The 114457-nt window shown below is 72.9% G+C and carries 98 protein-coding genes, 1 tRNA gene and 5 pseudogenes (1 of these 104 cut by a window edge); 55 read left to right on the forward strand and 49 right to left on the reverse strand.

Annotated elements, in window-relative coordinates; translation table 11 throughout:
* The 4 genes from LZG04_RS21540 to LZG04_RS21555 all read left to right on the forward strand — a co-directional run.
* Positions 1-716: discoidin domain-containing protein (locus tag LZG04_RS21540; RefSeq protein ID WP_233819596.1), on the forward strand; the 716-nt coding region annotated here is incomplete at its 5' end.
* Positions 717-1028: 312 nt separating this feature from the next.
* Positions 1029-1961 carry an esterase-like activity of phytase family protein gene (locus tag LZG04_RS21545; RefSeq protein ID WP_233819597.1) on the forward strand — a complete coding sequence of 311 codons (933 nt, stop codon included), beginning with the start codon at positions 1029-1031 and terminating at the stop codon, positions 1959-1961.
* A 15-nt stretch (positions 1962-1976) separates the two neighbouring features.
* Positions 1977-2222 carry a hypothetical protein gene (locus LZG04_RS21550; RefSeq protein ID WP_233819598.1) on the forward strand — a complete coding sequence of 82 codons (246 nt, stop codon included), beginning with the start codon at positions 1977-1979 and terminating at the stop codon, positions 2220-2222.
* Between the two features lie 116 nt (positions 2223-2338).
* Positions 2339-2485: a DUF1059 domain-containing protein gene (locus tag LZG04_RS21555; protein ID WP_073892909.1), complete on the forward strand. Its 147-nt coding sequence runs from the start codon at positions 2339-2341 to the stop codon at positions 2483-2485.
* Here the strand turns inward: LZG04_RS21555 and LZG04_RS21560 are convergent.
* Positions 2479-2940: a helix-turn-helix domain-containing protein gene (locus LZG04_RS21560; RefSeq protein ID WP_233819599.1), complete on the reverse strand. Its 462-nt coding sequence runs from the start codon at positions 2938-2940 to the stop codon at positions 2479-2481. The two genes, LZG04_RS21555 and LZG04_RS21560, sit on opposite strands and share 7 nt — an antisense overlap.
* A gap of 61 nt (positions 2941-3001) precedes the next feature.
* On the opposite strand from LZG04_RS21560, the gene LZG04_RS21565 reads away from it, so the two are divergent.
* From LZG04_RS21565 to LZG04_RS21585, 5 genes are all read left to right on the forward strand, one after another.
* Positions 3002-4189 (forward strand): MFS transporter, encoded by a 1188-nt coding sequence (locus tag LZG04_RS21565; RefSeq protein WP_233819600.1) that lies wholly within the window; start codon positions 3002-3004, stop codon positions 4187-4189.
* 76 nt (positions 4190-4265) lie between these two features.
* Positions 4266-5342: a hypothetical protein gene (locus tag LZG04_RS21570; protein ID WP_233819601.1), complete on the forward strand. Its 1077-nt coding sequence runs from the start codon at positions 4266-4268 to the stop codon at positions 5340-5342.
* Positions 5342-6493: a toxic anion resistance protein gene (locus LZG04_RS21575; RefSeq protein ID WP_233819602.1), complete on the forward strand. Its 1152-nt coding sequence runs from the start codon at positions 5342-5344 to the stop codon at positions 6491-6493. Before LZG04_RS21570 ends, LZG04_RS21575 begins: the two co-directional genes overlap by 1 nt.
* The gene (locus tag LZG04_RS21580) at positions 6490-8109 is read left to right on the forward strand and encodes a VWA domain-containing protein (protein ID WP_233819603.1); all 1620 of its coding nucleotides are present in this window, start codon (positions 6490-6492) and stop codon (positions 8107-8109) included. Before LZG04_RS21575 ends, LZG04_RS21580 begins: the two co-directional genes overlap by 4 nt.
* Positions 8106-8708, forward strand: coding sequence for a hypothetical protein (locus LZG04_RS21585; protein ID WP_233819604.1), 603 nt, complete (start codon positions 8106-8108; stop codon positions 8706-8708). The genes LZG04_RS21580 and LZG04_RS21585 overlap by 4 nt, the downstream gene beginning before the upstream one ends.
* Positions 8709-9018: 310 nt before the next feature.
* On the opposite strand, the gene LZG04_RS21590 is transcribed toward LZG04_RS21585, so the two are convergent.
* On the reverse strand, positions 9019-10185 hold the full coding sequence (locus LZG04_RS21590) for an endo-1,4-beta-xylanase (RefSeq protein WP_233819605.1): 1167 nt from the start codon (positions 10183-10185) through the stop codon (positions 9019-9021).
* Positions 10186-10400: 215 nt separating this feature from the next.
* Between LZG04_RS21590 and LZG04_RS21595 the strand changes: the two genes are divergently transcribed.
* Together LZG04_RS21595 and LZG04_RS21600 are read left to right on the forward strand one after the other, a co-directional pair.
* The gene (locus LZG04_RS21595; protein ID WP_233819607.1) at positions 10401-11639 is read left to right on the forward strand and encodes an SGNH/GDSL hydrolase family protein; all 1239 of its coding nucleotides are present in this window, start codon (positions 10401-10403) and stop codon (positions 11637-11639) included.
* Between the two features lie 210 nt (positions 11640-11849).
* Positions 11850-12521, forward strand: a complete 672-nt coding sequence (locus tag LZG04_RS21600; RefSeq protein WP_374202848.1) for a lytic polysaccharide monooxygenase — start codon at positions 11850-11852, stop codon at positions 12519-12521.
* On the opposite strand, the gene LZG04_RS21605 is transcribed toward LZG04_RS21600, so the two are convergent.
* The 6 genes from LZG04_RS21605 to LZG04_RS21630 form a co-directional block, all read right to left on the reverse strand.
* Complete coding sequence (locus LZG04_RS21605) at positions 12491-13027, reverse strand: toll/interleukin-1 receptor domain-containing protein (protein ID WP_233819609.1); 537 nt, start codon at positions 13025-13027, stop codon at positions 12491-12493. The two genes, LZG04_RS21600 and LZG04_RS21605, sit on opposite strands and share 31 nt — an antisense overlap.
* 110 nt (positions 13028-13137) lie before the next feature.
* A complete protein-coding gene (locus tag LZG04_RS21610; RefSeq protein WP_233819610.1) occupies positions 13138-14127 on the reverse strand; it encodes a polysaccharide lyase family 1 protein in 990 nt (329 codons plus the stop codon).
* Positions 14124-15119, reverse strand: coding sequence for a polysaccharide lyase family 1 protein (locus LZG04_RS21615; protein ID WP_233819611.1), 996 nt, complete (start codon positions 15117-15119; stop codon positions 14124-14126). Before LZG04_RS21615 ends, LZG04_RS21610 begins: the two co-directional genes overlap by 4 nt.
* 15 nt (positions 15120-15134) lie before the next feature.
* A complete protein-coding gene (locus tag LZG04_RS21620; RefSeq protein ID WP_233819612.1) occupies positions 15135-16139 on the reverse strand; it encodes a polysaccharide lyase family 1 protein in 1005 nt (334 codons plus the stop codon).
* Between the two features lie 11 nt (positions 16140-16150).
* Entirely contained in the window at positions 16151-17179 is a 1029-nt protein-coding gene (locus tag LZG04_RS21625) for a polysaccharide lyase family 1 protein (RefSeq protein ID WP_233819613.1), read from the reverse strand.
* Positions 17180-17490: 311 nt separating this feature from the next.
* A tRNA-Arg gene (locus tag LZG04_RS21630) sits at positions 17491-17564 on the reverse strand.
* Between the two features lie 430 nt (positions 17565-17994).
* Between LZG04_RS21630 and LZG04_RS21635 the strand changes: the two genes are divergently transcribed.
* The 3 genes from LZG04_RS21635 to LZG04_RS21645 all read left to right on the forward strand — a co-directional run bounded on the left by LZG04_RS21635 (position 17995) and on the right by LZG04_RS21645 (position 20401).
* Positions 17995-18609: a cysteine hydrolase family protein gene (locus tag LZG04_RS21635; protein ID WP_233819614.1), complete on the forward strand. Its 615-nt coding sequence runs from the start codon at positions 17995-17997 to the stop codon at positions 18607-18609.
* A gap of 34 nt (positions 18610-18643) precedes the next feature.
* Positions 18644-19378, forward strand: a complete 735-nt coding sequence (locus LZG04_RS21640) for a hypothetical protein (RefSeq protein ID WP_233819615.1) — start codon at positions 18644-18646, stop codon at positions 19376-19378.
* Between the two features lie 153 nt (positions 19379-19531).
* Positions 19532-20401, forward strand: a complete 870-nt coding sequence (locus LZG04_RS21645; protein WP_233819616.1) for an oxaloacetate decarboxylase — start codon at positions 19532-19534, stop codon at positions 20399-20401.
* Between the two features lie 9 nt (positions 20402-20410).
* On the opposite strand, the gene LZG04_RS21650 is transcribed toward LZG04_RS21645, so the two are convergent.
* Both LZG04_RS21650 and LZG04_RS21655 read right to left on the reverse strand, forming a co-directional pair.
* Entirely contained in the window at positions 20411-20647 is a 237-nt protein-coding gene (locus LZG04_RS21650) for a DUF6343 family protein (RefSeq protein ID WP_233819618.1), read from the reverse strand.
* The gene (locus tag LZG04_RS21655; RefSeq protein WP_233819619.1) at positions 20644-20985 is read right to left on the reverse strand and encodes a hypothetical protein; all 342 of its coding nucleotides are present in this window, start codon (positions 20983-20985) and stop codon (positions 20644-20646) included. Before LZG04_RS21655 ends, LZG04_RS21650 begins: the two co-directional genes overlap by 4 nt.
* 77 nt (positions 20986-21062) lie before the next feature.
* Between LZG04_RS21655 and LZG04_RS21660 the strand changes: the two genes are divergently transcribed.
* Genes LZG04_RS21660 through LZG04_RS21675 form a run of 4 tightly spaced genes read left to right on the forward strand, consistent with a single transcriptional unit; the run spans position 21063 to position 24582 of the window.
* Positions 21063-22520, forward strand: a complete 1458-nt coding sequence (locus tag LZG04_RS21660; RefSeq protein ID WP_233819620.1) for an MFS transporter — start codon at positions 21063-21065, stop codon at positions 22518-22520.
* A gap of 37 nt (positions 22521-22557) precedes the next feature.
* Positions 22558-23643: a M20 family metallopeptidase gene (locus LZG04_RS21665; RefSeq protein WP_233819621.1), complete on the forward strand. Its 1086-nt coding sequence runs from the start codon at positions 22558-22560 to the stop codon at positions 23641-23643.
* A gap of 28 nt (positions 23644-23671) precedes the next feature.
* A complete protein-coding gene (locus tag LZG04_RS21670) occupies positions 23672-24073 on the forward strand; it encodes a metalloregulator ArsR/SmtB family transcription factor (RefSeq protein ID WP_233819622.1) in 402 nt (133 codons plus the stop codon).
* On the forward strand, positions 24070-24582 hold the full coding sequence (locus LZG04_RS21675; protein ID WP_233819623.1) for an SRPBCC family protein: 513 nt from the start codon (positions 24070-24072) through the stop codon (positions 24580-24582). Before LZG04_RS21670 ends, LZG04_RS21675 begins: the two co-directional genes overlap by 4 nt.
* On the opposite strand, the gene LZG04_RS21680 is transcribed toward LZG04_RS21675, so the two are convergent.
* A complete protein-coding gene (locus LZG04_RS21680) occupies positions 24583-24900 on the reverse strand; it encodes a hypothetical protein (RefSeq protein WP_233819624.1) in 318 nt (105 codons plus the stop codon).
* Positions 24901-24955: 55 nt separating this feature from the next.
* On the opposite strand from LZG04_RS21680, the gene LZG04_RS21685 reads away from it, so the two are divergent.
* A complete protein-coding gene (locus LZG04_RS21685) occupies positions 24956-25438 on the forward strand; it encodes a class I SAM-dependent methyltransferase (protein ID WP_233819625.1) in 483 nt (160 codons plus the stop codon).
* A 131-nt stretch (positions 25439-25569) separates the two neighbouring features.
* The gene (locus LZG04_RS21690) at positions 25570-25974 is read left to right on the forward strand and encodes an STAS domain-containing protein (protein ID WP_267937307.1); all 405 of its coding nucleotides are present in this window, start codon (positions 25570-25572) and stop codon (positions 25972-25974) included.
* Positions 25975-26593: 619 nt separating this feature from the next.
* On the opposite strand, the gene LZG04_RS21695 is transcribed toward LZG04_RS21690, so the two are convergent.
* Complete coding sequence (locus tag LZG04_RS21695) at positions 26594-27295, reverse strand: hypothetical protein (protein WP_233819627.1); 702 nt, start codon at positions 27293-27295, stop codon at positions 26594-26596.
* Between the two features lie 60 nt (positions 27296-27355).
* Complete coding sequence (locus LZG04_RS21700; RefSeq protein WP_233819628.1) at positions 27356-28117, reverse strand: ATP-grasp domain-containing protein; 762 nt, start codon at positions 28115-28117, stop codon at positions 27356-27358.
* 79 nt (positions 28118-28196) lie between these two features.
* Here LZG04_RS21700 and LZG04_RS21705 point away from each other — a divergent pair, with 79 nt between their 5' ends.
* Together LZG04_RS21705 and LZG04_RS21710 are read left to right on the forward strand one after the other, a co-directional pair.
* Entirely contained in the window at positions 28197-28589 is a 393-nt protein-coding gene (locus LZG04_RS21705) for a GNAT family N-acetyltransferase (RefSeq protein WP_233819629.1), read from the forward strand.
* 81 nt (positions 28590-28670) lie between these two features.
* Positions 28671-30941 carry a catalase gene (locus tag LZG04_RS21710; RefSeq protein WP_308199227.1) on the forward strand — a complete coding sequence of 757 codons (2271 nt, stop codon included), beginning with the start codon at positions 28671-28673 and terminating at the stop codon, positions 30939-30941.
* Between the two features lie 48 nt (positions 30942-30989).
* Here the strand turns inward: LZG04_RS21710 and LZG04_RS21715 are convergent, their stop codons facing one another.
* From LZG04_RS21715 to LZG04_RS21770, 11 genes are all read right to left on the reverse strand, one after another.
* Positions 30990-33275, reverse strand: a complete 2286-nt coding sequence (locus LZG04_RS21715) for a PQQ-dependent sugar dehydrogenase (RefSeq protein WP_267937310.1) — start codon at positions 33273-33275, stop codon at positions 30990-30992.
* A 184-nt stretch (positions 33276-33459) separates the two neighbouring features.
* A complete protein-coding gene (locus LZG04_RS21720) occupies positions 33460-34338 on the reverse strand; it encodes a bile acid:sodium symporter family protein (protein ID WP_233819631.1) in 879 nt (292 codons plus the stop codon).
* Between the two features lie 251 nt (positions 34339-34589).
* A complete protein-coding gene (locus tag LZG04_RS21725; RefSeq protein WP_233819632.1) occupies positions 34590-35588 on the reverse strand; it encodes a class I SAM-dependent methyltransferase in 999 nt (332 codons plus the stop codon).
* Between the two features lie 2 nt (positions 35589-35590).
* Positions 35591-39997, reverse strand: coding sequence for a non-ribosomal peptide synthetase (locus LZG04_RS21730; RefSeq protein ID WP_233819633.1), 4407 nt, complete (start codon positions 39995-39997; stop codon positions 35591-35593).
* Positions 39994-41316, reverse strand: a complete 1323-nt coding sequence (locus tag LZG04_RS21735) for an MFS transporter (RefSeq protein WP_233819635.1) — start codon at positions 41314-41316, stop codon at positions 39994-39996. Before LZG04_RS21735 ends, LZG04_RS21730 begins: the two co-directional genes overlap by 4 nt.
* Positions 41313-44537: a non-ribosomal peptide synthetase gene (locus LZG04_RS21740; protein ID WP_233819637.1), complete on the reverse strand. Its 3225-nt coding sequence runs from the start codon at positions 44535-44537 to the stop codon at positions 41313-41315. Before LZG04_RS21740 ends, LZG04_RS21735 begins: the two co-directional genes overlap by 4 nt.
* On the reverse strand, positions 44534-45211 hold the full coding sequence (locus LZG04_RS21745) for a DUF6875 domain-containing protein (protein ID WP_233819639.1): 678 nt from the start codon (positions 45209-45211) through the stop codon (positions 44534-44536). Before LZG04_RS21745 ends, LZG04_RS21740 begins: the two co-directional genes overlap by 4 nt.
* Positions 45211-46548 carry an NAD(P)/FAD-dependent oxidoreductase gene (locus LZG04_RS21750; RefSeq protein ID WP_233819640.1) on the reverse strand — a complete coding sequence of 446 codons (1338 nt, stop codon included), beginning with the start codon at positions 46546-46548 and terminating at the stop codon, positions 45211-45213. The genes LZG04_RS21745 and LZG04_RS21750 overlap by 1 nt, the downstream gene beginning before the upstream one ends.
* The gene (locus LZG04_RS21755) at positions 46545-49703 is read right to left on the reverse strand and encodes a non-ribosomal peptide synthetase (protein WP_233819641.1); all 3159 of its coding nucleotides are present in this window, start codon (positions 49701-49703) and stop codon (positions 46545-46547) included. Before LZG04_RS21755 ends, LZG04_RS21750 begins: the two co-directional genes overlap by 4 nt.
* A complete protein-coding gene (locus LZG04_RS41895) occupies positions 49700-55576 on the reverse strand; it encodes a non-ribosomal peptide synthetase (RefSeq protein ID WP_308199228.1) in 5877 nt (1958 codons plus the stop codon). Before LZG04_RS41895 ends, LZG04_RS21755 begins: the two co-directional genes overlap by 4 nt.
* Before the next feature lie 143 nt (positions 55577-55719).
* Positions 55720-55935, reverse strand: coding sequence for an MbtH family NRPS accessory protein (locus LZG04_RS21770; protein WP_233819642.1), 216 nt, complete (start codon positions 55933-55935; stop codon positions 55720-55722).
* Positions 55936-56438: 503 nt separating this feature from the next.
* Here LZG04_RS21770 and LZG04_RS21775 point away from each other — a divergent pair.
* Both LZG04_RS21775 and LZG04_RS21780 read left to right on the forward strand, forming a co-directional pair.
* The gene (locus LZG04_RS21775; RefSeq protein ID WP_233819643.1) at positions 56439-57920 is read left to right on the forward strand and encodes a family 43 glycosylhydrolase; all 1482 of its coding nucleotides are present in this window, start codon (positions 56439-56441) and stop codon (positions 57918-57920) included.
* Between the two features lie 76 nt (positions 57921-57996).
* Positions 57997-59364, forward strand: a complete 1368-nt coding sequence (locus LZG04_RS21780) for a glycoside hydrolase family 43 protein (protein WP_233819644.1) — start codon at positions 57997-57999, stop codon at positions 59362-59364.
* A gap of 100 nt (positions 59365-59464) precedes the next feature.
* Here the strand turns inward: LZG04_RS21780 and LZG04_RS21785 are convergent, their stop codons facing one another.
* Positions 59465-60409, reverse strand: coding sequence for a phosphotransferase family protein (locus LZG04_RS21785; protein ID WP_233819645.1), 945 nt, complete (start codon positions 60407-60409; stop codon positions 59465-59467).
* Between the two features lie 95 nt (positions 60410-60504).
* Between LZG04_RS21785 and LZG04_RS21790 the strand changes: the two genes are divergently transcribed.
* Positions 60505-61062 carry a hypothetical protein gene (locus LZG04_RS21790; RefSeq protein ID WP_233819646.1) on the forward strand — a complete coding sequence of 186 codons (558 nt, stop codon included), beginning with the start codon at positions 60505-60507 and terminating at the stop codon, positions 61060-61062.
* 6 nt (positions 61063-61068) lie between these two features.
* Here the strand turns inward: LZG04_RS21790 and LZG04_RS21795 are convergent, their stop codons facing one another.
* The 8 genes and pseudogenes from LZG04_RS21795 to LZG04_RS21830 all read right to left on the reverse strand — a co-directional run bounded on the left by LZG04_RS21795 (position 61069) and on the right by LZG04_RS21830 (position 70677).
* Positions 61069-61863: an SDR family NAD(P)-dependent oxidoreductase gene (locus LZG04_RS21795; RefSeq protein WP_233819647.1), complete on the reverse strand. Its 795-nt coding sequence runs from the start codon at positions 61861-61863 to the stop codon at positions 61069-61071.
* Positions 61864-61900: 37 nt separating this feature from the next.
* A complete protein-coding gene (locus LZG04_RS21800; protein WP_233819648.1) occupies positions 61901-63301 on the reverse strand; it encodes an aminotransferase class V-fold PLP-dependent enzyme in 1401 nt (466 codons plus the stop codon).
* Positions 63298-64559: pseudogene (locus tag LZG04_RS21805) on the reverse strand (MFS transporter). Before LZG04_RS21805 ends, LZG04_RS21800 begins: the two are co-directional and overlap by 4 nt.
* 198 nt (positions 64560-64757) lie before the next feature.
* Positions 64758-66140: a cellulose binding domain-containing protein gene (locus LZG04_RS21810; protein ID WP_233819649.1), complete on the reverse strand. Its 1383-nt coding sequence runs from the start codon at positions 66138-66140 to the stop codon at positions 64758-64760.
* Positions 66141-66158: 18 nt separating this feature from the next.
* Positions 66159-67643: a beta-N-acetylhexosaminidase gene (locus LZG04_RS21815; RefSeq protein ID WP_233819650.1), complete on the reverse strand. Its 1485-nt coding sequence runs from the start codon at positions 67641-67643 to the stop codon at positions 66159-66161.
* 16 nt (positions 67644-67659) lie between these two features.
* Positions 67660-68481: a carbohydrate ABC transporter permease gene (locus LZG04_RS21820; RefSeq protein ID WP_233819651.1), complete on the reverse strand. Its 822-nt coding sequence runs from the start codon at positions 68479-68481 to the stop codon at positions 67660-67662.
* Positions 68478-69431 carry a carbohydrate ABC transporter permease gene (locus tag LZG04_RS21825; RefSeq protein WP_233819652.1) on the reverse strand — a complete coding sequence of 318 codons (954 nt, stop codon included), beginning with the start codon at positions 69429-69431 and terminating at the stop codon, positions 68478-68480. The genes LZG04_RS21820 and LZG04_RS21825 overlap by 4 nt, the downstream gene beginning before the upstream one ends.
* Before the next feature lies 1 nt (position 69432).
* Positions 69433-70677 carry an extracellular solute-binding protein gene (locus LZG04_RS21830; RefSeq protein ID WP_233819653.1) on the reverse strand — a complete coding sequence of 415 codons (1245 nt, stop codon included), beginning with the start codon at positions 70675-70677 and terminating at the stop codon, positions 69433-69435.
* A 180-nt stretch (positions 70678-70857) separates the two neighbouring features.
* Between LZG04_RS21830 and LZG04_RS21835 the strand changes: the two genes are divergently transcribed.
* The 6 genes from LZG04_RS21835 (at position 70858) to ccsB (ending at position 74774) form a co-directional block, all read left to right on the forward strand.
* Entirely contained in the window at positions 70858-71679 is an 822-nt protein-coding gene (locus LZG04_RS21835) for a GntR family transcriptional regulator (RefSeq protein ID WP_233819654.1), read from the forward strand.
* A gap of 76 nt (positions 71680-71755) precedes the next feature.
* A complete protein-coding gene (locus LZG04_RS21840) occupies positions 71756-72163 on the forward strand; it encodes a VOC family protein (RefSeq protein WP_233819655.1) in 408 nt (135 codons plus the stop codon).
* 87 nt (positions 72164-72250) lie between these two features.
* A complete protein-coding gene (locus LZG04_RS21845) occupies positions 72251-72568 on the forward strand; it encodes a BlaI/MecI/CopY family transcriptional regulator (protein ID WP_231648311.1) in 318 nt (105 codons plus the stop codon).
* Positions 72565-73446: a M56 family metallopeptidase gene (locus LZG04_RS21850; RefSeq protein ID WP_233819656.1), complete on the forward strand. Its 882-nt coding sequence runs from the start codon at positions 72565-72567 to the stop codon at positions 73444-73446. Before LZG04_RS21845 ends, LZG04_RS21850 begins: the two co-directional genes overlap by 4 nt.
* 70 nt (positions 73447-73516) lie before the next feature.
* Positions 73517-73897, forward strand: coding sequence for a hypothetical protein (locus LZG04_RS21855; protein WP_233819658.1), 381 nt, complete (start codon positions 73517-73519; stop codon positions 73895-73897).
* Complete coding sequence (ccsB, locus tag LZG04_RS21860) at positions 73890-74774, forward strand: c-type cytochrome biogenesis protein CcsB (RefSeq protein ID WP_233819659.1); 885 nt, start codon at positions 73890-73892, stop codon at positions 74772-74774. The genes LZG04_RS21855 and ccsB overlap by 8 nt, the downstream gene beginning before the upstream one ends.
* Here the strand turns inward: ccsB and LZG04_RS21865 are convergent.
* Together LZG04_RS21865 and LZG04_RS21870 are read right to left on the reverse strand one after the other, a co-directional pair.
* Positions 74756-75718 (reverse strand): GlxA family transcriptional regulator, encoded by a 963-nt coding sequence (locus tag LZG04_RS21865; RefSeq protein WP_233819660.1) that lies wholly within the window; start codon positions 75716-75718, stop codon positions 74756-74758. The two genes, ccsB and LZG04_RS21865, sit on opposite strands and share 19 nt — an antisense overlap.
* A gap of 10 nt (positions 75719-75728) precedes the next feature.
* Positions 75729-76649: a hypothetical protein gene (locus LZG04_RS21870; RefSeq protein ID WP_233819661.1), complete on the reverse strand. Its 921-nt coding sequence runs from the start codon at positions 76647-76649 to the stop codon at positions 75729-75731.
* A 100-nt stretch (positions 76650-76749) separates the two neighbouring features.
* Here LZG04_RS21870 and LZG04_RS21875 point away from each other — a divergent pair, with 100 nt between their 5' ends.
* Positions 76750-78756, forward strand: a complete 2007-nt coding sequence (locus LZG04_RS21875) for a neutral/alkaline ceramidase (RefSeq protein ID WP_233819662.1) — start codon at positions 76750-76752, stop codon at positions 78754-78756.
* Here LZG04_RS21875 and LZG04_RS21880 read toward each other — a convergent pair.
* Positions 78753-79193 carry a DUF6098 family protein gene (locus LZG04_RS21880; protein WP_233819663.1) on the reverse strand — a complete coding sequence of 147 codons (441 nt, stop codon included), beginning with the start codon at positions 79191-79193 and terminating at the stop codon, positions 78753-78755. The two genes, LZG04_RS21875 and LZG04_RS21880, sit on opposite strands and share 4 nt — an antisense overlap.
* Positions 79194-79253: 60 nt before the next feature.
* On the opposite strand from LZG04_RS21880, the gene LZG04_RS21885 reads away from it, so the two are divergent.
* Genes LZG04_RS21885 through LZG04_RS21895 form a run of 3 tightly spaced genes read left to right on the forward strand, consistent with a single transcriptional unit; the run spans position 79254 to position 82830 of the window.
* The gene (locus tag LZG04_RS21885; RefSeq protein ID WP_233819664.1) at positions 79254-80765 is read left to right on the forward strand and encodes an FAD-dependent oxidoreductase; all 1512 of its coding nucleotides are present in this window, start codon (positions 79254-79256) and stop codon (positions 80763-80765) included.
* Positions 80762-81835 carry a glutamate--cysteine ligase gene (locus LZG04_RS21890; protein ID WP_233819666.1) on the forward strand — a complete coding sequence of 358 codons (1074 nt, stop codon included), beginning with the start codon at positions 80762-80764 and terminating at the stop codon, positions 81833-81835. The genes LZG04_RS21885 and LZG04_RS21890 overlap by 4 nt, the downstream gene beginning before the upstream one ends.
* Positions 81832-82830, forward strand: coding sequence for an iron-containing redox enzyme family protein (locus LZG04_RS21895; RefSeq protein ID WP_233819668.1), 999 nt, complete (start codon positions 81832-81834; stop codon positions 82828-82830). Before LZG04_RS21890 ends, LZG04_RS21895 begins: the two co-directional genes overlap by 4 nt.
* Positions 82831-82840: 10 nt before the next feature.
* Here LZG04_RS21895 and LZG04_RS21900 read toward each other — a convergent pair whose 3' ends face one another.
* Positions 82841-83032 (reverse strand): CDGSH iron-sulfur domain-containing protein, encoded by a 192-nt coding sequence (locus LZG04_RS21900; RefSeq protein ID WP_233819670.1) that lies wholly within the window; start codon positions 83030-83032, stop codon positions 82841-82843.
* Positions 83016-83663: a HemK2/MTQ2 family protein methyltransferase gene (locus LZG04_RS21905; protein ID WP_233819672.1), complete on the reverse strand. Its 648-nt coding sequence runs from the start codon at positions 83661-83663 to the stop codon at positions 83016-83018. Before LZG04_RS21905 ends, LZG04_RS21900 begins: the two co-directional genes overlap by 17 nt.
* A gap of 92 nt (positions 83664-83755) precedes the next feature.
* On the opposite strand from LZG04_RS21905, the gene LZG04_RS21910 reads away from it, so the two are divergent.
* Complete coding sequence (locus tag LZG04_RS21910) at positions 83756-84562, forward strand: alpha/beta fold hydrolase (protein WP_233819674.1); 807 nt, start codon at positions 83756-83758, stop codon at positions 84560-84562.
* Between the two features lie 178 nt (positions 84563-84740).
* On the opposite strand, the gene LZG04_RS21915 is transcribed toward LZG04_RS21910, so the two are convergent.
* The 4 genes from LZG04_RS21915 to LZG04_RS21930 form a co-directional block, all read right to left on the reverse strand.
* Complete coding sequence (locus tag LZG04_RS21915) at positions 84741-86090, reverse strand: aminotransferase class V-fold PLP-dependent enzyme (protein ID WP_233819675.1); 1350 nt, start codon at positions 86088-86090, stop codon at positions 84741-84743.
* Complete coding sequence (locus LZG04_RS21920) at positions 86087-87058, reverse strand: PLP-dependent cysteine synthase family protein (protein ID WP_233819676.1); 972 nt, start codon at positions 87056-87058, stop codon at positions 86087-86089. The genes LZG04_RS21915 and LZG04_RS21920 overlap by 4 nt, the downstream gene beginning before the upstream one ends.
* 2 nt (positions 87059-87060) lie before the next feature.
* A complete protein-coding gene (locus LZG04_RS21925; RefSeq protein ID WP_233819677.1) occupies positions 87061-88512 on the reverse strand; it encodes an EamA family transporter in 1452 nt (483 codons plus the stop codon).
* A 99-nt stretch (positions 88513-88611) separates the two neighbouring features.
* Positions 88612-89583: a serine O-acetyltransferase gene (locus tag LZG04_RS21930; RefSeq protein ID WP_233819678.1), complete on the reverse strand. Its 972-nt coding sequence runs from the start codon at positions 89581-89583 to the stop codon at positions 88612-88614.
* 454 nt (positions 89584-90037) lie between these two features.
* On the opposite strand from LZG04_RS21930, the gene LZG04_RS21935 reads away from it, so the two are divergent.
* From LZG04_RS21935 to LZG04_RS21950, 4 genes and pseudogenes are all read left to right on the forward strand, one after another.
* On the forward strand, positions 90038-90838 hold the full coding sequence (locus LZG04_RS21935) for a class I SAM-dependent methyltransferase (protein WP_233819679.1): 801 nt from the start codon (positions 90038-90040) through the stop codon (positions 90836-90838).
* Between the two features lie 213 nt (positions 90839-91051).
* Positions 91052-91384 (forward strand): annotated as a pseudogene (locus LZG04_RS41905) (DUF6359 domain-containing protein); the annotation flags it as partial.
* A gap of 96 nt (positions 91385-91480) precedes the next feature.
* Positions 91481-92164, forward strand: a pseudogene (locus LZG04_RS21945) (endonuclease I family protein); the annotation flags it as partial.
* Between the two features lie 151 nt (positions 92165-92315).
* Entirely contained in the window at positions 92316-93209 is an 894-nt protein-coding gene (locus LZG04_RS21950) for an LLM class flavin-dependent oxidoreductase (protein WP_233819680.1), read from the forward strand.
* 354 nt (positions 93210-93563) lie between these two features.
* On the opposite strand, the gene LZG04_RS21955 is transcribed toward LZG04_RS21950, so the two are convergent.
* The 3 genes from LZG04_RS21955 to LZG04_RS21965 are packed head-to-tail and all read right to left on the reverse strand — an operon-like array spanning position 93564 to position 96666.
* A complete protein-coding gene (locus tag LZG04_RS21955) occupies positions 93564-94799 on the reverse strand; it encodes a M20/M25/M40 family metallo-hydrolase (RefSeq protein ID WP_233819681.1) in 1236 nt (411 codons plus the stop codon).
* A 30-nt stretch (positions 94800-94829) separates the two neighbouring features.
* Complete coding sequence (locus LZG04_RS21960; protein ID WP_233819682.1) at positions 94830-95654, reverse strand: sugar phosphate isomerase/epimerase; 825 nt, start codon at positions 95652-95654, stop codon at positions 94830-94832.
* Positions 95644-96666 carry a Gfo/Idh/MocA family protein gene (locus tag LZG04_RS21965; RefSeq protein WP_233819684.1) on the reverse strand — a complete coding sequence of 341 codons (1023 nt, stop codon included), beginning with the start codon at positions 96664-96666 and terminating at the stop codon, positions 95644-95646. The genes LZG04_RS21960 and LZG04_RS21965 overlap by 11 nt, the downstream gene beginning before the upstream one ends.
* 309 nt (positions 96667-96975) lie before the next feature.
* Between LZG04_RS21965 and LZG04_RS43050 the strand changes: the two are divergent.
* The 3 genes and pseudogenes from LZG04_RS43050 to LZG04_RS42635 form a co-directional block, all read left to right on the forward strand.
* A pseudogene (locus tag LZG04_RS43050) lies at positions 96976-97155 on the forward strand (aminotransferase class I/II-fold pyridoxal phosphate-dependent enzyme); the annotation flags it as partial.
* A gap of 106 nt (positions 97156-97261) precedes the next feature.
* Positions 97262-97864, forward strand: a complete 603-nt coding sequence (locus LZG04_RS21975) for a UbiA family prenyltransferase (protein WP_233819685.1) — start codon at positions 97262-97264, stop codon at positions 97862-97864.
* Positions 97864-98046, forward strand: a pseudogene (locus LZG04_RS42635) (FAD-dependent oxidoreductase); the annotation flags it as partial. The gene LZG04_RS21975 and the pseudogene LZG04_RS42635, both read left to right, overlap by 1 nt.
* 204 nt (positions 98047-98250) lie before the next feature.
* On the opposite strand, the gene LZG04_RS42640 reads toward LZG04_RS42635, so the two are convergent.
* Positions 98251-98373, reverse strand: coding sequence for a hypothetical protein (locus LZG04_RS42640; RefSeq protein WP_308199234.1), 123 nt, complete (start codon positions 98371-98373; stop codon positions 98251-98253).
* A gap of 167 nt (positions 98374-98540) precedes the next feature.
* On the opposite strand from LZG04_RS42640, the gene LZG04_RS42645 reads away from it, so the two are divergent.
* The 7 genes from LZG04_RS42645 to LZG04_RS22010 are packed head-to-tail and all read left to right on the forward strand — an operon-like array spanning position 98541 to position 104139.
* Positions 98541-99119: an FAD-dependent oxidoreductase gene (locus tag LZG04_RS42645; protein WP_308199235.1), complete on the forward strand. Its 579-nt coding sequence runs from the start codon at positions 98541-98543 to the stop codon at positions 99117-99119.
* Positions 99116-100669, forward strand: a complete 1554-nt coding sequence (locus tag LZG04_RS21985) for a class I adenylate-forming enzyme family protein (RefSeq protein WP_233819686.1) — start codon at positions 99116-99118, stop codon at positions 100667-100669. The genes LZG04_RS42645 and LZG04_RS21985 overlap by 4 nt, the downstream gene beginning before the upstream one ends.
* Complete coding sequence (locus LZG04_RS21990; protein ID WP_308199236.1) at positions 100666-101433, forward strand: methyltransferase domain-containing protein; 768 nt, start codon at positions 100666-100668, stop codon at positions 101431-101433. Before LZG04_RS21985 ends, LZG04_RS21990 begins: the two co-directional genes overlap by 4 nt.
* A complete protein-coding gene (locus LZG04_RS21995; protein ID WP_233819689.1) occupies positions 101430-102821 on the forward strand; it encodes a CoA transferase in 1392 nt (463 codons plus the stop codon). Before LZG04_RS21990 ends, LZG04_RS21995 begins: the two co-directional genes overlap by 4 nt.
* Positions 102818-103477 (forward strand): AMP-binding protein, encoded by a 660-nt coding sequence (locus tag LZG04_RS22000; protein ID WP_233819691.1) that lies wholly within the window; start codon positions 102818-102820, stop codon positions 103475-103477. The genes LZG04_RS21995 and LZG04_RS22000 overlap by 4 nt, the downstream gene beginning before the upstream one ends.
* Positions 103468-103692, forward strand: coding sequence for a hypothetical protein (locus tag LZG04_RS22005; protein ID WP_233819693.1), 225 nt, complete (start codon positions 103468-103470; stop codon positions 103690-103692). Before LZG04_RS22000 ends, LZG04_RS22005 begins: the two co-directional genes overlap by 10 nt.
* A gap of 33 nt (positions 103693-103725) precedes the next feature.
* Positions 103726-104139 carry a carboxymuconolactone decarboxylase family protein gene (locus LZG04_RS22010; RefSeq protein ID WP_233819695.1) on the forward strand — a complete coding sequence of 138 codons (414 nt, stop codon included), beginning with the start codon at positions 103726-103728 and terminating at the stop codon, positions 104137-104139.
* Here the strand turns inward: LZG04_RS22010 and LZG04_RS22015 are convergent.
* Positions 104132-105799 (reverse strand): PQQ-binding-like beta-propeller repeat protein, encoded by a 1668-nt coding sequence (locus LZG04_RS22015; protein WP_233819696.1) that lies wholly within the window; start codon positions 105797-105799, stop codon positions 104132-104134. The genes LZG04_RS22010 and LZG04_RS22015 overlap by 8 nt on opposite strands.
* A gap of 112 nt (positions 105800-105911) precedes the next feature.
* Here LZG04_RS22015 and LZG04_RS22020 point away from each other — a divergent pair, with 112 nt between their 5' ends.
* Positions 105912-107135 carry an FAD-binding protein gene (locus tag LZG04_RS22020; protein ID WP_233819697.1) on the forward strand — a complete coding sequence of 408 codons (1224 nt, stop codon included), beginning with the start codon at positions 105912-105914 and terminating at the stop codon, positions 107133-107135.
* Positions 107136-107141: 6 nt separating this feature from the next.
* Here LZG04_RS22020 and LZG04_RS22025 read toward each other — a convergent pair whose 3' ends face one another.
* Entirely contained in the window at positions 107142-108941 is a 1800-nt protein-coding gene (locus tag LZG04_RS22025) for a helix-turn-helix domain-containing protein (protein ID WP_233819698.1), read from the reverse strand.
* Between the two features lie 363 nt (positions 108942-109304).
* Here LZG04_RS22025 and LZG04_RS41910 point away from each other — a divergent pair, with 363 nt between their 5' ends.
* From LZG04_RS41910 to LZG04_RS22045, 4 genes are all read left to right on the forward strand, one after another.
* On the forward strand, positions 109305-112385 hold the full coding sequence (locus LZG04_RS41910; protein WP_267937316.1) for a BTAD domain-containing putative transcriptional regulator: 3081 nt from the start codon (positions 109305-109307) through the stop codon (positions 112383-112385).
* A gap of 269 nt (positions 112386-112654) precedes the next feature.
* The gene (locus LZG04_RS22035; RefSeq protein ID WP_233819699.1) at positions 112655-113086 is read left to right on the forward strand and encodes an SRPBCC domain-containing protein; all 432 of its coding nucleotides are present in this window, start codon (positions 112655-112657) and stop codon (positions 113084-113086) included.
* The gene (locus LZG04_RS22040) at positions 113076-113450 is read left to right on the forward strand and encodes a metalloregulator ArsR/SmtB family transcription factor (protein WP_233819922.1); all 375 of its coding nucleotides are present in this window, start codon (positions 113076-113078) and stop codon (positions 113448-113450) included. The genes LZG04_RS22035 and LZG04_RS22040 overlap by 11 nt, the downstream gene beginning before the upstream one ends.
* Positions 113443-113919 carry an SRPBCC domain-containing protein gene (locus tag LZG04_RS22045; protein ID WP_233819700.1) on the forward strand — a complete coding sequence of 159 codons (477 nt, stop codon included), beginning with the start codon at positions 113443-113445 and terminating at the stop codon, positions 113917-113919. The genes LZG04_RS22040 and LZG04_RS22045 overlap by 8 nt, the downstream gene beginning before the upstream one ends.
* Positions 113920-113983: 64 nt before the next feature.
* Here LZG04_RS22045 and LZG04_RS22050 read toward each other — a convergent pair whose 3' ends face one another.
* On the reverse strand, positions 113984-114457 hold the 3' portion of the coding sequence (locus tag LZG04_RS22050) for an ABC transporter permease (protein WP_233819701.1). The gene runs 339 nt beyond the window's last position; only the last 474 of its 813 coding nucleotides appear in the window; the start codon falls outside the window, past its right edge; it ends in the stop codon at positions 113984-113986.

Consider the following 114457-nt stretch of genomic DNA (forward strand, 5'->3'; position numbering starts at 1 on the left):
GGTCGGAGAACGTCGGCCGCCTGGTGCTGAAGCTCCCGCCGGCCGCCGCGTGGGCTGCCCGCACGCAGACGTTGGGCGTGTCCGGCAGCGCGGACGGCGTGAACTACAGCCAGGTGGTGGCGTCGACGGGGTTCCGGTTCGACCCCGCGTCCGGCAACCAGGTGACGATCCCGGTCTCCGGCGTCCACCGGCACCTGCGGCTGACGTTCACCGGCAACACCGCCTGGCCGGCCGCGCAGGTGGCCGAGCTGGAGGCGTACGCGTCCACCACGACCACGACCACGACCACGACACCGCCGCCGCAGGGCAACGTGGCGCGCGGCAAGCCGGTGCAAGCCGCGGCCAACGGTGGCTTCCCGGGCGGCAACGCGGTGGACGGTGACGTGAACACCTACTGGGAGAGCCCGAACAACGCCTTCCCGCAGACCTTCACCGTCGACCTGGGCAGTCGCGTCGCGGTGAACCGGATCGTGCTGAAGCTCCCGCCCGCCGCCGCGTGGGCTGCCCGCACGCAGACGTTGGGCGTGTCCGGCAGCGCGGACGGCGTGAACTACAGCCAGGTGGTGGCGTCGACCGGGTTCCGGTTCGACCCCGCGTCCGGCAACCAGGTCACCATCCCGGTCACGGCGGAACACCGCTACCTGCGGCTGACCGTCACCGGCAACACGGGCTGGCCCGCCGCCCAGCTCGCCGAGTTCGAGGCGTACGCGGCTTGACGCCTCGGCCGGGGGTGGTCGCACGGCAACGACGCCGACCGACCACCCCCGGCACTCGGGAACGGCAGTACCCCAGGCAGTACCCGGCACGTCGGGCGTCACCGGCGGCACTCCCGAACCGGTGGCACCCTCGGCACCACCGACCGCCCCGGCTCCCGCGGCACTCCCGAACTGGCGCGACCCCAGGCAGCACCGACCGCCCCCGGTTCTCGCGGCGTCACCGGCGGCACCCCGGCCGTTCACCCGGCCCACCTACCGTTCCGCGCACAGCGCGCCGGGGTGCGGCGCGCCACGGCAGAACGGAAAACCTCCATGAGGAGACCGCTGGTCATCGGCCTGTCCGCGCTCGTGCTGGCGTCGGTGGCGGCACCGGGCTCGGCCGCGCCGACCGACCGCCGCGACTTCGGCCGCGCCACGCTGACCGGGTTCGCGTCGCTGCCCGCGGCCACGTTCGTGCCGGCCAGTGAACCGTCCGGCTCGGCCCTGGGCACGGCACCGGTCAACGGGATCGTGCCGCCGTTCGCCGACCAGCCGGTGCAGGGCTTCAGCGGGGTGCTGCGCAACGCCGACGGCACGTTCGACGTGCTGTCCGACAACGGGTACGGCACCAAGGCCAACAGCGCCGACTTCACCCTGCGCGTGCACCGGATCGGCCCGGACTTCGGCACGGGCGCGGTGGACGTGCTCGGCGGCGTCACGCTGACCGACCCGAACGGCCACGTGCCGTTCCCGCTGACCCGGCCGGACCGGGTGCTCACCGGCGCCGACTTCGACGTCGAGTCGATCACCCGCGCGGGCGACGGCACGTACTGGATCGGCGACGAGTTCGGCCCCTACCTGCTGCACTTCGACCGCGCGGGCAGGCTGCTCGCGCCGCCTGCCCCGCTGCCGGGCGTGTTCGCGCCGGAGAACCCCGCGGGCACGCCGAACCTGGGCGGCAGCAAGGGCTACGAGGGACTGGCGCTGTCCGTGGACGGCCGCAAGCTCGACGCGCTGCTGGAGGGCACGGTCGCGGGCGACGAGCCGGGCACGTTGCGGCTCAACGAGTTCGACCTGGACAGCGGCCGGTACACCGGCGTCCGCTGGACCTACCGGCTGGACCGGCCGGAGCACGCGATCGGTGACGCCATCACGGTGGACCGCAACCGGCTGCTGGTGGTCGAGCGGGACGGCGCGCAGGGCGTGGACGCCCGCGTCAAGCGCGTCTACCTCGCCGACAAGCGCGACCGCGACCGGGACGGCTAGCTCGACAAGACGCTGGTGGCCGACCTGCTCGACCTCGCGAACCCGCGCCGGCTCGGCGGCTTCGGCGAGACGTTCACCTTCCCGTTCACCACGATCGAGGACCTGGTGATCCTGGACGACCGCACGATCGGCGTGCTCAACGACAACAACTTCCCGTCCTCGTCGGGCCGCACGCCGGGCCGGCCCGACGACAACGAGTTCATCACCGTGCGGCTGGGTGACGACCTCGACGCCGACCCGCGCGTGCTGCGCCGCCGCTAGCCACCGGGCGGGTCTCTCCCGGCCGACCGCGAGCGCGGAGCCGAACTCGAACGGTCGACAACGTCGTCACCTTCAGTAGAGTCGGTCGGGAGAGATCACCAGCGCGGAGGATTGCGATGAAGCGGAACATCACCTGCCCCTGTGGCGAGCACATCACGGGGCAGGACGAGGACGACCTGGTGGCGAAGACCCAGCAGCACCTCAAGGAGAACCACCCCGGCCACGACTACTCGCGCGACGAGATCCTGTTCATGGCCTACTGACATCCCTCCTCGCCCGGGTCGGGGTGCACGGCGACGAGCAGCAGCGCGTCGAGCAGCCGCAGCCAGTCCCGCTCGGTGAGGTCGCGGCCGGTGAGGGCGGACAGGCGGGCCAGCGCGTCCAGCAGCCGCCCCGCCAGCTCGGCGGCGTCCTGGCCGGTCGCCTCGGCCAGGACGCGGACGTCGCGGCGGAACCTGGTGGTGCGGCCCAGGCGGACCAGCGCGGCGGGCAGGTCGGCGGGTGGCGCGGTCTCGTCGTCGTCGGTGAACCCGATGGTCAGGCGGGTGCCCAGCGCCCGCGCCAGCCGGGTGAGCGCGTCGGTGGTCGGGTTGCCCCGGCCGTTCTCCAGGTTCGCCACGTACGGCACGGAGAGGCCCGCGTCGGCGGCGACCGCGGCCACCGTGCGCCCGCTCGCGGCACGCAGCGCGCGCAGCCGTCGGCCCAAGTCGTGTCCCACAGCGTCAATTCTGACAGAACACTATCCCTGATGGCTATCTTCTGGAGATAGTCGTCGGGTGATGGCTGCGCTGAGGGTGCGGGATTTCCGGTTGTTGTGGGCGGCACGGACGGTCAGCGTGTTCGGCACCTGGCTGCTCGTGGTCGCGGTGCCCGCGCACGTCTTCCACCTGACCGGGTCGGTGATGGCCGCGGGCGCGGCGCTGGCGGCGGAGTTCCTGCCGCCCGTGCTGCTGGGGCCCGTGGCGGGGGTGCTGGTCGACCGCTGGGACCGGCGGCGGCTGATGGTCGCGGCCGACGTGCTGCGCGCCGCCGCAGTCCTCCTGCTGCTGTCGGCCCGCGATCCCGGCGACCTCTGGCTCGTCTACGTCGCCTTGGTGGTGGAGAGCACGGGCACGGTGGTGTTCCGGCCGGCCGCGCAGGCGCACACGCCCGTCGCGGTCGGCACCGGCACGGCGTTGAGCGGCGCGAACGCCCTGAACTCGCTCACCGACGGCGTGGCCCGGCTCGTGGGCGCGCCGCTGGGTGGCGCCCTGATGGCGCTGGTGGGCTTCCCGGCGCTGGTGGTGGCGGACGCGGCGAGCTACCTCCTCTCGGCCGCGTTGATCGCGGCGATGTCGCGACGCGAAGGCGGTGACAAGGGCGGCGGTGTCCGCGAGGACCTGGCCGCCGGGCTCGCGTTCCTGCGATCGGAACGGACGGCCAGGTCGCTGCTCGTGGTCAGCACCGTCTTCCTGGCGGCCAACGCCTCGCTGAGCGCGCTGCTGGTCCCGTTCGGCCTGACCACGCTCGGCGGTGCCGGACCGGTCGGGCTGGTGATGTCCGGGCTGGGCGTCGGCTTCCTGCTGGGCGCGCCGGTGAGCCGCGTGCTGGTCGACCGCCTGCGGTCCGGCCCGCTGCTGGCGACCGCGCTCGCCGTCACGGCGGTGGGCTTCGTGCTGCTGTTCGCCTCGACCTCGCTGACCTCCGCGCTGCCGTCGGCCGTCGTGATCGGGTTGGCGGGATCGACGGCCCTGGTCGTCACGCAGACCACCCTGCAACGGGTCACTCCCACCGACGTGCTGGGCCGCGTCGGCGCGGTGCTGTTCACCGGTGAGGCGGCGGCGACGTTCGTCGGCGCGTTGGCCGGTCCCGCGCTGGCCGAGCTCACTTCCACGCGCACGACCGCTTACGTGGCGTGCGCGGTCACCGTGGTCGCGGCGGCGTACGCGACATCCACACCCTCCGTTCACCAACCGTTCGCCCGGTGATCGCCGCTTCGCGCGTCAAACGAGTCGAGCGGGGGACATGATCCCCAAAGGGGAACACGGGGGGTGAACGGGTCCAGTGAAGCGCCGGTTGTCCATCGGCTTGGCCGTGGTGTTGTTGGCCGCCGTCGTCGCGGTCGTCGTGTGGGGCCGTTCCGACGACGCGGAGGGCGGGTCGCGAGGTGAGCTGACGACCGTGCGCGGGGTCATCGGGTCGGAGAAGCTCGCCTTCTTCAGCGACCGCCGCGTGGTCGACGCGTTCGCCACGCACGGCCTGGCCGTCGAGGTGGACACCGCCGGGTCGCGGCAGATCGCCACCTCCGTCGACCTCGGCAAGTACGAGTTCGCCTTCCCGTCGTCCTCGCCCGCCGCGCAACGCATCCAGCGCGACCGCAAGACCACCGCGGCGCACACGCCGTTCCAGTCGCCGATGGCGGTGGCGACGTTCGAGCCGATCGTGCGGCTGCTGGAGGCCGCGGGCGTGGTGAAGAAGGGCGCGGGCGACTACCAGGTGCTCGACGTGGCCGCGTACCTGGAGCTGACCAGGGCGGGCACCCGCTGGGACCAGCTGCCCGGCAACACCGCCTACCCGGCCCGCAAGAACGTCCTGGTCACCACGACCAACCCGGCCGAGTCGAACTCCGCCGCGATGTACCTGTCGATCGTGTCGTTCGTGGCCAACGGCAACACCGTGGTCGGCACCCCGGAACAGGAAGCGGCCGTGCTGCCCGACGTCACCCGGCTCTTCCGCGACCAGGGCTACACGCAGAACAGCTCCGAGGGCCCCTTCGAGGACTACCTCGCGGCCGGCATGGGCAAGACGCCGCTGGCGCTGATCTACGAGTCCCAGTACCTCGACCGGGCGCTGCGCGCCGACGGGTCGATCCGCGCGGACATGCGCCTGCTCTACCTCGCACCGACCGTCTACTCCAAGCACACGCTGGTCCCGCTGTCGGACCGCGGCGACCAGGTCGGCCGGCTGCTGAGCACCGACCCCGAGCTGACCAGGCTCGCCGCCACGTTCGGCTTCCGCACGTCCGACCCGCGCGTGTTCGCCGACGTGGTGGGGGACAGGGCACCCGCGGACCTGGTGGACGCGGTCGAGCCGCCGTCGTTCGAGACGCTGGAACGCCTGCTCGACGCGGCAGCCCGGTGATGGACGAGTTCACCCTCACCCCGCCGGAACCCGTCACGCCGATCCCGGTCGAGCGCGCGGCCGGCCTGATCGCACTCGGCGACGACGTGCGCGAGGACGTCGCCCGCCGCGGCGAGCGGTTCGCCGAACGCCTGCGCGAGCTGGACGTCCGCTCGCCGGAGTTCACCGCCGTGCTGGACGACGTGCTCGCCGTGGGCGAGGCGGACATGCGTGCCGCGGCGGGCGTGGCTGGCGCGATGCTGGACCGCTCGGCCCGCGCGTTGCGCGACGACTCGCCGCAGGTGCACGTCACCACCTCGTTGTCCGGCCTGCGCCGCACGGTCGCCGAGCTGGACCCGGCGAAGCTGCCGATCACCGGCCGCAAGCTGCTCAAGGTCTTCCCCGCGGCCAACGCCGCCAAGAAGGCCCTCGACCGCTACCGGGCGGCGGGCGAGCCGGTGAACGCGCTGGTGGTGGAGCTGCGCCACCGGCAGGACGCGCTGCGCCGCGACAACGCCGCCATCAAGGGCGAGCGGGAACGGCTGTGGCGGGCCATGGGCAAGCTGGCCGAGGCCGCCGCGTTCGCGGAGGCGGTGGACGCGGCGATCGAGCGCCAGGCCGGCGTGTTCGACCTGACCGATCCTGGTCGGGCGCGGGCGTTGCGCGCCGACGTGCTGCACCCGATCCGGCAACGCCACCAGGACCTGCTGACGCAGCTCGCCGTGAGCGCGCAGGGCTACCTGGCGCTGGACCTGGTGCGGCGCAACAACGACGAGCTGATCCGGGGCGTGGAACGCGCCGTGACCACCACCGTGTCCGCGTTGCGGATCGCCTTGCTCGTCAGCGGCGCCCTGGCGAGCCAACGTGACGTGCTGGACGAGGTGGCCGCGTTGCAAGCCACCACCGACGGCCTGATCCGCGCCAACACCGAGCTGCTGGACCTGCAAGGGGCGGAGATTCGCCGGGCGGGCAGCGACCCGGCCGTCGCGGTCGAGACGATCCGCGCGTCGTTCGACCGGATCTACGCCGCGATCGACGCGGTGGACGGCTACCGGGCGGACGCCGTGCGCACGATGGCCGTCACGGTGGAGTCGCTGTCGGGGGAGATCCGCCGCGCGGAAGAGCACTTGCGCCGTTCGCACGACGCGGCGGCGGTCGAGGGGGACCGATGAGAACAGCGTTCGTGCTCGCCGCGGTGCTGGTGCTCGCGGGCTGCACCGGTGACGCCGAGCCGGACCCGGCACAGCCCGCGGGCCCGGCGGAGCCCGGCGTGCTGCGGGTGCTGGCCGGCAGCGAGCTGACCGACCTGCAACCCGTGCTGGACGAGGCGGCCGAGGCCACCGGCGTGGAGGTGAAGTTCACCTTCACCGGCACGCTGGAAGGTGCGGAAGCCCTGGCCAAGGGCGAGGTCGACGGCAAGTACGACGCCGTCTGGTTCTCCTCCAACCGCTACCCGGCGGGCATCCCCGAGGCCGCGCGCCGGCTCGGCAACCAGGTCAAGGTCATGAGCTCGCCCGTGGTGCTCGGCCTGTCGACCTCGGCGGCGAAGCGGCTGGGGTGGGCGGACCGCCGGGTCGGCTGGGGCGAGATCGCCGAGCGGGCCGGGCGCAAGGCGTTCAGCTACGGCATGACCGACCCGTCGGCGTCGAACTCGGGCTTCTCCGCCCTGGTCGGCGTGGCGTCGGCCCTGGCGGGCGCCGGCAACGCGGTCGACGCGGGCCAGATCGCGGCCGTGACGCCGCAGCTGAAGGGCTTCTTCGCCGCCCAGTCGCTGTCCGCCGGGTCGTCGGGCTGGCTGTCGGAGGCCTACCGGCGCCGCGCCACCGGCCAGGACGCCGGCACCCGGGTCGACGGGCTGATCAACTACGAGTCCGTGCTGCTGTCCATGAACGCCGCCGGGAACCTGCCCGAACCGCTCACCCTGGTCTACCCCTCCGACGGCGTGGTCACCGCGGACTACCCGCTGACCCTGCTCGCCGACTCCGGCGACGACGCGCGTGACGCGCACCGACGCCTCACCGACCACCTGCGCACGCCGGACGTGCAGCGCGAGATCATGGAGACCACCCATCGGCGGCCGGTCGTGCCGGGCGTCGACCCGGACTCCCGGTTCGCCGTCCGCGACCTGGTCGAGCTGCCGTTCCCGGCCGCCCGCGACTCGGTCGACGCCCTGCTCTCGGCCTACTTCAACCAGATCCGGCGTCCGTCGCGCACGCTGTACGTGCTCGACACGTCCGGCTCGATGGCCGGTGACCGCATCGAGTCGCTGCGCGCCGCGCTCGTCGGGCTGACCGGCGCGGACGACTCCCTCACCGGTCGGTTCCGCCGGTTCCGCAGCCGTGAGGAGGTGACCATGCTGCCGTTCAACACCTCGCCCGGCACACCGCGGACGTTCACCCTGCCCGAGGGCGACCCCGGCGCGGAGCTGGCCGAGATCAAGGCCTATGCGGAAGGGTTGCGCGAAGGCGGCGGCACGGCCATCTACGACAGCCTGTCCCGCGCCTACCAGGTGATGGAGCCGCTGGTCGCCGCCGACCCGGACCGGTTCACGTCGATCGTGCTGATGACGGACGGCGAGAACGCCAACGGCTCGGGCCTCCCGCAGTTCCAGTCGTCGTTCGGCTCGGTGCCCGCGTCCGTGCGGCAGGTGCCGGTGTTCACGGTCCTGTTCGGCGAGGGGAGCAGCGCGGAGCTGGGCCAGGTCGCCGCGATGACCGGCGGCAAGGTGTTCGACGCGCGCTCCACCGCACTCGGTGAGGTGTTCCAGGAGATCCGCGGCTACCAATGATCCGCTACCTGGGCTCGACCAAGAACCTCGTCGGCTGCGTCGGCGGGCTGGTCGGCGTGCTGCTGCACCTGACCGGCGTGGTCGGCGGGCTGTGGCCGGTCGTGGTGGCCGGGCTGTACGCGGTGGGCGCGCTGCTCGCGCCGCCGGAGAAGATCCGGCTCGTGCCGGTGGACGTGGTCACCGAGACCGGTCTGCTGCGCGGGGAACTGGAGTCGCTGGTGCGCGAGGTGAACGCCCAGTCGTCCCGGGTGCCCGAGCCCGCCGTCGCCGCCGTGGGCCGGATCGGCGCGGTGCTCGGTGACCTGCTCGGGCGGCACGACGCGCTGGCCGCCGACCCGGACCTGCGGCACACCGTGGTCCGGCTGGCGCGCACCGACCTGCCGCTGTCGGTGCAGACCTACCTGAACCTGCCGTGGTGGTTCGCGGTGAAGCAGCGGGCGGGTGGTGAGCCGAGCCCGGGCGACGAGCTGGTGACCCAGCTGGGGCTGCTGGAAGCCGAGGCACACCGCCTGGCCGGACGCGTGTACGCCGCGGACGTGAACCACCAGGCCGACCACACCCGCTACCTGCGCGAACGTGACGCGGGCGAATCACCCTGACCGCGTGTCGAACGTTCGGGCGTAGCGCGCGCATGACGACCCTGGCGAGGGCCTGCCGGGGACGTTAAGGGGTCGGCGCGGCGGTCGCCTCTCGGCGAGTGGCTCGACGCGGCTCCAGCCGAACGGTATTCCGCGAAGGCGCTTGGTGAGGCCCGGGGACACGGACCGCACCGACCGAGTGTTCCAACGGTCCACGCTGGCCCGGGTGTTCCCGTTCCCGTGTGGCGTGCGTCACGAGCCGGACGTGGAATCGGCCCCCGCCCGGACTCCGAGGTCCGAACGGGGGCCGACGGCTCGCGGTGACCGGGTGCTACTTGGCGCACGCGGGCAGGTGCGGGTGGCGCTCGCCGCGCTCCACGGACTCCTTGGCCAGCGTGCACTGCAAGGCGTCGTACGCCGGCTTGCGGGTGAAGTCGTCCCACATCACCGTCGCCGCACCCTCGCCCTGGAAGAACACCGGCACCCAGGAGTACTTGTCGGTGAAGCCCCAGATCGTGAAGGAGTCACAGCCTTCGACGTTGAGGCACGCGACCAGCGTCCGGTTGTAGTAGTCGGCCTGCTTGGCCAGCATCTCCGGGGTCGGCACGCCGTTGGCGGGCAGGTCCATCCGCACGTCCAGTTCGGTGATGGCGGTGCCCAGGCCCAGGTCGGCGAACCGCTTCAGGTTCGTCTCCAGGTCACCGGGGAAGCCGTACCGGGTGCTGAGGTGCGACTGCGCCGAGAAGCTGTGCACCGGCACGCCCTGCGCCTTCAAGTCCTTGATCAACGCGTAGTAGGCGTTGCTCTTGGCGTTGACGCTCTCCACGCCGTAGTCGTTGAAGAACAGGTCGGCCTTGGGGTCGGCCTCGTGCGCCCAGCGGAACGCGTCGGCGATGATGCCGGGGCCCAGTTCGCGGATCCAGATGTTGTCGGTGGTGCGCAGGGCGCCCGACTCGGTGAAGATCTCGTTGGCCACGTCCCACTGCTGGATCTTGCCCTTGTACCGGCCGACCACCGTGGTGATGTGCTCGCGCAGGATCTCCCGCAGCTCGTCCGCGGTGAAGTCGCCCTGCTCCAGCCACGCCGGGTTCTGGCTGTGCCACAGCAGGGTGTGGCCGCGGACGACCTGGCGGTTCTGCTGGGCGAACTTCACGATGGCGTCCGCCATGCCGAAGTTGTAGCGGTCGCGCTCCGGGTGGATGTACTCCCACTTCATCTGGTTCTCGGCGGACACCGAGCTGAACTCCTTGGCCAGCACGGAGCGGTACTCGAGGTCCTTGGTGAACGGGTCGGGGTAGGGCTGCGACTCGTGGTGGCCGCCACCGGCGGCGGCGGTGCCGATGTAGAACCCCTTGGGCGCCACCCAGCGGAGGCTGTCCTTCTTCGCGTGGCCGGGCGGCTGGTCACCCGGACCGGGCGAGGCCGCGGCCACGAGTGCCAGGGGCGAGGTCAACGCCATCGCGGCGAGCGTGGCGGTGACGAGGCGGATCGACTTCATGGCGGTCTTCGCTTTCTCGGACGACTACGGCGGCGGCGTTCGAAAGTTTCGTCATTGATCCGGCAATTTTCGAGATGCCGGACCCTAAGACGCCGTCCGGGCGATCGTCAAGACCCGGTCAAGGCGCCTGGCGGAGCCGGCGAACTCCCTGCCGCGCCGGGGCTGTCCGACTACCGTGGCCCAGTGGATCCACTACGTGACTGGGGGTCACGCACATGAGAAAACTGGTGACAACGCTCGTCGCCGCGCTGGGGATCGCACTGGTCCCCGGTGTCGCCGCGGGTTCGGCCCCGGCGGGGGCCTCGGGCCTCGGCTGGAACGCGACCTGGGCCGCCTCACCGCACGCGCCCACGGATTCCCTCGGCCCGGGTTGGGGCACGGCCGGGTTCGACAACCACACCGTCCGCCAGGTCGTACGGATCAGCGACGGCGGCGCGGCGGTGCGGATCAGGCTGTCCAACGCCTACGGCACGTCCCCGCTGGTGGTGACCGGCGCGACGGTGGCGCAGGCGGCACAGGGTGCGGCGGTGCGGCCGAACACGGTGCGGCACGTGGCGTTCCGCGGCCACCGCTCGGTGACCGTGCCGGTCGGCGGCGACGTGGTCGGTGACCTCGCGCCGCTGCCCGTGGCGGCGCTGGGCAAGGTGACCGTGACGCTGTACCTGGCCGGCAAGACCGGACCGGCCACCGGGCACACGTTCGCCAGCGCCACGAGCTGGCGGGCCTCCGGCGACCACCGGGCCGACGTGGCGGCGGACGCGTTCACCGAGACGTCGCAGTCGTGGTACTACCTCAACGCCGTGGAGGTGGTCGACCTCGACCCCCGGCGCGAGGTCGTGGTGGCGTTCGGCGACTCCATCACCGACGGCGCCGCGTCCACTGTGGACGCCGACAACCGCTACCCGGACGAGCTGGCCGAGCGGTTGGGCGGACGCCGTGGCGTGGTGAACGCGGGCATCGGCGGCAACCGGGTGCTCAACGACTCCTCGTGCTTCGGGGAGAAGGCCACCACGCGGTTCGAGCGGGACGCGCTGGCGCAGCCCGACGTGCGCACGGTGATCCTGCTGGAGGGCATCAACGACATCGGGTTCAGCCAGTTCCCGATCGACTGCACCACGCCCAACCCCGAGGTGACCGCGGCCGAGCTGATCGCCGGTTACCGGGAGCTGATCGGCAAGGCGCACGCCAAGGGCGTGCGGATCGTCGGCGGCACGTTGCTGCCGTTCAAGGGCGCGGGGTACTACACCGAGGCCGGTGAGGCGGTGCGCGACGAGGTGAACGCGTGGATCCGCACGTCCGGCGAGTTCGACGCGGTGGTCGACTTCGACCGCGCGATGGCCGACCCGGCGGATCCGGACGCGTTGCGGCCCGCCTACGACAGCGGTGACCGCCTGCACCCGAACGACGCGGGCTACCGGGCCATGGCCGAGGCCGTGGACCTCTCGGAGCTGTAGTTCCACCGGGTTCAGCCACGTGAACGCCCTCCCGGTACGGCACCGAGAGGGCGTTTCGTCGAATGGCGGTCGAATCCGCGTCGAATGCGAACGCGTTGTCCGCCAACACTTCCCCTTTCCGTGCACGGCTCGTTACAGTGCGATTTGGGAGCGCTCCCAGCCCACCCATGGTCATTGCCCAACATGGTTGTCCTCAACGAGGAGGAAAGAGTGGCGCTCATATCCGTCCCGGCGAACAAGAGACTGCTCGGCAAAGCACTGGCGACGATCGCGGCCGTCGCCGGGCTCATGGCGAGCATGATGACCGGCATCGCCCAGGCCCACGGGTCGACCGTCGACCCGCCGTCGCGCAACTACGGCTGCTGGCAGCGGTGGGGCAGCGATTTCCAGAACCCGACGATGGCCCAGCAGGACCCGATGTGCTGGCAGGCGTGGCAGGCCGACACCACCGCGATGTGGAACTGGAACGGCCTGTACCGCGAAGGTGTCGCGGGCAACCACCAGGGCGCGATCCCGAACGGCCAGCTGTGCAGCGGCGGCCGCACCGGGGGCACGCGGTACGCGGCCCTGGACAACCCGGGACCGTGGAAGGCCGCGACCAAGCCGCGGCAGTTCACCCTCGACATCTGGGACCAGGCCCGGCACGGCGCGGACTACCTGCGGGTGTACGTGACGAAGCAGGGCTACGACGCCCTGTCGACACCGCTGGGGTGGAACCACCTGGACCTGGTCGCGACGACCGGCCGCTACGCGCCGTCGGACCACTACCGGGTCGCGGTGAACGCGGGCAGCCGCACCGGCCGCCACGTCGTCTTCGCGATCTGGCAGGCCAGCCACTCCGACCAGTCGTACTACTTCTGCAGCGACGTCATCTTCCAGTGACCCGCTGACCGTTCCGCGCCCACCCGGGCAGGGGTGGGCGCGGAACGCTGTCCGGCACCTTGCGGGGTCCGTCGCTCAAGACCGACGTGGTGGTAGTCGCGCAACGAGAAGCCGAGCCTTTCCAGAACGAGCGGCACACCACCCGCCTCCACGGGCATGCATTGCGCCGCGAACTGCGGAAGGCAGAGCGTGACCCCCTCGTCCACGGCCACCTGGGCCGCGGTGATCGGCAGCGCGGTCGGGATGGTCGCGGCCGCCCAGTCGAACTCGCGCATCACCCACTGGGATCGCGCCGACGTCTCGATCAGCAGCAGCGGGAAGACCTCGCACTCGCCGATCCGGGCGGGCAGGACTTCGTCGAGCCTGTGCTCGAGCAGGCTCCGCTCGTCCTCCATCACCACCTGCATACCGCGGGATCGCAGGTCATCGGCGATCACGTCGGCCGGCGGGCGGTCGCGAAAGCTGTAGCTGGTGAAGACCCGCGGCCCAGTCCGCGCAACGGCCACACGTCATGGTCCGGCACACCGCGATGTCAGGTCGTCAGACGCGAGTGAAGATCGCCGCAGGGTGGCCGGACCGCGGTCCGGCCACCCTGCTCGGTGCATGAGGGCCCAGGTCAGATCTTGCCGGTGCCCGCGCCCTGGGTGACGAGTGACTTCACCGAAGCCGGCGGGTCGAGCGTGTACTGGTAGTACGTGCGCGGATCGGTGACGGTGCCGCCCACGACCGGCTTGCCGCTGTTCACGTAGACGTTGTTGCGCTCCACGATGTTGCCCTTGGGGCCGGAGTAGCTGTTGGTCATGGGCTCTTCGACGTCGTCGAAGTAGTTGCCCTCGATCCAGCAGCCGGACTGCGCCTGGCACGCCGGGCCGGTGTCGCTGTTGTTCAGGAAGTAGTTGTTGAAGATGTGCACCGGGTTGCCGAACCGGGTGCGCGGGTTGCGTTGCGAGGTCTTGTCGAAGAAGTTGTGGTGGTAGGTGACCTTCAGGTGGCCGGTGTCCTGCGCGCCGTTGCTGTCGGAGTGCCCGAGTAGCATGTTCTTGGCGTGGTCGTGCACGTGGTTCCACGACACCGTGACGTAGCTGGAGCCGCGCTTGATGTCGATCAGCCCGTCGTAGCCCCGCGAGAGGTCGTTGTGGTCGATCCAGACGTGGTGGCTGAACATCTGCACGTTGATCGAGTCGTCGGTGGCGTTGCGGAACACCAGGTTGCGGATGATCACGTTGTGCACGGCGTCGGCCGGGGGAGTGGTCGTCTCGCTCACCGGCAGACCGACGTTGAACCCGCCGCCGGTGACGCCCGACGCCGCGCCGACACCGACGATGGTCTTGTCCGAGCTGACGTCGTGCATGCCCGCCGGCAGCGTGATCATGCCCTGCACCCGCACCACGCGCGGCCCGGGCGCCTTGATCGCGGCGATGAGGTCGGCGGCGGTGGACACCGTGACCTCCGGGCCGCCCGCACCGCCGGTGGTGCCGTTCTGGCCCAGGGCGTTGACGGCGGCGAAGCCGATGGGTGCGCCGTCGGCGGCGGTGGCCGTGACGGGTGTCGCCACGGCCAGGCCACCGAGCAGCGTCACCGCGAGCGCGACCGCGGTCGTCCTCACCACGCCACCCCCTGCACGCGGCCGACACCGGCGCCGGCCGTGACGAGCCGCGGTACGGATGCCGGGTCGTCCACCACGTAGCTGTAGTAGGTGCGCGGCTCCACGACGCTGCCGAGCGTCTCCGGCGCGCCCGAGCCCGCGTAGACGTTGTTGCGCTCGATCACGCGCCCGGGTCCGCTCTTGTCGTAGCCGGACAGGATCGGGTGGGCGACGTTCTCGAAGTAGTTGCCCTCGACCACGACCCCCGCGTCCATGGTGGACGCCACGCCGTAGAGGGCGTTGCCCCGGTAGTAGTTGTTGTAGACGTGCACGGGCTCGCCGAAGCGGACGCGCGGGTGGCGCTGGTCCGTGCCGTCGAAGAAGTTGTGGTGGTAGGTGACGCGCAGCTTGCCCCGGTCGCTGGTGTAGGTGTCGGAGTGGCCGAGCAGAGCGGCCTTGCTGTGGTGGTGGAAGTGGTTCCACGACACGGTCACGTAGTCGGAGTTGCGCTTGATGTCGAGCAGCCCGTCGTAGCCGTTGGACAGGTCGCAGTGGTCGATCCACACGTGGTGCGCGGAGTTGGTGACGCTGATCGAGTCGTCGGCGGCGTCGGTGAACCGCAGGTTGCGGATGATGACGTTGTTGCCGGGCCGGGTGGTCGAGCCGAGCTGCAACCCGCCGCCGGTGATCTCGGCGGTCGAGCCGACGCCGACGATGGTCTTGTTCGCGACCACGGTCAGCATCTCGTCACCGACCTGGATCCGGCCGGACACCGAGATGACGTACGGCTCCTTGCGGCCCACGTAGTCGGCCAGCGCGTCGGCAGTGGTGACGGTGACGGCCTGGCCGCCCGCGCCGCCGGTGGTGCCGTTCAGGCCCAGCGCGGAGACCCCGGCGAACCCGTCGGCGACGGCGAGCGCGCCGGGAGCGGCCCAGGCCGAGCGGGGCACGGCGGCGGCCACGGCGGCGAGTGCGGTGCCGGCGAGCAACCGCCGACGGTTGATGGCGCTCATGCGTGTCCTCCTGGGTCAGATCCGGCCCACGCCGACACCGGCGGGGACGGTGGTGGGCAGGGTCGACGGGTTGTCGGGGGTGTAGGCGTAGTAGGTGCGCGGCTCGACGACCGTGCCGAGCGTCTGCGGCGCGCCGGAGTTGACGTAGACGTTGTTGCGCTCCACCACCCGCCCGGGTCCGCTCTCGTCGTAGCCGGAGTAGATCGGGTGCGGCACGTTCTCGAAGTAGTTGGCCTCGACCAGCACGCCCGCGTTCTCCGTGGACGCGACGCCGTAAAGGCGGTTGTTGCGGAAGTAGTTGTTGTAGACGTGGATCGGCTCGCCGAAGCGGACGCGGGGGTGCCGCTGGTCGGTGCCGTCGAAGTAGTTGTGGTGGAAGGTGACGCGGAGCTTGCCGGTGTCCTGGCCCGCGTTGGAGTCGGAGTGGCCGAGCAGCGCGGTCTTGCTGTGGTCGTGGAAGTGGTTCCACGACACCGTGATGTAGTCCGCGCCGCGCACGATGTCGATCAGGCCGTCCGCGCCGCCGCTGAGGTCGCAGTGGTCGATCCAGATGTGGTGCGAGGACTGCTGGATGCTGATCGCGTCGTCGTCCGCGCCGGTGAACCGCAGGTTGCGGATGATCACGTTCTGCCTGCGGTACATGTCCAGCCCGCCGCCGCGGATCTCCGCGCCGGGCAGGCCGATCACGGTCTTGTTGGAGCGCAGGCCCTGCTTGCTGCTGAACGTCATGATCCCGTCGACCTGGATCACGTACGGCTCGTTGCGGTCGCAGTAGTCGAGGAACGTGGCGGTGTCACGCACCGTGACCACGGGTCCGCCCACGCCACCGGTGGTGCCGTTCTGGCCCAGCGTGTTCGTGCCGGCGAACCCGTCGGCGGTCTGGAACGGCGCGGCCCAGACCGGGTTGGTGGTGGCGGGGCCGGTGCGGGAGGGCTTGGCCGTCGAGGTGCCCGCGGTGGCCGCGGTCAGGGCCGTCGCGGCGACGCCCGCGAGGAGGCTGCGCCTGCTGATGTCACTCATCGGTGCTCCTGTCAGATGCGGCCGGTGCCCGCGCCGGCGGGCACGACGGTGGGGACTTCGGCGGCGCGGTGCAGCGAGTAGGTGTAGTAGGTGCGCGGTTCGACCACGGTCCCGCGGAGCTCGATCTCGTGGTTGCACTCGACGAGGATGTTGTCGCGGGCGACGATGCGGCCCAGGTCGCCGCTGAAGTCGACCCGGCCGGGGTTGTTCACGCTGAAGAAGTAGTTGCCCTCCAGCACCACGCCCGCGTTCATCGCCGAGGCGACGCCGTAGCTGTTGTCGCGGTAGTAGTTGTTGTAGACGTGCACCGACTCGCCGAAGCGGACGCGCGGGTTGCGCTGGTCGGAGCCGTCGAAGTAGTTGTGGTGGTAGGTGACCCGCAGGCGGCCGATGTCCTGCGCGCCGTTGTCGTCGTCGTGGCCGAGCAGCAGGGTCTTGTCGTGGTCGTGGAACCTGTTCCACGAGACGGTGATGAAATCGCTGCCGCGCTTGATGTCGACCGCGCCGTCGTCGCCGTTGGAGAAGTCGTTGTGGTCGATCCAGATGTGGTGGCTGAACATCTGCACGTTGATCAGGTCGTCCGTGGCCCCGGTGATCGCGAGGTTGCGGATGATGATGTTGTGCACGGCGTTCGCGGGGGGAGTGGTGACGTCGTCGTCGACCGGCAGGCCGATGTTCAGCCCGCCGCCGACGAGCTTGGCGTCGGTGCCCAACCCGATGATGGTCTTGTCCGAGGCGACGTCGTGCATGCCGTCGCTGGTGCCGGTCGGTAACGTGATCGTGCCCTTGACCTGCACGACCAGGGGCTGCGGCCGGGCGATGTAGTCGAGGAACTGCGCGGTGGTGGAGGCGGTGACCACCGCGCCGCCGGCGCCGCCGGTCGTGCCGTTCTGGGCGAGCGCGTTCACCGAGGCGAACCCGTCCGCGGTCGTGGCGGCCGACGCCGGCGTGCCGCCCGGCAGGACGACCGCGGCCGCGGTCAGCGCGGTGGCGGCGACGACCCGCAGCAGGGCGCGCCGGTTCCCGGAAGATGTGGGCATGGCAATTTCCTCTCCCGTATGAGGGGTGAGTGCGGGACTAATCGGGAAAGCGCTCTCTGATCGCACCGTAGCGCATGTTTCCGGCCTGTCAACGGCCCGTGTCGACCGGGCTCCGGGGTTCACATATGTGGTCGAGCTATTCGACGTCCTGGTTCACATATGTGTCGACGAACGCCCATTCCGGGTAACCGGGAATGTTCCGCGCGGCTATTCTCGCCCGCCGCGCGCGAAGGCGGAGCTGGTCTGGAACCACCGACCGCGCCCCGCCGGGCTCGTCCCGACGAGTCGCGGTGGCACCGAGGTTCCAGCGGTGCCCCCACCAGGACTCGAACCTGGGACCTCGCCGTTCGTAGCGGCGCGCTCTGTCCTGCTGAGCTATGGGGGCCGATCGTGCCGAATGTCCACCGAGGCCGACCGGAAAGCACTTCCCGGTCGCCGGAATCCCTGTTCCCCGGCACGGGAAAAGAGAAAGCCGCCCTGGTCGGTCACCCGACGGACGGCTCCCCGAACCGGACCTTCCAACAGGTCACGGCGGGGAGCACGGGCGACCCGATCGGCGTCGACGTGTGTTCGCCATGTCCGCTCCTCGGCTCGGTGTGCGCACATCGTGCCGCCCGGACCGCGGCACCGTCAAACCATTTCCGCGGGGCATTCCGCGAATGCGTCGGCGGGCCGACCGGAATCCCGTGGCGGGCCTGCCCGCGTCCCCGGACGTGGTCGCCGCACGTGGAGTGAACCCGGACGCCGCATTGCGGGAGCGGGCGCGGGGTCGTTGAATCGGGGCCGCGACCCGCCACCGAACCGTGGAGCCTGCCATGACCGAGCTGGTGCTGGACCCGAAGACGACCGCGTTGGTGCTGATCGAGTACCAGAACGACTTCACCAGCGAGGGTGGCGTGCTGCACGGCGCGGTCAAGGAGGTGATGGGCAGCACCGGCATGCTGCCCAAGACCGTGGCGCTGGTGGAGGCGGCGCGGGCGGCCGGGGTGACGGTGATGCACGCGCCCATCACGTTCGTCGAGGGCTACAAGGAGATCTCCGCCCACCCGTACGGCATCCTCAAGGGCGTCGTGGACGGCAAGGCGTTCGTCAAGGGCAGCTGGGGCGCGGCGATCGTGGACGACCTCGCACCCCGCGACACCGACATCGTGATCGAGGGCAAGCGCGGCCTCGACACGTTCGCCAGCACGAACCTCGACTTCATCCTGCGCAGCAAGGGCATCACCACCATCGTGCTGGGAGGCTTCCTGACCAACTGCTGCGTCGAGTCGACCATGCGCTCCGGTTACGAGAACGGCTACAAGGTCATCACGCTGACCGACTGCGTCGCCGCCACCTCGAAGGAGGAGCACGACAACGCGCTGCGCTTCGACTTCCCGATGTTCTCCGTCCCGCTCACGGCCGACGACGTGATCGCCGCCCTGTCCTGACCTGTCCCGCCCCCGGCCGCACCACCACGTGCGGGTGCCCGAACTGCCCGGCCGCGAGGCGTTCCACGGGACGGTGCTGCACTCCAACGAGGTGCGCGACGGGACGTTCGCCGGGCGGCGCGTGGTCGTGGTGGGTGGCGGCAAGTCGGCGTTGGACCTGGCCACGCGCGCCGCGCACGAGGCCGCCTCGGCAACGCTCGTGCAGCGCAAGGTGAACTGGATGATCCCCGAGCGGTTCGTGCTCGGCACGGTCGGGTACAAGTGGATCCTGTTCACCCGGCGGCCGGCATCCGGCCGGGAGGTGACCGCGGACGTCGTCGTGTTCGCCACCGGCCACCACCGCGTCTTCCCGTTCCTGGACCTGCCGGTGCACGACCGGGACGGACGGCTGCGGCTGTACCGGGGCATCGTGCCGCCCGGCGTGGACCGGCTGGGCTTCGTCGGCTTCCGCCAGGTCTTCAACAACCCCATGGGCATGGAGCTGACCGCGCACTGGCTGGTCCGCCACTTCCTGGGCACCCTGCGCGTCGCACCGGACGAGCGGGAGATGCGACGGGCCGTCGAGGCTCGGCTGGACTGGCAGGAACGCGTGCTGCCCGGGTCGGGCGGCTATGACTTCGGCGCCTACGACATCCACTGCGCGGACGAGCTCATGCACGACATGGGCCTGCCCTCCGAACGCGCGCGCAACGCGCTGGCCGAGTACCTGCTCCCCGGCGGCGTCGCCGGCCGCTACCGGAACCTGGCGTCCCCCGACCGCCTCGAGTAGCCGGAGCCGACAGCCGGCCCGGATGACGGCCGGGCACCGGGGGATCGCCTGCCTGGTCGCGGGCGGGGCCCTGCCCGAGGTGACCGCGGGGTGAGTGGATCTCATCCTTCCGATATCTCGACCATGGCCGGCCGGTCCGCCTACGTTCGTCGCATGGCTTACGGCAAGGCACTGCGCGAGGCCGTCGCGGCTCCCGGGACCACCCCGTTGATCGGTGTGTTCGACATGCTGTCGGCGTCGATCGCGGCCCGGCACTACGACGGGTTGTTCGTCTCCGGCTTCGGGTTCTCCGCCTCGCACTACGGCCTGCCGGACGTCGGTTTCATCGCCTGGCCGGACGTCGTCGCCTTCGTGCAGCGGCTGCGGTTGGCGCTGCCCCGGCACCACCTGCTGGTCGACATCGACGACGGGTACACCGACCCGGAGGTCGCCTGCCAGGTCGTCCGCGCGCTGGAGCAGGTCGGCGCGTCCGGCGTGATGCTGGAGGACCAGCAGCGGCCACGTCGGTGCGGGCACGTCGAGGGCAAGCGGGTGCTGCCGCTGGAGCAGTACCTGGAGAAGCTGGACCTCGTGCTGCGGACCAGGACGGACCTGCTCGTCGTGGCGCGCACCGATGCCACCGACGAGGACGAGATGCTGCGCCGGGCCGCCGCGTTCGCCGAGACCGACGCCGACGTGGTCCTGGTCGAGGGCATGCCGTCGGTCGAGGTGATCCGCCGGGTGCGGCGCGCGGTGGGCGGCAAGGCGCTGCTGTTCAACCAGATCGCGGGCGGCAAGTCGCCGAAGCTGTCGCTCGGCGAGCTGACCCGGCTGGGCGTCGACGTGGCGATCTACAGCACGCCGTGCCTGTTCGCCGCCCACGCGGCCATCGAGGACGCGATGGTGCGGCTCAAGGAGCGCGACGGGGTGCTGCCGGACGACTCGATCGACGTCGCCGAGTCGCAGGCGCTGCTGCGGGACAACGTCAGCCGCCACCACGAGCTGCCCGCGCCGCGCGCCTCCCACCCCGCCATGACCCGCTGAAAGGCGAGGTCAGCCCGGGTCGCCGCGGCGCTTGCGGTGCACCACCCAGCCGAAGTCGACCAGCAGGACGACCACGATCACCACCAGCAGCACCGCGAGCCAGGTCAGGCCCGCCCGGACGCACAGCACGGCGGCCACGCCGTTGAAGACGACACCGAACCCGGCCAGCCACAACCGCAGGGTCAACGCGCTGCGCGGCGGCGCCGGTGGCGGCAGGTCGTCGTCCGGGTGGCCGGCGCCGGTCACGTCCGCCACTCCTCCTGCCAGCCGTGGTGGGTGTCGTAGGCGGCGGCGAGCAGCAAGAGCACGGACCGGTCCGAGGAGCCCTCGACCTCCTTGCGCAGCCACTGCGCCTTCTCCGCGAACGGCACGGGCGCGCGTTCGAGCTGGGCGTGCGCCTCGCCGGGCACGAGCAGCAGCTCGCGGCCGTCGTCGGAGCGCAGCACCGCCAGCCGTCCCCGGCGCTCGGCCTCGTCCAGCAGCGGCAGCTCCTCGCGGGCGAGCCGCTCCTCGTCCTCGGTGAGCCGGTCCAGCACGAACCGGCGCAGGTCCTCATCGGAAAGTCGGTCGGGCTCCACGTCCATGGCCCTGGGGTATCCACTCGCACCCCGGCCACACGTCGTGGCGTGCGGGTGATCGCGTCGCCCGGTAGGAATAGGTGATGACCAGCGCTTACGAACCCGACCCACGGCGGTGGCACGCGCTCGCGGTCACGCTCGTCGCCGGGTTCATGAGCCTGCTCGACGTGAGCATCGTGTCCGTGGCCCTGCCGTCCATCCAGCACGGCCTGGGCACCACCCCGGCGGGTGTGCAGTGGGTCGTCTCGGGCTACGCGCTGGCGTTCGGCTTGGCCCTGGTGCCCGCCGGACGCCTGGGCGACGCGATCGGGCGAAGGACCATGTTCCTGTGCGCGTTGAGCGGGTTCGTGCTGTTCAGCGCGTTGGCCGGACTGGCGCCGACCACGGAGGTGCTGATCGTGGCACGGCTGGCCCAGGGCGTCTCGGCGGGCGCTCTCGCGCCGCAGAACTCCGCGTTGATCCAGCAGCTGTTCCGGGGCGCGGAACGCGGGCGGGCGTTCGGGTTCTTCGGCTCCACGGTCGGCGTCTCCACGGCCGTCGGGCCGGTGGTCGGCGGCGTCATCCTGGCCGTGGCCGGCGAGGACGAGGGCTGGCGGTGGATCTTCTACGTCAACGTGCCGATCGGCGTGGTCGCGCTGGTGCTGGCCGCCCGGCTGCTGCCCCGCGCCCGCGGCGGACCGCGCGGTCACCTCGACCTGGTCGGCGCGGCCCTGCTGGGCACCGGTGTGCTGGCCGTGATGCTGCCGCTGGTGCTCGCCGAGGCGGGCGGGCTGGCGCGGCTGTGGTGGTTGTTCGCGGTCGGCGTGGCGCTGCTGGCGCTGTTCGTGCGCTGGGAACGGCGCGTCGCCGCGCGCGGCCGGAGCCCGATGCTGAACATCGCGCTGTTCACCGGCACGCCCGGTTACGGCACGGGCGCGTTGCTCGGGACGGTGTACTTCGTCGGGTTCGCCGGCATCTGGCTGGTGTTCGCGCTGTACTTCCAGACCGGGCTGGGCTACACGCCGTTGCAGTCGGGGCTGGCCGTGACGCCGTTCGCGGTCGGGTCGGCGGCGTCCGCGGTGATCGGCGGGCGGCTGGTGGAGCGGTGGGGCCGCAAGCTGACCGTGACCGGGTTGACCCTTGTGGTGGCCGGTCTCGCGGTAACGGCGGTGGTGCTGCGGTTGGCCCCGGCGCACGTGGCCGGGTGGGCGGTCGCACCCGCGCTGCTCGTGGCGGGCGTCGGCGGCGGGTGGGTGATCTCGCCGAACACCACGTTGACGTTGCGGCACGTGCCGGTCGCGATGGCGGGTGCGGCGGGTGGCGCGTTGCAGACCGGTCAGCGCATCGGCTCGGCGATCGGCACGGCGGCGTTGACCGGCGTGTTCTACCTGGTGCTGACCTCGACCGGGCGGGACTTCCCGGTGGCGGTGTCGGTCGCGGTGGGCGGCGCGACGGTGGCCGTATCGCTGGCGCTGGTGGTCGCGATCGCGGAGCTGCGCGCCCGGCCGCGCTGTCCGTCCGCTGTGGAGGGTGCGGAGGAGGCGATCCCGGACGCGCCGTGAGCTGCGCCGGCCGGCGTGGCGCGGGCACGATGGTGGCATGGACCTGCTGCCGCTGACCGAACAGCTGCTCGGCATCCGCTCGACCGCCGACCGACCGGACGACCTGCGCCGGGCGCTGGACCTCGTGCTCGACGTGGTCGGGCCCGGGTTCACCGTGGAGCGGTTCGAGTCGGGCGGCAAGCCCAGCGCGCTGGTCTACGTGGGCGAACGCCGTCCCCACTTCCGGGTGATCTTCAACGCCCACCTGGACGTGGTGCCGGGCGCGGACGAGCAGTTCCGGCCACGCCGTGACGGCGACCGGCTCATCGCGCGGGGCGCGCAGGACATGAAGCTGTCCGCGCTGGTGCTGGCGACGGTGTTCCGGGACGTCGCGTCCCGGCTGCCTTACCCGATCGGGCTGCAACTGGTCACCGACGAGGAGGTCGGTGGGCGCGACGGCACGCTGCACCAGTTGGAGCAGGGCGTGACGGCGTCGTTCGTGGTGATCGGCGAGCACAGCGCGCTGCGGGTGGTGGCGGAGTCGAAAGGTCTGATCACCGTTCGGCTGCACGCGGAGGGACGCGCGGCGCACAGCGCTTACCAGTGGCTCGGCGACAACGCGGTGCTGAAGGTGATGCGGGCGGTGGACGGTGTGCTCGCCGCGTACCCGGTGGCGGCGGGGGAGGAGTGGCGGACCACGGTGAACGTCGCCCGGATCTCGACCGGCAACGAGGCGCTCAACCAGGTGCCCGCGGACGCGACGGCGTGGCTGGACGTCCGGTTCCCGCCCGAGGACGCCGACTTCACCGGCCGGACGCGGGAGGAGGTCGCCGCCCGCTTCGCCGCGTTGTGCCCGCCCGGCGTCACGGTCGCGGTCGACCACGTCGAGCCCCCGCACCGGGCGGACCCGGACGGGCCCGACCTGCTGGCGTTGCAGCGCGCCGCCCGTGCCCAGGGGTATTCGGGTGAGCTGCTGCGCAAGCACGGCGCGGCCGACTCGCGGTTCTACTTCCAGCGCGGCATCGACGCGGTGATCTTCGGCGTGGGCGGAGACGGGCAGCACGGGCCGGACGAGTACGCGGACCTCACCACGGTCGAGCCGTACCGGCGGGCGTTGATCGCGTTCCTGGAGGGCATTGCCTGACGCGTAACCTCTTGGTTACGCTTCCGGGGTGGACGAGGTGGCGGGTGCGATCGCCGACCCCGTGCGGCGGGAGATCCTGGAGATGCTGCGGGGCGCCGCGCGGCTGTCGGCGGGTCAGATCGCCGAGCGGTTCGCGATCAGCCGTCCCGCGGTGAGCCGGCACCTGCGGGTGCTGCGGGAGAGCGGGCTGGTGCGCGACGAACTCGTGGGCCGGCAGCGGTTCTACGTGCTCGACGCGTCCCGGTTGACGCCGCTGGCGCGGTGGCTGGCGTCGTTCGACGTGCCCGTCGCGCCCGACCGGCCATCGGGGTGGGCGCACCGCCTCGACGCGCTGGAGACCGAGGTCCACCGCACCCGCCGGGAACGCCGCACCGGCGGTCACCCTGCCGACGGTGTGCCTGCCGACGACGTTAAGGAGAACACCGCATGACCCCGACCCCCGCCGGTCGCCTGTTCCGCACGGATCAGGGCAGCGACCTGGTGCTCACCCGGACGTTCCGCGCGCTGGCCGAGGACGTGTGGGCGAGCCTCACCGAGCCGGAGCGCACCGCCCGGTGGTTCGGCCCGTGGGAGGGTGAGGCCGCGCCGGGGCGCACGGTGAAGGTGCAGATGGCGTTCGAGGAGCAGGAGCCGTGGGTGGAGGTCCGCATCGACGCCTGCGACCCGCCCCGGCGGCTGGCGCTGTCGATGGTGGACGAGGCGAGCACGTGGCGGATGGAGCTGCTGCTGTCCGAAGTGGACGGTGTGACCGAGCTGCGCCTGGTGCACCACCTGTCCACGGAGGAGGGCATCGGCGAGGTCGGGCCGGGTTGGGAGTACTACCTCGACATGCTGGTCGCCTCCCGCACCGGTGCGCCGCTGCCCGGCTTCGACGACTACTACCCGTCCCAGAAGGCGTACTTCGAGGCGCTGACGACCGTGAGCCTTCGGGACGCGTGATCAGTCGGGAACGCGGGCGGCGACCTTCGCCTGGAAGTCCGGGCAGGCGGTGATGTTTTCGGCCGCGCAGCCCATCGCGTGCTCCGGCACCGCCGGCGAGGCATGGAGCGAGGTGATCCGCTCGGCCAGCCGGTGGTGGTGCTCGCGGTAGAGGGCATGTCGGGTCGAGCGGTCGGCGGTGGCGGCGGACCGCAGCCTGATCCGGTCGAGGCCCGGCCCGGCGTCCTTGGCGAGCAGGATCATCGCGATCCGCGCCTGGTCCGCCTGCCCGTACCGCTCGGCCACCGCGCCGATCGACATGTGCGCGTTTAACTTCATGTCGACGTGAAGTTGCGCAGTCGGCGGTGTTGTCACCCACCGCCGAGGAACGACCGTGTCCGACCACCCGTCCACCACCTCCTTCGATCGCGCGCGCAGCGCTTCGTATGACGGCCGGGCCGCCTGGCTGCCGGGCGGGTTGTACCGGCGGGTCGCCGAGGACGTGGCGGCGCTCGCCGGTCCGGGCGCGGGCGGTTGCTGCAACGAGCTGGCGAGCCGTCGGGCGGACCTGGTGCTGCAAGGTGTGGACCTGTCGGCCCACATGACCGCCATCGCCGGGCTACGGGCGTCAAGCATCGCGTTCCACGTCGCCGACGTGGTGGCGCTGCCGCGGTCGGACGCCGGCGTGGACGTGGTGGTGTTGACCTTGAGCATGCACGAGTGGCCGGACCGGCGACGTGCGGTGGCCGAGTTACGGCGGTGTGCTGCTGGGGCACGACTGCGCGCTTCGAACGCGAGGTGTTTTCCGGGTTCGCCGGGGTTCGTCGCGTGCCCGTGCGCCCGGAGTGGTGGCCGGTGGCGTTGTTCGCCGGCGTGACGGCTCGGGCGAGGTGATCACACGGTCGGTGAGCTGCGCGTTTCGGTGGTTGGGAGTACGGTCGGGGGACACGCAGCGGGTTGAGCCAGCAGCCACTGCCTTCTTCGACCCCGAGGAGGCTGCGGGCCGTGATGACGGAACGTTTCGGTCACCCGTTCAGGGTGGATCGGCAAGTGCACGGCTATGCCGTCGTGGTGCGCGTCTCCGGCGAGGTGGACGCGATGACCGTCCACGAGCTGAACCACGAGATCGCCGTCAGCCTCGCCCTGGCCACCCCACCGGCCCCGGTCGTGGTGGACCTGACCGACGTCGACTTCTTCGCCGCCGCCGGCCTCAACGAACTCCACCGCGGCCACCTGGCCGCGAAAGCGGCCGGCGTGCAACTGCGCGTAGTCGCCAGCCACCGCCACGTCCTCCGACCGTTCGAGATCAGCGGCCTGGACCAGGAAATCAGGCCGTGCCCCACCCTGGCCGAGGCCCTGGTGGTGCACCTGCCCCGAGGCGCCCGCCGTTTCGTCCCCCTCCCCGCCACCTGACCACAGTCCTCGCGCTCGGGAGAGGCATTGACCCCGAGGTGCCGCGGCCACCACGCACCGACGACCACCGATAAGGCCCACAGGTGCGCTGGTGCTGCCGCGCAGGCGGCCTGGCATCTGACGGTGAGCCCGGGGCAGCGATGACTGCGGCGGTGGGCGCGACTCGCGGGCACACCGCAACCGCCAGAGCAGGGTGGTGATGGAGGTGGTCTCGGTGCGACGGGGTTCTGGGTCGGTGTGGTTCGGCCGATGGTGGTGGGTGGCGGGCGCTCTTGGGTGTTGAGTGCTGATTCGGCGATGTTCGCGGCCAGTGCGGTTAGCTGGGGGCGCTGGGTGCAGGGGAGTTCGTGGGGGTTGGGGCGTGAGTGGAGATCGCGGTGCATAGGTCGACTCCTGCGGTAATGGCGGGGTTCTTTGGGGTCAGTGGGGTTGGCTGGGAGCACTGGGGTGGCGTGGTGCGTGGGTTCACAGTGGTGGTGATGGAGGTGCTGTCGGCGCGACGGGGTTCTGGGTCAGTGCGGTTGGTTGATGGTGGATGGCGAGAGCTCCAGGGGGCCTGGGGCCGGTTCGGTGACGTTCGTGGCAAGTGAGGTTGGCTGGAAGCGCTGGGCCGGGGCGGTCAGCCGAAGGTGCTGGTGTAGGCCAGGGCTCCCAGGAGGGGAGCGGTGGCCAGGGTTAGCAGGACGGATTTGCGGGTTGGTCTTGGGCCGTTCAGGGCTTGGCGGATGCCGGTCGGGATGAACGCCGCGCACAGGCCCACGATGGCGATCACCGAGGTGATCTCGGTGCCCTTCAGGACGCCCAACGGGAGCAGGCACGTGGTGGCCAGGGCGAACGCGCGGGCCGGGCCCAGGGCGCCGCTCCGGTAGGCGGCGAAGGCCAGGACCGGCCAGCCGAGCATGATGGTGAACGACAGGAAGCTGAACAGGTGCAGGTCCTGGTAGGACGCACCGACCAGCGCGGTCGCCAGCGGCGCGCCCTGGTGGTGGACCAGGCCGTGGGCCGCCTGGTCGATGCCCGCGTGGAACGTGCGTTCGAACAAGCCCACCAGAACCAGTGAAGCACCCCAAGCGGCCAACACCGGTCGTGTCCGCCCGATCGCGTTGGCCAAGCCGATCACGGCGGGTGCCAGCAGCACGGTGCCGGCGAGCACCGCGGTGTGCGCGGCGGTCATCAGGGCAGGGTGCTCGGCCACCGCGACCAACTGCTGCGGGAAGAAGAAGTGGAACGGCCAGCGCAGCAGCGTGCCCGCGAGCAGCAGGAGCGGTCCGAGGATCATGGTGCCGGCGCCGATCCACCGGCCGGGGAAGGTGTAGGTCATGGGGAAGACGATCCCAGCGGGGGTGGGGGGTGCGGATCGGCCCGCGGTCCGGAGTTGAGGTCAGACCGGGGTCCGATACGGCCGCACGAAAGATCGGTCCGCCGCACACACCGACCCGATCGGCCCGGCCGCACGCAACACGACTTCCAGCGCCCGCGCCGGATCCGACATGTAGACCTGGCTGAACCACGCCATGTTCGCCTCCACCACCACGAGCGACGCCCGCGGGTCGTCGGGCGGACCGGTCAGCCCCACGTCGACCACCACCGCACTGGGCAACCCGGGCAACGCCGCCGCGAACGCGCGCAACGGCGCCGCCGACGAACACGAATCGAGCGGCGCGGGGTCCAGCCGACCCCACGTCGCGTAGCGCGACCCCGCCCGCACCTCGCCCTCCAGCACGAACAGCCGGAACTCGGCCGCGAACTCGACCACCTCGCTCACCAGCACGGCCGTGTCGTCCGGCAGGTCGACGGGCAGCTCAGCCCCGTGCGCGTACACCCGAGCCGGGAAGCTCTTCGCGGACGGCGGCTTCACGAACACCCGCCCGGACAGCGCGCGAGCCTCGTCCAGCGTCATCGCCCGGATCCGCCGCCCGACCAGCTCCGGCGGCAGCCCGGGCAGCCAGTCGTCGGCCGGTTCGAGCAACCCCAACCCCAGCCGTCCGGCGACGCGATCGGCGAACAACGGCCCGCCGTAGTAGTGCGCGGACCCAGCCGGAACCAGGTCGGACACCACGGCCAGACCGCGCTCGACCGCCGCACGGGCCAGCGGCCCGACCGTCGGCAGCACCAGGGGCGGAACGAACAGGTAACGGGTCATAACGGGCCCATAGTGCGCACCACGGCACCCCACCGTCGAACGATTACCCAGGCCGCACCCACATCCGTACCCTGCCGGCATGATCACCTACGAGTGGCGCGGCCGGTTCGAGAACCCCGAAGTCAACGCCCTGCACGCGGAAGGTTTCGACCACGAACCCCTGGACGACGACTGGTGGGGCCAGGTCACCCGCCACAGCCTCGGCTGGGTCACCGCCCGCCGCGACGACGCCCTCGTCGGGTTCGTCAACGTCGCCTGGGACGGCGCGGTCCACGCCTTCGTCCTCGACACCCTCGTCACCGCGACCGAACGCCGTCAAGGCGTCGGCAAGCACCTCGTGGCCAAGGCCGTGGACGGCGCACGCGCCGCCGGGTGCGAGTGGCTGCACGTCGACTTCGACGACCACCTCGAGCCGTTCTACTTCGACACCTGCGGCTTCCAACCGACCGCCGCGGGCCTCATCGCCCTCTGAACCTGAGCAACCCGCGTCACACGGTGTGTAACTCGCTCCGTCACGGGTAGTCGGCGGGAGACTGCCGACGAGGAGGAGCACGTGGACGCGTTCAAACCGGCCAAGGTCGTGAAGGATGCCCTCGACAAGGCCGCGGAGAAGGTCGCCGACCTGGTCACGCCGCCGGTCCCGGGCACGCCCGGCAGCGCATCGCCACCGCTGGACCCGCCGAGCGAGCCGCAGGGCCCGCTGCCCCGCAAGCCCGACCAGGCCTCCCCGCAGACGCGGACCGCGACCGGCGCGGAGACCGGCGCCGCGGCCGACGTGCGGGAACAGCAGGGCGAGTACCTGACCACGTCGACCGGCCTGCGCCTGTACGACACCGACCACTCGCTCAAGGCAGGCGCGCGCGGACCGACGCTGCTGCAGGACCACCACCTGCGCGAGAAGATCACCCACTTCGACCACGAACGCATCCCCGAACGAGTGGTGCACGCGCGGGGCGCGGCCGTGCACGGTGTCTTCGTGGGCTACGGCAATGCCACGAACGTGTGCAAAGCAGGCTTCCTGGCCGAAGGCGTGACCACCCCGGTGTTCACCCGGTTCTCCACGGTCGTGGGTTCCCGCGGCTCGGCGGACACGGTGCGTGACACCCGCGGCTTCGCCACGAAGTTCTACACCGACGAGGGCACCTTCGACCTGGTGGCCAACAACATCCCGGTGTTCTTCATCCAGGACGGCATCAAGTTCCCGGACATCGTCCACGCGGCCAAGCCGCACCCGGACCGGGAGATCCCGCAGGCGCAGAGCGCGCACGACACGTTCTGGGACTTCGTCTCCACGCACACCGAAGCCACCCACCACGTGATGTGGCAGATGTCCGACCGCGCCGTGCCGCGCTCCTACCGGATGATGGAGGGCTTCGGCGTCCACACGTTCCGCCTGGTCAACGCGGAGGGCCAGACGTCGTTGGCGAAGTTCCACTGGAAGCCGAAGCTGGGCGTGCACTCCCTGCTGTGGGAGGAGGCCCAGCTGATCGCGGGCGTCGACCCGGACTTCCACCGGCGCGACCTGTTCGACGCGATCGAGTCGGGCGCGTACCCGCAGTGGGAGCTGGGCATCCAGGTCTTCCCGGACACCCCCGAGCAGACGTTCGAGGGCATCGACCTGCTCGACCCGACCAAGATCGTGCCGGAGGAGCTGGCCCCGGTGCAGGCGATCGGGATGCTCACGCTCAACCGCAACACCACCAACTTCTTCGCCGAGACCGAGCAGGTGGCGTTCCACGTGGGCCACCTGCCGCCGGGCATCGACGTGACCGACGACCCGCTGCTGCACGCGCGCCTGTTCTCCTACATCGACACGCAGCTGAGCAGGCTCGGCGGCCCCAACTTCAACCAGATCCCGATCAACCGGCCGCACGCCCCGGTCAACGACATGCTGCGCGACGGCTTCCACCAGCACGCCGTGCACAGCGGCGTGGCGCCGTACAAGCCGAACACCCTCGACGGCGGCTGCCCGTTCATGGCGGGGCTGGAGACCGGCGCGTACGTGGAGTTCCCCGCGCCGGTCGCCGAGTCGGTCAAGGAGCGTCGCTCACCCGCCTCGTTCGCCGACCACTACAGCCAGCCGCGGCTGTTCTACCGGAGCCTGACCCCGGTCGAGAAGGAGCACCTGATCCGGGCCTTCACGTTCGAGCTGGGCAAGTGCTACGAGCAGGCGATCAAGGAACGCGAGCTGCGCGTGCTCGCCAACGTCGACGCCGACCTGTGCGCGCAGGTGGCGGCCGGTCTCGGGCTGCCCGTGCCGGAGGCGACCGAGCCCGCCCCCGAGGTCACGCCCAGCCCCGCGCTCTCGCAGATCGGGCAGGTGTGGCCGCCGGACGGCCGGTTGATCGGCATCGTGGTGGACGCGGACGACCCGGCGAGCCTGGACGGGCTGCACGGCCTGCGCCAGACGATCAGCGCGGCCGGCATGGTGCCGTTGCTCATCGCCGCGCGCGGCGGTCAGCTGGACGAGGGCCTGGTGGCGCAGCGGACGTTCCTCACCGCCCGCTCGATCGAGTTCGACGCGTTGCTGCTGGCCGCCGCGCCGCCGCCCGCCCCGGACGCGATCCCGGCCCGCGACGACAAGGCCGGTGCGTCCGGCGCCACCGTCGACCCGCGCGTGGTGCTGATGGTCCAGGAGTGCTACCGGCACGCCAAGGTGATCGGCGTGTGGGGCAACGGCGAGGCCGCCCTGGTCGAGGCCGGGTGCTCGGCGGGCGACCTGGGCATCGCGGTCGGCGACACCCCGGCGGACGTGTTCGCCGAGGTCCAGACGCTGCTCGGCACCCACCGGGTGTGGGACAGGTTCCCCGCGACCGTCGCCTGACCCGACGACGACCGGCCGCGGACGGGTGTCCGCGGCCGGTCGCTCATGTCAGCACAAGCACATCGTGTAGTTCGCCTGGTACGTCGTCGCGGTCGCGGGCGCGGTCACGTTGTGCGTCTGCGCCCCGCCGTCGGACCAACTGCTGTACTTGTAGCGGAATATCAGCGCGCCGCCTTGCGGGCTCGGCGCGCTGATCGAGTTGTTCGAACCGACGATCACCGTGCGGGTGAACGGCGTGGTCTGCGCCGTGCCGCCGACGCTGAGCTGCAAACCGCTCGGGTTCGTCGTGAACGTCAGCGCCACCGTCCGCGGGTCGAGCTTCGTCGTGGTGCTCTTGACCCGGCCCGACGAGTCGGTCGCGGTCAGCGTCAGCTCCAGGTGCGACGGGTACTCGTGGTCCGGCGCGATGAACGAGCCCGACGCCACCCCCGACCAGGTCTGCACCACGTGCTCGTGGCACGAGCCGCTGGTCGCGCAGTGCTGGATGCTCAGCTTCCAGCTCAACGCGGACGCGGCCAGCGCGCCGTCCTGCGGGTCGGTGGCGTGACCGGAGAACGGCACGTCCTGGCCCACCACCCAGTTCAACGGCGCGGTCGGCGTGTCGATCACCGGCACGGGGTCCTCCGACACCGGGGTGCCGACCGTGACGGTGACCGAGGTGGTGCCCGACGCGCCCGCCTGGTCGGTCACCCTGAGCCCGACCGCCACCGCCGCCTGGGCGGTGTAGGTGCGGGTCGGCGTGGCGGAGGTGGAGTCGTCGTACTGGCCGTCGCCGTCGAGATCCCACGCGTAGCTCAACGTGTCGCCCGGGTCGGGATCGGTCGACCCCGTGCCGTTGAACTGCACGGTCAGCGGGGCGGGCCCGGACTGCGGGGTGGCGGTGGCGACCGCGGTCGGCGCCTGGTTGCCGGTCGGGTAGCTGACGCGGCGCAGCTGGCCCGCGCCCAGCGCGATGTAGAACAAATCGCCGCCGGGACCGGTGGTGATCTGCACCGGCACGTTCACCCCGGTCACGAACGGCACCAGCTTGGCCGGGTCGGGCTGGCCCGCGGTGGTCTGCATGGCCCAGATGCAGCCGCGTGAGCTGTCGGCGAAGAACAGCGCGCCGTCGTAGGCGGGCGGGTAGTTGCTGGTCGACTCGAACGCGATGCCCGACACCGACGAGCCGCCGGTCGGGCACGGGTCGGTCGCGACGACCTTCGCCGAGTGGTTGTAGGCGTAGTACGGCGTGGTCTGGCCCGCGCCCGTGTAGAGCGACTCGCACAGGGTCAGGTTCGCGCCGTCGTAGCCGCCCTGGCGCGCGGAACCCTCGTAGCAGGGCCAGCCGAAGTTCTCCGCCGTCGCGTCGTTCACGTCGGCGATCCGGTTGACCTCCTCCCACGTGTTCCAGCCGACGTCGCCCACCCACAGCTCCTCCGTGCCGGGGCGGAAGGCGAAGCGGAACTGGTTGCGCAGGCCGTGGGCGATGACGCGCTGCGCGTTGGCGTCGGCGTGGCCCGCGAACGGGTTGCCGGGCAGGCCCGCGCCCGTGTCGGGGTCGATGCGCACGATCGAGCCGTCGAGGCTGACCGGTTCGCCCGCCGGGCGGCGGATCGACTGGGAGCGCAGCGCGCCGCCGCGTGCGGTCGGGGCGGTGAGGTTGGTGCCCGCGGGCGAGGGCGGGTCGGCGCACGGGTTGCCGACCTGGCCGTAGTCGGCGAAGTTGAAGCTCGCGCCGTCACCGCCGCCGACGTAGAGGCCGCCGTCGGGGCCGAAGACGACCGAGCCGATGGAGTGGCTCGGGTACTGCTGGCACCAGTCGGTGACCAGCGGCTGTTCGGCGGTCATGGTGCCGCCCGCGCCCATGGTCAGCTTGGACACCCGGCCGGTGACCACGCAGCCCTGGTCGGTCGCGCCGGGCGGGGTCGGGCACTGGTCGCCCCAGCGCGGGTGCGTGCCGCCGGGCACGGCGTCGTAGGTGTAGGCGACGTAGACGTACGGGCGGGTCGGGAACTGCGGGTCCACGGCCAGGCCGAGCAGGCCGCGGTCCCAGAAGTCCTGCGTCTGCGGGCGCAGGTCGGCGAACACGGTGGCCGTGGTGTCGGCGAGCGAGTCGAAGACCTTGACCAGGCCGCTCTTCTCGGCGATGAACACCCGGCCGTCCGGCGCGAACGAGACGGCGGTGGGCGTGGTGAGGCCGCCGATGGCGAGGGTGTCGGTGAAGCCCGCGGGCACGGCCGCGGAGGCCGTCGGGGGAAGTGCCACCGCGGTGGCGGCGACCACGAGGGTCGCGGCGGCTACGGCGGTCACACGTCTCGACCGGGGCGACAGTCGTGGGCGGCGGAGTAATCGCATGGTCCGGTTCGTTCCCTTCGTGACACTTTTGGGTGAGCACGGAAGGGTTACATGCGTGTTGCCGATTACGCACTGCTTTGTCGGGCGGGATTTCGGCTACCGCGCGGTCTCATCCGGGCGGCCTATCGGTCACCCCGATAAATCGGCACAGTCGTGGTCCGACCGGCCGACCGTGACGCGGCGTTCAGTCCAGCACGGCGTCGCGCCCGATCCTGACCCGGGTCAGCAGGAACCCGGCCGCGGCGGCGAGCGGGAACATCACCACCCCGTAGACGGCGGCCGGGACGGCGAGCTGCTCGCTGCCCAGCACGGTCACCGCGACCGTGATCGCCAGCGTGCTGTTGTGCACGCCGACCTCGAACGCCGACGCGACCGCCTGCCGCTCGCCGACCCCGGCCAGCCGGGGGAGCAGGTAGCCCGCGGCCAGGCTGCACGCGCAGAACAGCACGGCCACCAGCCCGACGTCGGCCAGGTAGCCGCCGACGTTCTCCCGCTCGGCGACGATCGTGCCCACGATCACGGCGACCAGCACCACCGCCGAGAAGATCCGCACCGGCTTGTCCGCGCGGTCGGCGAACGCCGCCGACCAGCGGCGCACCAGCATGCCCAGCACCACCGGCGCCAGCACGATCGCGAACACCTGGGCGACCTTGCCGAACTCCAGCCCGACCGCGCCGTCGGCCACCGGCTCGAAGTGGTCGAGGGCCAGGTTCACCACCAGCGGCAGGGTGATCACCGCGAGCACCGAGTTCACCGCCGTCAGCGTGATGTTGAGCGCGACGTCGCCGCGGAACAGGTGGCTGAACAGGTTCGCCGTGGTGCCGCCGGGTGAGGCGGCGAGCAGCACCATGCCCACCGCCAGGACCGGGTTCAGGCCGAACGCGACCACCAGCCCGAAGCACACCGCCGGCAGCACGAGCAGTTGGGTGGCCAACGCGACCGCCACGGCACGCGGTTCGCGCGCGATGCGGGCGAAGTCGGCGACCGTCAGCGACAGGCCGAGCCCGAACATGACCACGGCCAGCGCGACCGGGAGGCCGACGCTCGTCAAGGCGGAATCCACGGCGATCACCTGCGTCTCTGCGTCGAACCCGGACCGGGAGGAGCGCATCGTCCCCCAGAACGGGACGAATCGGGAGGTTTCACGCCGGTTCGATGGCAATCGGTGATCACGGCGCGAGCCGGCCGAGTCCGCGCGCGTGGACCCGCTCGGCGGGCCGAGCGGGTCCTGAGCGTTCAACTCGGGGGTTCTGAACGTAGGACACGCGTGACGCGAACGTAGGACTCTCGCGTTCTGGACGTAGGACTCGCGGGTCAGGGTTTGTGGGAGACCAGGAGGGATTGGCCGGGGGAGGTGGTCAAGGGGTGGGTGGTCGGGGTGGTCAGGCCGGCGGAGGTCAGCCAGGTGGTGATCTCGGACGTGCCGTAGACCTGGCCGCCCTGGCCGTGGAACAGGTTCAGGCTGAACACGCGGGCGAAGGCGTCGGAGGCGCGGTCGGGCGGGTGCTCGTCGTGCTCCAGCAGCACGACCGCGCCGCCGGGGCGCAGGGCCGAGGCCACGCGCGCCAGCAACGCCTCGTTGGCCTCGGCCGTGCGGCCGTGCACGACGTTGAACAGCAGCACGGTGTCGTAGCCCTCGCCCAAGTCGAGCGTGTCGTAGTCACCGGCGCGCAGGGTGATCCGCCGGGACAGGCCCGCGTCGGTGACCGCCGCCGCACCCACCGCCAGCGCGTCGGGCAGGTCGATGACGGTCGCCTCCAGCGACGGGTGCGCCGTGCACAACCGGATCGCGTGCTTGGCGTGCCCGCCGCCCACGTCCAGCAACGTCGACCCGACCGGCACGATCGAGGCCACCTCGGGCGCGATCGCGTCCGCGTGCCCGGCCAGCATGCCCTGGAACCGGCGCAGCACCTCCGGCCGCTCGGCGAGCCACGCGTAGAAGTCGATCGCGGGCTTGCCGGTGCGCACCGACTCCTCCAAGCCCTGCCACGACTCGAACAGCACGACCGACCAGAACTTGTCCACCTCGGCGTAACCGCCGCCGGTCAACCACTTCGCGGTCTCGGGGGTGGCGGCGTAGCCGTCGGGCCCGCGGGTCAGGTACCCGAACGACACCAGCGCCTCGGCCAGCAGCCCCGTGCCGCGCGGGTCGGCGTCGAGCGCGGCGGCCAGCGACGGCAGCGGGCGCGGGCCGTCGGCCAGCGCGTCGAACAGGCCCAGCCGCAACCCGGCCGCCACGGCGCGGTAGCCCGCCGTGGCGAGCAGGTCGGGGAACGACGGCGGGCCGTCGTCCGGCTCCAGGTGCAGTGGCATGGTCAGCCCCTTTCCGGCAGCACGCCCGCGGCGGCGAGGAAGTCGACGTGGCGGGCGATCATCTCCGCGTCGGCGGGCGGGAACTCCACCCCGACCGACGCCGCTGCGGCCCACGTGGCCGAGCAGTCGAACACCGGGTGCGCCCGGTGCGTGGTGGTCAGGCCGAACGCCAGGGGGCCGAACGCGCTGTCCGGGCTCTCCAGCATCAACGACCGCCAGTCCGCGTACTCCAGCAGCCGGGTCGGGTAGCCCTTCGCGGTGAGCACCTCGCCGAGGTCGGCGTAGCTGAACCCGTCGGCCCGGTAGTAGTGGAAGTCCCGGCCCAGCGTGGACGGGTCGGCCGAGATGCCCGCGATCGCGCCCGCCAGCCGGTCCACCGGCAGCATGTCGATCACGTCGGGTGTCTTCGGGACCGCACCGGCGTGCGCGCAGGTGGCGATCTGGCGGCTCAGGTACGACTCGGTCTTCGCGGTGCCGGTGCGCACGTCGCCCACGATCGCCGCGATCCGGTGGATCGACACGGGCACGCCCCGGTCCCGCGCGAGCACGCCCATCATGTCGGCGACCCACTTGGTGGTGTGGTAGCCGGTGTCCAGCCCGGTCGGGTCCTCGGGCCGGTCGGCCTCGGTGACCAGCCGCTTGTCGTAGTTCACGCCGAGGAACACGCCCAGCGTCGACATCAGGTGCAGCGGCTTGGTCGAGTACCGGGTCGCCAGCCGCAGCACGTCCACCGTGCTGCCCACGTGCGGCGGCATCATCCACTGGTAGGTGAGGACGAAGTTCATCACCGCGCCGTTGTGGTAGATCGCGTCCATGCTCTCGGCCAGCGCGTCGAAGTCCTCCTCCGCCAGGCCGAGCAGCGGCCGGGACATGTCGCCGATCACCGGCACCACCCGGGACAGCCGCTCCTCGGGCACGTCGAGGTGCGCGCGCCGCAGGTTGGCGCGGACGCGGGCGAGCGCCACGGCCGGTGTCTCCGCGCGGACCAGGCAGTGCACCTCGGCGTCCGTGCGGGACAGCAGCTCGCTCAGCAGGTGCGCGCCGAGGAACCCGGTCGCCCCGGTCAGCAGCACGCGTTCCGCCGGCCCCGTCCGCACGGGGTGGCGCGGCTGGATGTCGTCCGGCGGTATCGCGTCCACCCGCATCTCCGGCACGGTCGGCAGGCCCGACTTGTACTTCTTGGCGAACGTGTGGTCCGACGCGGCGGCCTGCTCCACCACCTCGGCCAGCTCGGCGAGGTCGGCGGTGGCGAACAGGGCGCGCAGCGGCACCGTGACGCCCAGCAGGGACCGCACCTTGGCCAGCACCGCGGCGGCGATCAGGGAGTGCCCGCCCAGGCCGAAGAAGCTGTCCCGGCGGCCGACCAGCGGCACGTCCAGCACCTCCGACCATACCTCGGCCAACGTCCGCTCGACCGGGGTGCGCGGCGGCTCGTACGGCGTGAGCCGGGCCGCCGGGTCGGGGTCCGGCAGCGCCGCCACGTCGACCTTGCCGTGCCGGGTGAGCGGCAGCTCGTCCAGCACCACGACCGCGCCGGGCAGCATCGCGTCCGGCAGCCGACCGGCGCAGAACGCCCGCACGTCGTCCAGCTCCGGCGCGGCGGCCCGCGAGCGCGGCACCACGTAGGCCACCAGCGTGTCACCGCGCACCGCCACGGCCGCCTCGGCGACGGCCGGGTGCGCGAGCAGCGCCGACCGCACCTCGCCCGGCTCGATCCGGTGACCGCGCAGCTTGACCTGGTCGTCCACCCGGCCCAGGAACTCCAGCACGCCGTCGGGCAGCAGCCGCACGAGGTCGCCGGTGGCGTACATCCGACCGCCGGGGACGGTCGGGTCCGCCAGGTACACCGCCGCCGTGCGCGCGGGGTCGTTGCGGTAGCCGCGCGCGGGGGCCAGGCCGCCGACGTGCAACTGACCGGGCACGCCGACCGGCGTCGGGCGCAGGTCGGCGTCCAGCACGTACGCGCGCACGCCGGGCAGCGGCCGTCCGATCGGCAACGTCGCCGCACGCGCGTCGACCTCGGAGGCGTCGACCGTGCGGTAGGCCGTGGCGCAGACGGTGGTCTCGGTCGGGCCGTAGTGGTTGACCAGCGCGACCTTCCCACCGGTCAGCGCGGCCCACTCGGCGACCGCCCGCGTCGGCACCGCCTCGCCGCCGATCATCATCACGGTCAGCGGTCCGGGGTCGACGTCGAGACCGGCCAGGTCCGCCACCCAGCGCTTGAACAGCGCCGCGGGGGAGTCGACGGCGGTCACGGCGTGGTCGGCGCACAGCCTGAGCAGGTCCGCGCCGCCGATCGCGGCCGGTTCCGGGTGCACGACGACCGCCGCGCCCGCGCACCACGCCGGGAACACGTCGCCGACCGAGGCGTCGAAGCTCAACGGCGGGATCATCAGGATCCGCTGACCCGGCCCGAACCCGTGCAGGTCGATGAACGCGCCGGTCAGGTTGGCCAGCGTGTCGTGCTGCACCTGCACGCCCTTGGGCACGCCGGTCGACCCGGACGTGTAGACGATGTACGCCAACCCGTCGGCGGGCACGTGGACGTCCGGTGGTGCGTCGGCCTCGCCGGTGAACGCCTCGTCGGCGGTGTCCAGCAGCGCGCCGTGGAACTCGCCGAAGCGGTCCCGGTCGGCGGGCGCGGTGATCACCACGGGCGCGCCGCAGTCGGCCAGCAGCCCGGCGAGCCTGGCGGGCGGGTGCGCCGGGTCCAGCGGCACGTACGCGCCACCGGCCTTGAGCACGGCCAGCAGCGCCACCAGCGCGTCCGGCCCGGCCTTGAGCGCCAGCCCGACCGGTGTCTCCGGACCGACGCCCCACCCGGCCAGCACGTGCGCGACCCGGTTGGCCCGCTGGTCGAGCCGCGCGAACGTCACCTCCGTGCCGTCGGCCAGGTCGAGCACGGCCGTGACGTCGGGGTGCGCGGCGACCTGCTCGGCGATCCGGGTCAGCACGCCCGCGTGGCGCGGCGACGGGGTGTCCGGCGGCTCGCCGTTGAGCCGTCGCGCGGCCAGGCGGTCGGCCTCGGTCGTGGTGTCCAGCGCGGACAGCCGGGCGGCCGGGTCGGCCACGAGCGCGGCGAGCACCGCGAGCAGGTGGTCGGCCAGCCGCGCCACGGTGTCGGCGTCGAACACGTCGGCGCTGTAGTCGAGGTTCGCGGGCCAGTCGCCGTCGGTCTCGCGCACGTGCAGGGTGAGGTCGAACCGGCTGGTCTCGCGGTCGATCGGCAGCTCGACCGCGTCCATCCCGGCCCACGAGCCGGTGGTGCCGCCCCGGTTGAGCACCAGCATCACCTGGAACACGGGGTGGTGGGCGAGGTCGCGGCGCGGCGCGACCCGGGCGGCGACCTCGTCGAAGCTCACCTCGGCGTGGTCGAGCGCGTCGACCGCGGTGGCGCGGGCGCGGCCGAGCAGGTCGGCCACGGTCGGGTCACCGGACAGGTCCAGCCGCAGCGCGGTCGTGGTGACGAACATGCCGACCGACCGCTCCAGCTCGGGGAACGGCCGGTGCGTCGTCGGCGCGCCGATCACCAGGTCGTCCGCGCCCGACCGGCGCGACAGCAGCACGCCGAACGCGGCCAGCAGGCCGGCGAACGTGGTGCAGCCGTGCGCGCGGGTCACCTCGGCGAGCTTCCCGGCCAGCGCGGCGGGCACGGTGAACCGGTGGCTGCCGCCCGCCGTGGTGCGCTGGGGCGTGCGCGGCCGGTCCAGCGCCAGGTCCAGCACGTCCGGTGCGCCGGCCAGCCGGTCGTGCCAGTGGTCGAGCTGGCGCTGTCGCTCGCCGTCGGCGAGCCGGTCGGCCTGCCAGTGCACGTAGTCGGGGAACTGCGCCCCGACCGGCTCCGGCGTCACGCCCGCGTAGACGTCGCCGACCTCGCCCGCCACCACGCCCAGCGAGAGGTCGTCGCACACGATGTGGTGCGCGCTGAACACGATCGCGGTGTCACCCGGTCCGACCCGCACCACCCGCACCCGCAGCAGCGGCGCGAGCGCCAGGTCGAACGGCGTATCCACTTCGGACACCAGGTGCGCGGTCAGCTCGTCCTCGCCGGACACCGACGAGAACGCCACGTCCGCGGGCACGTCGTCCAGCACCTGCTGTTCGGGCACGCCGTCGTTCTCCACGATCCGGGTGCGCAGCGCCTCGTGCCGCCCCATCACGGTCCGCACGGCCGCGCGCAACCGGTCCTCGTCGACCTCGCCCGCGACCCGCAGCGCGGCGAACATGACGTACGCGCCCGCGTCCAGGCCGAGCCGCCCGGTCAGCCACAGGCCGCGCTGGTTGCCCGACAGCGGCACGACCGCGCCCTCGGGCCGGCGCGGCACGGCCGCCCGTGGCGCGGCGGCCAGGCCGCGTTCGGCGAGCAGCTTCGCCAGCAGGCGTTCGCGGTGGTCGGAGAGCTCGGTCATCCCAGGGTCCTTTCAGGTGACGGCGTCTCGTCGGGCACCGCGTCGGGCAGGTCGTCCACGGTCCGCAGCCGGGGCCGCGACCAGGCGCAGGCCGCCAGCACGAGCATGAGCACGCCGACGACCAGGAAGATCAGGGCGATGCCGCGGCCCTCGCCGACGCCGATCAGCGCGCCGACGCTGCCGGCCAGCGGACCGCCCGCGGCCATCAGGGGTTCGGCCACGCCGTCGGTCAGCGGGCCGATCAGGAGGAACGCGACCGGCATCGCGGCGGTGCTCAGCATCCGCACCACCGCCAGCACCCGGCCCAGCACCGCCGGGTCCACCTTGGTCTGCAACAACGTCACGCAACACGTGTTGATCAACGGCAGGGTGCACAGGAACGCGGGCGCGGCGATGCCGATCAGCCACGGCGAGGGCGCGAGCGAGTGCAGCACCAGGAACACCCCGCCCAGGGCCAAGCCCAGGTAGATGCCGTGCACCCGGCGCTTCGGCCCGCCCCACACGCCCATGACCAGCCCGCCCGCGAACAGCCCGCTGCCACCCGCGGCCATCAGCACGCCCAGCGTCGCGGGGCTGGAGAACGACAGGATCAGCGGCTGCACGAGCCCGCCCGCGATGGCGAACAGGAAGTTCCACACGCCGAACACCGCGCACAGCGCGAACAGGCCGGGAGCGCCGCGCAGCCACCTCAGCCCCGCGCCGATGCCCTCGCGCTCGTCCTTCGAGGCACCCGCGGGCCGCACGGCGTCGTCGGGCAGCCGCGCCAGCAGCAGCGCCCCGACCGCGACCACCATCGACACGAAGTCGATCAGCAGCACGCCCCGCAACCCCACCAGGCCCAGCAACGCGCCGGCGACCAGCGGCGCGGCGATCTGCACGCCCTGCGTGATCTGCATGAGGCCGTTGATCCGACCCAGGTGCTCCTTGGGCACCAGCGCCGGCACCAGGGCCGTGTAGGCGATGATGTGGAACGAGTTCAGCGTGGCGGTCAGCGCGGTGGCGACGTAGACCTGCCACACCGCCAACGAGCCCGTCGACACCGCCACCAGCAGCAGCGCCGTCACCACGCCCGCGCCGGAGTCCGCGAGCAGCATGATCCGCTTGCGGTCGTACCGGTCGGCCACCACACCCGCGTACGGCGCGAGCAGGATGCCCGGCACGACCGCGCAGAACTGGATCAGCACGAACGTCGTCACCGACCCCGTGCCCAGGTACACCCACACGCCCAGCACGAACGCGGTCAGCGCCGAACCGATCACCGACACCAGCTGACCGGCCCACACCACGGCGAACCGGCGCAACCCCGCCGGGGCGCTCATCGCTGGTCACCGAGCATGGACTCGACCTCCTCGGCCGACATCCCGGCCAGTCGCACGCGCAGTTCGGCCACCGCGGTCACCCGCTCGGGGTCGTCCAGTGAGAGGAGCGCGGCGGCGACACCGGCGACGGTCGGCGTGGCGAACATGCGGCCGATCGGCACCGACACGCCGAACGCCGCCTGCACCCGCGCCAACGCCTTCGCCGCGAGCAGCGAGTGGCCGCCCAGGGTGAAGAAGTCGTCGTGCGCGCCGACTCCCGGCACGCCCAGCACCTCGGCCCAGATGCCCGACAGCACCTCCTCCACCGCGTCACGCGGCGGCACCCGTTCGCCGTCGACGTCCCACACCGGCGCGGGCAGCGCCTTGCGGTCGGTCTTGCCGTTGGGCGTCAACGGGAACGCGTCCAGCACGACCGCCGTGGCGGGCAGCATGTAGTCCGGCAGCCGTTCGGCCAACCGGGCCCGAAGTCGGGGCCACAGCCCGTCGCGCGGCACGTCCGCCGGCACGACGTAGGCCACGAGCCGCTCGTCGGCGGCCAGCACGACCGCCTCGCGCACCTCGCCGGAGGCCAGCAACGCGGCCTCGACCTCGCCGAGCTCGATCCGGAACCCGCGCACCTTCACCTGGTGGTCGGTGCGGCCCAGGAACTCCAGCGTGCCGTCCGACCGGTGCCGCACCAGGTCACCGGTCGCGTACAACCGCTGACCGGGCTCCTTCGCGAACGGGTCCGGCACGAACCGGCTCGCGGTCAGCCCCGGCCGGTCGTGGTAGCCGCGGGCCACGCCCGCCCCGCCGATGTGCAGCTCGCCGACCACGCCCGGCGGCACCGGCTCGAGCCCCGGTCCCAGCACGTACAGCCGGGTGTTGCCGATCGGCGGCCCGAGCACCACGGGCGCGGGGGAGCGCTCGACCAGGCCCGCGGACGACCAGACGGTGGTCTCGGTGGGCCCGTAGGCGTTCCACAGCAGCGCGTCGTCGGTGAGCAGGTCGTCGGCCAGGTCGCGCGGCAACGCCTCGCCGCCGCAGATCCGGGTCGTCACCCCGGCGGGCACGCCGCCGGCCGCGTGCAGCAACCGCCACGTCGCCGGGGTGGCCTGCATCGCGGTGACCCCCCGGTCGACCAGCAGCTCCCGCAACGCGACCCCGTCCGCGCTCACCTCCGGCGGCACCACCAGCACCTCCGCGCCGGCGGTCAGCGGCAGCAGCAGTTCCAGCACCGAGATGTCGAACGACAGCGTCGTCACGGCGGCCAGCCGGTCGGCGTCGGTGAGGGCCAGGAGCCGCTGGAACGACACCAGCAGGTTCACCACCGCCCGGTGCGGCACCTCGACGCCCTTGGGCGTGCCGGTCGAGCCGGACGTGTAGATGATGTACGCCAGATCCTCGCCGGAGGCCGGGCACGGCTCGGGCGCGGGCTCGAAGCGGTCGGCGTCGGCGAGGCGCAGCACCGTGCCGCCGAACGGCAGCTCGCGGTCCGCGACCAGGACGGCCGCACCCGAGTCGGCCAGCATCGCGGCCACCCGGTCGCTCGGCCACCCCGGGTCCAGCGGCACGTACGCCGCGCCCGCCTGCCACACGCCCAGCACCGCCGCCACCAGGTCCGGGTCGCGCGGCAGGCACAACGCCACCGCCGACCCCGGCCCCACGCCGTGCGCCCGCAGGAGCGCGGCCACCTGTCCGGCTCGCGCGCGCAGCTCGGCGTACGACAGCCGCGAGCCCACGCCGGACACCGCCGTGCCGGTCCCGGTGACCAGGTCCAGCGCGGTCCGCGCGGGCGGCAGCTCCAGATCGGTGGCGTTGAAGCCCTCCAGGACCTCCCACCGCCGCACGCCGGTCAGCCCGTCGAGCTCGCTGATCCGCCGGTCCGGGTGCTCGGCGGCGGCGAGGAGCAGCGCGATCAACCGGTCGGTGAACTCGGCGATGGTCGACTCGTCGAACAGGTCGGTGTTGTACTCCACGCCGAGGGCGAGAGTGTCGCCCTGCGGGTCGGCGGCCACCGTCAGGTCGAACTTCGCCACCTTCGGATCGGGCACCAGCGGTGCGACCTCCAGCCCCGCCAGCTCGATGTCCATCGGCGGGGTGTTGGTGAAGATCAGCTGGGCCTGGTAGATGGGCGCGTGCCCGGTGCTGCGCTGTGGGCTCAGGTGCTCCACCAGCCGCTCGAACGGCAGGTCGGCGTGCGCGAGACCGGCCGCGGCGACCTGCCGGACCCGGGCCAGCAGCTCGCTGAACGTCGGGTCGCCGCCCACGTGCGCGCGCAACGCGAGCGTGTTGACGAAGAACCCGATCAGCCCTTCCAGATCCGGGTGCGAGCGACCCGCGACCGGCGTGCCGACCACCACCTCGTCCTGCCCGGCCAACCGGCCGAGCCGGGCCGCGAACCCGGCCAGCAGCACCATGAACACGGTGGCACCGTGCGCGCGGGCCAGCTCCTCCAACGGCCGGATCGGGACGTAGCCGTACCGCAGCGCGCCCCGGTGGGTGACCACGGGCGGTCGCGGTCGGTCCGTCGGCAGGGTCAGCAGCTCCGGCGCGCCCGCGAGGTGCCGCGTCCAGAAGTCCAGGTGCCCGGCGGCCAGGTCGGCCATCCGGTCCCGCTGCCACACCGCGAAGTCCGGGTACTGCAACGTCAACGCGGGCAGGTCCGGGTCGCGACCCTCCAGGGCCGCGCCGTACGCCTGCCCCAGCTCGCCCAGCAGCACCGACAGCGACCACGCGTCGGCGATGATGTGGTGCATGTTCAGCACCAGCACTTGGTCGTCGTCGGCGAACCGGCCCAGGCTCGCCGCGAACAGCGGCCCCCGGTGCAGGTCGAACCCGATGCCGCCGCGTTCGTCGGCGAACCGCTGCGCCCGCGCGTCACGGTCGCCGTCACCCAGCTCGTGCGTGGTGAGGGTCGCCGTGCCGGTCGGCGCGACGAGCTGCACGGGTTCACCGCCCGAATCGGGGAACGTGGTGCGCAACGACGCGTGCCGGTTCACCAGGACGTCCAGCGCGCGCTGCAACGCGGCCCGGTCGACCGGTCCGCGCAGCCGCAACGCGACCGGCACGTTGTAGACGGCGCTGCCGGGCGAGAACTTGTCCAGGAACCACAGGCGTTGCTGCCCGAACGACAACGGGTAGGCGGTGGGCGTGGCGGCACGGGCGCGCAGCCGTTGTGCCACCAGCTCGCGCTTGCGCGCCGAGGCCGCCGACGCGCCGGTGTCCCGCAGATCGGTCATGACGTGCTCCCGGACCTGGTCAGCCGGTCCGCGGCGGCCCGCACGTGCTCACGCAGGTGCGTGGGCACGCGGTCGCCGAACCGTTGCAGGTAGGCGGCCACGGTGGTGTCGTCGTCCCGCAGGAACGGGAAGTCCGTGGGCACCATGTGCCGGATCGCCAGCAGCGGCACGGGACTGTGCAGCGGGCGGAACAGCGGGTTCCACAGGCCCGCCTTCTGCGGCGGGCCGGGGTGGAACTCGCCCAGCATCAGCCCGTCGCGGGTGTACTGCGGCTTGAGCAGTTGCTGCGCCCGGTCCACCACGCCGAACTCGGTCAGGTCCGGGAACAGGATCACGATGGTCTTGAACTGCGCGCCCGGCCCCTTCCTCGGCTCCAGCTCGGCGAACCAGTCGCGGTAGTGCAGCAGCAGCGCGGCCAGCTCGTCGGGGTCCTGCGGTGCGCCGGCGTGCACGGACAGGTAGAACAGACCGCGTTGCAAGGACGTGTCGGTGAACGGGCACACCGCGCCCCTCCGCCCCAGGTCCGGGTGCGGTCCGCACAGGTACTCACCGGCCCACTCGAACACGGTCCTCAGCGCGGGTTCGTGCGCCGCGACCGCGTCGGGCAGCCGAGGCGCGGCGAAGTCCGCCGGCTCGACCAGGGGGTGGGCCTGGTGGGTCGGATGGATCAACATCAACTCCACCTGCCTTTGTTCCGGGACCGGCGGGCCAGGCCCGCCAGCGCCGCACCGGCCACCGCGGCCGTGACGCCGCCGAGCACGCGGTCCTGCCGCCGTGCCCGGGTCAACGCCTCGCCGTAGGGGACCGTGGTGTGCGTGATCAGGGTGTAGAGCGGCACCCACGCGTTCGGGAAGAGCCGGTGCAGCGCCAGGTCCACCTTCTTGCGGGCGGTGAACAGCGGCGAGCGCACCTTGTCGCGCAGCTCCACGAAGTTGCGCTTGGACAGCTCGGCCAGCACGTCGGTGTGCGGTCGGCGCGACCTCTCGAACAGCGCCAACGCGCCGGGCAGGTCGTGCGGGTGCGCGGCCAGCGAGCGGTCGAGCACCGAGCAGTCCTCGAACGCGGCGTTCATGCCCTGCCCGAAGAACGGGTACACGGCGTGCGCGGCGTCGCCGATGAGCACGATCCCGCGGCCTTCCCCGGCCGTGACGTGCCACGGGGCCGTGCGCACGGTGACCAGGCTCGCGGGCGGGTGCGCCAGGAACTGCTCGACGAGGTCAGGGATGAGCGTGAGCGTGTCGGGGAACCGGTGGGCGAAGAACGACCGCACCCGCTCGGGCTCGGTCAGCCCGGCGAACCCCCGGTCGCCGTCGAACGGCAGGAACACGGTCGCGGTGAGCGAGCCGTCCACGTTCGGGTGCGCCACGATCAGCCCGTCGTCACCCGGCCACACGTGCAGCGCCCGCGGCTCGGTGCGCGGCTCGCCGTCGTCGCCGGTCGGGATCAGCAGCTCCTTGTAGCCCCACTCCAGGAACTCCTGGTGCAGGTCCATCCGCAGGCCGCGGCCCAACTGCGCGCGCACCGCGGAGAACGCGCCGTCCGCGCCGACGACCAGGTCGGCCGTGCGCACGGTCCCGTCGTCGGTGGTGACGGCCGGTTCGACCCGGTCGACGGCGGTCACCCGGCAACCCCAGGAGAAGCCGACGCCGAGCCGTTCGGCCTCGTCCACCAGCGCGACGTTGAGGTCGTGCCGCAGCACGGAGTGCAGGATCTGGTCCTCGGCCACCCCGTAGGGCTGGAAGCGCAGCGTGCCGTCCGGCAGGTGCACGGCTCGGCCGCGCATCGGCACGGTCAGCGGCGCCAACCGCTCCAGCAGGCCGATCTCGCGCAGCGCCACGATCCCGCGCTGCGACAGGCCGAGGTTGATCGACCGGCCCTCCTCGCGCACGCCCGGCGCCCGCGGGTCGCCCCGCCGTTCGAGCACCTCCACGTCGAACCCGCGCCGCGCCAGGTAGACCGCGGTCAACGAGCCGGCCAGCCCCGCGCCGACGACGAGCGCCTCGCGGGTCATGCCTCGTCCTCGTCGGCCAGCGTGCCGAGCAGCCGGTCGATCTCCTCGTCGGACAGCTCGTCCAGCTGGTCGAGCAACGGCACCGGTCCCCGGCCGACAGCGGTCGTGCCGCGGTCGAGGTTCGCGCACAGCTCCGCGATGGTCGGCGCGGCGAACAACGTCGCCAACGGCAGGTCGACGTCCAGCGCGACGCGGACGCGGGCCAGCATCTGGGTCGCGGTCAGCGAGTGGCCGCCCAGGGCGAAGAAGTTGTCGTGCACGCCCAGCGGCGCGTCCGCCGCCATGCTCAGCACTTCACGCCAGATCTGCGCCAACCGCCGTTCGGTGTCGTCGCGCGGCTCGACGCGCTCGACGTCGTCGGTCGTCCACACCGGGTCGGGCAGCGCGTCCCGGTCGATCTTGCCGGTGCCGGTGCGCGGCAACTCCGGCAGCACGACGATCGCCGCCGGCAGCATGTAGTCGGGCAGGCTCGCGGCCAGGTGCGGCCGCACCCGCCGGCGCAGCTCCTCCTCGCCGACACCGGTGTCGGCGGGCACCGCGTACGCCACCAGCCGCACGTCGGCGGCGTGCGCCGACCAGGCGACGACGACGGCGTGCGCCACGTCCGGGTGGGCGCGCAGCACGGCCTCGATCTCGCCCGGCTCGATCCGGTAGCCGCGCACCTTGAGCTGCCGGTCGGCGCGGCCCAGGAACTCCAGCTTGCCGTCGGCGTGGCGCCGGACCAGGTCGCCGGAGGCGTAGAGCCGCCCGCCGGGCGGCCCGAACGGGTCGGGCCGGAACCGCTCCGCGGTCAGGTCGGGCTGCCCGTGGTAGCCGCGGGCCACGCCCGCGCCGCCGATGTGCAGCTCGCCGATCACGCCCGGCGGCACGGGCCGCATCAACGGGTCCAGCACGTGCAGCGAGGTGCCCTTGACCGCCGGGCCGAGCCGCACGGGTTCCGGCGCGGGCGAGACCACGCCGGCCGCCGAGTACACCGTGGTCTCGGTCGGCCCGTAGCCGTCGATCAGGGTGGCCCCGTCGGTCTGGAGGTCGTCGGCCAGGTCGCGGGTCATCGCCTCGCCGCCGCTGATCCGCAGCCGCACCCGCGCGGGCACGCCGCCCGCCGCGACGATCATCCGCCAGCTCGCCGGACCGCCCTGCACGACCGTGGCCCGCGTTTGCTCGATCCGCGCCCTGAGCACAGCGCCGTCGGCCACGTCGTCCGCCGGGATCACCACGAGCGTCGCACCGCTGATGAGCGGGGCCAGCATCTCCACGGTGGACACGTCGAACGCGGGCGTGGTGATGGAGGCGAGCCGGTCGTCCGGCGTCAGCTCCATCAGCTCGCCCATCGCGCGCAACAACGCCGCCAGCCCGCCCTGGGTGCACCGCACGCCCTTCGGCTTGCCGGTCGACCCCGAGGTGTGGATGACGTAGGCCAGCGCCCCGGGGTGCTGCGGCGCGGCCGGGGGAGGCGTGTCCGGACGGGCGTCGAGGTCGGCGGTGTCCAGGTCGACCTCGGTCCACGGCCCGGTCAACGGTCCCGTGACCGCCCGCGAGGCACCGTCGGTGACCAGCACCGGCACGTCCGACCCCGCGGCCATGGCGGCGAGCCGGGCCGGTGGCCACGACGGGTCCAGCGGCAGGTAGCCCGCGCCGGCGCGCCACGCGGCCAGGATGCCGACCACCATCGGCGCGCCCCGGTCCAAGCACAGCGCCACCGGCTGGTCCGGCCGCACGCCCGCCTCCAGCAGCACGTGCGCCAGGCGGTTCGCCGCCCGGTCCAGCTCGCCGCACGTCAACGCGCCCTCGATCGCGACCGCGTCCGGGTGCCGCGCCAACGCGGCGAACACCAGGTCCGCGGCGGTCTCGGCGGGCACCTCGACGGCGGGCTCCTGCGGCGCGTGGTCACCCAGCCACAGCTCGGCCACCCGGTCGGCGGGGGAGGCGTGCACGGCGGCGGCGAACACCCCGTGCAGCGCGGCGATCGTCTCCGGCGTGAACAGCTCCGAGTCGTACTGCCAGCGCGCGAACCACCGCTCACCCGCCCGTTCGACGGTCAGCGACAGGTCGAACTTCGCCCCGCCGTTGGCCACCGCCTCGGGCCTGATCGTGACCGGACCGGCCGTCCGCGCGGGCGGCACCGGCTCGACCGCGAACATCACCTGCACCAGCGGCGCGTGCGCCAGGGTCCGCTGCGGCGCGGCGATGTCCACCAGCCGCTCGAACGGCAGGTCCTGGTGCGCGAGCGCGGCCACGGTCGCCTCCTCGGCCGCCGCGACCACCTCGCCGAACGTGGTGTCCGGCGCGAACCTCGCCCGCAACGGCAGGGTGTTGGCCACGAAGCCGACCAGGCCCTCGGTCTCCGGCCTGGTGCGCGCCGCGACCGGCGTGGCCACCAGGAAGTCCGCCTGCCCGGTCACCCGGTGCAGCACGCACTGGAACACCGCCAGCAACCGCGCGAACGACCCGTCCGGCACGTCCAGCCCGGCCCGCAGCTCCGCGCCCCGGCCGGTCGGCGCCGCCGGTCGGGCCCGGTCCGTCGGCAGGGACAGCACGGTCGGCACGCCGCGCAGCGCCTCCCGCCAGTACTCGGCGTCGCCGTCGAACGCGCCGCCCTCGGCCTGCTCCCGTTGCCACACCGCGTAGTCGGGGTACTGCACCGGCAGGTCGGGCAGCCCGTGCGGCACGCCGGCGACCTCGGCCGCGTACAGCCGGGCCAGCTCGTCGAACAGCACCGCGCACGACCAGCCGTCGGCGATCGCGTGGTGCAGCACGAGGACGAGCACGTGCTCGTCCGGCCCGACCTCCACCAGGCCCGCGCGCAGCAACGGCCCGCCGTCCAGCGCGAACGGGCGGCCCACCTCCTCGCGCACCACCGCGTCCACGTCACCCGACAGGCGCGCCAGCGGCACGGTCAACGCCGCCGACACCACCTGCACCGGCACGCCGTCCTCGGCCGCGAACCGCGTCCGCAGCGCCTCGTGCCGGGCGACCAGCGCGTTCAGCGCCACCCGCAACGCCTCGACGTCCAGCGGACCGTCGAGACCGACCCGCCAGCCGATGTTGTAGACCGGGCTCGCGGGCAGCAGCTGGTCGACCAACCACAGCCTGCGCTGCCCGGACGAGGCCGGGAACCGGAACACCTCGTCCTCTTCTGGTATCACCGCGCTCACCGCGGTCCCTCCCCCCTCAGACCGACACCCTGCGGCCAACCCCTCCGGTCGACCGCCACCACCCGGAACTCCGCCGTGTGCCGAGCGCCCGCGGCGTCGGTCAACCACAGCTGGTCCGGACCGGGCAGCATCTCGCCCACGCCCAGCGGGGCGTCCGGCTTCTCGCGGTCCAGCGCGCGCACCGCGTGCGCGAACAGCTCGACCGACGGCTGGCTCTCCAGGTCCACGTAGAACGGCTTGTGCTCCACCGGGCTCTTCACGAACACGAACCTCGGCATGCCGTGCTCCCGCCGCCACGCCTGCGCCCGCAGGAAGCGGGTCCGCTCGTCCGGGGCGAACGCGAACGCCGACCTCGCGGCGGGTAATCGCCAGCCCTCCCTGGCGACGACCAGCCGGTCCAGGCTGACCCGGGGCGTGTGCTCGCCCGCGGGCAGCAACCGGAAGTGCTGCACCAACTGCGCCATGACCTGCTCGTTGAGCAGCTCGACCAGGTCGACGTCCACCCGGCCGTCCCGGCTGCGCGCCACCAGCCGCCCGTCGCTCTCGGTCACCTCGCACGCCCCGACCGGCACCGCGTCGCGCAACCCCGGCCCGCACGCGTCGTGGCCGAACACGATCTTCAGGTCGTCCGGCGAGACGAGCGCGTCGGCGAGCCGTTGCGGCGTGCCGCCCTCCTCGCGCGTGGTGGCCAGCACGACCCGCGGTCCGGCCATGTCGTGCCGCATCGCCGCCCGGAGCTGGTCCGGGTCGGGGTGCTGGGACACGAACAACGCCGCGCGCATGGTGTTCACGCCGGGGTGGACCTCGCCCAGCACCCACCGGTAGTCGCCCGCGCGGATCGCGTCCTCGTCCCGGGCCGCGATGAGGACGTCCGGGCTGTGCTGGACGGCTCCTCGCCAGCCGGGGCGGGGCGCGGCGAACGCCTTGAGCACGGCGTCCCGCACGTCGGCCACCCGGTAGTGGGCCTCACGGCCGTCCGGCGCGTGCCCGAGGGCCTTGGCCCAGCGGTCCTGCAAGGTCCGCACGAGCCGGCCGATCAGCCGCTCGTCGAGGCGGAAGATCGTGTCGTTGGCCCACAGCCAGAAGTCGGCCAGCCGCACCCGGTCCGAGCCGGTGGCCGCGACCCGCTCCCGGTACACCTCGCGCAGCGCGCGCCCGTACAGCGCCGAACCGGCGAAGGTGAACCACCGTGCGGCTTCCAGCACCAGTGACAAGGGCGTCCACAGCGTCTCCACCAACGCGGGGGAGAGGGTGACGTCGAGGTCGCGCCGGCACTCCTCGTGGACGACCGTGCGGCCCGCGTAGAACAGCCCCGGCCGGCGCACGGCCGCCGTGCCCGTGATGGCGGTGAACTTCTCGTGCAGCGCGCCGATCGCGTGCACCAGCCGGTCCGGGTCGCCCACGGCGGCGGCGACGTCGTCACGCCCGCGCTCGATCTCGCGCAGCGCCCGTTCGGCCCCGGCGCGGGCGTCCGGGTCGCCGATGGCCGTGATCTGCTCGCGCAGCGCCGTTTCCGGCACCAACGCCTCCGGCGGCACCTCCAACGTCCACGCGATCCGCTTGGCCTGCCGCAGCCGTTCGAGGGTGGCCAGCACGTCGTCGACGGGCCGGTCGAGGTCGCGGGCGATCTCGGGCGCGCGGCGCAGCCCGTCGCAGGCGGCGAGCACGGCCGCGTCCGCCGCGGGCAGCCGCACCGGGTCGGTCATCGGCACGTGCAGGGTGTCGCCCACGACCTCCACGAACGGCATCCGCCTGGGCACCGCCCACGGCCGCACGGCGTCGGTGGTCAACGCCTCGGCCAACTGCTGGACGGCCCAGTTCTCCAGGTAGGTGGTGCGCGAGGCGATCAGGTCCGGTCCCGGTCGCGCGGTGATCGCGGCGGGCGCGTCGTCGGCGACCCTGGCCCAGCCGACCGGCCCGAAGTAGCCGATCGTGTCGTTCTTCGCGCAGTACCGCTGGAGGTAGCTGACGACGGTGTGCTCCCAGCGGCGGTAGTCGACGTTGCGCGAGGTGGGCCGGTCGCCGGACAACGCCTGGTGCAACGCGTCCACGGCGGTCTGGAGGGCGCGCGGGTTCTGCCACGCCACCGCTTCGCGGAACTTCGCGTCGCCGCTGACCACGCGCAACACCTCGGCGGCGGCCGTGCGACCCGCCTCGAACCGCGTGCCGTACTCGGCGAGCGACCGCTCGTGCCGTGCGGCGGCTTCGGCGGCCGTCGCCAACGCCCGGTCGACTTCGTCGTCGGACGTCGTCGAGTGGACCGGTCGCGGACCCACGACCAGCACGGCCGCCGATCCGCCGTCGGGGTCGGGCGCGGTCCTGACTGGCGTCGCATCGGGGTCGGCCGCGACCAGGACCGCGGGCGGACCGGGGTCCGGGATGGGCAGCGCGACCGTCACCGGGTCCGGCGGCGCGAGCGCGGCCAGGGCGGCGCGGGCCTCGGCGAACCGCCCCTTGCGCACCAGCCTCCCGATCCGCCGCAACGCCGACCGGCGCTCGCCGCTGGAGGCGTCCTCCACCTCGCGCAGCACCCGGAACGCCGCCCACCGCGCCTGGCTCACCTCGTCCTCGGCCGCGAGCACCGCCTCCGCGGCCCGCGCCGCGTCCGGGCTCGCCACGGCCAGCAGCGGCTCGACGCCGAAGCCCGTGCCGCGCAGCTCCACCCACCGCCACGCCGCCCAGTGACCCGCGCCGGGCAGCACCAGGTGGTCGGCGACCGGCCGGGCGGACGTGCGCTGCGCGGGCACCAGGTACGCCGACCGGTCCCGCCGCGTGATCGGCGCACGACCCGTCGACGACCCCGCCGCCGCGTCCACCACCGCCGCGCACGCGGCCAGCGTCCGAGCCCGGTGCAGGTCGGCGACCGGCACCTCGACCCCGAACTCCTCCCGCACCCGGAACGCCAGCCGCACCGCGAGCAGCGAGTTGCCGCCGACGGCGAAGAAGTCGTCCTCCGCGAACACCTCCGGCGCGTCCAGCAGGTGCTCCCACAGCGCGGCCAGCCGCCGTTGCGTGGGGGTCGACGGTCGGGTCCGGTCCGTGCCCCGCGCGCCCGGGGCACGGACCGACCTCAGCGCCGCCCGGTCCACCTTGCCGCTGCGGTTGAGCGGCAGCTCCGGCAGCGGCACGTACCGCGCCGGGCAGAGGTAGGCGGGCAGCCGTTCCGCGACGTGCGCGCGCACGTCGTCGACCTCCAACGAACCACTCGGCACGACGAACGCCACCAAGTGCCTGGCGTCGTCCTCGCCGAACGGCAGCACGGCCGCCGCCGCGACCGCCGGGTGGTCCCGCAACACCGCCTCGACCTCGGCCGGCTCCACCAGGAACCCGCGCACCTTGACCTGCCGGTCCGCGCGCCCCAGGAACTCCAGCACGCCGTCCGGGCGCCACCGGGCCAGGTCACCCGTCCGGTACAGGCGAGCGCCGGGCACACCGCCGAACGGGTCCGGCACGAACTTCGCCGCGGTCAGCGCCGGCGCGCCCCAGTACCCGCGCGCCAGCCCGTCCCCGCCGGTGTACAGCTCGCCGGTCACGCCGACCGGCACCGGCCGCATCGACTCGTCCAGCACGTACACCGCGGTTCGCTGGACCGGCCTGCCGATCGGCACGGTCGCGCCCACGTCGGCGGCCGACCGCACGACGTGGCACGTGGTGAACGTGGTGTTCTCCGTCGGCCCGTACCCGTTGACCACGGGCTTGCCGCCGCGTGCCGCCAACGCCGCGCGCACCGCGTCCGGCGCCAGCACGTCGCCGCCGGCCAGCAGCTGCTCCACGTCCGCGAGGACCGCCGGGTCGAGCTGGTGGAACAGCCCGGCCGTCAGCCACAGCACGCTCACCCGGTGCGCGCGCAGCAGCTCGGCGAGCACCGCCGGGTCGAGCGGGCCGTCCGGCGCGGCCACCACGCGACCGCCGGTCAGCAGCGCGCCCCACACCTCCAGCGTGGTGAGGTCGAAGGCGGTCGCGGACAGGTGCAGGAACGTCTGACCGGGCCCGAACCGGCCGAAGTTGGGCCGCGTGACCAGCCGGACCACGCCCCGGTGGGGCACGGCCACGCCTTTCGGCGTGCCGGTCGACCCGGACGTGTAATTGACGTAGGCCACGCTTAATGGATGCGCGGGGACCGCCGGAGATACCGGCGACTGCTCCGAAAGGTCGCACTCCGGCAGCACCACGGACGCCACGCCGTCGGGCAGCGCGCGTTGCCGGTCGGACACCACGAGGGGCGTGCCCGACTCGCGCAACGCCAGCGCGTCCCGTGCGGCGGGGTTCGCCGGGTCCAGCGGCAGGTAGGCCGCGCCGGTCTTGAGCACGGCGAGCATCGCGGTCACGAAGTCCGCGCCGCGCGGCAGCGACAACGCCACCGGCAGGTCGATCCGCGCGCCCCTGGCCAGCAGGAGGTGCGCCAACCTGTTCGACCGCTCGTCCAGCTCGGCGTAGGACAGCCACCGCGTGCCGTCGAACACCGCGTCCGCGTCCGGCCGCGTCCGGACCTGCTCGGCGAACAGGTCGGGCACGGTCGCGTCGGCCGGGAAGTCGGTGGCGGTGTCGTTCCACCCGTGCAGCACCCGGGTGAGGTCGCGCGGCCCGCCCAGCTCGCGCACCGGCCGGTCCGGCGCCTGCGCCAGGCCCGCCAGCAGGTCGCGGACCTGCGCCAGCACGGCGTCCGCCGCCCAGTCCGGGAACCGGCCGGTGTCGTGGATGAGCTGGAAGCTCAGGCGCGGCTCGGCGAACGCGTACAAGGTCATGGCGTAACCGGGGGTGCGCAGGATGCGGACCCGCCTGCCCGGCGGCGCGGACGGCCGGGCGGCCAGCACCGTGCCGAGCTCCCGGTGCTCGAACAGCACCAGGCTGCGCATCAGCGGCACGTCGTGCCCGGACGCGCGCTGGATCACCGGCAACGGGCACAGCTGGTGGTCGCGTGCCCGCACGGACCGCTCCCGCACCGACCGCAGCCAGTCGGCCACCGACGCGTCCCGGTCCACCGGCACCCGCAGCGGCACGGTCGCCAGCAGCAGGCCCACCATCTCCTGCGCGCCCTCGACGGTGCCGTGCCGCGCCGCCCTGGTCACGCCGAACACGGCCTCGTCGGCGTGCGCGTGCGTGGTGAGCAGCAAGCCCCACGCGGCCAGGACCACCGTGTTGACGGTGACGCCCGCCCGCGCGGCCAACGCCCGCACCGCCTCGGTCTCGGCCTCGGACAGCTCCACCGCGGCCGTGGCCATGACCGGCGTGTCCGGCCCGGCGTGCTCCAGCGGCAGGGGACCGGGCTCGGCCGAGCCCGCGAGCTCCGCCGCCCAGAACCGCTCGTCGGCCTGGCGTTCGGGGTGGTCGGGCGCGGTCCGCGCGTCGTGCCACCGCGCGTAGTCGGCGAAGTCCGGCCGCGGCGCGAAGTCCAGCGCGCCGCCCGTGAGCCGGGCCGCGTAGTCGTCGTCGATCTCGGCCAGCAGCATCGCCAGCGAGCGGCCGTCGAGGATCGCGTGGTGGAACGTCGCCACCACGACGTCGCCGGGCAGCGCCACGACCCGCAGCGCCGGCCCGGACACCGGGTCGACGCCGGTGCGCCGGTCGGCCGCCAGGAACGCGTCGAGGTCGGTCACCGAGTCGTCCACCAGCAGCGGGACGTCGTCGGCCGACCCCGGCCACTGGTCCATGCCGCCGTCCGCGCGCCAGGCGAACCGCGCCCGCAGCACCGGGTGCCGTTCGACGGCGGCCCGCCACGCGGCCAGGTACGCGGCGGTGTCCAGGCCGTGCGGCCAGTGCTGCACGCACTGGATGACGTCCGTCCCGGCCGACGGGTCGCGCAACCCGGCCGCGATCATTCCGCTCTGCAACGGCAGCGCGGGCGCGAGCGGCAGCGCAGAATCCGTGTGCACCAAAAACCTCCCCGACGAATGTGTTTCGGGCGCGCACGACCGAACCGGCCGCCGGGAAATTCCCGGTGACCTTTTCCGGACAGGGTTGACCGCCTTTTGGCGCGGACGTGCGGTAAAGCGCGGGTGCGCGCTGGGGCGGAGCGTCAGCCGCGGTGCGCGGCGAGGTGCTCGCGGACGCTGCGCGGGCGCATGTCCGTCCACGCCCGGTCAATGTGGGCCAGGCAGTCTTCCCTGGTGCCACGAGTGCCCTCGGCCCGCCACCCCGGCGGGAGGTCCCGGTCGGCGAACCAGACCGAGTACTGCTCCTCGTCGTTCACCACGACGAGGAATTCGTGGTAATTCGTGGTGCCGTCAGTCATGCAGTGATCTCCTGCCCTGGGCGGATGCGGGCGGGTCGCCGGTTCGCGCAACATTACGCCGGGCGTCTCGTAATGAGGAATCCTCTGAACGGTCGAACCGGTCATTGGATATGCGTGGCGGGCACTATTCAGCCTCCCTATGGAACGTCGCGCGGCGTGGTCGAGCGGTTACCGGAGGCTTTCCTGGGAGCGGTCCCGGTCAATTCCTGTCAAGCGTGGAATCCGAGCTCTTGTTATCGTTAACAGGTTGCCGCATTGCCGCCGTTCGGCCCAGTCTGTCGAATCGCGTTCGACTACAACGGCTTCCGGAGTGCGGGGATGCGGGCGGCTATTGAACCGTCGGCGATCGTCCTGTTAGCGTTAACAGGCGCGCTTGGAGTGGCCGGAGATCCCGGCCGCTGCGATCCGCCACCCGCCGCCACGCCGTCCGATCGGCCCGCACCGGCTCGCACGCCCGCCGGGCCACCCGTGTTCGTCCATGCAGCGTCGCAGGGAGAGCAACCATGAGATCGACTTATCGGGGCGCGCGCCGCGGCGGCGTCGTCCTCGCCACCGTCACCACGCTGCTCGGCGCGGTGACCGCGGCCCTGCCGCCGTCGGCGTCGGCCGCGGTGGTCGACACGAACGCCTCGTACGTGCTGGTCAACCGCAACAGCGGCAAGGCGTTGGACGTGTACGACCTGGCGACCGCCGACGGCGCGCGGATCTCGCAGTACACGCGCAACGACGGCGCGTGGCAGCAGTGGCAGTTCGTGGACTCCGGCGGCGGCTACTACCGGCTGAAGTCGCGCCACAGCGGCAAGGTGCTGGACTTCGCCAACACCGCCGACCGGACCGGGTTGACCCAGTGGACCGACCGCAACGGCACCAACCAGCAGTTCCGGCTGGCCGACTCCTCCGGCGGGTACGTGCGGCTGATCAACCGCGCCAGCAACAAGGCCGTCGACGTGCTGGACTTCTCCACCGCCGACGGCGCGCAGCTGATCCAGTGGCCCGACACCGGCGCCACGAACCAGCAGTGGCAACTGGTGAAGCTGGGCGCCTCGGCACCGGGCACGTTCACCAACCCGATCAAGCGCAACGGCCCTGACCCGTGGCTGCAGTACTACAACGGGTACTACTACCTGGCCACGACGACGTGGAACTCCACCATCACGATGCGCCGCTCCCGCACCCTCGGGGGCCTGTCGAGCGCGCCCGACCAGGTGGTGTTCAACCTGACCAGGCCCAACGGGTGCTGCAACATGTGGGCCCCGGAGTTCTACCTGCTCAACGGCCGCTGGTACCTGTACTACGTGGCCGGGCAGAACGTGTCCGACTACAACCCCACCCAGCGGCTGCACGTGCTGGAGTCCGCGGGCAGCGACCCGATGGGCCCCTACAGCTTCAAGGCCGACCTGGGCAGCACGTGGGAGCTGGACCCGAGCATCCTGCAGCACAACGGCAAGCTGTACCTGATGGGCAGCGCCATGGACGGCACCCAGTCGCTGACCATCACCCCGCTGTCCAACCCGTACACGATCAGCGGCGCGCGGCGCACCATCTCCCAGCCCACGTTGGCCTGGGAACGCCAGACCGCCCCGGTCAACGAGGGCGCGGAGCCGCTGTACCACAACGGCCGCACCATGATCGTGTACTCGGCCAGCGCGTGCTGGGGACCGGACTACAAGCTGGGCCTGCTCACCCTCACCGGCACCGACCCGCTCAACCGGGCCCACTGGACCAAGTCGCCCAACCCGGTGTTCCAGCGCAACGACGGCAACGGCGTCTACGCGCCGGGCCACAACGGGTTCTTCAAGTCGCCCGACGGCACCGAGGACTGGATCGTCTACCACGCCAACGACTCCGCGTCCGGCGGCTGCGACATGAACCGCTCCACCCGCGCGCAGAAGTTCACCTGGAACGCCGACGGCACGCCCAACTTCGGCACCCCGGTCCGGCTCGGCACGACGCTGCCCGCCCCGTCCGGCGAGCCCACCTCCTGACCGACCGCCCTGCCCGGTGGCCGGCGGCCCGTCTCCCGCCGCCGGCCACCCCCTTCCCGTGAACAGAGGTCGCACGATGCTGCAACGACGCACGTTCCTGGCCGGGGGCCTGGCCTCGCTGGCGTTGGCCCGGTCCGGGATCGCCGCGGCCGCGCCCGGTGACTCCGCCTACGTGATGGGCTACTTCACCGAGTCCCCGAACAAGGTCGCCGACCGGTACGCGCTGCACCTGGCGGTCAGCACCGACGGCCTCACCTGGACCCCGCTCAACCAGGGCAACCCGGTCGCCACGCCGACCGCGGGCACCGGCGGCCTGCGCGACCCGTTCATCATGCGCAAGCAGAACGGCGGGTTCATCGTGCTGGCCACCGACCTCACCGGCACCGACTTCACCCGGCAGAACCAGTACATCCACGCCTGGGACTCGGCCGACCTGCGCTCGTTCACCGGGTACCGGCGGCTGAAGATGCACTCGATGCCGACCCACACGTGGGCCCCGGAGGCGTTCTGGGACGCCTCGCGCGGCCAGTACGGCATCATCTACTCGGCCAACAGCGGCGGCCGTGACGCCTTCTACGTCAACTACACCACCGACTTCGTCACGGTGGGCGCGCCGCAGCTGTTCTTCGACCCCGGCTTCAACGTGCTCGACGCGACGATGCACGTCGGCAGCGGGATGAACTACCTGTACTACAAGAGCTTCACCGACGGCCGGCTGTACGGCGCGCGCTCCACGACCCTCAACCCGCGCAGCTTCGACCGCGGCACCTACACCAGCGGTGTGATCAGCGGCGGCATCGAAGCACCCATCGTGGTGAAGGCGCACAACCGCAACGAGTGGTGGCTGTGGGGTGACTCGTTCTCCCCGGTGAACGGCGAGCTGTACGCGTGGCGCAGCGGTGACATCAACAGCAACTCGTGGACGCCGCTGACCAAGGCCCAGTACACCCAGCCGCTCAACGCCAAGCACCCCACGATCTGCGGCATCACCGCCACCGAGCACGCCAACCTGCTGTCCCGCTGGGGCGCGCCGAGCTGGAACCGGATCAAGTCCTACAACTTCCCCGACCACCTGATCCGGCACGCCGACAACGCCGCCCGCATCGACCCGTACCCGTTCGACCCGTACCAGGACTCGCAGTGGCGCCTGGTGCCCGGCCTCGCGTCCTCGGCCGGCGTGTCGTTCCGCTCGGTCAACTACCCCGACCGCTACCTGCGGCACGTGAACTACGCCCTCACGCTGGCGGTGGACGACGGCAGCTCGACCTTCGCCGCCGACGCCACGTTCCACCGCGTCGCCGGCCTGGCGGACTCGACGTGGACCTCGTTCCGCTCGCACAACTTCCCCGACCGCCACCTCCGACACGCCAACTACGTCCTGCGCATCGACCCGATCAGCACGGCGACGGACCGCGCGGACGCCACGTTCCAGGTCGGCCACTGACCCAAAGGTCAGCCCGACCGGGCGGTGGGCGCGGCAGCTCGGCGGCGTGCCGCGCCCACCGCAGCTTCGGTCCCGGTGGCTGCTCCTCGGATGAGGTGGTTCACCGGGCCGGTAGCTGGGCCAGCGTCCGGGTGACGTTGTGCTCGACGATCTCCAGCATCCCGGCGCGGTCGGGGAAGTCGCCGTCCAGCAGGCGCAGCGGGCCGGCCACCAGGGACAGGTAGGTGGCCAGGCGGTAGAACGCGAGCCGGGCCGGGTCGAGGTCCGGTGTGGCGAAGTGGCGGTAGTGGGGGCCGAAGCGCAGTTCGAGGAAGGCGTGTTCCCACTCGACGTCGAACGGCATCACGCCCTCGATGTCGATGAGCACCGGCTCGTCCAGGTCAGCGTCGACCAGGACGTGGTCGGGGCCCAGCTCGCCGTGCACCAGGCCGAACCGCGACCGCGGCACGACGGCGGCGTGCCGCGTCACCAGGAGCTCGGCCAGCCGTTCCCGCGCGTCGGCGATCCGGTCGACCCGGGCGGCGGCCTCGGCGAGGTGGGTGAGCGCCCGGCGCAGCACGACGTGCTCCACGCCGTGCTGCGCCGGGTCGACGCGGTGGGCGTGCATCGCGCGCACCGCGTCACCGAGCCGTGCCAGCACGCGTTCGGCCCGCCGCGGCTCACGGGCGATCGACTCCTCCAGCGTGCCGCCGCGCACGTCCTCGACCACCGCCACGTCACCCAGCGCCCCACCCGGCTCACGCAGGAGCACCCGGGGCACGCGGACGCCCACGGCGGAGAGCCGGTCGTGCGCGTCCTCGAACAGGCTCAACCCCGTGGCGTGCGGGAACTGCGCGTCCGCGTGGGCGTCGGGCCAGAAGTCCTCGTCCGGGTGCCAGACGTAGGCGACCCCACTGCCGCCGTCGGCCAACCGCAGCCGGTAGACCCCCTTCTTCGTCCCACCCCGCAACCGCTCGACCGACACCAACTCCCGAGGCCCGAACGCCTCCCGCGCCACACCGCGCAGGTCGTCGACCCCGAGCTGCCCGCGCCTCACGCTTCCCATGCCGACGATGGTCACGCACGCGCGATCACCCTGTCTTCCGGTTTCGACCTCGTCGGGGGGTGCGGAGCGGCATGATCGCCGGTGGGGGTGGGGATGTGTCGAAGGTTCTCGTGTGGTTCGTGGGCGGGGTCGCCGTCGCCGCGGCAGCGGTGTGCGGCGTGGCGGCGCGACCCGCATCGGTCGCGGGGCAGGCCCGACCCTGGTCCGGAACCGTGCCGTCGAGCGAGGTCGAGGCGGCTTGGGCGCGCTGCGCCGAACTCGTGGCCGCGGCGGAGACCTTCACCTCGGGTCCCGCGCTGCTGCGGGAGGACGGCTACCTCGTCGTGACCGCCATCTCGCGCACCGCGCTGGTGAAGTGCGAGGTCCGCGAGTCGTCGGTCTCGGTCAGCTCCAGCGACGTCGACGGCCCCCTCCGCGACCACCCGTTCGCCATCACCATGGGGTCGGGTCGCACGGACGGGTCGGGGAGCACCACGGTCGGGTACGCGGGCGAGGACGTGGCGGCGGTGCGGTTCCGCGCCCCGGACGGCCGGGTGGTCCCGGGGCGCGTGGCGGCGGGGGTGTTCCTGGTCGACCTGCCCGGGTCGGACGAGTACTCGGACTTCACCCACGAGGCGTTCGACGCGGCCGGGGCGCTGATCCCCGGCCGCTGAGCCGCGTCACGGCAGGATCGAGTCGACGTAGCCGCCGTCCACGCGCACCGCCGCGCCGGTCGTCGCCGACGCCTGCGGTGAGGCCAGGTAGACGACCAGGTTGCCGATCTCCTCCGGCTCGATCAGCCGACCGAGCAGGGACTGCGGCCGGTGCACGCGCATGAACTCCCGCTGGGCCTCCTCCCACCCCAGCGAGCGGTCCACCAGTTGGTAGACGAAGTCCTCCACGCCGCCGGTGTGCGTCGGCCCCGCGATCACGCAGTTCACCGTGACGCCGCTGCCCGCCGCCTCCTTGGCGAACCCCCGCGACACACCCAGCAGCGCCGTCTTCGACACGCCGTAGTGGATCATCTCCGCGGGGATCACCACGGCCGAGTCGCTGGCGATGTACTGCACCCGGCCCCACCCGCGCTCCCGCATGCCCGGCAGGTAGGCCCGGGTCAGCCGGACGGCCGCGAGCACGTTGACCTCGAAGTACCGCCGCCACTCGTCGTCGGTGATCTCCAACGCGGGCCGCGCGCCGAACACGCCGACGTTGTTCACCAGCACGTCGACCTCGGGCAGTGCCGCGACCAGCGACGCCGCGCCCTCCGCCGTCGACACGTCCGCCGCCACGCCGACCACGTCCGCACCCGGCACCACCGCGCGCAGCCGTGCCGCGGCCTCCTCGACCACGTCGGCCTTGCGCCCGTTCACCGCCGTCCGCGCGCCGGCCCGCGCCAGCGCCGCCGCGATCGCCTCGCCGATGCCCTGCGTCGAACCGGTGACCAACGCCGTCTTCCCGCTCAGATCCAGGTGCATGGCGACGATGATCGCGCACCGGGCGCGACCCCGCCGGTCACGAGTACAGCGACCCCAGGAACTCCACCAGCAGCCGTTCCCTCAACGCCGGACCGGCCGCCGCGAGCAGCGCGTTCACCGTCGCCATCCGGTCGGGCAGCACGCGGTCGCCGCCGCCCAGGCCCGCCGCCGCGAGCAGCCCGGCGAACTCCTCGGGCGTGAGCGAGCCGGGGTCCAGCGCGCCGAGGAACGCGACGATCTCCGGCTCGACCCGCACCGGCCCGGCCTCCGTCGCCGCCTCCACCGACGCGCGCAGGTCGGCCAGCAGCTCCTCCTCGTGCCCCGCGTTCGCCGCCGTCACGGTGAGGTGCAGGTTGGCGGGGGAGGAGCGGTGGGCGAACTGCGGCTGCACGTACCAGTTCCGCGCCTTCATCTCGTCGGCCACGGTGAACACGTCGAAGTCGTCGCGCGAGGCCGTGACCGCCAGCAACGTCGCCGCGGGTGTGCCCAGCACCCGCAACCCGTCGATCTCCTCGATGCCCTCGCGCAACACCCGCGTGCTCTCCAACGCCTGGAGCGCGAGCGTGCGGTAGCCCTCGTCACCGATGTGCCGCAGCACGGCCCACGCGGCAGCCAGCGGTCCACCTGATCGGGTGGACTGGGTGGTCGAGTTCAGCATCGTGTAACCAGGCCACGCGGCCGACGCGAAGTACTGGGTCCGGCGCAGGTCGGCCGACGCGTGCAGCAGCACGGACGTCCCCTTCGGGCAGTACGCGTACTTGTGCAGGTCCACCGAGATGCTGGTGACACCCGGCACGGAGAAGTCGAACGGCGGCACGTCCGCGGCGTGCGGCAGCACCCACCCGCCGATGCACGCGTCGACGTGGCAGCGCACCCCGCGCGCCAGCGCGGCGGCCGCGATCTCGGCGACCGGGTCGACCACCCCGTGGGCGTACGACGGCGCGCTGGCCACCACCAACACGGTGGAGTCGTCGATCGCGGCGGCCATCGCCCGCGGATCGGCCCGGAACGTCTCCGGGTCGACCGGCACCAGGACCGCCCGCACGCCGAAGTAGTGCGCGGCCTTGTGGAACGCCGCGTGCGCGGTCTCCGGCAGCACCATCGAGGGTCGCTCGACGTCCGGTCGCGAGTCCCGCGCGGCCACCACCGCGAGCAGGCACGACTCGGTGCCGCCCGAGGTCACCGAGCCGACCGTCGCGTCACCGCCGCCCAGCAACCGGGCCGCGGTCCGCACCACGTCGTTCTCCAGCCGCAGCAGGCTGGGGAACGCGGTCGGGTCGAGCCCGTTCACCGACGACGCCAGCGCGTGCGCGGAGGCGGCCAGCTCGTCCAGCCCCGGCAGCGCGCTGTCGTAGACGTAGGCCAACGTCCGCCCGCCGTGCGTGGGCAGGTCGCCGGCCCGCAGCGCGCGCAGCTCGGCCAAGACGTCGTCGGTCACGTGGTCTCCTCACGCAGCAGGGGCAGGGCCGCCAACGCCAGCACGGCCGGGATGACGGTGAAACCGAGCAGCGCGGCCGTCACCGCGCCGGAGGACTGCACAGCCGACCCGTCGGTGCTCGCGGCGTACCCGCCCGCGGCCAGGACCAGCCCGTACACGCCGGGGCCGAGCGCGAGCCCCAACGTCTCGCCCGCCGTCCACACCCCGGAGAACAGGCCGGCCCGGGTCGTGCCGGTCCGCCGTTCCTCCGCGGTGATCACGTCCGGCAGCATGGCCAGGGGGAACACCTGCATCCCCGCGTACCCGACGCCGATCACGGCCATCAGCGCGAGCACGGCCGCGACCGGCAGCACGCGTGAAGCGGTCAGCCCGGCCACCGCGACCGCGAACACCACCGACGCGGCGACCAGCCCGACCCGCTTGCCGTGCCGCCGCCCGACGCGCTGCCACAGCGGCATCACCAGCAGCGCGGGCCCGACGAACCCGGCGAACAACGCCGTCTGCAGGCCCGGTTCGCCCAGCACCAGCCGGGCGAAGTAGTCGACGCCCGCGAGCATGGTCCCCAGCCCCACGGCCTGCACCACGAACACGGCCAGCAGCAGCCGGAACGGCCGCGACCCGCGCACCACGGCCACCAGTTCGCGCACACCGGCCGCCGACGAGACCCGCCGGGACGCCGGCGCGCCGCGCGTGCCGACGAACGTCGCCACCGCGCCCACCACCATCAGCGCCGCGACCGCCACGCCCATGCCGGGGTAGCCGACCGCGTCCCGCACCGCGGCGCGCCCGCGCCGCTGACCAGGATGGCGAGCGCGAGGAACGCCATCCGCCACGCCATCAGCCGGGTGCGCTCGTCGTAGTCCTCGGTGATCTCGGCCGCCATCGCCACGTACGGCACCTGGAAGAACGCGTACGCCGTCGCGCACGCCAGGAACACCACCGCCACGTACACCGCCGCACCGACCCCGGTGAACGGCCCGGCGAACAGCAGCGCGAACAGCACCGCCGTCACGATGCCCCCGCGCAACAGGAACGGCCGCCGCACCCCGGCGCGGTCGCTGATGCGACCGGCCACGGGGTTGAACAGCACGTCCCACGCCTTCGGCACGAGCACCAGCAGCCCGGCCACCGCGGCGGGCACGGCCAGGCTGTCGGTCAGGTAGGGCAACAGCAGCAGTCCGGGCACGGTGCCGAACGCGCCGGTGACGAACGACCCGGTCGCGTACCCCGCCCGAGTCCCGCGAGTGATCTGCCGCATAGGCGGAAGAGTTTCGCATTCGACCCGCTGCCTGGGCGAGGGCCGATCCGCCGAGCCCGGATGCCGGGACGAAAGCGTTGCTTAGACGCAACGATAGTTTCAGTGATGACCAAAAGAGACCATCTCGGGACAAAGAGCCGGACACCCGCCTCGACGCACCGGCCCACAACGACAGACCGGTGCGTCGAGGAGCCGACGTCAGCCGGCCGGGACCGTGTCGACGTGACCCACGCCGGACGAGCGGTAGGCCGACACGCGGGACTGGACCTGGGCCGGGCTGAGCACCTGGTCCTTGGCGAAGTACACGTAGTCCACGTGCTGCTGGTAGGCGCGGTCACCGGGCGTCCCCACCAGGCCGCCGGAGATGAACCACAGGTTGAAGTTGATCGACATCGGCGTCTCCGGGTAGTACTTGTCGCCGTGGTCGGCCACCTGCGCGCCGTCCACGAAGTACTTCACCCGGCCGCCCGACACCTGGATCACCAGGTCGTGCCACCCCGCGTAGCTCCGCCGCTGCTCGGTGTGGACGTTGTCGGCGACCCACGGCTCGTTCTGGTAGGTCTCCCAGGTCGTCTCGTAGAGGATGTTCGCCGGCTCGCCCCACCCGCCGTTGGGCAGGTACTCGAAGTCCAGCTCGCCGTAGTTCGGGTCCATGGCGCTGTTCAGCGGCGTGATGGTGAAGAACGTCTGCACCACGTGGTCGCCGTCGGGTCCGTAGACCGGCGCGTCGGAGAACTTCACCCGCGCCGCGTACGTGCCCTCGAAGAACTTCCGCTGGTGGTACAGCTCCGTCTGCCGCGCCGACGAGCCGTTGGTGGACGATTCCAGCCGCAGCGACTTCTGGCCGTCCACGGTCGGGAACGTCACCTGCGCCGGGTCCCACACCGCCCCCGGCACGCCCGGACCACCGCCGCCGGAGCGGACGGTCCAGCCGCGCTGCGCGATGCGCGAGTCGGCCGAGCCGGTGTAGTCGAAGTCGTCGAACAGGGCCGGACCGTTGGGGTTCGGCGGGGTGGAGGAGGTGGTGGTCGTGGTGGGGCCGGTGCCGCCGGGCGGGGTGCCCCACAGCAGGGTGGCGCCTCGGTGCACGGTCACGCGGGACCAGGCGGAGTAGGTGCTCACCGCGCGGAACGAGTAGTCGTCGGACTGGGTGATCGGGCCCCAGTTGGACCGGTAGAACCGCAGTTGCAGGTCGCCGGTGTCGGCACCGGGCCCGAGCGAGCCCGCGCCCGCGGTGAACCCGACCTCCAGGTAGCGGTCGGCGGGCCCTCCGGTCAGCACGCCGAACGTGCCGGTGACGTTGCCGCAGCCGCGCACCGCCCAGGAGCAGGCGAAGCGGTAGCCGACGTCGGGTGTTTCGCTCTTGAAGTAGTAGCGGACCTTCAACTCGCTCAGCGGCACGGTGGTGCCGCCGGTGTTGACCAGCTTGAGCCACGGCTCGACCTGGTCGGCCGTGGCGCCGGAGGCGCTGGTGCGGTGCTGGGCGGTGACCGAGTCGGCGGCCAACGCCATCGGTGCGGCCACCAGGGCGGCGACGGACACCGCGGCGGCTCCGATCGCGGCGATCATGCGTGCGGACACTTCGGTTCTCTCCTCGAGTCAGCAGGGTGGGACAGGGGAGCGGGCGTCGTCCTCCTTCCGCGAGAGGGGAACGGAGAGCGCGCTCAGGCGGCCGGTGTGCGTGCGCATCCGTTCGGTGAAGTCGGTCCAGGACGGGTGTTGCGCCCAGAGGGTGTCGGCCAGGGCGGCGAGCCGGGGGTACGCGAGCCGTTCGAGGTGGTGCGCGGTCGGCACGTACTCGGTCCACAGCGCGCACTGGGCGCCGAGGACGCCGTCGGGCAGGGGCAGGTGGTAGACGTCGTGGGCGGTGACGACGAGTCCGGGCTGGCCCGGTGGTTCGGCCGGGTCGTCGGTCGGCGGGTAGTCGAGGTAGGTGGAGCGGTGCGGGGCCATCACGACGTCGTGCCCGAGGTCCAGCGCGGCTCGGGCGTCGGCCGCGTCGCGCCACGGCATCGTGACGGTTCGGGGGTCGCCGATCGGTTCCCAGGACACGGGGGTGCGCCCGCGTTCGGCCAGGTGGTCGGCCAGGGTGCGGAGGAACCAGCCGTGCAGCTCGTGGGGGCCGGCCAGCCCTTCGCGGCGGACGCGGCGCAGCGCGCTGGGGCTGGACTCCCATTCGGTGGTGGGGCATTCGTCGCCGCCGATGTGGACGTGGCGGCCGGGGAACACGTCGACGACCTCGTCCAGCACGTCGCGGCAGAACTCCAGGGTGTGGTCGTGCATGCCGAGCACGGCGTCGCTGATGCCCCACCGGGTCCACACGGGTTGTCGTCGTCGGGGGAAGTTGCCCAGGTGGGGGTAGGCGGCGAGGGCGGCGCGGGCGTGGCCGGGCAGGTCGATCTCGGGCATGACGCGCACGCCGCGTTCGTCCGCGTAGGACACGAGGTCGGTGAGTTCGGCGCGGGTGTAGGAGCCGCCGTGGGGGATGCCGTCGCCCGTGGTCTCGGCCCGCCACGCGCCGACGGAGGTGAGCCGGGGGTGGCGGGGCACGGGCATGCGCCAGCCCTGGTCGTCGGTGAGGTGCAGGTGCAGGACGTTGAGCTTGTGCACGGCCATGAGGTCGACGAAGCGGCGCACGACGGCGATCGGGTGGAAGTGGCGTGCGACGTCGAGCAGCACGCCGCGCCAGGGCAGCCGCGGTGCGTCGCGGACGTCCACGCCGGGCAGGGTCCAGTGCGTGCCGGGTGCCGGTCGCGGGCCGAGTGCGGTGGGTGTCACGAGTTGGCGGATGGTCTGCACGCCGTGGGCCAGGCCGTGCCGGGTCGCCGCGCGCAGGACGACGGCGTGTTCGTTCGCGGTGAGGGCGTAGCCCTCGTCGCCGAGTCCGACGAGCCGGTCGTCCAGGGCGAACACGACCCGGCCGTCGTGGTGGGTCGGCAGGGGCAGGCCGGTGGCCGGTCGCAGGAGGGTGCGCAGCAGCCGGGCCGCTGCTTCGGCTCCGGGGGTGGCCCGGATGGCGGTGTGGTGATCGAGCGTGAACCGGCCGTGGCGCCGGATCAGCCGGGTGGGTCGTGGCACGATCACGTGGTCTCCCGGGTCCTCAGCCTTTGACCGCGCCGCCGACGATCCCGGTGGTCACCCGGCCCTGGAGGGCGAGGAACACCAGCAGCACCGGCAGCATGAACAGGGTGGAGGCGGCCATGGTCGCGCCCCAGTCGGTGCCGAACGTGCTGCTGAACGAGGACAGCCAGACCGGGAGGGTGCGGTCGTCCTGGTCCTTGATGATCAGCACGTTGGCGAAGGCGAACTCGTTCCAGGCGGTGATGAAGCCGAACAGCGAGGTCGCCAGCAGGCCCGGTGCGAGCAGGGGGAACACCGCGCGGCGGAACGCCTGCGCGCGCGAGCAGCCGTCGACGAGCGCGGCTTCTTCGAGGTCGACGGGGATGGCGGCGAGGAACCCGCGCAGCGTCACGACGGTGAACGGCAGGGTGATCATGAAGTAGACGAGGGTGAGCATCCAGAGGGTGTCGAGCAGCCCGGTGTCGCGGGCGATGACGTAGATCGGGATGAGCAGCGCTTCCCACGGTGTCATCTGGGCGATGAACACCATGAGGATGAACCCGCGGCGTCCTTTCCAGCGCAGTCGGGCCACGGCGAACGCCGCCAGCAGTGCCACGGCGAGGGACAGCAGGACCGCGCCGCCCGCGACCAGCAGGCTGTTGCGCCAGAACGACCAGAAGCCGTGGGCGGACGTGGCGGTGGCGAAGTGCTCGAAGGTGGGTGACAGCGGCAGGAAGCTCGGCGTTCCGGCTTGGATGTCGCGGGTGGGTTTGAAGGCGGTCAGCACCATCCAGTACACCGGGAACACCGAGACCGCGAACACGACCAGGGCCGCGAGGCCGCGCAGCAGGCGGCCGGTCACGAGACCTCCTCCTGCCGGTAGAGCCGGCGGAAGTACGCGAGCAGCGCCAGGACGAGCAGCAGCACCATGAGCATGGACACGGCCGCGCCGAGGTCGTAGCGCTGCAACGACTGCGCGACCTGGAACGCGTAGACGGGCAGGGTGGTGGTGGCCTGGCCGGGTCCGCCCTGGGAGATCACCCAGATCTGCACGAACGCCTTGACGACCCAGATGACTTCGAGGCAGGTGACCAGGCCGAACATGGCCCGCAGCAGCGGGAACGTGATGGTGGTGAACACCCGCCAGGCGCCCGCGCCGTCCATGCGTGCGGCGTCGTACAGCTCGGCGGGGATCGTGACCATGGCCGCGTAGAGGGACAGGGCCGCGAACGGCACGGACTGCCAGACGATGAGCGCGACCAGGATGGCGAAGGTCGCGGGACCGTCGGCGAACCAGGTGTAGTCGCGGTAGCCCTCGAAGCCCAGCCGGACCAGCGCCCAGTTGACGACGCCGAGCCGGGACTGGAACAGCCACTGGAACACGGTGGTGGCCGCGATCACCGGGGTGGCCCAGACGAGCACCAGGCCGGACATGACCAGCAGCCGGGTCCACCGGCCGAGCCGGACGAGCAGCAGCGCGACGAGCGTGGACAGCAGCATGATCAGCACGACGTTGATCGCGGTGAACAGCAGCGTCCGCCGGACGACGGCCCAGAACTCGGCGTCGGTGAGCACGCGGGTGTAGTTGGCCAGGCCGACGAACCGGGCGTGGCCGCGGACCAGTTGGGGCAGGCCGAACTCCTGCGTGGAGATGATCACGTTGCGGGCCAACGGGTACAGCAGGAGGAAGGCGGTGGCCAGCAGGGTCGGCGCGATGAGCAGGTAGGGCAGCCAGGAGGTGCGGCGGCGTCGCGGCGGGGGAGGGGTCGACGGCGGGCGGTGCGGCACCGCCCGCGTCGGCGTGGTCGTCATCTCACGCGCCCGAGTTGAGCGCCTGGGTGATCACCTGGTCCGCCGTTGCCGCGGCGGTGGCCGGGTCGGTGCCGGTGAGCACGGCGGTGAGGAACTCCTTGATGGGGTTGCGCGCTTCGACGGCCGCCCAGTTGGGCGAGTTGGGGGTGGCGCGCCCGTTGACCGCGCCCGCGGCCATCGCGGCCGCGCCGGGGTCGTCGCCGACGGCACTCGCGAGGGACGTCCGGTTCGGCACGTAGTTCATCGCCTTGGCCAGTTCGACCTGCCACTTGTCCCCGGCCAGCGCCTTGACCACCTCGTAGGCGCCGTCCTGGCGGGTGGAGGCGAGGGGGATGATGAGGTCGGAGCCGCCGGTGAACACCGCGCCGGGCGTGGCGGCGGTCTTGCCGGGGATGGGGAAGAAGCCGAGCTCGTCGGCCAGCTCGGGGTTGGCCTTGGCGACGAGCTTCGCGGCGCCGGGCACGGCGATGAACTGCGCGACCCGGCCGCCCGCGACCACGTCGGTCTGCTGCGGCTTGGCCTCGTCGGAGTCCTTCGGCCCGTCGCCCAGCGCCTGCAACCTCCGGTAGAAGTCCGCGCCCGCCAACGCCTGCGGTGTGTTCAGCGAGCCGGTCCACTTCCCGTCGTCCTGCCGCGCGAGGTCGCCGCCCTCGTCCCAGATGAACCCGGACAGCACGTACCAGTTCTGGCCGGGCAGGTAGATGCCCTGGGTGTCGCCCTGGTCGAGCTTCGCGGTCGCGGCCAGCCACTCGTCGCGCGTCTTCGGCGGCGTGACGCCGGCCGCCTCGAAGAGGTCTTTGCGGTAGATGACGACCCGGTTGGCCGCGTAGAACGGGATGCCGAACTGCTTGCCGCCCACCGCGCCGGGTTCGGCCAGGCCGGGGATCCAGTCCTGCCCGCCCAGCTCGGCGACCTTGGCGGACAGGTCGGTGACGCCGTCGCTGGCGGCGTACTGGGCGACCTGGGTGTTGCCGACCTCGATGACGTCGGGAGGGTCGGTGCTGGCCAGCGCGCTGGTGACCTTCTGGGTGATGCCGTTCCACTCCTGCACCTGGATCTTCAGGTCCAGCCCGGGGTGGTCGCGCTCGAACTCGGTCTCGAAGCGGCTGACGAAGTCGTCGGTGGCGGTGTCCTTCATCAGCCAGACCGTGACGTCCTGCTCGCCGCCGGAGGCGCCCGGCTCGGCGCCGCAGGCGGACAGGACCAGTAACGACGCGAGGACGAAGGTGGCGGGGCGGTTCGGCACGTCTCACCTCTCAGCTGACCAATTGGTAAACCCAGGTGGAGCCTGTCCGAAGATGGCATAGACCAATGTGGTCGTCAACACCCAGTTCACAGCCGTGAGAGCGCTCTCGATCTTGGAGCAGCGGCACCTGACCACTGGTCTGCCATACTGGTCCGCGACCGGCGGACGAAGCGAGGCGGCATGGCCGAACCGATCCTCAAACGCGAACGGGTGCGCGACTACCTGCTCGAACTCATCGAGACCCACCCGCCCGGCGCCCCCATCCCGGCCGAGCGGGTGCTGTGCCGCCAGCTCTCGGTGTCACGGCCCACGCTGCGCTCGGCCGTGGACGAACTGGTCAACACCGGTCTGCTGGTCCGCCAGCACGGCCGGGGCACGTTCGTCGCGCCCGCCAAGATCACCCAGGAGCTGGTGTCGGCCGACCGGGCGATGACCCTGCCGCAGGCGGGCGGGGCGTGGACCAGTCGGGTGCTGGAGCACGCCCGCATCCCGGCCGGCGCGCGCGTCGGCCGCAGGCTGCGCGTGTCCCCGGCGGCCGAGATCACCTACATCGCCCGGCTCCGGCTGGTCGACGGCGCGCCGATGGCGATCGAGCACCTGCACGTGCCGGTGGCCGTGGCGCCCGGCCTCACGGTCGAGGACATGGAGTCCGGCAACTTCTACGACCGGCTCGCCGACCACGGCGTGCACGTCAGCGACGCGGTGCAGTCCATCGAGCCCACGGTCACCAACGACGCCGAGTCGCAGCTGCTCGGCGTGCCGGTGTTCGCGCCCGCGCTGCTGTTCGAGCGCCTGACCAACGACAGCACCGGCCGTCCGGTGGAGTACGTGCACTCGCTGTACCGGGGCGACCGCTACCGGATCGTCTCCCGGCTGTCCCTCGCGCCCTCGGCCCCCGCGCCCGGCGCGCGGACCGGCCACCACCCCGGCATCCCGCCCGGCGACCTGTCCTCCGGCCCGGTCCGCTCGGCCACCACCGGTGACGTCCAGGACGGGCCGTAGCCGCCGTCGTTCCCGCTGCGGGCGGTCGCGGGTGCTGCCAGGATGGGCCCGCCCGCACGACCTCGAGGAGGACACGGTGACCTCTCGGCTCAACCCGTACATCAGCTTCGCCGGCAACGCCCGCGAGGCGATGGAGTTCTACGAATCGGTCTTCGGCGGCACCCTGCGGCTCAACACCTTCGGCGAGTACGGTGCGGCGGACGCGCCCGAGGCCGACAAGATCATGCACAGCCAGTTGGAGACCGACAGCGGTTACACGCTGATGGGCGCCGACACCCCGCCCGGCATGCCGCACAACCCCGGCGACAACATCACCATCAGCCTCAGCGGCGACGACGCCGACGAGCTGCGCGGCTACTTCGCCAAGCTCTCCGACGGCGGCAACGTGACCGTGCCGCTGGAGAAGCAGATGTGGGGCGACGAGTTCGGCGCCTGCCAGGACCGGTTCGGCGTGCAGTGGATGGTCAACATCAGCGGCACGTGAGCACGCCCGCCGCTCCGCCTCGTACCATCGGCACGTGACGGGTGGAGGGTGGCGGTGAACGGGCTGGGCGAGCTGGAACGGGCCGCGATGGACGTCCTGTGGGACCGCGGCGAGCCGGTCGCGGTGCGCGACGTCGTGCGCGCGCTGGCCGACCGCGACCTGGCCTACACGACCGTGATGACGGTGCTGAACCGGTTGGCGAAGAAGGGATTCGTCCGCCGCGAGGCGGGTGAGGGCCGCGCCTGGTACTACGCGCCGGTGGCCAGCCGCGAGCAGTACGTGGCCCGGCTGATGCTGGACGCGCTGTCGTTGACCGGCGACCGGGAGACCGCGCTGGCCCACTTCGCGCAGTCGATGACCGCGCCCGAGGCGGAAGCGCTGAGCCAGGCGTTGGACGAGCGGTGAACGCCGCGCTGCACCTGGCGGCGACGCTGGTGCTGTGCGTGGCGGCGGCCGGTCCGCTCGCCCGCGCCCGGTGGGTGTGGCGCGCCCCGCGCACGGGGATCCTGCTGTGGCAGATGCTCGGCCTGTCGTGGGCGCTGTCCGCGGTGGGGTTGCTGCTCGCCCTGGGCCTCGCCTCCTACGACGCCCCCGTGCCGGTGGCGTTGGCGCGGTGGGCCGACGACGCGGTGCGCGGCGAGGTGACGCCGGCGGCCGTGCTGGTCGTGCTCGGCCTGCTGTCCGCGTTGGACCTGGCGATCGGTCTGCTGTGGACGTGGTGCTCGGTGCTGCGGGTGCGGCGGCGGCACCGCGACGTGCTGGCGCTGGTCGCCCGCCGCGACGACGCCGCGCCCGGCGCGTTCGTGCTGGACCACCCGCAGGTGGTCGCCTACTGCGTGCCCGGAGCGCGCTCGGCCGTCGTGCTCAGCTCCGGGGCGCTGACCGCGTTGACCCGCGACCAGGTCGACGCCGTGCTGGGGCACGAGCACGCGCACGGCCGCGAGCGGCACGACCTGGTGCTGCTGCCGTTCAGCGCGTTGTGCGCGGTGCTGCCGAAGGTCCGGTTGGCGCGCTCGGTCGCGCGGGCCGTGGCGCTGCTGGTGGAGATGCGGGCCGACGAGAGCGCGAGCCTGCGCCACGGCGCGCAGCCGCTCGCCGCGGCGCTGCGCCGGTTCGGCTCGACGCGGCCGCCGGAGGGCGCGCTCGGGGCGGCCGACGTGGCGGTCGAGGCCCGGCTGGACCGCCTGGCCGGCCTGCCGCCGCTGCCCGCCGCCCTGCGCTGGTCCGCCTTGGTCAGCGGCCTGGTGCTGGTCTCGACCCCGGTGAGCTTCCTGATCTGGTGACACCCTCCCCAAGGGCTACTACAACGTGTAGTGCTACGTTGCGTAGTAGTCACTCGGAGGGGTTTGTTCGATGATCCAAGTCCTGGCGACCGCGTTGACGGTCGTCGCGGTGGCCGCCGCGGTCTGGGCGCTGGTGCTCGCCGTGCTCGACCACCCGATCACCCTGCGCACCAGGCCGACCCTCGGGCTGGCCGCCGTCGTCGTGCTGCTCGAAGCCGGTCTGCTGGTGCAGGCCGTGGTCGGGGTGGTGTCGCTGCTCGGCTCGGACCGCGTGCTCGACCGCGCCACGTTCGTCGGCTACCTGCTCGGCGTGGCGGTCGTGCTGCCGCTGGGCGCGGTGTGGTCGGTGGCCGAACGGTCCCGGTGGGGCGCGGGCGTGCTGACCGTGACCTGCCTGAGCGTGCCGGTGATGATCCTGCGGCTCGACCAGCTGTGGGCCGGCCATGGGTGACCGCCTCGCCGCGCCCGCGCTGCTGTCGGACTGGCTGTTCACCAGCGCGTTCGGCGTCTACATGCTCGCCGCCCTGCTGTGCTCGGCCGAGTACGCCCTGACCCGGCACGCCGCCGCGCCGCCCGCGTTCGCGGTGCGGCTCGGGCGCAGTGGCGTCGCGCTGACCGTCCTGGGCGGACTGCTGCACCTGGGCTCGGTGGTCCTGCGCGGTGTCGCGACCGGCCGCGTGCCGTGGGGCAACATGTACGAGTACCTGTCCGCGGTCGGCCTCGTCGCCGTCGTCGCGTGGCTGTACCTGCTGTCCCGGTACGACCTGCGGCGCATGTCGGTGTTCGTGCTGCTGCCGATCGCCTCGCTGCTGTTCCTGGGCGGCAACCGGCTCTACGCCGAGGCCGCGCCGCTCGTGCCGTCGCTGCGCTCGTACTGGATCATCGTGCACGTCGCCGCGGCGATCATGGCCAGCGGGGTGTTCCTGCTGTCCGGTGTGGTCAGTGCGCTGCACCTGGCGGGCTCCGGCGAGTTCTCCCGCAAGGGCGGGGGCGCGCCGAGCCGTCGCCTGCCGCCCCTCGACGACCTCGACAAGATCGCCTACCGCACCGGCGCGGTCGGGTTCCTCACGCTGACGTTCGCGATCATCACCGGCGCGGTGTGGGCCGAGCAGGCGTGGGGCCGGTTCTGGGGCTGGGACCCCAAGGAGACCGTCGCGTTCGTCTCCTGGGTCTGCTACGCCGCCTACCTGCACGCCCGCGCCACGGCGGGCTGGCGCGGCCGCCGCTCGGCGTGGCTCAACGTCCTCGGCATGGTCGTGGTGCTGTTCAACCTGTTCTTCGTCAACCTGGTCGCGGTCGGCCTGCACTCCTACGCGGGGGTCGACTGAGCGGGCGCGCGGAACGCCGAGCGGTAGGCGTGGGGGTTGGTGCCGACCACCCGCTTGAACCGGTCCCGGAACGCGGTGGGCGAGCCGAAGCCGACCCGCGCCGCGATCCGGTCCACCGGGTGGTCGGTGGCCTCCAGCAGGTGCTGCGCGCGGCGGATGCGCGCGCGGTGCAGCCACTGCAACGGCGTCGTGCCGGTCTGCTCGCGGAACCGGCGGTTGAGCGTGCGGGTGCTCATGCCCGCCCGGGCGGCGATGTCCTCCAGGCCCAGGTCGTGCTCGCAGTTGTCCTCCAGCCACCGCAGCACGGGTTCGAGCACCGAGCCGCGCGGCACGGGCGGCTGCTCGTGCACGATGAACTGCGCCTGGCCGCCCTCGCGCTCCAGCGGCATCACCGACAGGCGGGCGGCGTCGGCGGCCACCGCCGAGCCGTGGTCGCGGCGGATCAGGTGCAGGCACAGGTCCAGCCCGGCGGCGGCGCCGGCCGACGTGAGCAGGTTGCCGTTGTCGACGTAGAGCACGTCCGGGTCCACCTCGACCTCCGGGTGCCGGGCGGCCAGCGCGGCGGCGGCCGCCCAGTGCGTCGTCGCACGCAGCCCGTCCAGCAACCCGGTCGCCGCCAGGACGAACGCGCCGGAGCAGATCGACGCCAGCCGCGCGCCGCGGGCGGCCGCCGTCCGCAGGGCGTCGAGCGCCTCGTCCGGGACCGGCGCGGTGACGTCGGCGCACCCCGGCAGGATCACCGTGTCCGCCGCCACCACGGCGTCCAACCCGTGCGGCGGCCGCAGGGTGAACGCGCCCGCGTCGACGGTCGACGTGACGCCGCAGACCAGCACCCGGTAGGCGGGCCCGCCGTCGGGCAGCCGCGTGCGGGTGAACACCTCGATCGGCGTGGACAGGTCGAACGGGACGACCCGGTCGAGGGCGAGGACGGCCACCGTGCGCATGGCCACCACGCTAGGCGTTCGCTCGCCGCAGCCGTTCGGCCGCCTGCTCCCGCACGGCCTCGCCGCACACCGGTGGGGTGCCGTGCAGTGCCTCCCACCGGGCGTTGTGCGCCGCCGGCCACAGGCTCGCCGCCCACGCGACCTCCAGCTCCCGCGGGGTGAACCGGCGTCCCCGCAGGTGCTGGTAGGCGTCCAGGAACGCGGCGGAGCTCTCGACCGGCGCGAGGGTCGGCGGCGAGTCGTTGCCGAACGTCCCGCTCGCCGCACCCACCAGCGCCGCCTCCGGCTGCCACGCCAGGCTGTCCCAGTCGTGCACGACCCACACCCGCCCGTCGCGCCGGCGCAGGTTCTGCGCCTCGAAGTCGGCGTGGCCCAGCACGTTCGGCAGCCCGGAGGCCGGCAGCCGCGCCCGGACCCGCGTGGCCACCGCCACGACGTGCGCGGGCACCGCGCCCTGGTCCTTCCCGTCCAGCACAGCGATCGACGGCCACAGCCCCGGGTCGGCGTGGTCCCACCGCGCCCAGCGCGGGTTCGGCAGCGGCGGCGCGATGGCCGCGTCCGCCAGGTCGTCCATCAGCCGGGCGAACACCGCCGCGTACCGCACGGCGACCTCCGGTGCGTCGCCGCCGAGGACTTCGCCGCCGGGCCGCAGCTCCTCGGCGTGCACGGCCAGCCCGCCGACGGCGACCGCCGGCGTCAACGGACGGGCGCACGGGAACCCGCGGTCGGCCAACCGGGACTGCGCGGCCACGCACGACGCGGCCCGGCCCTCGTCCTCGCGCGCCTTCACCACCACGTCCCGCCCGTCGGCCAGCCGCAGCCCGAACGTGGTCGACATCCGTCGCGCCACGAACAGCACGGCGACGGGCTCGTCGCCCAACCGGTCCGCGCACCACCCCGGCAGCCACCCCGGCACGTCGTCCACCCGCACGTCCACGACTGTGCCAGGCGAGGGCTTGCCCGAGTGGCCCCGATCACCTACCGTCGAGTAAAAGTGAATGCATTTCGCGTATGACGGTCGGGGAGTGCGGATGAAGGTCTCGCGACGGTCGTTGACGGCCACGGCGCTGGTCGGCGCGCTGGTCCTGGTCGGGCTGCCGGCGGCGGGCGCCGCGCCGCAGCCGTACCTGGTCGGGCGGGGGATCTCCGACGTCACCGGTCCCGCCGCCGAGAACGGCATGATGGGCTACTCGTCGTTCGACCAGAAGACCACCGGCATCCACCAGCGGCAGCGCTCCCGCGCGTTCGTCGTGGTCGACCAGGCCACCGGCAAGCGCGTCGCGTACGTCAACGCCGACCTGGCGATGATCTTCCGGGCGGTGCAGGAAGCGGTGCTGGCCAGGCTCCAGACCCGCTACGGCTCGCTCTACACCCGCGAGAACGTGCTGCTGTCGGCCACCCACACGCACGCGGGCCCCGGCGGCTACTCCCACAACCTCGCCTACAACCTGTCCGTCCTGGGCATGCAGCCGCAGACCCTGGCCGCGATCGCCGACGGCATCACCGAGTCGATCGTGCGCGCGCACGAGGACCTCAAGCCGGGCGAGCTGTCCCTGGGCCGCGGCGAGCTGACCGACGCGAGCGTGAACCGCTCCCGCGTGGCGTTCGAGCGCAACCCCGACAAGGGCCACTTCCCGCTCGGCATCGACCCGGCGATGACCGTGCTGAAGTTCCGCCAGAACGGGACCGAGGTCGGCGCGATCAGCTGGTTCGCCACCCACAACACGTCGATGACCAACAAGAACACCCTGATCAGCCCCGACAACAAGGGGTACGCGTCCTACCAGTGGGAGCACGACGACCGGGGCGTGCGCTACCTGGAGGACCGGCCCGGGTTCGTCGCCGCGTTCCCCAACACCAACGCGGGCGACATGTCGCCGAACCTCAACCTGCGCCCCGGCTCCGGCCCGACCGAGGACGAGGTCGAGAACACCCGGATCATCGGCGAGCGGCAGAACCGCAAGGCCCAGCAGGTGTTCGCCGGCCCGCAGACCCCGGTCACCGGCTCGGTCGACCACCGGATGAGGTTCGTGGACATGGCCGCGGTCACCGTCGACGGCCGCTACACCACCGACGGGCGGCCCGGCACGACGTGCCCCGGCGTGGTCGGCGCGTCCACCATGGCGGGCAGCGTCGAGGACGGCCCGGCGATCCCCGGCTTCCACGAGGGCATGACCAGCCCGCTCAAGGCGCTGTTCGAGCCGCTGGACGTCGAGGTGCCGCAGTGGCTGCGGGACTGCCAGTACCCGAAGGCGTCGCTGGTGCCGACCGGGCTGGTGCAGGCCACGCCGAACGTGCTGCCGCTGCAGATCGTCAAGATCGGGCCGCTGCACCTGGTCGCCGTGCCCGGCGAGGTGACGATCGTGGCCGGCCTGCGGATCCGGCGCGCGGTGGCCGCCGAGGCGGGCGTGCCGCTGGAGAACGTGCTCGTGCAGGGCTACGCCAACGACTACAGCCAGTACATCACCACCCCGCAGGAGTACGACCTCCAGCAGTACGAGGGCGGCTCCACGCTGTTCGGCCGCAACACCCTGCCCGCCTACCAGCAGGAGTTCGCCGCGCTCGCCGCGTCACTGCGCGCCGGCACACCGGTGGACCCCGGTCCCACGCCCGGCAAGCCGCCGTTCACCGGCATCAACCTCCAGACCGGCGTGGTGTTCGACGACAAGGCGCCGTGGCACTCGTTCGGCCAGGTCCTCACCCAGCCCGCCGCCGGCTACGCGCGCGGCCAGACCGCCACGGCCGTGTTCGTCACCGGCCACCCGAAGAACAACCTGCGCCGCAACGGCACGTTCCTCGAGGTGCAACGCCTGGTCGGCGGCACGTGGACCCGGCACGCCGACGACGGCGACTGGTCCACCCGCTACCGCTGGCAGCGCGAGGGCGTGGCGAACTCCACCGCCACCATCACGTGGACCATCCCCGCCGACACCCCGGCCGGGCAGTACCGCATCGTGCACCACGGCGACTGGAAGAGCGGCTGGACCGGCGCGATCACCCCGTTCACCGGCGCGACCACGTCGTTCACCGTCGGCTAGGGGCCTTCGCGGTCCAGGGAGCCCCAGGTCGTGGCGGCGTGCTCGTCGACCAGGCGCTCGCACTCGGTGAGTACGTCATCGGCGATCCACCCGATCGGGTGGTGGCACTTGACCAGGGGCTCGTTGTCCGGGCCGCGGCCGACCTCGACGCCTTCCAGGATCCACGGCCGCGTGCCCGGCCCTCGACGTTCCCGCAGGTGGCGGTAGTCGTGCAGGCGACGGGCCACCCACAGCCGCAGGGGCCGGTCGCCCCACCAGGGTTCGATCGCCAGCGAGTTGGCGGACAGGCCGGGCAACCGCACGCCGCTCAAACCGTCGCGGCTGCGCCGGTCGCTGTCCTGCTCGGGGCCCTGTGACCAACGCACGTACAACTCGCGTGCGGGTGCCCGTTCTTCGACCAACGTCACGAGGTCGGCCAGGTCGGCGAAGGTGCGCATGCGCCCGGGTTACCGCGAGAACCGAGGTTCGAACACCGATCTCACGGGTATGGGCTAGACATGACGGAAGCGACCACGACCGCTCGCCACTCGCTGTGGTCCGAGGCGATCCCGCACGGCCGGTTCCCCGCGCTCACCGGCGAGACGGCGGTGGACGTGGCGGTGGTCGGCGGTGGCATCACCGGTGTCACCACGGCGTTGCTGCTCAAGCGCGCGGGCCTGCGGGTGGCACTGGTGGAGGCCGACCGGGTCGGCAGCGGCGTCAGCGGCAACAACACGGCCAAGGTCACCGCCCTCCAGTCCACCGTGTACTCCACGATCGAGCACAAGCACGACGCCGAGACCGCGGCCGCCTACGCCGACGGCAACACCGCCGCCGTGGAGCGGGTCGCCTCCCTGGTGTCCGAACTGGGCATCGACTGCGACCTGCGCCGCATGCCCGCCTACACGTTCGCGTTCGACGAGGCCGGCCGGGCCGCCATCGAGCAGGAAGCCCAGGCCGCGGCCAGGGCCGGGCTGCCGGTGACCCGCGACCGGGGCGAGCTCATGGGCGTGCCGTTCGCGGTCGCGGACGCCGTGCGGCTGGACGACCAGCTGGCGATCCACCCGGTGAAGTACGTGCGCGGCCTGGCCGAAGTCGTCGACGGCGACGGGTCACGGGTCTACGAGGCCGGCCGGGTGCTGCGCATCGAGGACGGCAAGCCGACCCGCGTGCACACCGACCGCGGCACGGTCGTCGCCGAACGCGTCGTCGTCGCCACGCACTACCCGATCCTGGACCGCGGCCTGTACTTCGCCCGGCTGGAGCCGGTGCGGTCCTACTGCGTCGCGGTCCGCCTCGCGTCGGGCACGCCGCCGACCGGCCTGTCCATCAGCGCGGGCAGCAGCCCGACGTGGTCGCTCGCGAGCGCCGGCGACCTGCTGATCGTCTCCGGCCAGGGCCACGCGACCGGTTCCGCGCCCGGCGAGCCGTACGAGGAGCTGACCAAGTTCGCCGCCGAGCACTGGGACATCGCCGAGGTCACCCACCGCTGGTCCGCGCAGGATCCGACCTCCTACGACAACCTGCCGATGATCGGCCCCTACACGCCCGGCTCGACCACCCTGTACGGCGCGACCGGGTTCATGAAGTGGGGCCTGAGCAACGGCACCATGGCGGCCGAGGTGCTCACCGACCTGATCGTGGGTCGGGACAACCCGCTGGCCGCGCGGTTCAGCCCGCACCGGCTGACGTTGGGCTCGACGCCCAAGCTCGCGAAGCTCAACGCCAAGGTCGCCGCGGACCTGGTCGGCGACCGGCTGAAGTCGGCCGAGGTGGACTCCGTCGCGGACGTCCCCGTGGGCGAGGCGCGCGTGGTGCGTGACGGCAGCGGCAAGGCCGGCGTGTACCGCGACGAGGCAGGCGGCGTGCACGGCGTGTCGTTGCGCTGCACCCACCTGGGCTGCCTGGTGCGGTTCAACCCCGCCGAGCGCAGCTGGGACTGCCCGTGCCACGGGTCGCGGTTCGACGTCGACGGCGCGGTGCTCGAAGGGCCCGCGACCAAGCCGCTGCCCCGGCGCGACCCTTCATGACGGTGGGCGTGGAGGAGGAGTTCCTCCTCGTGGATCCGCGGACGCGTCGACCGGTCGCGCGTGCGGCCGACGTGCTGGCCGGTGTGCGCGACCTGCCGCCGGGCGCGCAGGTCCACCGCGAGCTGAGCGGCGCGCAGGTGGAGTTCGCCAGCGGCGTCTGCGCGACGCTGGACGAGCTGCGCGAGCACCTGGCGGCCGGGCGGCGGGCGTTGGCCGAGGCCGCGCACGCCGAAGGGCTGTGGCTGGTCGCCTCGGGCACACCGCCGCTGGCCGACCCGCGACCGGCGTTGAGCGCGGGGGAGAGGTTCGAGCGGATCGAGGCGGTCTACCGGGGTCAGGTGGACGGCTACCAGTGCTGCGGCTGCCATGTGCACGTCGGCGTGCCCGACCGGGAGACCGCCGTGCACGTGGTCAACCACCTGCGGCGGTGGCTGCCGACGCTGCTGGCGCTGGGCGGCAACTCGCCGTTCGACCGCGACCGGGACACCGGGTACGCGAGCTGGCGGATGATGGACCAGGCGCGGTTCCCCGGCTCGGGCGTGCCGCCGTTCTGCCGCACCGCCGCCGAGCACGCCGACCGCGTCGACCGATTGGTGGACAGCGGCGCGATCGTGGACGCCAACCAGACGTTCTGGCTGGCCAGGCCCTCGCCGCGGTACCCGACCGTCGAGGTCAGGGTCGCCGACACCGCCGCCGCGGTGGACGACGCCGTGCTCCAGGCGGGCCTGACCAGGGCCCTGGTCGACACCGCCCGCACGGCCGGGGCCGCCCCCGAGCTGGACGACCAGGTGCTGGCCGCCGCGGTGTGGTCGGCGGCACGCTACGGGATGTCCGGTCCGGGCGTCGACCCGCTCACCGCGCGCCGGGTGCCCGCCGCGGAGCTGGTCGAGGCGCTGCTGGAACACGTGTCCGACGCGCTCGGCGACGACCGCGAGCCGATCCACGCCCTCGTGCGCGACGTGCTGGCGAAGGGCACGGGCGCGCAGCGGCAACTGAGGGCGGGATCACCCGAGGCCGCCGTCGACCTGCTCGCGTGCACACCCACCGGAACGGGTAGTCCACGGCCATGACCACAGTGGACCACGCCGTCGACCGCGCCGTGCTGCCCGCGCCGCGCGGCCCCTTGTCCGCCGCCGTCGTGGACGCCCTGCGCGGTGACCCGCCGGCCGCCGGGCTCCCCGAGCCCGGGTCGGCCGACCCGTACGGCGAAGACCTGCAACTGGCCCTGCACGTGTGCTACGAGCTGCACTACCAGGGCTTCGCGGGCGTGTCGGACGACTGGGAGTGGGATCCGGCGCTGCTGGCGTTCCGCTCCGGGCTCGAACGGGTGTTCCTCGACGCCCTGCGCGCCGACGTGCCCGGCGGCGCGGACCTCGAGGGCGTGCTGGACGAACTGCTGGTCGAACCCGTCGACGGCGTCGGCGTGAGCCACTTCCTCAAGGACGAGGGGGAGTGGTGGCACGTGCGGGAGTACTTCGCGTTGCGCTCGATCTACCACCACAAGGAAGCCGACCCGCACGCGTGGGTCATCCCCAGGTTGCGCGGCACGGCCAAGGCGGCGCTGGTGGCCGTCGAGTTCGACGAGTTCGGCGGCGGGCGCGGCGACCGCATGCACTCCCGGCTGTTCGCCGACCTGCTCGTCGGCGCGGGGCTGGACGACGGCTACCTGCGCTACCTCGACCACGCGCCGGCCGTGATGCTGGCGACGGTCAACCTGATGTCGTTGTGCGGGCTGCACCGCTCGTTGCGCGGGTCGCTCGTCGGGCACTTCGCCGCCGCCGAGATCACCACCGCCCCGAGCGCCACCCGGATGGCCAAAGCGCTGGAACGGCTCGACGCGCACCCCGACTGCGTGGAGTTCTTCACCGAGCACATCGAAGCCGACGCCGTGCACGAACAGGTGATGCGGCGGGACGTGATCGGCGACCTGCTCGCCCGTGAACCGGAGCTGACCGAGTCCGTCGTGTTCGGCGTGCAAGCCACCGAACTGCTCGAACAACGCCTCGGCGACCACCTGCTCACCGCGTGGCGAGAGGGGCAGACGGCGTTGCGCCTGCCCCTCTGAAGCACTTCCCCTACCGTCGTTTGCGGTGGCTCGTGTCGCACAGCGGGTAGCGCTTGCTGCGGCGGCACGCGCACACCGCGACGACGAACCGGTCCGAGCGCACCACCGTCCCGTCGTCCAACCGCACCTCGACGGGCCCCTCCACCAGGACGGGCCCACCGGGCACCACCGTCACCACCCTGGCTTCACGCGGCGTCGGCACGGATCACCACCAGCTCCTCGTGCTCCTGGCCCTCGTTGATGAGACCGCGGCGCGACAACCACTCCGCGCGGCCGCGCATGACCGGTCCGAACGGGATCGTGCGGCGGGCCACGACCGATGCCTTCAACCCGCCGCCGCGCAGTTGGCGCAGGGTGACGTCGGGATCGGACAACGTCGAGTGCACGACCAGGCCCATGCCCTTGTCGGCCAACAGCAACGGCATCACCGCGCACAGCCGGTCGAGCACCGAGCGCCCGTCCACGCCGCCGTCCCACGCCCGCGCGGGCCCGCGCCGCGGCACCGCCACGCTGGGCACGTACGGCGGGTTGGCCGTGACGACGTCGAACTCGGCGCTGCCGACCAGGTCGCCGAAATCACCGTGCCGCACCTTCACGGCCAGCCCGCGCAACCGGGCGTTCACCCAGGCCGCGACGAGAGCGCGCCTGCTCAGGTCGACCGCCGTGACCTCACTCGCGCCCGCCAGTCCCGAGGCGACCGCCAACGCTCCGGTGCCGGTGCACACGTCGAGCACCCGGCTGCCACGCGGCATCCCGGCCTCCTCGAGCGCCTCGGCCATCAGCCACGTGTCTTCTTGGGGCCGGTACACGCCCGGCGGCCTCCACAACCACATAGGACAGTGGTTCCCGGCGCGCCCGACCGCAAACGACAGGAATGGATGGCCACGAATGGGGAACCCCCATGGTCCCAGAACAGGGAGGTCGGATGGGCGTGGTGGAGGCGACCCGTGCGGTGGCCCGCGAACACGTGCTGGTGGCGATGCTCGGCAACATCCCCCGGTTGGTGTCGGACCCGGTCTGGCGCGCGGACGACCCGGACGAGGGACGCGGTCTGGGCGTGCTGCTGGTTCCCGGTTTCGGCTTCGGTGACTGGAGCCTGCAACTGGCCAGGACCTGGCTGCGCAAACGCGGCTACGCCCCCATCAGGGCGCGCATCGGCATGAACGTCGGCTGCACGTCCGAGCTGGTCGACCGCCTCGAACGCCGGCTGGAGCAGCACGCGGAGGCCACCGGCGGCCGGGTCGTGCTGTTCGGGCAGAGCCGGGGCGGCGGCCTGGCCAGGCTGGTGTCCGTGCGCCGGCCGGACCTCGTGCGCGGCTTGGTGATGCTCGCCAGCCCGGTGCTGGACCAGCTCGGCGCGCACCCCAGCGTGGTGCGCGTGGCGCGGACCCTGGCCCGGCTCTCCCGGGCCGGTGTCCCGGGGCTGCTCGACGAGGACTGCTTCGCCGGCCCGTGCTACGACACCAACTCCACGGCCATGGCGGAGCCGTTGCAGGTGCCGGCCATCGCGGTGTTCTCCCGCAACGACCTCATCGCGCCGTGGGAGCTGTGCGCGGACCCGTGCGCGGACTGCGTCGAGGTGGGCAGCACGCACACCGGCATGGGTCTGGACCCCGAGGTGTACCGGCTCCTGGCCCCGCGACTGGCCGCGTGGGCACGAGACCGGGAACCGGTCACGACCTCCGCCGCGGAGCGGCCGATGGCAGAGGCCGCCGCGGCGACCACGGGCTGACCCGGCGCCGCTCCCCGGTGCGCTGACCTGCCGCTCGATTGATGGTGGGCCGACCCAACGCCTTTCGGCGGCGAGCCGACCTGCTGCGTCGGCGGGCTGATCCAGCGCCTGCGGACGACGGGCTGACCTGCCGCCAACCTCCGCGGGCTGGTCCAGCGCCCTGCGGCGGCGGGCCGGCCTACCGCCTCGGCGGCACGTGCAGGCGGGAGCCGGTTGCCTCCGTGCTCGGCCACCACGCGCCGTCCTCGGCCACGTAGAACATCCGCGGCCCGATCTCGCTGATCGTGCGCACCGCGTCCACCAACCGGTCGACGTGGTCCACCCCGATGCCCAAACCCAGGCTCGCCCGCACGGCGGGCCGCTCGCCGGACAGGTGCCGTGCCAGCGGTCGGGCGCAGAAGTCGCCGTGCCGCACGCCGATGCCGTACTCCACCGACAGGGCGGTCGTCAGCAGCGCCGAGTCCACCCCGTCCACGGTGAACGCGACCATCGCGACCCGTTCGCTGGCCGGGCCGAACAACGACACCTCGGCCACCTCGGGTATCTCGGCCAGTCCCGTGCGCAACCGGGTCAGCAGCACCGACTCGTACGGCATCACCGAGTTCCAGGTGGTCCGCAACGTCTGGCAGGCCGCCGCCAGCGCCACCGCGCCCACCACGTTCGCCCCGCCCGCCTCGTGCCGCGCCGCGCCCGACGCCCACGTCACCGTGCCGTCGCCGACGTGCACGGTGGCACCGCAGCCCGCCAGGTGCGGCCGTGCCGCCTCCAGCCAGTCGGGCCGCCCCGCCAGCACCCCGATCCCGAACGGCGCGTACATCTTGTGCCCGCTGAACGCCACGTAGTCCACGTCCAGCGCGGCGAGGTCGATGGGCTGGTGGGCGGCCAACTGCGCCGCGTCCACCGCGATCCGCGCGCCGTGCCGCCGGCACAGCGCGACCACGTCCTCCAACGGCATCAGCTCGCCGGTCACGTTCAACACGGCGCTCACGGCCACCAGCACGTCGCCGCCCAACGCCCGCAGCGCCTCGTCCAGCGACCCCAGCATCTCCTCGACCGACGCCGGGATCGGCAACCGGTGCACGTCCCGCCACGGCAACAGCAACGCGTGGTGCTCGCTGGAGAACACCACCACCGTCGTCCCCTCCGGCACGGCCATCGCGAGCAGCTTCAGCGCGTCGGTCGTGTTGCGCGTGAACACGAGGTAGTCCTCGTCGCGGCAGCCGACGAACGCCCGCACCACCCGCCGCGCCTCTTCGAACCGGGCCGTGGCCATCGCGGCCAACGTGCCCGAACCCTCGTGCGAGCTGGCGTACCACGGCAGGAACGCCTGCGCCGCCTCGGCGACGGCGACCATGCACGGCGCCGTGGCCGCGTGGTCGAAGTTCGCGAACGACGCCGTGGCCCCGGAACCCAGCGGCACCTGGAGGTCCGCGCCGAGCACGGCGGGCAGCACCGACCGCGAGCCGTCCGTCGGCCGCGGCTGCGCGAACGGCCGCACGGTCCGGTCCGGGTCGAGGAACAGGGTCACCGCGCTTCCCCGGCGAGCGAGCCCTCGGCGAACGCGACGTCCTCGTCGGGCAGCGCGTCGAGGTAGTCGTGCACGCCGTCGTAGGCGAACGTCAGCACCCGCGACCCGGCGGGCAGCGACCGCGCCACCCGGCAGGCCGCGACCAGGTTCGCCGCCGACGAGATGCCGACCGCGAGACCCTCGGTCCGCATCACCCGCCGCATCATCTGCCGCGCGTCCTCGAACGACACCTGCTCCTCGTCCGACACCAGGTCCAAGTCGAGCACCGCGGGGACCAGCCCGACCGCCAGCCCCTGGATCGAGTGCGTCACGAATTTGTTGTCGCGCAACGAACAACCCTCCGGCTGCACGGCCACGACCCGCATCGACGGCCGGTGCTCCAGCAGCACCCGACCCACCCCGGTGATGTGCCCGCCCGTGCCGACGCCCGCGACCAGCGCGTCCGGCAGCCGCGGCCCGAGCGCGTCCATGATCTCCACCGCCGTGGTCCGCTCGTGGATCGCAGGGTTCGCCGGGTTGGCCTGCTGGTTGAGCATCACCCAGTCCGGGTTGTCGAACAGCAGCCCCAACGCCATCTCGGCGTGCGAGTTGTTGCCCAGCGTGTGGTCGGAGAGCCGCACCTCGGCGCCGTAGCTGCGCAGCAGCCGCTGCTTGGCCGGGCTGTAGTTGTCCGGGATCACCAGCACCAACCGGTAGCCCAGGATGGCCGCCGCCATGGCCAGCCCGATGCCGGTGTTGCCGCCGGTGGACTCGATGATCGTCTGCCCGCTGCCGCGGACCAGCTCGCCGTCCTTCTCCGCCTCCAGGATCATGTTCAACGCGATGCGCACCTTGTGGCTGCCGCCGGGGTTGAGCAGCTCCAGCTTCACCAGCAGCTCGCGGTCCAGGTCCGGTTCCAGCCGCGACAGCCGCACGACCGGCGTGTCGCCGATCGCGTCCAAGACCGAGTCGGCGATGCCCTTGCCCATGCTCACTCCTGCGTCACGTGCGGGGGGACGGTTTTCTCGCGCGGCGCGCCGAAGGTCGCGATCGCGGTGTAGCGGCCCAGCCCCGCGTCGAAGTCGAACAGCCGCGAGCCGAGCACCTCCTCGCGCGAGGTGTCCACGACGAGGTGGCGCACCGGGTACACCGGCGTGCCCTCGTAGACGGCGAACCGGTGGTCCTCGTCGCTGAAGTACGCGCCCGCGTCGGGGTGCGAGTGGTAGATCACGCGGACCGGGTCGTCGCCGTCGAACGAGTCCTCCAGCTCGCGCAGGTCGTCCACGCCGAACGCGTACCCGGTCCGGCTCTCCCGGTCGTACACCCCGGGCCGGTCCTCGATCACGTTGACGCAGTCCTTCACGCCACTGGCCCGGATGAACCCGCACGCCTCCGCCGGGTAGCGGGCCAGCACGTGCCGGTAGACCTCGGCCAGCGCCGCCTCGGTCGGCCGCCCGTCGTCGTCGACCGCGGGCACCGGGGCCGGTGTCGCGGGCGGCGGCAGCACCTTGCGCTGGTTCCACTGCGTCACGCCGAACGCGCCCAGGATCACCAACGTCAGCAGCAGGTCCACCCAGCCGAACGACGCGCCCTCGATCACCACGGCGAGGAACTGCGCGATGATCGGGAACAGCACGAACGCGAACGACACGATCACCGTGTCCATCCGCTGGAGCAGCCAGAAGTACACCGCGAACCCGATGGCGGACGCGACCACGCCCAGGTAGATCGTCGCGCCGACGCTGCGCGCGGTGAACGCGTCCGCGCCGGGCCGTTCGACCAGCAGGCCCAGACCCGTGAGCAGCACGCCGCCCACGGCCATCGGCAGGGTGTTCAGCGTCAGCGCGGGCATCCGGCCGCCGTGCTTCTTGATCATGATGTAGGCCAGCGCGTGGATCACCGCCGCGCCGAGCAGGGCCGCCACGCCGATCACGTTGGTGACCGCGACGCCCTGCGAGTGCACGATCAGCGTGCCCAGCGCGGCGAACGCGACCAGCACGGCCGCGGCCTGCGTGGTGGTGATCCGCGTGCGCAGGATCGGCACGCTGAACACGATCATCAGGATCGACACCGACGACACGCAGATCGACGCCAGGCCCGACGACACATACAGCTCGCCGTAGTTGAACAGGAAGAACGGCACGGTGAAGTAGCAGCCCACCATGAAGGCGAAGAACCAGCCCATGCCGCTCGGGTAGCGCAGCGGCTTGCGCAGCGCGAGGCAGGCCGCGATGAACGCCGGCCCGGCGACGACGAAGCGCAGGCCCGACGCGGTGAGCGGCGGCATGTCGGTGATCGCGAGCTTGATCGCGATCCAAGTCGAACCCCAGATCAGCACGACCGCAGCGAAGCTGACCGCGACCAACGCCTTCCGCTGTCGGGGAGGACCGGACGTCGAGGCGGCGGCAGCGGGCCGTGGCGCCTCGATCTCGGGAGCGGACATGGAGCGGGATCTCCAGACTGGGTTCAAGGGTGTGCTGTTCGGGCGACGACGGCGAGCCGGCGGCAGCGGATCGTGGCGGACGGGGTGGGTCGGTCGCGTTCAGCCGGCGGCGCGGGGGAGCGAGGCCACTCGCGACTTGCGGGCCAGCGGGATGCCCACCGTGACCTCCGACCCGCCGTGGCGGACCCGGATGTGCGCCACCGACCGCAGCCCGCGCGCCCGCGGCGAGATCTGGAACGTGAGGCACTTGGCGTTGTTCTGCAGCACCGACCAGTCGCCGGCGGCCAGCGGCAGCTGGGTCGGCCCCAGCAACTGCACCTCCAGCCCCGGCCGGTCGAGGTCGTTGCCGTGCAACCGGAAGCGGTACTCGCCGAGCCCTTCGACACCGTAGACGGTGATCGGCCGCGGCCCGGCGACCATCTGGTACTGGTGCAGCACGGCCACCTGCGCGCCGGCCGGCACGTCCGCGCGCACCAGCGCGTGGCTGCCGATCATGACGTCGTCGCCGACCGTGATCGGCCCGAGCACGCGGGCGAAACCACCGACCTGCACCCGGTCGCCGAGCGTCGGGTGCCGCCTGCCCCCGGGGTTGTCCGCGATGCCCAGCGCGCCCAGCACCACCCCTTGCAGGATGTAGCAGTCCGCGCCGATCGTGGCGTCCTCGCCGATCACCGTGCCCATGCCGTGGTCGATGATGAACCGGGGGCCGATCGTCGCGCCGGGGTGGATCTCCACGCCCGTGCGGACCTTGGCCAGTTCGGAGATCTTGCGCGCCAGCACGCGCTGCCGCCACGGGTCGCCGCACGGCGCGGTCAGCACCTCGTGCGCGACGCGGTAGGACAGCACCGCCTGGAAGCACGCGTACGCCTCCAGCACGTACTGCCACGAGCCCAGGCTCGCCGGATCCCGCCGCGCGAGCGCCAGCAGGTCGCCCACCGCGAGGTCGGCGGCGCGGCGGGCCGCGGCGGCGGAATCGAGGCCGAGGGCGGCCGAATCGGACACGTGCGGCGCGAGCACATTCTCCGCCGCGCGCACAATTTCCGGGTAAGCGGCGTCCGGTTCCCGGTCCACGGGACAGGCGGACTCCTCTCGAACGACAGACACCGGTTCCCCCTAGTCAACAGATGATGTCGCGGTCGGGGACATTACCTCGGTCTCCGCAGTTCGGCGACCGCAGTTTTGCGGCTCGATCAGCCGAACGGACCGCTTGATGCGCCGATCGGTCGCACTTCGTTACGCCGTCGTCGGGCAGGTTCACTGCATTGGACCAGTGGTTGGGATCGTGATTAACGCAGATTAATAAATCCGAAACACCTCGCAGTGCGATACTTCACCCGGTTGTCCCAACGACGTCCATGCGTCGGCTATATGACCAGGTCAGGCGCTATGAAGCGGTCCGAGGTCGCTCCTGCGGGGTGGGCTACCATCCCGTCGGCGCACCCGTGGCCACCTGATCGACCGGTGGCCGCAATGGTCGTGCGGGTACTGGGGAGGCAGCTTGTCCGGGGGTTTGTCGCAGGATGCCGTGGATTTCCACGCGTTCGAGTTGGCGCGCTGGCAACGCGTGGTGGACAGATATCACCGGTCTTGGGGTGAGTTGACCGGTTCGGCCGGTTCGGGCTTGCTCGACGCGATCGGCGTCGAACCGGGAACGCGGTTGCTCGACATCGCGACCGGACCGGGATATGTGGCCGGTGCGGCTTCCCGAAGAGGGGCCCGCGCGGTCGGCGTGGACTTCTCCGCGCAGATGATCGCGAAAGCGCGGGCGCTGTTCCCGGCGGTCGAGTTCCACGAGGGCGACGCGCTGGACCTGCCGTTCCCCGACGGCGCGTTCGACCGGGTCGTGATGAACTTCGGGTTGCTGCACCTGAGCGACCCGCGGCGCGCGATCGAGGAGGCGTTCCGGGTGCTGTCGCCCGGCGGGGCGTTCGGCTTCACGGTGTGGGCCTCGCCCGACGAGGCGGTGGGGTTCTCGCTGCTCTCCGACGCGATCATGGAGTTCGGCGAGCCCGTCGCACTGCCCGAGGGCCCCGACTTCTACCACTACAGCGAGCCGGACAACTGCCGCGCGGCGCTGGTCGACGCGGGGTTCGCCGACACCGGCGCGCGGGTGCTGCACCTGGACTGGCGGCTGGCGAGCGTGGACGAGCTGTTCCCGGCGTACCGGCAGGCGACCGTGCGCACCGGGGCGCTCCTCGACGGCCAGAGCGACGCCGACCGCGAGAAGATCGAGCAGCGGGTGCGGGAGACGGCGGCGCGGTTCGCCGACGGCGACGGCGGGTTGGTGATCCCGATGCCCGCGATCGCGGTCTGGGGCCGCAGGTGAGCACGTCGGTGTTAAGTGAAGAACCGCCCGCGCTCGGTGACGAATGTTCGGTGATCATTCACTCTGAAGCGTGATCTTTCGTGCGATCCTGCCTGCGTGCGGCCACCCTGCGCCGCCGCACCCGGGAGGAGACACCCCATCGTGCGACTACGACCCCTGCTGCACCCCCTTGCCGTCGTCGTGTCCGCCCTCGCCGTCGCCGCGGCCCTGCTGGTGCCCACCGCGGCCGCCGGCGCGACCCCGATCACCGTCGCCGAGGCCATCGGCCGGCAGAGCGGCGCTTCCGCCACCGTGCGCGGCTACGTCGTCGGGCAGCCCACCGCGACCAACACCGTGGTGCGGTCCGGCTTCCCGTCCGACTACGCGCTGGCGCTGGCCGACTCGCCGAGCTCGACCAACACCGGCCAGATGCTGTACGTGCAGGTCACGTCGGCGTTCCGGGCGCAGTGGGGCCTGCGGACCAACCCGGGCCTGCTCGGCAGGCTGATCGACGTCACCGGCCCGCTGAACGCCTACTTCTCGCACCCCGGCCTCACGTCGCCGACCGCGTTCGCCTTCGCCACCACGTCACCCACGTCCACCACCACGACCACGACGACCGCCGGGCCGACCGTCACCACGACCCCCGGCGGCGACTACGACGACACGTACTACCGCACCGCGCTCGGCAAGACCGGCGCGTCGCTGAAGACGGCGTTGAACGGGATCATCCGCACCAACACCAAGCTGTCCTACGACCAGGTGTGGGAGGCGTTGAAGGTCACCGACCAGGACCCGGACAACAGCGCCAACGTCATCCTGCTCTACACCGGGCGCTCGCAGAGCAAGACCACCAACGGCGGCGACCCCGACGACTGGAACCGCGAGCACGTCTGGGCCAAGTCGCACGGCGACTTCGGCACCGCGACCGGCCCGGGCACCGACATCCACCACCTGCGGCCGACCGACGTGTCGGTGAACGCGGAGCGGGGCAACAAGGACTTCGACCTCGGCGGCTCGCCGGTGGGCGAGGCACCCGGCAACTACACCGACGCCGACTCGTGGGAGCCGCGCAACGCGGTGAAGGGCGACGTGGCGCGGATGCTCTTCTACATGGCGGTGCGGTACGAGGGCGGCGACGGCTACCCCGACCTGGAGCTGAACGACAACGTCAACAACGGCACCGCGCCGTACCACGGCAGGCTCTCGGTGCTGCTGCGGTGGAACGCCCAAGACCCGCCGGACGCCTTCGAGAAGCGGCGCAACCAGGTGATCTACGACCGGTACCAGCGCAACCGGAACCCGTTCATCGACCACCCGGAGTGGGTCGCGGCGATCTGGGGCTGAGCACGCGCGGCGAACGCCCGCCTTCGGTCCCCACTGGGGTCCGGGGCGGGCGTTCGTGCGTCCTCGGCGAGCCGATCGCCCGATTCGGTGTTGACCGTTCACGATCACCCTGTTCAACTGAACGTACGACGTGTTCGAACTAGGGGGAGTCATGCGGGCGGGCATCACCATCCTTCCGGAGTACCGCTGGGCCGAGGCCAAGCCGCGGTGGCAGGCGGCGGAGTCGTACGGGTTCGCCCACGCCTGGACGTTCGACCACCTCGGCTGGGGCCCGCTGGTCGACCACCGCTGGTACGGCTCGGTGCCCACGTTGACCGCCGCGTCGCTGGTGACGTCGCGGATCGAGCTGGGGTTCATGGTCGCCTCGCCGAACTTCCGCCACCCGCTGCCGTTCGCGCGCGACGTGCTGGCGCTGGACGACGTCTCGGACGGTCGGATCTCCGTGGGCATCGGCGCGGGCGGGCTCGGCGGCTACGACGCGACGGTGTTCGGCGGCGCGGGCGTGGCCAGTCCGGCGCGGCGGTACCGGGAGTTCGTCGAGCTGCTGGACGCCCTGCTGACCCGCGAGCGGGTCGACTACTCCGGCGAGTACTACTCGGCGGTGGCCGCGCGCACCGCGCCCGGCTGCGTGCAACGTCCCCGCACGCCGTTCATCCTGGCCGCGAACGGCCCGCGCGGGATGGCCCTGGCCGCCCGGCACGGTCAGGGTTGGGTCACCCTGGGCACCGCGCGCGATTCGCTGGAGTCCTGGTGGAAGTCCCTGGCCGAGCTGTCGTCCCGCTTCGACGACGTGCTCGCCGCCGCGTCGCGCGACCGCGCCGAGGTCCGCCGGTTCCTGCAGACCGACGCCGCCCCGGTGTTCTCCCTGTCCAGCGTCGAGTGCTACCGCGACTTCCTGGGCCGGGCCGACGAGCTGGGCTTCACCGACGTCCTGGCCCCGTGGCCGAGGCAGGACGGCCCGTTCGCCGGCGACGAGTCCATCCTCGACACCGTGGCCGCCGACGTGCTGCCGACGCTGTCGACCGGTCGTCGTCACAATGAGTAAGTCCATTGTGGACGATTCGCGTGGTACCCGGCGCACCCGATGTGTGGGGCTCCGCACAGCGCCACCACCCCGATCCCGTACCGCGCCGCCCGCAGCGAGGCCGGCTCCACCGCCTGCGACGCCGACCACAACCCCCGCGCACGCCGAGCGTCGGCCAGCACCGAAGCACGCGGCCCGAGTCGAACAGCGGCAGGTACAGCCGGGTCAGGTCCACCAGGCCGTGCGTGCTCATCCCGGTCAGGTCGCCGTGGCGCAGCGCCTCCGCCGCGACCGCCGCCCGGTCCGGCGGCACACCCCGCTCCCGGAACACACCGGTGACGGTGTCCAGCAGGATCGGGTAGGGCACCAGGACGGTCATGCTCCTCCGTTCCGCGCGAACCGCACGACGATGTCGCGGACCACGTCGGCGAACCGGTCGAGGTCGGCGACGTCGGCGTGCTCACCGCGCGCGTGGGCGTTGTTGGCCTCCAGCGATCCGGGGCCGAGGACGGCGGTGCGCGCGCCCGGCACGTCGGCCAGCCAGATCGCATCGCAGGTGAATGCGGGCTCGTGCGCGGGCCAGCGCGGGGCCACGGCGTCCAGCAGCGGCACGTCCTGCGGCGGCAGGGCGGGCAGCCCGCGCTTGCGCCACACCAGCCGGGTGATGGCGGCGGCGTCGACGGCGGTGCGGTGGAACGGCGGCACGTCGCGGAAGCGGGCGGTGAACTCGGCCAGCCCTTCGCGCAACGCCGCGTCCAGCGCCACGGCCAGCACCCGCGCGGACGCCGTGCTGCCGTAGGAGAGGTTCAGCAGCAGCTCCCCGCTGCCGTACACGCGGTTGTGCATCCGGCCCGTGTGCAGCCCGGCGACGCAGACCCGGCCGTCCGGCACGCGCCCGGCCAACGCACCCGCCAGGTGCTGGGCGAGGAACCCGAGCAGCACCGACGCGTTGTGCCCGGCCTGCGGTTGGTCGTCGATCGCGTCCTCGCCCCGCACCTGCACGCACGCCGTCATCGCGGCCGTCGAGCGGGGCAGGTAGCGCAGGCCGGTCGGCTCGCAGAAGATGTTCAGGCTGCCGTGGTAGCCGGCCTCGACCAGCGGACGGGTGCCGAATACGCCCATCGCGCCGCCCTCCTCACCCGACACCGCCTGGATGAGCACGCTGACGTCCCGGCCCACCGCCGGGTCGGTCATGGCGGCGCGGACACCGGCCAGCAACGCCACCGCGGGCCCCTTGGCGTCGATCGCGCCGCGGCCGTGGAACCGGACCCCGTCGAACCCGGCGGGCTCGAACGGCGCGACCGTGTCCAGGTGCACGTTGAACATCACCACCGGCTCGGCGTGGCCGACGCGCAGCACCAGGTTCGGCTGCTTGGCCAGGAAGTCCGGGTCCTCGGCGATCGCCTCCCGCACCACCGCGGGCACGTCGTGCCGCAGCACGTCGGCCTCCCGCGCCGGACCCAGGTGCACCGTGCGCAGCCCGAAGCGCTCGGCCGCCTCCGAGTACGCGTGCACGGCCTCCCACAGGCAGACCTCGTCGGTCGTCTCCAGCGGTCCGGCGGTCGGCAGCGCGAGCAGCTCCAGCAGCAGGTCGCGGTCCTCGCCGATCACCGCGCCGACCCGATCACCGCGCCGACCCGATCACCGCACGAGTCCGGCCATCGCCCGGCCAGCCGCGACGAACGCGGTCGCCGCGTCCGGGGCGAGCGCGCCCGACTCGTGCGGGCGCGACGACACGTGCGGCTCCAGCGACCAGGCACCCCGGTAGCCGTGGGCGCGCAGCAGCGCCACGCAGTCCGCCACCCGCGCGTCACCCGATCCGGGCGGCACGAACCGGTCGCCCGTCGCGTCCTTCACGTGCACGTGCTCGACGTGATCGACCACCTCGCGCAGCAACGCGTACCCGTCGTAGCCGTGCGCGACGCCGTTGCCGGTGTCGAACAGCAGCTTCAGCGCCGGGTTGTCCACCGCGTCGAGCAGGTCCAACGCGCGCTCGGCGCTGGTGCCCGCCCAGCCCGAGCAGTTCTCGTGCAGCAGCACGACCCCGGCCGCCTCGGCCAGCTCCGCCAGCATCGAGACCCGGGTGACCACCCGGTCGCGCCACCGCCGCTCCGACAGGCCCGCGTTCGGGTACGACATGATCCGCACGAACCGGGTGCCCAGCGCGGCGCACCGGCGCAGCAGCACGTCCAGCTCGGCCAGGTCGTCCTCGAACGGCGTGCTGATCGGCCGGGCCCAGCCGCCGATCCGCGACGCCAGGCACACCGCCCGGACACCGCGTGCCGCGAGCTCCTTCGCCACCACCGCGAACTCGTCGTCGTCCAGGTCCGCGACCGCCCGCCCGTCCACCGTGCGCAGCTCCACGTGCGACCAGCCCAGCTCGGCCAGCACCGCGAGCTGCCCCGCCAGGTCCGGCGCGGCCTCGTCGGTGATGCCGGCCAGCACCGGCTGCCGTCTACCGGACATGCGCGGCCACCGGGCCGGGCGACGTCTCGCCGCGCGCCGTCGGTATCACCGGCTCGGCGCAGATGTTCTTGGCCACCGACAGCAGCTGCACCACGTCCGTGGCGAACGCGAACCCGCGCGCGTGCTGGTCGCCGGCGGCGTGGAACAGGCGGTAGGCCCGCAGCACCCACTCCGTGAGCGAGTCGTCCCGCAGCACCTCGTGCTCGCGCCGCCCGTTGACCGTGACGGTGAGCTGCGAGTGGTCGTCGTCGTCGCTGACCGCGAAGTGGCCGACCGCGCTGCCCCTCTCGAACTCCACCGTGATCCGGCGCTCCCGCACCGGCGAGGTGAGGTCCGAGCTGATCTCCGTGCGCACGCCGCTGTTGTGCCGCAGCCCTATCCGCGCGCCGCCCATCCGCGGCACGACCACGTCGCCGACGGCCAGGTCGTAGCCCGCCGCGTGCGTGACCCGCGCGCTTCCCGCGAGCCGCAACGCCAGGGCCACGCCGTGCGGCAGCTCCACGTCGAACGCGGTCTGGTGGCTGGGCCTGGTCAGCGACCGGCGGAAGCACGGCTTGTTCTGCACGATCGTGATCGACTTCGGCTCGCCGAGCGTGCCGCGGCGGACCAGTTCCATCAGCCGCACGGTGAGCGAGCTGGTCAGCCACGGTTCCACCACCGCGATCCGCAGCCCGTGCTTGCGGCGCAGCCGGATCACCCTGGCCAGGTCGTCGGTGTCGACGGCCAGCGGCTTCTCCGCGATCACGTTGCGGAAGCCGCGCTCGGCGAGCTCGGCCATCACCTCGGCGCGCGCGGACGGCGGCGTGCACACGTGCGCGACCGTATCGGCGGGGTCGAGCAGCGTGGCGGCCTCGGCGAGGCTGCCCACCATCGCCAGGCCCGGTCGTTCCGCGGGCAGCCGACGTGGGTCGCACGCCACGATCGGCCGGTCGTCGAACAGCTGTCGGACCGAGGTCCGCGCCCTGGCCAGCACCGGCAGGTGCAGATCCGCCCCGGCTCGGCCCAGTCCCACGACAAGTGTGCGCACTAGTGAGCCCCGTCTTGTCTCTCGTCCGGTCTCGAAGGCATCGGGAATGAGTGATGTCAGTTCTCAATTGATGGCCCCGACGTTGTCCCAATCGCGAACGTCTGTCAACTCCGCGCGGGCGAGTTGACCAGGAAGAGTGAACTGCCCGGTGGTCGGCCGCAGGCACGGTGACCTGCCATACGCTCACCTCCGGAAGCGGTGACCGCGGAGGTGAGTGCGCTGACCGTGCCATTCTTCACGCAATCGGCGACATTTTCGGGATTGTGGCCGATAACGCGACGGAACATTGTCGAAGTGATCGAGAACGGCAAGTACTCGCACGGGCGGAAAGTCCTCGAATTGGAACGCGCGCTGGCCGCCTACACCGGCGCCGCGCACGTCGTCGGCGTGAACAGCGGCACGGACGCGCTCGTGCTCCTGCTGCGGGCGTGCGGCCTGCGGCCGGGTGACGAGGTGGTCGTGCCCGCGTTCTCGTTCATCGCGTCGGCGTCCTCGGTGGTGCCGGCGGGCGGGCGGCCGGTGTTCGCCGACGAAGCTCAACCGCAAACCGCTGGTCGCGGGCACGCTCACCGAACCGCAGGTGCTGCGGTTCGCGCTGGTCACCGCCGCGGCGGCGTGGCTCGGTGCGCCGGCGCTCGCGCCGCACCGTCCCGTGTGGACGGTCGTACTGGTGGCTATCACCTGCTTCTTCGCCGTGCAGTACTCGTGGGGCGTGAAGCTGAGCTACCACGGCTTCCAGGAGTTCTTCCTGGCCGCGCTGGGCTGGGCGCTGGTGCTCGCCTCGCACGGCCTGGCCGCCGGTCGCGTCGACGGCGTGGTGGTCGTGCAGGCGCTGATCTTCGGCCTCGGGCCGCTGCTGTTCGGCGTCTACTCCAACACCAACGACGTCGAGGGCGACCGGAAGGTCGGCCGGCCGACCGTGGCGGCCCGGACCTCGCCGCGCGGCAACAGGCGGTTCGTCCGCGCCGTGTCCGCGTGCGAGTTCCTGCTGATCCTCTCCTTGCCGTTGGTCGGTGGGCCGTGGTGGTTCCCGCTCGCGCTCCTGCCCACCGTCGTGCTGCGGCTCAAGCAGCTGCGCGTCGGTTTCGGCCAGGGCGACATCCTGAGGGCCCGGCGGATCGGCATCGACGTGCACCGTGTGACCGTGGCGACGCTCGTCGTGGTGAACCTGGTGGTGCGGTGATGGACCTCGACGTGGCCGTGATCGGCGCGGGGATCGCCGGGTTGGCCGCCGCGCACGAGCTCGCGCGGTCCGGGCGCGAGGTGCGGGTGTTCGAGGCGGCCGACCACGTCGGCGGCCGGATGGCCACCCGGCACGTGTCCGGGTTCGTGGTCGACACCGGCGCGGAGCAGATCTCCACCCGCGGCTACCCGCACACGTGGGAGCTGCTGCGGCGGCTGGGGCTCGACGACGTGCCGAAGATCGGGCGGCGGCGCGGGGCTGGGTGCGCGGGCCCGGCTGGACTTCGCGCGCGCCACCCGGGGCCTGGCCCGGGGCGGCGCGCTCGACACCGGGCGGCCCGAGGCGTCACGGGTGGGCACGGCCACCGTCGCCGAGTTCTGCGCGCCCTACCACCGCGACGTGCCGGAGTACCTGTGCCAGCCGGTGGTGTCGGGGTTCTTCGGGTGGCGGCCCGAGCGCTCGGCCGCCGCGCCGTTCCTGGCCCTGCTGGGCGCGATCGGCCCGTCCACGGCCTGGCGCGCCTACGACGGCGGGATGGACGTGGCGGCACGGGCGCTGGCCTCCCGGCTCGACGTCGTCACGTCGTCGCCGGTGCGGGAGGTGCTGTCCGGTCCGGGGTACGCGCGGATCACCGGGCCCGGGCGGGGAGGTCCGGGCCCGTTCGGTGGTGCCGGCCGTGCCCGCGCCCGTCGCCCGCGGGCTCTACGTCAACCCGCCGGAGCACGAACGGCTGTTCCTGGACGCCTGCGGGTTCACCCCGATGGTGAAGGCGCACCTGATGCTGGACCACCGGCCCGAGTCGGACGTGTACCTGCCGGCCGTGCCACGGTCGGAGAGCCGGTCGGTGTCCGTGGTGCTGTTCGACCACCTCAAGCACCCCGACCGCGCGCCCGAGGGGTGCGGCCTGGTCACCGTGATCGCGAGCCCCGCGGTCGCGCCGGCGATGCTGGACGCCCCGGACGACGAGGTGGTGTCCGCGCTCGCCGCCGAGGCCGAGCGCTTCGTGCCCGGCCTGCGCGCCGCGGTGACCGGCTCGGTGGTCCACCGGTTCCGCCACGGCCTGCCCGAGGCCACACCGCGCGCCCTGGCGTTGCGCCGCGAGTTCGCGTCCCGGCTGGGCGGTCCCGTGGACTACGCGGGCGACTGGGTGAGCTTGAGCCCGTACAGCGAAGCCGCCGTGCGCAACGGCCGCCGTGCCGCCGCACGGGTCCACGGCGTGTCCACGAACACCGGCACGAGGAGGCAACCCGCATGAGGCCGCACGACATGGGCACGCTGTTCGACGAGGTCGCCGCCCGCGGCACGCACACCACCGTGCACCTCGACCGGCCGTTCGACATACTCCCGGCCGGCCACGGCCCGGGTGTCGACTACACCGTGCCGCAGTTGGCCGGGCTGGTCCGCGAGGCCGCCGGCTGGCTGTACGAGGCGGGCGCGCGGCGCGGCGACCGGGTGGCGGTGGTCAAGCGCAACCACTACGACTACGACCTGCTCGCGTGCGCGGCGGTGCGGATCGGGGCGGTGCCCGCGCTGCTGTCCGGGCACCTGACCGACGACGTGCTGGAGGTCCTGCTCAAGCGGCTGGACCCGGCGGTGCTGGTCACCGACCGCGTGCCGCCCGCAGGCGTCGCGCGCCGCGTGCTGTCGCTGGGCCCGTTCGTGCCGGGGGCGCTGACGTTGGACGACGTGCGCGGCGCACGGGTGCCCGCGCCCCGGCGGCGGCACGACGACGAGCCGCTGGTGGTCAACCACACCTCCGGCACGACCGGTGTGCCCAAGCTCGTCGTGCACACCACCCGCACGATCGTGCACCGGCCGGCCCGGTTCGAGGCGGTGCGCTGGCCGGTGATCGGCGTGCGGCGCGACGACGTGGTGGCCAACGCGAGCTCCTACGCCCACGGCCGCACGTTCTGCTGGACGGCCGGCGTGTTCTGCCTCGCCCCGCGCAAGGTCGTGCTGCTCAGCGACCCCGACTCGGCCGCCTCCGTGCTGGCCCGGCACCAGCCGACGACGGTGGAGGCGCTGCCCTCGGCCTACGTGCGGTGGCAGGCGCTCGCGGCGCGACCGGACAACCCGTTCCGGGGCGTGCGGGTGTTCGTCAGCACCTACGACGCCATGCACCCGCCGGCCATGCGCGCGATGATGCACGCCTCGCGCCGCAGGCGTCCGCTGTGGATGCAGGGCTGGGGGCAGACCGAGACGGGACCGCTGACGTTCCGGTTCCTCACCCGGCGCGCGCTGGACCGGTCGCCCGACGCCCGCGACCTGGGCCGCCCCGTGCCCGGCCGGACCCGGCTGCGCGTGGTGGACCCGGTGACCCTCACGCCCGTACCGCGCGGGCACAGCGGGCTGGTGCTGGCCCGCACGGCGGCCCGCTGCGTCGGCTACGTCGGCGAGCAGGACCGGTGGCACGCCAAGACCAGCGGACCGTGGTGGAACACCGGCGACCTCGGCGTGCTCACCCGCGGCGGTGCGGTGCGGCTGCTCGACCGCGAGGTGGACTCCGTGCCGGGGCTGAGCTGCCTGCGGGTGGAGGACCTGGTCGAGGACCGGCTGCCGGAGGTGGTGGAGTGCGTGGTGCTCGGCACGCCGGGCCGACCGCCGATCCCGGTGCTGGTCACGTCCGCGCCGCTGGACCCGGCGGCGTGGCGGCGCGCGGTGGCCGACCTGCCGCCGATGGCCGATCCGCGGGTGCTGGCGTGGGACGACGTGCCGCGCACGGCCACCGGGAAGGTCCGCTGGCTCGACCTGCTCACCCGGCTGGTCGGCGCCGCCGAACCCTGTGGCAGCGGGCGGTGGACGTGACGACCTACGTGTTCGACCAGTCGCACGTCGCCGAGCAGCACCGCTGCCTGGCCGCCGCCTACGACCCGGTCACCTTCGCCCGGCTCGCGCAGACCGGCGTCCGGGCCGGCTGGCGCTGCCTGGACGTCGGCGCGGGCGGCGGCAGCGTGGCCCACTGGCTGACCGCGCGCGGCGCGACGGTGCTCGCCACCGACGTGCGGCCCGACCACGTGCCGCCCGCGCCCCGGCTCACCGTGCTGCGGCACGACGTGGTGTGCGACCCGCTGCCCGACGCCGCGTTCGACCTGGTCCACGTGCGGCTGGTGCTGCGGCACCTGCCCGAGCGGGACGCGGTGCTGCGCAAGCTGGTCGCCGCGGTGAAGCCGGGCGGGTGGTTGCAGGTCGACGAGTTCGACAACTCCTACAGCCCCGTGCTGCTCGCGCCGGACCGGGAGTCGGCCGAGCTGTACGAGACGTTCCTGGCGGTCAAGGAGGGCGTGTTCGACGCCTACGGCGTGGACGGCGCGTGGGGGCGCAAGGCGGCGGGGGCGATGGCCGCGGCCGGGTTGGTCGACGTGGACCCGCGGGTGGTCGTGCACCCCTGGCGGGCCGGGTCGCCGGGCGTGCGACTGCTCGCGCACAGCACCCACATGTTGCGGGACAAGCTGGTCGCGGCGGGCCTGAGCGACGGGCAGTTGGCGGCCGTGCGCGCGTTGCTGGCTAACGAGCGGTTCCTGGCCACGTCCCCGGTCGTCTACTCGGTGCACGGGCGGCGGCCGGCATGACCTCGACGTTGACGGCGGTGCCGTGGGCGGGGCCGGTCGACCTGCCGTTGGGCGGCGAGCTGGACGTCCAGGCGGCGTGCGGGATCATGCACGTGCACGGCAGGCGGTTCGGCCGGCCGACGGCGCTCGGGCTCGACTACGCCTCGATCGTGGCCGCCGAGCTGGACGCGATCGGCGCGTCGGCGCTGGAGGTGGCCCGGCTGCGCGGGATCCCGCTGCGGTCGGTGTCCACGTCGGTGGCGCAGGCGGCGTTGCTGGCGGTGTCGCAGTACCTGGCGGCGGCCACCGCCGACGAGCCGGACCCGACGCCGACGGGCGTGGGCGGGCCGCCGTTCCTGTCCGCCGACGGGGCGGCGTTCGAGGTCGAGGCGTTGGACGCCGAGGTGTGGCGGCGGTTCTGGGCGGCGCTGGACGCCGACGCGTGCGCGGTGGCGTCGGCGTGGCGGCCGTTCCAGCACCGGTTCGCCACGGCGACGTGCCCGCTGCCGCCGGAGCTGACCGGGTTGACCGCGCGGCTGCCGATCGTGCGGCTGGAACGGGTCGCCGCGGCGACCGGGATGACGCTGGTGCGGGTGGCGCACCGGGCCGTGGACGACGTGCCGCCGTACGCGGTGCGGCCGCTGGGTTCCGACGCGGGACCTGTCGGGTCCGGGCCGCCGGGGTCGTTGCCGCTGGCCGGGCTGGTGGTGCTGGAGTCGTGCCGCCGGGTGCAGGGACCGCTGGCCGGGCACCTGCTGTGGCAGCTCGGCGCGTCCGTGGTGCGGGTCGAGCCGCCGGATGGCGACCCGCTGCGGGGCGTGCCGCCGGTGGCGGGCGAGGTGTCCGCCCGGTTCCACGCGGTCAACCGCGGCAAGCGGGTCGTGACGGTCGACCTGCGGACCGTGGCCGGGCGGCGCGAGCTGCTGGAGCTGGCGTCGGGCGCCGACGTGTTCCTGCAGAACTGGGCGCCGGGCAAGGACTCCGCCTGGTCGCTGCGGGCCCGGGACCTGGCCCGCGTGCGGCCGGGGATCGTGTACGCGCACGCGTCCGGGTGGGGCGACGCGCTGGGGCCGCGGCCGCCGCTGGGCACGGACTTCGTGGTGCAGGCGCACGCCGGCGTGCCGTCGTCGCTGATGACGATCGTGGACGTGTTCGGCGGGGTGGTGTGCGCACGCGGTGTCGTGGACGCCCTCGCGCAACGGATCCGGTCGGGCACGGGGCAGGCGGTGGCGTCGTCGCTGCTGTCGGCCGCCGCGCGGCTCAACGCGCGGGCGACCCGGCGGTGCACCGCGCCGCTGGGCGTGCCGGTGTGCACGGACCTGGCCGCGTTGGCGCGCGATCCCCGGTTCGCGCGGGCGTTGGTGACGGACGGGTGCGTGGTGCCCCGGTCGGCTTGGGAGTTCGGATGACGTGGACGTCCTCTACCGGCGTCGTGCTGCGCGACCTCGTGCCCGCCGAGCTGCGCCGGTCGTGGGTCGCGGCGGGGCACTGCCCGGACCGGGACCTGTACTCGCTGTTGCGGGAGCGGGTGGCCGCGCACCCGCGGCGGGTCGCGGTGATCGACTCGTCCGGGTCGCTGGACTACGCGTCGCTGGACCGGGCCGTGAGGTGGCAGGCGAAGTCCCTGCGCGACCTCGGTGTCGGTCCCTCGGACATCGTCGGCATCGACGTGCCCAACGGTCGGGAAGGCGTGGTGGCCGAGCTGGCGGTGGCGGCGGTCGGCGGGGTGGCGGTGCACCTGCCCGACGGCGGTTCCCCGGTGACGAGCACGATGATCACCGACGTGTCGCGGGCCCTGGAAGCGGCTGCCGACCCGCGTTGTGACGTGCCGTGGTCGCCGGTAACGGTCGACCCGGAGGCGCCGGCCAAGATCCTGGTGTCGTCGGGCACTGAGGCCGCGCCGAAGCTCGTCGCGTACTCGCACAACGCCTTCGCCGGTGGGCGGGGCAACTACGTGCGGGCCGTGCACGGCGACACCGCCGTGCCGCGCGACCTGGTCCCGGTGCCGCCGGCGTCGGCGTTCGGGTCGTTCGGCGCGGCGATCACGTTGTGCCGGTGGTGCTGATGCGGCGGTTCGACGTGGCCGAGGCGGTGCGCGTGGTGGCCGAGCACCGGCCGCCGTCGCTGGACCAGCCGGCCGCGTTCCTGCGCGACCGCGGCCTGAGCCGCCGCAAGCTGCCGGAACGCCTCGTGGTGCTGCCGGAACTGCCCTTGGGCCACACCGGCAAGGTCTGCCTGCCCACGGTGACGCGGTCGGCGGCCATGGCCGGTGAGGCGTGACCGGGTCGCGAGGAACGTCGACAGGAGGTCGTGGTGGTGCTGAGGTTGGACCCGTTCGCCGGGCCCGGGTTCGCGTCGTTGGAGGCGTTGGCGAAGGCCGTGGACGACGTCGACCTGCCGCGAGGGCTCGTCGAGCTGGTGCGGTTGCGGTGCTCGCAGCTCAACGGCTGCACCTATTGCACCCGCCTGCACCGTGACGCGGCCGTGGCGGCGGGGGAGACGCGTGACGTCACCGCCTGGCGGACCGACCCCGCGTTCACGGACCGCGAGCGGGCCGTGCTGGCGTTGGCCGAGGCGGTGACCCTGGTGCACGACGGGCGCGTGCCGGACGCGGTCCTCGACGCGGCGATCCGCGCGGTGGGCGAGGTCCGGGTGCAGCAGGTGGTGTGGGTGGTGACCGTGGTCAACGCCTACAACCGGTTGGCGATCAGCGCCCGGCTCACCTGAGGCCGACCACCGGCGCGGGCGTGCCGCCGGACGCCACCCGGGCGATCACGAGCGCGCCGGGCGCGGCCACCAGGCGGACGTCCGTCCGGGCGGGCGAGCCCGAGCCGTCCAGGCGGACCGGGGTGGACTCGGGCGGTGAGCCGTCCAAGGGCTGCGTCACCACGGTCAGCTCACGGCCGTTGTCGGCGCACGCGCGGACGTAGGTGGTGGACGTGGTGAGGTCCGCCGTGGGTCGCGGGCAGTCCTCGAGCGGCATCCGCGTGGTCGCGCCGGTGGCGGGGTCGAGCGCGAACAGGTCGGTGACCCGGCCGCCTTCGTCCTGCTCCACCAGCGGCGTGACGCCGACGTCCGTGCGCACGGTCCAGGGCCGCTCCGGCCGGGTCAGCACCCGACCGGTCTCGGCGTCGAGCAGCCCGTCCGGCACGGCGTCCGGCGTGGCCCGCGCGCCGAACACCTGGAGCAGGACGGTCGACCCGTCCGGCGTGGCGTGCAACCGGACGTCCTGCCGCTCGCCGTTCGCCTCGTCACGCCGGACCTCGTGCCGCCAGCGCTCCCGGCCGGTCGCCTCATCCAAGGCCATGACGCCCAACGTGTCCGCGCACACGACGGGCAGCAGGACGCTCGTGCGGCCCCATGCCACCTGGCCGGACCACGACTCGCACCCGGCCGGCGGCGACCACCGCCACCGCGGCTCGCCGGTGACCACGTCGTACCCGCTGATCACCTCGCCGTCGCGCACGGTCACCGCCCGCGCGCCCGGCATCACCTGACCCGTCTCCACCAACACCGACCGGAGCACCACCTCGAACCGGGGCGCCCCGGTGTCCGCGTCCAGCACGACCACCGACTGCGCCCGCGTGTCGTGCAGCGACCGGTAGGACACCACCACGGTCCGCCGGTCCGTCGACGCCAGCACCACGCCGACCGGGGCACCGGGCCGCGCGTACCGCCACTCCACCCGCCCGTCGGACCCGTTCAGGGCCACCACGGCCCCGTCCCGGGTGGCCACGGCCACCCCGTGCAGGACCGGCACGACGTCCACCACGTCGGCGGGCGGCTGCCACGCCCACTGCCGCCCACCGGGCCGTTCCACCACGGGCTCCGGCGGGAAGCCCCGCGCCTCCCGGGTCTGCGACCGCACGATCACCGCCTCCGCCGCGAGCGGCGCGAACCCCGCCGCCACCGCCACCACGACGACCGCCACCACGCCACCGACCCCGACCCGCCGGCGACCGCGCCCCACCGTTCCGGCCGCCGCGACCGCCGGCTCGGGGTCCGCCTCTGCCGTGACCTGCGGCGTGTCCCCGGACGGCCGTGCCCGACCCGCGGCCACCGAGGCCCGGCCGTCCGCCGGACGCCGTGCCGCCAACGCGACCGCGCCCACCGCCACGGCGAGCGACCCCACGGCCAGCACCGGCAGGTCGTCGCCGGTCAGGCCCACCACCAGGTCCGACACCAGCAGCCACCACGCGGCCGCCGTCGAGCCCGTGGCCGCGACCGCCGCGAACACCCGCGCCACCCGCCCCCCGACCGCGGCCGGCACCGCCACCAGCACGACGCCCACCGCCAGGCCGATCACCGCGGCGTCCGGCCCCGGTCGGGGCACCCCACCCGACAGGAACGGCGCGACCGCGGCGCACAGGGCACCAACCACCGTCATGTACCGCAGCATCACCGGCACCTCCCCGCGTGGGACGGACCGCACCGGTGATCCGTTCCACCGGCCCGCGACCGGGCGGGCGGTCGACCGGCGATGGGGCAGAATCGGCCTGGTGAGCACCAACTGGGCAGGCAACTTCACCTTCTCCGCCGCGCGCGCCGCGCACCCGGCGTCCGTCGAAGAGTTGCAGGACGTCGTCCGCACGGCCGACTCGGCGCGCGTGGTCGGCGCGGGGCACTCGTTCAGCACGATCGCCGACACCGGCGGCACGCTGATCAGCCTCGACCGGATGCCCGAGGTGTTCGAGGTCGGGGACGGCTCCGTGCGGGTGAGCGCCGGGACGCGGCTCGCCCGGCTCGCCGAACGGCTGCACGCCGCCGGCCTCGCGCTGCCGGCCATGCCGTCGCTGCCGCACATCACGATCATCGGCGCGTGCGCCACCGCCACCCACGGTTCGGGCAACGCCATCCCGTCGCTCGCGAGCCTGGTCCGCTCCCTCGACCTCGTCACGGCCGACGGCGGCGTCACCACCCTCACCCGCGGTGACGAGCGCTTCGACGGCGCCGTGGTGGCGTTCGGCTCGCTGGGCGTGGTGGTGGCCGTCGAGCTGGACGTGGTGCCGGCCTTCGAGGTGGAGCAGCGGGTCTACCAGGACATGCCGTTCGACGCCCTGGTCGAGGACGTGGACGCGGTGTTCGCGAGCGCCTACAGCGTCAGCGCCTTCACCACCTGGCAGGGCGTGGCGCACGTGTTCGCCAAGCACCGCACCACCGACACCCGGCACGACCTGTCCTGGACGGGCGCGACGCCGGCGACCGAGCCGGTGCACCCGGTGCCCGGCCAGCCCGCCCTGCACTGCACCGCCCAGCTCGGCGTGCCCGGCCCGTGGCACGAGCGGTTGCCGCACTTCCGCGCCGACTTCACCCCGAGCGTCGGCCGCGAGCTCCAGTCGGAGTACTTCGTGGCCCGCGAGCACGCCGCCGACGCGCTGCGCGCGCTCAACGACCTGTCCGCCGAGATCACGCCGGTGCTGCTGACCTCCGAGGTCCGCACCGTCGCGGCGGACGCTCAGTGGCTCAGCCCGGTGCACGACCGGCCGAGCACCGCCTTCCACTTCACCTGGCAGCCCGACGACGCGGCCGTGCGCGCGGTGCTCCGCAAGATCGAGGCGGCGCTGAGCCCGTGGCGGCCCCGCGCGCACTGGGGCAAGCTGTTCGAGCTGGCCGACCCCGGCGAGCGGTACCCGCACTGGGCCCGGTTCGCCGAGCTGCGCGACGAGCTGGACCCCACCCGGACCTTCCGCAACCCCCTGGTCGACGGGTGGTTCACCGGCTGAGCGCGATCACATCCGCGCGAACCGCCGCAACCCCTCCAGGTCGGGCACGACCACGTCGCGCCGCAGGTGGCTGACGACCACACCGGCCTTGCGCAGGTCGGCGAACGCCTTCTCCGCGGTGCGCGGCTTCATCCCCGCGATCGAGGCCAGCTCGACCTTGGTCAACGGGATGCCGAGCACCCACCCGCCGACCTCCTGCCTGCCGTGCGCGCCGACCAGCTCGGCCAGCACCCGCGCCACCCGCTCGGCGGCGGTGTGGGACAGGAAGTCACGCCGCCGCCGGTTGGCCCACCGCAGCTGGTCGTCGATGACGCCGATCAGCTCGACGAAGCCGTCGTTGCGGCGGTGCAGGAAGCCGTGCAGCTCGGCGCTGGTGATGGGCTTCGCCGTGACGTCACCGCAGGTGATGACGGTCGCCGAGCGGGGCTTGTGGTCCAGCGCGGCCAGCTCGCCGACCAGGTCGCCCGCGACCCGCACGGTGAGCACCGCGGTGTCCCCGCCCTCGTCGTTGACCAGCACCTTCACCACGCCTTCGAGCAGCAGGAACACGTGCGTGTCGGTGGCGTCCTGCACGATGATCTCGCGGTCGGCGCCGTAGCGGACCGTGGTGCCCAGCGACATCAGCTCCTGGCGGCTGCTGTCGCGCAGCCGGGCCAGCAGCGTGCCCGGCGGCCACTCCGAGGCCGACACGCCCTGCCGCACCGAGGGCGCGCCCGGCTTGGCCGTGGCCAGCGAGCGGCCCGCGTCGGCGAACGACGCGTAACCCCGCTCGAACGACGGGTCCGGACCCACCCCGGACAGCAACGCCTCGCACGCCCGCCGCTGCTCGTCCAGCGCCGCCACGGCCGGGTGCTCCGCGCCCAGCGCCGACACCGCCCGCATCGCCGCGTCACGCACCACGTCCAGCAGCCGCTGCGCCTGGCCGCGCGCGCCGTCGAGGTGCGCCAGCTCCAGCTCGGCCGACGCCAGGTTCGCCGTGGCGATCACCGCGTGCGGGTGGTCCGTGCCCAGCCGGGTCGCGGTCCGGTCGGCCGCCGAGCGCAGGCTGGGCAGCGCGAGCCGGGCCCGTTCGGCGGAACGGCGCACCCTGGCCAGCTCGAACTCCGCCGAGGCCAGGTTCGCCTGGGCCACCAGCGCCCGCGGGTGGTGCGTGCCCAGCGCGTTGAGCGCGCGGTCGGTCGCGTCGCGCAGGTCGGTCAACGACTCGGCGACCTCCTCGGCGTCACCGTGGTCGCGGGCGATCCGGAACCGCGCGCACATCAGGTTCAGCCGCAGCACGCACGTCTGCGGGTGGTTGGACCCGAGCACCGCCGCGTTGCGCTGTAACGCCAGTTCCAGCGCGCCCGTCTCGCTCGGTTTCGCCTGCTCCACGACCGCGACGGAGCCGACCGCGACGGGGTCGGGCACCTGCACGGGGTCCAGGAAGTCTCCGACCACCTGGCGCAACGGCGTGCCGCGGCCGAACGCGGTGCTCGGCGGCCTGCGCCGGACCTGGCGGGGCGGGGCCGCCCCCGGGTCGCGCCGACCGCGCGCCACCGAGGCCAACGCCTGCTGGTCGCGCACCCGCGACGCCTCCGGCCCGGTCGGGTCGACCAGCGCCAGCATGGCGATCAGCAGCGCGTCCGCCGCGTCGGCCGAGCCGATCCGGGTCAGCCCGGAGGCGCAGCGCAGCAGGCGGTCGACGTCGCGGCGCGCGCTGAGCGCGTCCAGCGAGCGCGCCAGGTCCACCGCGAGCCGGCGGGCCGCCTGCCGGTCCGGCGCGGACCTGGACAGGACTGCTTCGAGTTCGACCATTCGGCTGTTCATCCGGCACCCCAGGTGGTTGCTCGGTCCGCGACGGCGCGGCTGCGGCGATCGGACGCCGTGTTCCGGCGTTCGGGCGCGGGGAGTCGCACCGCCGGAGTGGAATCCTCGTCCATAGCGGCGATATCGGTTGCTCCGGGCATTCGTTAGCCCATCCCTGACATTGTTACGTTCCGAATGGTCGGATGTCCGAACGTTATCCGCACTATTGCGGAAAAGTGTGCGAGCTTTTTGTCGTAGTGAACATCTTGCCCCGGGTGCTTGGCGAGATCGGGGTGCCGGAAGGGACGAACGCTCGGATTCCGCCTCGCCGTCACGCCGGTGGGCCGCACCGCCCCGGTCCGGTGGCCGTGGCACAGTGACCGCATGCGGGTGGGGGTGTTGGGGCCGCTGGAGGTCACGGCGGGTGGCACGGCGATCGAGGTCGGCGGGGCCAGGGTGCGGGTGCTGCTGGTCCGGTTGGCGGTGGCCGCGGGCCGGGTCGTGACCACGGAGGAGCTGGCTGACGCCCTGTGGCCGGAGGACCGGCCCGCCGACGAGGTGGCCGCGGTGCGGTCGCTGGTGTCGCGGCTGCGCCGGGCCCTGCCCGCCGACGTGCTGCGCTCCGGCCACGGCGGCTACCGGCTGGACCTGCCCGCCGACGCGGTCGACGCGCTGCTGTTCGACCGGCTCGCCCGTGAGGCCAGGGCCGCGCTCACCGCGGGCGACCCGGTCGCCGCTCGGCGGCTGGCGGCGCAAGCGCTGGGGTTGTGGCGCGGGCCGGCGTTGGCCGACGCGTCCGGCGCGCCGTTCACGGTCGGTTACGTCGCCGGCCTGGACGAGACCCGGCTGGCCGTCGTGGAGGACGGCGCGGCGGCCGACCTCGCGTGCGGCCGGGCCGAGCACCTCGTCGCCGACCTCACCGACCTGGCCGCGCGCCACCCGTTGCGGGAACGGCTCCAGTCCCTGCGGCTGCGCGCCCTCGTCGCGACCGGCCGCGCGGCCGAGGCGCTGGCCGCCTACGAGGAGATCCGCCGCCGGTTCGCCGACGAGCTGGGCGCCGACCCCGGCCCGGAGCTGCGCGAGACGCACCAGGAGATCCTGCGCGCCGAACCCGCCGGACAGCCGCGCGCCGGCAACCTGCGCGCCCCGCTGACGAGCCTGGTCGGCCGGTCGGCCGAGGTGGAGCGGATCGCCGGTCAGCTCGCGGACCACCGGCTGGTCACCCTGGTCGGTCCGGGCGGGGCGGGCAAGACCCGGCTGGCCACCACGGTCGCGGCCCGGCTGCCCGGCGGCGCGTGGCTGGTGGAGCTGGCACCCGTGACCGACCCGGACGACGTCGCGCCCGCCGTGCTCGGCGCGCTCGGCCTGCGCGACCAGCGGCCGGTCGACCGTCCCGTGGCGTCGGTCGACCCGATGACCCGGCTGGTGGACGTGCTGTCGCGCACCGAGGCCGTCATCGTGCTGGACAACTGCGAGCACCTGGTCGACGCGGCGGCCCGGTTCCTCGACGAGCTGCTCGGGCGCTGCCCCCGGCTGCGGGTGCTGGCCACCAGCCGGGAACCGCTGGGCGTGTACGGGGAGGTGGTCAGCCCGGTGCCGCCGCTGGACGGCGACGCGGCCGTGCGGCTGCTCGCCGAACGCGCGGCGGCCGTGCGGCCCGGGTTCGCCGTGACGCCCGACAACGCCGACCTGGTCGCGGAGGTGTGCCGCCGGCTCGACGGCCTGCCGCTGGCCATCGAACTGGCCGCGGCGCGGCTGCGGGCGCTGTCGGTCGAGCAGTTGGCCGCCCGCCTGGACGACCGGTTCCGCCTGCTCACCGGCGGCAGCCGCACCGCCATGCCCCGGCACCAGACGTTGCGCGCGGTGGTGGCGTGGAGCTGGGACCTGCTGGCCCCGCCGGAACGGGACTTCGCCGAGCGGCTGGCGGTGTTCCCGGCGGGGTTCGACCTGGAGGCCGCCGAGCGGCTGGCGGGCGACGCCGCGTTCGACCTGCTCGCCGCCCTGGTCGACAAGTCGCTGGTGCAGGTCGTGGCGGGTGGCCGCTACCGGATGCTGGAGACGATCCGCGAGTACTGCCTGGAACGGCTCGCCGAGGGCGGCCGGGTCGCCGCCGCGCGGGCCGAGCACGCCGAGTACTTCCGCGACCTGGCCGAGACCGCCGAGCCGCACCTGCGCGGCAAGGAGCAGCTGACCTGGATCGCGCGGCTGGAGGCCGAGCGGGACAACCTGGTCGCCGCGCTGCACTTCGCCGCCGACAACGGGGACGCGGACACGGCCGTGCGGCTGGCCGCCGCGATGGGCATGTTCTGGACCATGCGCGGCAACCGGGCCGAGTCGGTGCCGTGGCTGCGCCTCGCGCTGGCCGTGCCGGGGGACGCGCCCGCCACGGCACGGCAGGTCGTGTCGGCGTTCCTGCTGGTCAACAACGCGGTCACGGGCGGGTTCCGGAACCTGGACGACCACATCGCCCGGCTCGCCGAGCTGGCCGCCGAGTCCACCGAGGAGCACCCGGTGCTCGTGCTGCTGGAGCCGATGCTGGGGCTGTTCCTCGACGACGCGGAGCGGGCGCTGGCGGCGGTGGACCGGCGGCTGGACGTGCCGGACCCGTGGACGCGGGCCGCGTTGTGGATGGTGCGCGGCGCGGTGCGGGAGAACGAGGGGGATCTGCTGGGCGCGCGTGACGACGTCGCCACCGCGGTCGAGGGGCTGCGCGAGGTGGGTGACCGGTTCGCGCTGGCGCAGGCGCTGACCGGCGCGGCCGAGGCGCACCTGGCGTTCGGCGAACCGGAGGAGGCGACGTCCGCGCTGGAGGAGTCGATCCGGCTGCTCGCCGAACTGGACCCCGACGACGATGCCGCGCACGAACGCATCCTGCTCGCCACCGCGCGCGTGCAGTTGGGTCACATCGACCGCGCCCGCGCCGACTGCCGGGCGCTGACCGAGCCGACGGCGCGGCCGCGGTCGGCGCGCGGGGTCGCGTTCGCGCGGCTCGTGCTGGGCGACCTGGCCCGGTACGAGGGTGACCTGGCCGAGGCGGGACGGCAGTACGAGGCGGCCCGGGAGGCACTCGTGCGCGAGCCGCTGGTGGTGCCCCAGTTCCACGCGCTGATCCTCGCGTCGTGGGCGCACCTGGCCGTGGCGCGGGGTGAGCGCGAGGCGGCCGCGGAGGCGATCGGCACGGCCGTCGAGCACGCGATGTCGGCCAAGGACATGCCGGTGTTGGCGCGGATCGCGGTCGCGGTGGCGGCCGCGCACGCGTGCTTCGGCAACCCGGCCGACGCGGCCAGGGTGCTGGGCGCGGCCGAGCAACTGCGCGGCGCTCCCGACGCCCGCAACCCCGAGGTGGCCCGCCTCGCCGACCGCCTGCGCACCGACATCGGCGACGCCGCGTACGACCTCGCCTACGCCACCGGCGTGGCCCTGGACCGCGCCGACGCGATCGCCCTGGTCCGCGCCGCCTGCTGAAACCGGCCCACGCTGCGGGCGGCGACCGCCTCACCGCCTTGAGACCGCACCCCGCCTTGCGACCGGTCCGCGCTCCCCGCTCGGCCGGCCCTCGCCGGACCGCTGGAACCGGTCCGCGGTGCCGGCCCAGACCAGCTCGCGCCGCCCGCCGAGACCAGTCACACTGCACCGCTCACCGACCCGCAGCGCCGAATGTTCCCGACCGTTGACGCAACTCCTCGGTTGCCATAGTGTAGCAACCAATCGGTTGCTACTCAGAGGAGGACGGCATGGGGTTCCCGGATCGGATCGAACGGGTCGTGGAGATCGCGCAGCCGCCGGGCGTGGTGTGGGCCGCGATCACGACGGCCGAGGGCTTGGGCGCGTGGTTCGGCGACGAGGCGTCGATCGACCTGCGGCCCGGCGGCACGGCGCGGATGAGCTGGAACGACGGCCCGACGGTCGAGCTGCGGGTGGAACGAGTGGAGGAGCCGACCGTCTTCGGCTTCACGTGGCCGGTGTTCGGGCTGCCCGACGACGACCCGCGCCGCACGTACGTCGAGTTCACCCTGGAGCCGGTCGGCTCGGGCACGCGGCTGACCGTGGCCGAGACCGGCTTCGCCCAGCTGCCCGAGGACGCCCACGGCAAGGCCTACGACGCCCACAGCGAGGGCTGGACGAGCGAGCTGGGTGAGCTCGTCGACCACGTCCATGGCGCCTGACGCCGAGGCCGTCGCCGAACAGGTCTTCACCGCCCTGGCCGACCCGACCCGGCGCGCCGTCCTGGCCGCGCTGGCCTCCGGCGGCCCGGCCACGGCTACGGACCTGGCGGATCGCCTGCCCATCACCCGGCAGGCGATCGCCAAGCACCTCGCCCTCCTGGCCGACGTGGGCCTGGTGACGGCGGAACCGGGGGAGCGGCGGCGCGTGCGGTACCGGCTGCGGTCCGCGCCCATGCGGGTCGCGCAGCAGTTCCTGGCCGCGCTGGCCCGCGACTGGGACGGCCCCCTCGGCGCCCTGAAAGACCACCTCGACCGCGGCGGGGCCGCGGCCGACCCGAAACCACCACGAGGACACCATGACTGACCAGGGGTTCACCGCTGGCTTCACCGTCGACAAGTCGGCGACCGAGGTCTTCCACGCGATCCTGGACGTGCGGGGCTGGTGGTCGGAGGAGGTCGAAGGGCCCACCGGTCGGCCCGGCGACGAGTTCGACTACCACTTCCGAGACGTGCACCGCTGCCGGATCCGGGTGACCGAGGCCGTGCCCGGCCGGACGGTGTCCTGGCTCGTGCTGGAGAACCACTTCGACTTCATCGCCGACCAGTCCGAGTGGGTCGGCACGACCGTCACGTTCGACATCACCGAGCGCGACGGCCGCACCGAGGTCCGCTTCACCCACCACGGCCTGGTGCCCGACCACGAGTGCTTCGACGTCTGCGCCAACGCGTGGACCTTCTACGTCACCACCAGCCTGCCGAGCCTGATCACCACCGGCGAGGGGCAGCCGAACAGCGACGGCCACGCCCGCGTCCCCGAGGAGTCCACCTACTAGGACACGCGCGTGTCCTACGTCCGGAACGCGCGTGTCCTACGTCGGGAACACCCGAGTTGAACGCTCAGGCGCGACGGCGGTAGGCGTGCACGGCCAGCGGCGCGAACACCGCCACGAACAGCGCCGACCAAGCCAACGTCCACGCCACCGGGCCGGCCACCGGACCGCCGACCATCAGCCCGCGTGACGCGTCCATCACGTGCGTCACCGCGTTGACCTCGACCCACGACCGCAGCCACCCCGGCAACGTCTCGGCGGGCGCGATCATGCTCGTGCCGAACGTCAGCGGGAACAGGGCCAGGAACCCGATGCCCTGCACCGCGCCCGGCTGCCGCGCCAACATCCCCACCAGCACGAACGCCCAGCTCAGGCTGAACGCGAACAGGATCACCAGCAGGCACGCCGCCAGCGCGGGCAGCACACCGGTCTCCACCCGGAACCCCATGAGCGTGCCGAACAGCAGCAGCGACACGACCGCCACGACGTACCGGATCAGGTCGCCGAGCACCGAGCCGACCAACGGCGCGGACCGGCCGAT

Source organism: Saccharothrix sp. S26, from assembly GCF_021390395.1.
Lineage (GTDB): Bacteria > Actinomycetota > Actinomycetes > Mycobacteriales > Pseudonocardiaceae > Actinosynnema.

What these genes read in the sequence shown, in the direction of transcription:
- LZG04_RS21580 (WP_233819603.1), top strand. Translation starts at nt 6,490, where the DNA reads ATGAGAACAGCGTTCGTGCTCGCCGCGGTGCTGGTGCTCGCGGGCTGC.
- LZG04_RS21620 (WP_233819612.1), bottom strand. Translation starts at nt 16,139, where the DNA reads ATGAGTGACATCAGCAGGCGCAGCCTCCTCGCGGGCGTCGCCGCGACG.
- LZG04_RS21565 (WP_233819600.1), top strand. Translation starts at nt 3,002, where the DNA reads ATGGCTGCGCTGAGGGTGCGGGATTTCCGGTTGTTGTGGGCGGCACGG.
- LZG04_RS21855 (WP_233819658.1), top strand. Translation starts at nt 73,517, where the DNA reads ATGATCCAAGTCCTGGCGACCGCGTTGACGGTCGTCGCGGTGGCCGCC.
- LZG04_RS21950 (WP_233819680.1), top strand. Translation starts at nt 92,316, where the DNA reads ATGCGGGCGGGCATCACCATCCTTCCGGAGTACCGCTGGGCCGAGGCC.
- LZG04_RS21925 (WP_233819677.1), bottom strand. Translation starts at nt 88,512, where the DNA reads ATGTCCGCTCCCGAGATCGAGGCGCCACGGCCCGCTGCCGCCGCCTCG.
- LZG04_RS21675 (WP_233819623.1), top strand. Translation starts at nt 24,070, where the DNA reads ATGACCCCGACCCCCGCCGGTCGCCTGTTCCGCACGGATCAGGGCAGC.
- LZG04_RS22040 (WP_233819922.1), top strand. Translation starts at nt 113,076, where the DNA reads ATGGCGCCTGACGCCGAGGCCGTCGCCGAACAGGTCTTCACCGCCCTG.
- LZG04_RS21910 (WP_233819674.1), top strand. Translation starts at nt 83,756, where the DNA reads ATGGGCGTGGTGGAGGCGACCCGTGCGGTGGCCCGCGAACACGTGCTG.
- LZG04_RS21775 (WP_233819643.1), top strand. Translation starts at nt 56,439, where the DNA reads ATGAGATCGACTTATCGGGGCGCGCGCCGCGGCGGCGTCGTCCTCGCC.
- LZG04_RS21635 (WP_233819614.1), top strand. Translation starts at nt 17,995, where the DNA reads ATGACCGAGCTGGTGCTGGACCCGAAGACGACCGCGTTGGTGCTGATC.
- LZG04_RS21730 (WP_233819633.1), bottom strand. Translation starts at nt 39,997, where the DNA reads ATGACCGAGCTCTCCGACCACCGCGAACGCCTGCTGGCGAAGCTGCTC.
- ccsB (WP_233819659.1), top strand. Translation starts at nt 73,890, where the DNA reads ATGGGTGACCGCCTCGCCGCGCCCGCGCTGCTGTCGGACTGGCTGTTC.
- LZG04_RS21985 (WP_233819686.1), top strand. Translation starts at nt 99,116, where the DNA reads ATGAGGCCGCACGACATGGGCACGCTGTTCGACGAGGTCGCCGCCCGC.
- LZG04_RS21905 (WP_233819672.1), bottom strand. Translation starts at nt 83,663, where the DNA reads ATGTGGTTGTGGAGGCCGCCGGGCGTGTACCGGCCCCAAGAAGACACG.
- LZG04_RS22000 (WP_233819691.1), top strand. Translation starts at nt 102,818, where the DNA reads ATGACGTGGACGTCCTCTACCGGCGTCGTGCTGCGCGACCTCGTGCCC.
- LZG04_RS21575 (WP_233819602.1), top strand. Translation starts at nt 5,342, where the DNA reads ATGGACGAGTTCACCCTCACCCCGCCGGAACCCGTCACGCCGATCCCG.
- LZG04_RS21645 (WP_233819616.1), top strand. Translation starts at nt 19,532, where the DNA reads ATGGCTTACGGCAAGGCACTGCGCGAGGCCGTCGCGGCTCCCGGGACC.
- LZG04_RS21655 (WP_233819619.1), bottom strand. Translation starts at nt 20,985, where the DNA reads ATGGACGTGGAGCCCGACCGACTTTCCGATGAGGACCTGCGCCGGTTC.
- LZG04_RS21735 (WP_233819635.1), bottom strand. Translation starts at nt 41,316, where the DNA reads ATGAGCGCCCCGGCGGGGTTGCGCCGGTTCGCCGTGGTGTGGGCCGGT.
- LZG04_RS21960 (WP_233819682.1), bottom strand. Translation starts at nt 95,654, where the DNA reads ATGTCCGGTAGACGGCAGCCGGTGCTGGCCGGCATCACCGACGAGGCC.
- LZG04_RS21740 (WP_233819637.1), bottom strand. Translation starts at nt 44,537, where the DNA reads ATGACCGATCTGCGGGACACCGGCGCGTCGGCGGCCTCGGCGCGCAAG.
- LZG04_RS21770 (WP_233819642.1), bottom strand. Translation starts at nt 55,935, where the DNA reads ATGACTGACGGCACCACGAATTACCACGAATTCCTCGTCGTGGTGAAC.
- LZG04_RS41910 (WP_267937316.1), top strand. Translation starts at nt 109,305, where the DNA reads ATGCGGGTGGGGGTGTTGGGGCCGCTGGAGGTCACGGCGGGTGGCACG.
- LZG04_RS21625 (WP_233819613.1), bottom strand. Translation starts at nt 17,179, where the DNA reads ATGCCCACATCTTCCGGGAACCGGCGCGCCCTGCTGCGGGTCGTCGCC.
- LZG04_RS21750 (WP_233819640.1), bottom strand. Translation starts at nt 46,548, where the DNA reads ATGACCCGCGAGGCGCTCGTCGTCGGCGCGGGGCTGGCCGGCTCGTTG.
- LZG04_RS21585 (WP_233819604.1), top strand. Translation starts at nt 8,106, where the DNA reads ATGATCCGCTACCTGGGCTCGACCAAGAACCTCGTCGGCTGCGTCGGC.
- LZG04_RS21795 (WP_233819647.1), bottom strand. Translation starts at nt 61,863, where the DNA reads ATGCACCTGGATCTGAGCGGGAAGACGGCGTTGGTCACCGGTTCGACG.
- LZG04_RS21660 (WP_233819620.1), top strand. Translation starts at nt 21,063, where the DNA reads ATGACCAGCGCTTACGAACCCGACCCACGGCGGTGGCACGCGCTCGCG.
- LZG04_RS21890 (WP_233819666.1), top strand. Translation starts at nt 80,762, where the DNA reads ATGACGGTGGGCGTGGAGGAGGAGTTCCTCCTCGTGGATCCGCGGACG.
- LZG04_RS21880 (WP_233819663.1), bottom strand. Translation starts at nt 79,193, where the DNA reads ATGCGCACCTTCGCCGACCTGGCCGACCTCGTGACGTTGGTCGAAGAA.
- LZG04_RS21745 (WP_233819639.1), bottom strand. Translation starts at nt 45,211, where the DNA reads ATGTTGATCCATCCGACCCACCAGGCCCACCCCCTGGTCGAGCCGGCG.
- LZG04_RS22045 (WP_233819700.1), top strand. Translation starts at nt 113,443, where the DNA reads ATGACTGACCAGGGGTTCACCGCTGGCTTCACCGTCGACAAGTCGGCG.
- LZG04_RS21615 (WP_233819611.1), bottom strand. Translation starts at nt 15,119, where the DNA reads ATGAGCGCCATCAACCGTCGGCGGTTGCTCGCCGGCACCGCACTCGCC.
- LZG04_RS21545 (WP_233819597.1), top strand. Translation starts at nt 1,029, where the DNA reads ATGAGGAGACCGCTGGTCATCGGCCTGTCCGCGCTCGTGCTGGCGTCG.
- LZG04_RS21920 (WP_233819676.1), bottom strand. Translation starts at nt 87,058, where the DNA reads ATGGGCAAGGGCATCGCCGACTCGGTCTTGGACGCGATCGGCGACACG.
- LZG04_RS21895 (WP_233819668.1), top strand. Translation starts at nt 81,832, where the DNA reads ATGACCACAGTGGACCACGCCGTCGACCGCGCCGTGCTGCCCGCGCCG.
- LZG04_RS21875 (WP_233819662.1), top strand. Translation starts at nt 76,750, where the DNA reads ATGAAGGTCTCGCGACGGTCGTTGACGGCCACGGCGCTGGTCGGCGCG.
- LZG04_RS22025 (WP_233819698.1), bottom strand. Translation starts at nt 108,941, where the DNA reads ATGAACAGCCGAATGGTCGAACTCGAAGCAGTCCTGTCCAGGTCCGCG.
- LZG04_RS21595 (WP_233819607.1), top strand. Translation starts at nt 10,401, where the DNA reads ATGAGAAAACTGGTGACAACGCTCGTCGCCGCGCTGGGGATCGCACTG.
- LZG04_RS21780 (WP_233819644.1), top strand. Translation starts at nt 57,997, where the DNA reads ATGCTGCAACGACGCACGTTCCTGGCCGGGGGCCTGGCCTCGCTGGCG.
- LZG04_RS21665 (WP_233819621.1), top strand. Translation starts at nt 22,558, where the DNA reads ATGGACCTGCTGCCGCTGACCGAACAGCTGCTCGGCATCCGCTCGACC.
- LZG04_RS21845 (WP_231648311.1), top strand. Translation starts at nt 72,251, where the DNA reads ATGGACGTCCTGTGGGACCGCGGCGAGCCGGTCGCGGTGCGCGACGTC.
- LZG04_RS21555 (WP_073892909.1), top strand. Translation starts at nt 2,339, where the DNA reads ATGAAGCGGAACATCACCTGCCCCTGTGGCGAGCACATCACGGGGCAG.
- LZG04_RS21835 (WP_233819654.1), top strand. Translation starts at nt 70,858, where the DNA reads ATGGCCGAACCGATCCTCAAACGCGAACGGGTGCGCGACTACCTGCTC.
- LZG04_RS21865 (WP_233819660.1), bottom strand. Translation starts at nt 75,718, where the DNA reads ATGCGCACGGTGGCCGTCCTCGCCCTCGACCGGGTCGTCCCGTTCGAC.
- LZG04_RS22035 (WP_233819699.1), top strand. Translation starts at nt 112,655, where the DNA reads ATGGGGTTCCCGGATCGGATCGAACGGGTCGTGGAGATCGCGCAGCCG.
- LZG04_RS21825 (WP_233819652.1), bottom strand. Translation starts at nt 69,431, where the DNA reads ATGACGACCACGCCGACGCGGGCGGTGCCGCACCGCCCGCCGTCGACC.
- LZG04_RS21705 (WP_233819629.1), top strand. Translation starts at nt 28,197, where the DNA reads ATGATCACCTACGAGTGGCGCGGCCGGTTCGAGAACCCCGAAGTCAAC.
- LZG04_RS21680 (WP_233819624.1), bottom strand. Translation starts at nt 24,900, where the DNA reads ATGAAGTTAAACGCGCACATGTCGATCGGCGCGGTGGCCGAGCGGTAC.
- LZG04_RS21700 (WP_233819628.1), bottom strand. Translation starts at nt 28,117, where the DNA reads ATGACCCGTTACCTGTTCGTTCCGCCCCTGGTGCTGCCGACGGTCGGG.
- LZG04_RS21695 (WP_233819627.1), bottom strand. Translation starts at nt 27,295, where the DNA reads ATGACCTACACCTTCCCCGGCCGGTGGATCGGCGCCGGCACCATGATC.
- LZG04_RS22015 (WP_233819696.1), bottom strand. Translation starts at nt 105,799, where the DNA reads ATGACGGTGGTTGGTGCCCTGTGCGCCGCGGTCGCGCCGTTCCTGTCG.
- LZG04_RS21690 (WP_267937307.1), top strand. Translation starts at nt 25,570, where the DNA reads ATGACGGAACGTTTCGGTCACCCGTTCAGGGTGGATCGGCAAGTGCAC.
- LZG04_RS21785 (WP_233819645.1), bottom strand. Translation starts at nt 60,409, where the DNA reads ATGGGAAGCGTGAGGCGCGGGCAGCTCGGGGTCGACGACCTGCGCGGT.
- LZG04_RS21995 (WP_233819689.1), top strand. Translation starts at nt 101,430, where the DNA reads ATGACCTCGACGTTGACGGCGGTGCCGTGGGCGGGGCCGGTCGACCTG.
- LZG04_RS21885 (WP_233819664.1), top strand. Translation starts at nt 79,254, where the DNA reads ATGACGGAAGCGACCACGACCGCTCGCCACTCGCTGTGGTCCGAGGCG.
- LZG04_RS21715 (WP_267937310.1), bottom strand. Translation starts at nt 33,275, where the DNA reads ATGCGATTACTCCGCCGCCCACGACTGTCGCCCCGGTCGAGACGTGTG.
- LZG04_RS21725 (WP_233819632.1), bottom strand. Translation starts at nt 35,588, where the DNA reads ATGCCACTGCACCTGGAGCCGGACGACGGCCCGCCGTCGTTCCCCGAC.
- LZG04_RS21590 (WP_233819605.1), bottom strand. Translation starts at nt 10,185, where the DNA reads ATGAAGTCGATCCGCCTCGTCACCGCCACGCTCGCCGCGATGGCGTTG.